Here is an 86814-nt window from a genome sequence, read left to right on the forward strand (position 1 = left end):
ATCTGGCTGCGCTGGCTATGGTCATTGGCGGCTTGGGCGGATTTGCTCCGTCAAGAAGATCAGACCTTGCGGAGATGGGCTTGCGTGCAGTAGTTGCGGCAACCTTGGCGAATCTGTTGAGCGCAGCGATTGCCGGGATGCTCATTTAGATGAGTGAGTGGGTAGAAATAAGACGAGGGCTGGAGTGATCCATGCCCTCGTTTTTTTGGGTACTACGAGAAGTTGGTACTACTCGCTTTTTGTGTTCCCGGCTACAATCTTGTTAGTAAAAACAAGCCATGATTTGGTGGGGATACGATGAAGCATGTACTGTTATTTCTAGGGCCAACAATCATGATCTTTTTGGGTTTACAAGTCATGAGTAGCGTGCCAATAACGTTTCTGTTATTTTACGGATGGCTGTTTGCGGTTCCGTTTGTGGACATGATCGTTTTGAAAAGAAATACATGGCGGGACACATTCAGGCTAATGGGATTGGGAATCAACCGCCCCAATATATATCACGGCATTTTGGCTGGATTTCTTTTCTTTCTCACCATGATTGTTGCGGGATATTTCTTTCACAGCTTTTTGTTTGATAAGGATGATCTGCAAAATTTATTGGTACAATGGGATTTCTCAGGCAATCTTGTCGTTTGGCTCATCCTTGTTTTGCTAGTGATCAATCCGTTTCTTGAGGAAATCTACTGGAGAGGATATTTATTTAAAAAGCTGGAAGGAAAGCGGACAAAGCGAACCATGATTTTGCTGACGTCATTGTTTTACAGCTTGTATCATTTCCTCTCCATCATTCCTTTGTTTAGCTGGCCGTATAATATTGCGATGATTTTTCCGGTTTTTTTGGCGGGAATGATTTGGGGATATATGCGAGACAAGAGCAACTCACTGATGGGTTCGATCATCAGTCATATCCTTGCAGATTCAGGGATTATGGCTGTCTATCTACTATTCTTGAAATGAATGATGCGGGTATGGAGGCAAGCTTCCATACCTGTTTCTATTAGGTGGATAAGGAGGAAAAAGGGGCATGTTGGAAAAAATAAGAAGTTAGAGAATATCAAAAGATGGAGCTGAAATCATGAACGTTGACGTACTTTTTAACCAATTTCCCATTCTAAGTTCAGATCGGTTCACCTTGAAGAAAATCGAAGAGCAGCATTTGGAAGAAGTATTTGAAATCTACAGCAATGACCATGTATTTGCATACTGCGGGATTATCCCCAAGCATAATAAAGCGACAGTGAAAAACATGATCGGGCATTTTGAGAGAGACTATTTGAAAAAATCCAGGATCAAATGGGGGATATTCGCCAATGATAACCCAGATCACTTGCTTGGCATTATCGAAGCTTTCGACTTTCAGCAAAAGGTAAGCATGGTGACGATTGGCTACTTCTTGTCCGAAGCGCATTGGGGAAAAGGGATTGCGACAGAAGCGGTAAACATATTGCTCCATTTTTTGTTCATGGATGTCAACGTCAACAGAATACAGGCGGAAGTGATGCCTCCGAATGAGACCTCGAAAAAAGTATTGTTGAAGAATGGCTTCATGAAGGAAGGAACACTTAGACAAGCAACGCTATGGTCGGGCAAAGGGATTGTGGATGTAGAGATATACGGAATGCTGAAAGAGGACTATGAAAAAGGTAGGGGATGAATTTGCCCCTTACGGAAGCAAGTGGATGAAAAAATCGGATACTATGACGCAGACCTTGATGTCTATATAAGGCGTGTAATAAGGATCGAGTGACGCGAGATTTCGTTTAAACCACCAGAATACACCGTTACCTGTAAAAGCCCTCCTATGTTACTATGATGGGTATGATCAATCATAGGCATCGGGAATGGGGAAAACATCTTGAAAACCTTTAAGAAAGTCTATATAGAAATCACCAGCGTTTGCAATCTCGCCTGTACCTTTTGTCCGCCAACGGAACGCGGTAAAAGTTTTATTAAAGTAGAAGACTTTGCGAAAAGGCTGGATGAGATCAAACCGCACACGGATTACATTTATTTGCACGTCAAAGGAGAACCGCTTCTCCACCCCAAAATTGATGAGCTGCTTGATATCAGCCATGAGAAAGGCTTCAAGGTCAATATCACCACAAATGGAACGCTGATCGCGAAAAATCGGCATAAATTGCTGGGCAAGCCTGCTCTCCGACAAATGAACTTCTCGCTTCACAGCTTTGACGGGCATATCGGCTCAACCAACCGTGAAGGTTATTTGCGCGAGATTCTTTCATTTGTTCGGGAAGCTCGGGAGCATCAAGTAATTTTTTCTTTCCGTCTGTGGAATTTGACACAGGATAACGCCACGAACATTCAAAAGAGTAGAAACCGCCAGACTCTCGAAATCATTGAGAAAGAATTTGGGCTGGACTATCGGATCGAAGAGAAAGTAGTGCCGGGCAGCGGGGTAAAAATCGATGACCGCGTTTATTTGAACCAAGATTACGAATTCCAGTGGCCGAGTTTGACAGCGCCTGAAGATGATGGAAAAGGCTTTTGCCATGGATTGCGCACGCAAGCGGCGATTCTCGAAAATGGAACCGTTGTGCCGTGTTGTCTCGATGGGGAAGGGGTCATTAATCTAGGGAATATCAATCAGAACTCTTTCACTGATATTGTGGATGGCGAGCGGGCCAATAATCTGGTAGAAGGATTTTCTCGCAGGGAAGCTGTCGAGGAATTATGTAGAAGATGCGGGTACCGCCAGCGGTTTGGAGCATAGCAAAAGTGTTGGTAAAAATAAAAAATAGCGGATTTCATTGCTGAAAGGAGCGAATGAGATCCGCTATTTTTTTTATTTACGAGCAAAGGTAGACCTAATGGTAAAAAAGCCCTCAGCTATGTGAGGGCTTGTAGCCTGTATTACTTTGCAGATGTATCGGTGGAGTCTTTATCCTGCTCGGATTCGTTAGCGGCTTGAAGGTCGTCGATGATGACGATTTTGCCTTCTTCTTGCCATTCTACTTTCGCGTTCAGTTGTTCACTGATGAAGCGCAGAGGCAGGAATACACGTCCATTTTTCAGTACAGGTGCAGTGTCCAGAGAAATGGTTTTCCCATCAACAGTTGCTTCTTTTTTATCGAGGTACAGCGTGATGGATTTTTCGCCACGCGTAATTTCTACGCTACGAGTCTCTGGCTTCCAGTTCACTTCCGCTTTCAATGCGGAACTGATAGCACGTACAGGCACCAACGCTCTTCCACCTTTTACAAACGGTGCCACGTCAGCTTTTACCTGTTGTCCATCTACGAATGCTTTCACTTCTGTCGAGCCAGTATTCTCAAGGAGTTCTCCAAGCTTTTTGAATGGTGTGTGATCTCCTTTTTGGTACGTGCGCTGAAGAAGCTCAAGCTGTACTTCCAAAGCTCCATGTTTGTCAGCGGTTTTTTCCAGTTCAGATACCAGCTGCTCGTATTTCGCTTTTTGATCTTCCGTGATTTCCGCTGCATGCTTGAGCTCTTGGCGAAGCTCGATCAGCTCTTTTTTCAATTTTACGTCTTTGATGTTGGATTCTGTGCTAGCTTCAGTTGAGTTCTCATCGTCGCTATCAGTATCGGTATCAGATTCTTTGACAGAAGTTTCTTTCGATTTATCTTTTGCTTCTGCCTTTACTTCGGGCTTGCCATTACCTTTTCCTTTGCTTTCCAGGTCAGCCGCCAGAGCAGCAGGTACACTAGTTGCGAGTAGAATAGCAACCAACGAAGTAGATATTGCTTTTTTCATTTGAATCTTCCTCCTTCTAGGTGTAAGTTTCATGAACTCGACATTCAAGACGGAGGAATATATGAATAAGTTGCATAGATTTTGAGAAAATATTTTATTTGTGCGAATAGTTACCTTTCCGTGTCATTCCTTCCAAATCCCGTATCTTTCTTACGCGTCCAATTACGATTCCTAGTAGCTTAAATACATGATCCGCCAAAAATCCCGCCGATCCAAATGCCAGTACGAACCCGATTTGTGAAATAGCCGTGATCATCGACCACACTCTGCCTTGCCGTTCATTCTCGACATTCGTTCGAATGAGTACCTCGAGGCTGGTGTTCACAAAGGGAAGCGTGATGAAAAAGAGGAAGCCAAAAACCATAATCAGCCAAACGGAAGTAAACACACCCATCAGGGCATAAAACAAGCCAGCAAGTACGAGAGAGAAGGACAGCATGAACACTTTGCTTTTTCCCATACTGAACAGTCCGATCAAAAGGCTGCTGACGAGCATACCTGATGCAGATACAGAGAGGGCGATACCAAATGTCTTGGAATCAGTGAATGTCAGCATCATAGGCCCAAAAAGCGATTGCAGCAACCCGATGTAAAAGCACACGACGGACATTAACAGAACGAACGAGAAAACGCCTTTCTTTGAAAGGAGATAGCGGAAGGCTTCAGACATTTCGCGAAAAAAGCTTTGTCTTTCATGTGTCTGGGGAGTGGCATCGTGTTTCATAATCATCAGCACGGCGCCGACGGCTAAAAGGAAGGTCATCATATCGATGAGTAAGACGAGCTGGATATCAAAAGCACTGAGAAGAAATCCTGCAATCAGTGGGGAAATAAGATATTGAGCTGAACTTGCCAGTTGGATGAGTCCGCTTGCCTGTGAGTACATCTCTTCCGAAACCAGATCGGAGACGGCTGCTTTATAGGCTGGGTTTAGAATAGCGGCAGAGATCGAGCTGATGCAGACCCCCAAATAGATGTGCCATAATTCCATGCGCCCGGACAGCATGACAAGCAAGATGAACAAGATACCAGCTATGGAACCGAGATCGCCAATGACCATCATTTTCTTGCGGTCAAACCTGTCTGCAAACACCCCGCTAAAGGGGAGTAAAAGGAAGGAGGGGAGAAAAGAGAAGAGAATGATGAACGAATAGCTCATGGTAGATTGGGTCTGTTGAAAAACAAAGACACCCAAGACAAAAGCGGTAAGTCCACTACCGATGGCGGAAAGCAGCTGCCCTGACCAAATGATCAGAAATCTGCGAAAGGCTTTATCATGAGCGTTCATTGTCTTTCCTCCTTTTCATCCATTACAGAAACGAGAAGGACCCCGGCGCAGCTCCTAGTGACCGTTCAATAATCACCTGCATGGCTTGTAGACGTTTTGTCTGCTCCTCTTGCTCCCAATGAAAAATGCCTGATTCCAACAAAAATTGCGAGCCAGCGAGGAGAAACTGAACGGTTTCCAAGGCATTCTCAACATGAAAGACAGCTTCTTTATTTCCTTGTTCAATGACTTGCGCAAGGACAGGAGCAATTTTTAAGATAATGGCGATGTTCAGACGCTCGTGAAGCTCTCTGTTTTCAGGGCGATGCAAGCTTTCCATCCATTCGGCTTGCTTGTCGATGGGGTGGCTTTGGCTGCGCAGCATCTGGCGAACCTTCTCCATGACAGGCAAGGTAGAGTCATCTGCGATTTTTTTATATTCTTCGCAAAGCGTATCGACCATGGACTGGACAAATGCTTCGAGGATTTCTTCCTTCGATTTAAAGTAGTAATAAAAGGTTCCTTTCGCTACGCCAACCTTTTGAATGATCGCATCCACGGTTGTATGGACATAACCCTGATTTCGAAATAGCTCCCCGGCGGCTTCCAATATCTCTGCTCGCCGTGTTGTGGGGTCTTTCACGATTCTTTTCATCGGCGCCTCCTTCGATTGTCAGTAAGTGGTTGGATACAGATTACCATATGACTGACCGTCAGTCTATAAGGGTATGAAAGAAAAAGAGGAGGGAAATCCTCCCCTTTTCGGTATTAGGAATGTAATAAGATGATGGCAAACGTTCATTATAATTTCTCGGCGATAATTGTGAAGGTCTTCGGGATTCCTTTGTCAAAAACTTCCGAGGAGAGATTCGGGAGCTCTTCCAGCATTTTTAGGCACAGCCCTTTGTTTGCAATGGACGTAACAATTTCGCCTAAGGTCCAATTGCGTAACAATACTTTTGATTCAGCGACATTTGTACCGTTCGAGAGAAATTTGGAGAAAGCAATTTCCTTTTCCTCAAGCGAGGTGTCGAAATAATCGCCTGTTACTTTATGTTTGCGAATATTCGCAGTCGTTCCACGTGAGGAGATGAGTTTTGTGGATACCGGATGGAAATCTTGGAGGACGAGCGCGCCGCCTTTTCGCAGGAGCGAGTTGACCACCTGGAATAATTCGGTTAAGTCCAAAAAGTAATGAAGAATACCGAATTCCATAAAAACGAGATCATACTCACCAGACAATACATCTGGAGGGAGCTGCAATACATCCGATACGATGTAAGTCAGGTCAACATCGGCAGCTGCAGCCAGTTCTTTGGCGTATTGTTCATTCTCATACGAGAAATCGGCGATGGTCACGTCGGCACCTAGCAAGGCGAGCGCAACGGCTTTGTTTCCATTAGAACCGAGTAAATTGATAATCTTTTTGCCGCGAATATCTCCCATGTGCTCATATACCTTGCCGATTCGTTTTTGGGGGTCTTCTTTAATTTTGACCGCTGCCTCAGCAGGTGTTCCAAAGCGTTTCAGCCAAGCTTGATAAGCCCCGGTGTTCCAAGATGTTTTATTCAGTTGTGCTGTTTCCACAAATTCCCCTCCATAGAGTATTCCATTCAAAAAATTGGCCCCGATAGGTTGGTTAGAGGGCTTAGGTAATTTATCATACTGACACATATGATTCGTGTCTATATATTTTCGAAGTGTTAATTTTTCCATGTGTGACCGGAAAGTAAGAACAATTGGGGCGAGATTCTACAATTGTGGAGCAAAGCAGGACAGTGGTAATATTGGGAAAAAAATATACGTCCGCTCTTTATGCGGTCGAGGGTTTGTTCGACGGGAGGCAAGCTGCTTTGAAAATCAAAGTGTTGATCGCAGACGACAATTCGTTTATACGGGAAGGCATGAAAATCATCCTGACGAGCTTTGCGGAGTTTGAAGTAGTCGGGAGTGTGGAGGATGGGGTCGAGGCGGTGACGTTTTGCAAACAGAACGAGGTAGACGTCGCTCTTTTGGATGTTCGGATGCCGAATATGAATGGAGTGGAAGCGACTCGTGTGCTGACTACCGAAACTACAGTCAGACCACTCATTTTGACGACGTTCGACGATGACGAATTTGTTCTCGAAGCCATTCAAGCGGGGGCACGCGGTTATTTATTGAAAAACAATGATCCCAACCGCATCCGAGATGCCATTAAGAGTGTCTATAACAACCATCATGTCCTGCAGGATGTCGTCCTGGATAAAATCAAAATGAACCTGAATGCAGGGATAAACGCGACGGATACCATGTCCACTACCGCTCCTCCCAAAGCGACAGCAGCCATCCCTACCGAAAGCAAAATCGACCAAAGCTTATTTACGGAACGGGAGCTCGATGTCATGAAGCAGATTGCCAAAGGGCTATCGAACAAAGAAATCGCCAAGAAGCTGTTTATTTCCGAGGGAACCGTTGCGAATTACATTTCTTTCATCTTGAATAAAACAGCGCTTGAACACCGTACGCAGATCGCCATCTATTATTTGACGGGCGAAACGAACATGTCTGACTGAAAGGAGGTCAATACCGATGGAGTTATGGACAATGGCGAATAAGGCAGCGGTGCTTGGGTTTATCATCGTGACTTCTTTTCTGGCTCATCCCACTTCTGAAATTGACCCGTGGCAAATTCTTGTGTATTTGTTGTATTTGGCTAGTAATCTCACTATTCTCATTGTGAAAAAGAGGAATCATAAGCAATTATTTATGGGGCTATCCATCGTGTTCGTGGTAGCAAGTACTCTTATGTTGGACCCGTTATTTGTGTTGCTCTTGCCTGTCCACATTTTGGAGCTCGTATTCTTGGCAAGTAAACAGAGAGTGGTCGTATTTGGCTGTATGCTGTTGCCTTTGTTCATTGTTTTGCCTGAATGGATACCCATGTATTTACTAACGGCCTTTCTTAGCTTTTTGCTGTATAGGTGTGGCAGCATGCTAACTGACAAGCTTCGCAGATTAGAGGCTGAACGAGAGAAGATGAGAACGGATTTACAAAGCTTGACCCGCTCCTTGAATGAGAGCAGCGAATACTTCCGCCAGTCGACCTATACGATTCAACTGGAGGAACGCAATCGCCTTTCTCAACAAATTCACGACGATGTGGGGCATGCGGTGGCAGGTGCGCTCATTCAGATGGAAGCGTCTCGACTGCTGATGGCGACTGATCAGGACAAGGCATCCGAGCTACTTCGTAATGCGATTGCAATATCGAAGGAAGGGCTGGAGCGAATCAGAGTGACACTCAAGGATGTGAAGCCACGGCCAGAGGAGCTGGGAATCAATCGACTCCGGTTGTTTGTCGATGAGCTGTCTGCGAGAGAGACAGTAACAGCCACGCTTACTTTTGATGGGGACATCGACGTCATTACACCGATTCAGTGGAAAATCATCCAGCAAAACGCAACGGAAGCGGTCACGAATGCACTCAAATATGCGAAGGCAACAGTGATTTCCCTAGAGGTACGGGTACTGAATACATTCATTAAAGCAGTGGTCACAGACAATGGGGCCGGTGCAGAAAAGGTTGTAAAAGGGCTTGGCATTCTCGGGATGGAGGAGAGAGCTGCTTCCGCTGGTGGAACAGTGATCGTAGACGGTACGCGAGGCTTTAGCGTGACCACTCTGCTGCCTTATCGCAACGAATGAAAAAAATCATGAGAAACAACATGAGAATTCTCATGTGTCGAGGATGAACTTATGCACTGACATAGGGGCATCCTTTTTTATTACAATGCAGACATAACCACGAAGGGAGTGAGTTGCGTGAGTCATGTATTGGAAATTCGTCAGTTAACGAAAAAATTCGGTGATTTCGTCGCCGTCGACAATATGTCTCTGAATGTTCGTGAAGGAGAAATCTTTGGTTTTTTGGGGGCCAACGGAGCGGGAAAGAGCACGACCATCAACATGATCGCCTCCCTGTTGCGCTCAACAAAGGGCGAGATTATTCTGCTGGGAAAAAACATTGAGAAACACAGCAAATTCGCCAAAATGAACATCGGTATCGTGCCACAAGATATCGCCATCTACGAGGATATGACTGCCTATGAAAACGTGAGGTTTTTTGCTGGCTTGTACGGATTGCGAGGATCACTGCTTCGCGAACGGACGGAAGAGGCGCTTGAATTCGTAGGTCTCGGTGACAAAGCTACTAGCTTTCCCAAAAACTTCTCTGGCGGGATGAAGCGTCGGTTAAACATCGCTTGCGCCATTGCTCATCGGCCGAAGCTGATCATCATGGACGAACCTACAGTCGGGATTGACCCTCATTCACGCAATTATATTTTGAATTCGGTACGCAAGCTAAACGACATGGGCTGCACGATCATTTATACGAGCCATTACATGGAGGAAGTCGAAGAAATCTGCACTCGCATTGCCATCGTCGACCATGGAAAAGTCATCGCGGAAGGATCGAAGGAGGAGCTAAAATCGATTATTACTGACGCAAAGGAAATTTGGATTGGCGTCAGAGCGGATGAACCGTTAAACCTCGAAGGTATTAAGGCGATTCCCGGTGTAAATGCGGTGCTTCAAGAAGAGAATACGATCAAAATCGTATCGAAAACGGAGATCAACAACCTGAATCGGATCATTCAACAATTCATCAAGGATCAGGTAGAAATCCGCTCCGTTGAAGAGCAAGCGCCGAATCTGGAGACTGTGTTCTTGACCTTAACCGGTCGAAACTTGCGAGACTAGAGGAGGGGCTTAGCCATGAACATATGGAATATCGCTGTCAAAGAAATCAAGTCCAGCCTTCGCGAAAAGAGAACGTTTATGTTTATGCTAGCGCTTCCCATCATCCTGATGCTGATATTAGGTTCCGCCCTTTCCAATGCCTTCGACGATACGAGGACCGTAGGAGACATGCGCTTGTTGTATAAAAGCAACGGGACGAATGCGCAAATGTCTACGGCGTGGAACGCGTTTACCAAAGCATTGGGTGATAAAGGAGTGGAGGTCGCTCAAGAGAGTTCAGGCATGGACGGGCAGGAGGAAGTTCGTTCGGATCGCTATACGGGGTACGCAGTCGTCAGTGATACGGGGATTGAGTTTTATGGAAGCAGCAAGAATGCGATAGGAAGCAATATCCTTGCGGGGATGCTAACCGTTTTTGCAGATCGGTACTCGCTCGCATCCGCAGCTTATCAGGTAGATCCCGAATCTGCTTCGGCAATAGTCCAGGGGATTGGACATCGTGTTGATTTTATTCATGAAACGACCTTGAATCCAAATAAAAAACCGGGGGCAATCGATTATTACGCGATTGCGATGACGACCATGATTGGGCTCTACTCGATGTATTCTGCGAGTTATTTGTTCACCAAGGAGCGGACGAACAAAACGTCCACACGGTTAATGGCAGCGCCTGTCAGCAAAGGTGTCATTTTTACCGGCAAAATTATCGGCAGTACGTTCGTCAATTTATTTTTCGTACTCGTCGTGTTCCTAGTCAGCAAGTTCGTGTTCCAAGCAGATTGGGGCAACCACTACGGAATGGTGATCCTCGTGCTTTTGACAGAGGTGCTGCTTGCGGTCAGCCTGGGCCTGGGGATCAGCTTTCTTTTCAAAGGGGAAGGAGTAAGGGCAATCAACAATATTTTTACGCAAGTCGCCTCCTTTGTAGGCGGTGCCTATTTTCCCGTTGATCAATCGGCAGGTTTCTTCAGCCTCTTGGCCAAATTCTCTCCCCTTCACTGGGCAAATACAGGACTGCTGCAAATCATCTACACAGACAATCCAAGAGGCGCATGGTTTGCGATTGCGATGAACGTGAGCATTGCCACGGCGTTCATCATCATTTCTGTTATCACGATGCGCAGACGGGAGGGTGCTTTCGTATGAGTGAAATGCTATGGCTAATTAGGAAAACCCTGATGGAGACTTTTCGCAGTAAAAAAAGCTGGTTCACCTATTTAGGTTTGCCGATCGTTGGGGTTCTGCTGTCTCTTACCCTCTACAGCAATGCAGGCAGCGGCACGATTCATGTAGGAATTATCAATCAGGATGGGGACCAGGTGATCACGCAGGACACGATCCGGTTTATCGAGAAATTGGAATCTATCAAAGTCACAGTCATTGACGAACAAACGATGCGTGAACAAATCGTTTCCGGTGAGCTGGATAGCGGAATTGTTTTCGAGGCAGGGTATGCTGCCAGTGTTCGGAAAGGGGCGCCGGCACACTTGAATATTGTATCCGTAAAAGGTGAACAGGTTACTGCCTACGTGAAGGCCATGCTGCACAGTTATATCGGCAATCTTGCCGCGATTGGAAAAGCGGCACAGGCGGATGAGGCAAAGTTCACGAAGCTGTATACGGCATACCATGAGCAACGCTACAAGCTAAATACGGCAATGATTCAAGACACATCGAACGTGACGCGCATGACGAATCAATCGATTGGATTTCTCATTATGTTCATGATGTTTTCGGCTGTGAACATGTCGGAGATCATTTTAAAAGAAAAAGAGAATCGCACCTTTTTGCGACTCCTTTCTTCGCCGATGTCGGCTAGATCCTATGTATTCTCGAATATTATCGTCAGCATGTTTATTTTGCTGCTGCAAATCATTGTCACCTTGCTCGTCATGAAAAACGTCTTCGGCATAGATGCAGGCGTCTCGTATGGTCAAATGATTCTGCCGTTGTTCGTGTTTGCGCTGGGAGCAATCGCCCTTTCGCTGATGACCGTTGCCTTCGCGAAGAGTAGAGCAGGTGCTGGAGCGATTTCCAACCTGATCATTGTACCGACATGCCTACTGGCCGGCTGCTTCTTTCCAATGGAAATCATGCCGGACACCGTGCGCAAAATTTCAACATTCTTGCCCCAGCATTGGTTGCTCGATACGGTGAATAAGCTGCAACAAGGGTACAGTCTGGGGAGCTTGTATTTGCACATAGCTATTTTGCTCGCATTCGCTATAGTTTTTGCCTTGATCGCCATTTATCGGTTTGGGCGGAATAACGATAGTAGGCAGTTTGTGTGAGTAAAAATAGGACTGTGGAACTGTAATTTGACAAGGGATAATCCGAAGTGTGTCGAAAGATGCATACTATGATAAAGCGAAGCAACCATAATCGGAGTCATTCAAAAGCACTCATAAGTAAGTATCTTTTGATTCTTCTCTTGTTTTTAGCATTTCTACTAGGGCTTCGGATGTTCTGGTTTTCGTTTCATACGTTTCCAGAGCATCCGCCTGTAGTTCAAGGGGTTCTTGATATGCGCGGGTGGGACTTCGAAAATTCCCCGTCCATTTCACTGGATGGGGAATGGGAGTTTTTCCCTAATTCGTTCGTCACGCATGAAGAATTCAAACAATCATCCAATGACGAGCGGCAATATGTTCAAGTGCCTGGCGATTGGAGCAGCGCTTTTTCCAGGGACTCTCCGTCACCGTATGGCTATGGAACATACCGTTTACGGATCTTGGTCGATCAACCACTAAATCAGCCATACACCTTATGGGTTCCGCAAGTGGAGGCATCTTCTACCGTAGACGTTAACGGAGAGATCTTAGCCAGAGTTGGAGTGCCTGCGACAACAGCGGAAGCGTACACGCCGCAGAAGGCATCCTTCACGGTTACATACAATGCAGGTGATGCAAAGGTCATTGAAGTGCTTGTCCGAACGGCCAACTACCATAATCCAATCGAAGGGGGCATCATCAGATCGATTTACTTCGGGTCGCAGGCAGCTATTGACACCGAACGTTGGTATTCTATCGGCTTCCAGATGGCAACCTTCCTCATCTTGTTGCTTCATGGCTTGTATGCCGGCATCCTGTATGTGTTGAATGCCCGCTACAAAGAGTTTCTCGTGTTTTTGCTGTTGCTTTCCTGCGTGGGGATAAAAGTTGTGTCGGATTATGACAATCTACTGTTACTTTGGATCCCGATCGATTATACATGGTCGATCAAGGTAGAAGTGCTCGCCTACATATGGCAGCCTTTGCTGATGATTTTATTGGTGAGAAGTCTATCTGATCAGGGGGAGAAAGAAAACTCTAGGCCGTTTAGGGCGTATTTTTCCGTGCTCAGTCTTTATTCGGCAGTCATCGTGCTGGGAACGGCACAATGGGTGTATATATTAGCCGGAACGCCATTTTTAGTCATTATTTATTTCGGCCCGTTGCTATTGTTTATTTTCAGAATCAGCCGCATGCTCATCCAAAACAAGCATGATGCTGTATTCTGGCTCATTGCTGCAACGAGTATTTTTTCCAATGTCATATGGTCCGCAATCATGGAATATCAAATCATCGATATCAAGTACGTGTTTTATCCGCTCGACCTGATTGCTGCTCTTGTCAGCTTCTCTGCCTATTGGTTCAAGCGATTCTTTCGCAATGCAGAGGAAAAAGTAAAGCTAACGGAGCAATTGAAGGAAGCGGACAAGCTCAAAGACCAGTTTCTTGCCCATACCTCGCATGAACTGAGAACGCCATTGCACGGTATCATGAACATCGCCCAGACTGTCGTCAACAATGAAAAGCATATCATGGGTGGTCGGAGCACGCAGGATATGGAGCTCTTAATCACGATCAGTCGCAGAATGTCGCATTTACTGGATGATTTGCTAGATGTCGTGCGTTTGCAGGACAAGCATATCGTGTTGCAGAAGAAGCCATTGCATATTCAATCAGTTGTTTCTGGAATCATCGGCATGCTTACTTACATGGTAGAAGGCAAGCCTGTTCAACTGAAAATGGACATACCAGAGTCCATCCCGCCAATCTTGGCAGATGAGAAGCGGATAGTCCAGATTCTATTCAATCTTGTTCACAACGCACTGAAGTTCACGGAAGAAGGATCTGTCGTCGTTTCTGCTGAGAACGTAGACGGACAGGTGGCGATCTATGTATCCGATACAGGAATCGGGATGGATGAACAGACCAAGGCACGTATATTTTTGCCGTATGAGCAGGGAGCTCAAGCAACGAACGGTGGTGGAGGAATCGGCCTCGGTCTTGCTATTTGTACACAGCTGGTCGAGCTGCATGATAGCGAGCTGAGAGTCGACTCTGAACCGGGCAAAGGTTCGGTATTTAGCTTCTGGCTGCCCGTGGTTAGTACAGATGAGATGAAAGCAACAGAGAGCCAATATGCGGAGCAGATAGATAAGAGCAATCAAGTGACGGCTATCAACCAGATGAGGCATAGTGAAGCGCCAGATATCTTGGCTTTTCAGCAAACGGCTGCACATGCATTTGTAGAAAGAAGGGCGAATATATTAGCAATCGATGACGACCCGGTTAACTTAAGGGTGCTGGATCGAATGCTCTCATCCTCGCATTATCAAATCACTACGTGTACATCGCCAAGAGAGGCGCTCGATCTGCTTTTTACAGAGCAGTGGGATTTGCTTATCATCGATGTCATGATGCCGCATATGTCGGGCTATGAGCTGACGCAAAGGGTTAGAGAGCATTTCTCTGTTTCAGAGCTTCCGATCTTGCTCTTAACGGCGCGCAGCCAGTCTGAGGATGTATACACCGGGTATTTGTCTGGTGCGAATGACTATGTTTGCAAACCAGTAGATGGCATGGAGCTGAAATATCGCGTCTGGTCGTTGACGACACTCAAGCAAACCGTCGATGAACGACTTCGTATGGAGGCTGCCTACTTGCAGGCGCAGATTCACCCGCACTTCTTGTTCAACACACTTAGCTCGATTATGGCGTTGAGTGACATTGATACGGAGAAGATGCGTAAACTCGGAGATGCGTTTACCGCCTTCTTGCATATCAGCTTTGACTTTTTGAATACAGGAAAACAAGTTGCACTCTCCCATGAGCTGGAGCTCGTCCAAGCCTATCTTTACATTGAAAAGGAACGATTTGGCGAGCGGTTACAGGTCGTGTGGGAGGTTGAGCCTGATATCGATTTGTTGATCCCGCCACTGACCATTCAGCCGTTGGTGGAGAATGCAATCAACCATGGTCTTCTTACCCGAATAGAAGGGGGAACTCTCCATATCCGCATCGTCCGGCAAAAGAATGCCACTCTTTTTGAGGTGAAGGATGATGGTATAGGAATGGAGGAGGAGACTGTAAGGCAAATTCTCGATTTGTCTAAGAAGGAAAGAGGCGGAATCGGAGTGTCCAATACGAATCGGAGACTGACGCAAATGTACGGGAAGGGCTTGCGCATCACGAGCAATCCGGGAGAAGGAACAACGGTTTCCTTTGTCATACCGGATCGGACACAATAGCGAGAGTTGCTATTTTGCACCCTGCATCACTGTTAATGGTGAAGCAGGGTGCTTTTTCGCGTTTTCTATACAGAGGAACGCCATTCACCCGCCCCTACATTCTGCGGAATTACAATAGTTACAGTCATAGTCACCAAACCGATTACCATATATGGCACATCTACTGCAATGGTAACAACAAAAAGCCCCGCTCGGATTATTCGGATTCAAATCATTACATTCATCTCTAAGATGATTACTTAGGTCTCTGCGACGCTCCAGATAAGGTCCATATTGTACCAAGCGTCCCAAGACTTTTTTGAGCCTTTTCGATTTTTTTCTTTTCAAGAATGCCCCCATCCTTTCATGACAATCTAACACAGAATATGCCATGTTTTTTTCATTGATTGGACATTGCGGCTACTTCCGTAGAAAGGTGGGGTGAAAATTGTGGGGAAATCGTAAGGGATTGAAAAACGACATGAATGTCGTTTATAATGATCTCACCAACAAAAACGACATCAATGTACATTTTGTTCAAAGGAGGCAGCCTCAAACCCCATGGCCCCAAAAGTAAGCGACGAATACAAAACCAAAAAGAAAATCGAACTGCTGCAAGCGGCAAAACGTGTGTTCATCACAAAAGGCTACACACGGGCCACCATGCAAGACGTCATGGACGAGGCTGGCGTATCACGAGGAGCCTTGTACGCCTACTTTGATAACCTGGAGCACCTATATTTGGAGCTGCTGCAATTCAAGGATCAACAGGATGCACAATTTTTCGCGCCTGTTTCTGGTGAAAGGTCTTGGCAGCAAATCACCAAATGGGTGAACAAGCAACAAGGCGAGATCGAGAAAATCGATCAAACACTGTCCAAAGCCAACTCAGAGTTTTTCCTGTCACTGAAGGATCAGCAGAAGCAACAGAGCTATCCATATATCACGACTCGCTATGAAAAAATGGTCGACGTGTTGACAGCTTTCTTCGCGCATGGGACAGCGACAGGTGAGTTTAAGCCACAGCTACCACCTGAGGTGATCGCTCGCTATTTCATCTCGGTTATCGATGGATTGATGCTGGATACCGCGCATTTGGGCCCAGCCAAAACGAAGGTGCCCGAGCAGATGGAAGCATTGTTGTTTTCATTGAGAGCGATGCTGGGACCGACTCAATAAGGAGGGGTTCGAATGATGTTTCAAACAGAGAGAATTTATTTGAGAAAAATGACGGGGGAGGACGTGGACGTCTACCACAGGTGGAGAAATGACGAAGAAGTCATGCGGACAACGAATCCGTCAATGGACGTCTACACGTGGGAAGATACGAACGGTTTTGTGAACCAGGTCATTCTGCATGCAAGCTCCTCGAAGAGCTATATGATCGTAGACAGCCAAACCCATCAACCGATCGGGATTACCTCTCTCATCCAGATCGACCTGAAAAACCGCAATGCGGAGTGCATCATCGATATTGGGGAGAAAGAGTATTGGGGAAAAGGGTATGGACGAGAAGCGCTGAAGCTGCTGCTGGATTATGCATTCTTGGAAATGAATCTGCATCGGGTATCGCTGCGTGTTTTTTCTTTTAACGAAAGGGCGATCAAGCTGTATGAGAGGCTCGGATTCAAGCAAGAGGGAATCTCGCGGCAGTTTTTGTTTCGAGAGGGGAAATGGCATGATATTGTCCACATGGGAATTTTGCAGCAGGAATATATCGCGTGAAAAAGAGGCTGGCGGTACGATGTGTACCACCAGCCTTTTGCATATGAAAAGCCCTTATTTTCCGGAGTAAATTGGTACTTCCCACTCTACATTTTTGTGTTCAACCATTCGTTTCTCGGATGAAATGATCAATTGCTTTGGCAGGGTTGTGAGGTTTTCTAAGAAAACCTTACCTCCAAAAATCGCCCGATCATTTTCAAACTCAGTCTTATCGATTAAGTACTGGATGTCTTCGTACTTTTTCCCGGTCTCGTCTGTAATGGTCCAGTATTGGTAAGGACCCATAGCGGCAGCATCTGGAGCGAGAGTTGCCTCGAATGCCAGGTGGTAGCCTTCCAATTTCGTGGTAGTTCCATCGTCGTTCACGCGGTAATGGCCGTCATAGCCTTCAAAATCAACAACCGCGTTTGGATCCTTTTGATCTTTTTTGAAAGTAAACTGATCTCCCTGGTCTTCCGCTGTGATGACTTCTTTCTTCTCGAGGCGATTGGTGTCCAATTTCGCGTTTAAAGCAGCCGCTTCCTCTGTATAAACAGATCCAAGCTTGAAGGTGAGATTTTGGCTTTCGTCAATGGGATAGAAGTAATGGAAGTCTCTTGCTCCACTTTCGGTGGATTGGGTATGCTCCCATTTCACATCCCTGGTCACATTACTTCTTTTGTTGGCTTCATGAATAACCGCAGTCGAATCCCAAGCAGCGACCGCTTTGCCCTTGTCGTCCACAAGCTCATAGCTGTATGCGTTATTCTCGTTAGCAGCAAGGGCTCGATCAATGACCATCTCCACTCCGCTTGGCGCAAACGTAATTTGTTTGACGTTCAGCTTGAGTCCTTGCGGGGTCGTGTAGGCTTTGTTAATTTCATGGGTCTTCATTGCTGCTTTTGCTTTTTTCATATCGACTGGTACGGACAGCTTCCAGTTCCCCTTGATGCTGTCCAGTTGCTTGATGTTAAACTCTACGATCAGCTCGTCAGGCACCTTGTTTAGATCATCAAAATAGCTTCGTAGCTCGCGATCCAAGATCATAACACCATTATCGACAAACATGGAATGATCCCATTGTTTATTGGGGTATTGAGCATTTTTTTCCTTAGAGGGTGTAAGGATGTTTCCTTGTTTGTCTTTGATGATGATAAGTGGCTCTTTGGTAGATCTACTCACCATTTCCGACATAAAGCTGTCTAATGCCTTTCCGTTCTTGTCTTTTAAAGAAGCTGCTATGCTAATCCGCAGCGGGTCAGCCATCACTTCATGCACGGCAAAAGTGAGGCCTTGATCGGTCGTGCTAACATCAACGGACTGCGCGAATCCATTCTTGGCTGCTTGAGCAATTCCTTTGTCCGCTAATTCTTGCAAAAAGCTATTGCTTACAGGTGCTACAGGATCAGCCTTGCCTATTGGGCTGTTCGTAAAAGCAGCATGGACATAACTGGCAAAGGTCGGGGAGACGAGCATTCCTCCCGTTACGATGATGGTTAATGCAGCGGCGGCAATTGTCATTCTTTTCATGATCGTGATACTCCTTTTTTTCCACGCAGGTGGTTGGTGTGAAGGGGTAGCAGGGTTCAATACTCTCACGGGATGAGGCGAGAGCATCTGAATAATTTTTTGATCCATATTTGCTGAGAGAGAATCTTCCCATATCGTTTCTTCTGTTTGGTGCAGCTCATCGATCCATTGCTCCAGCTGGTGTTGGCAGTGTGTGCAATGATCGAGATGACTTTCGATATTTTGTTTGTTCACTGGTGATAAACGATCTTCCATGTAGGCGATCAGCTGTCTTTGCGTAAGGCAGTTCAAAGCGGGGTACCCCCTTTTTTCTCCGGCTTGCTTAGCTGGTCTCGCAGCTTTTTCCTGGCATAGGAGAGGCGCATTCTGACAGTATCTACGGACAAAGATAGTTTGTTGCCGATCTCTCGGTAGCTTAGGTGCTGGAGATAATGTAAATCGAGAAGCGTCCTGTGGTTTTTGTCCAGTGTCATCATCTGCTGTCGCAAAGAATGACGCTGTTCTTTTTCCAGATAATCTTCCTCCGGGATCGGACATTCGTCTTTGACCTCGACATCTATCTCCGTTACGGAAGGCATCCGTTTTCGCTTCCGCAGCTCGTCAATCCCGCGATTAATTGCGATTCGATACAGCCAGGCAGAAAAGGAGTACTGGGGTTTATAGTCTGGCAGACTGTAGTACGCCTTGATAAAAACCTCCTGCACCATGTCTTCGGCATCATGAGAATGGTGGAGCGTACGCTGGAGAATCGAAGCGATTTTTCCCTTGTATTTATTGACGATCAGAGCATAAGCCTCTTTATTTCCTTGAAGAACCTCCGCAATGACCTCTCGATCGTCCTGCATGTTTGTTACCTCCTTGCAAAAAGGTGCTGCGCAGCTTTCCTTTTTGTGAAAAACGTCTCGACGTTTTTCGATTGTGGTCAAACAAAACGGACAAAACCGTTTTGCTGTTCACTACTATAGACGATGAGGAGAGGGGACCCCTCTCAAACTTTTTTCATGATTTTTTCAAAATGGCATAGGAAGAGGATGCCTCTCTTCGTTTGATAGAAGGGCATCCTCTTGATCTGTCACGTAAGCCGCGAAAACTTAAATGGAGCAGGAAATGTACATAATTTTGCAGTAATACTATAAGCATAGATGCTTCGAATTTCGTAAAGGAGTATATGACCTTGAGCCAAAACAACCATTCCATCGCGGTGATCTCCGACATACACAGCAACGCTTATGCATTGGAGGCCGTGCTGCACGACATTGATTCCCGCGGTATTCAAACCATCGTGAACCTGGGCGATACGTTGTTTGGACCGCTTGATCCGATCAAAACGGCAGAGCTCTTAATGGAGCGATCTTCTATTACCCACATCATGGGTAATTGTGACAGATATTTACTGGAAGAGCAAATGGAGTCCATCACGTTCGAATACGTGAAGCCACTGCTGACACAAGAAATGCTTAGTTGGATCGGGGCATTCGAAAAGCAGTGGACGTTGGATGATCTCTTGTTTTGCCACGGCACACCTTTTGCCGATGATGTGTACTTATTGGAGAGTGTCGCTCCATATGGAATCGAAGACAAAAGCGCAAATTCCTTAATGATCGAGCTTACTGGCATTCAGCAACAGGTCATTTTTTGCGGACACTCACATGTGCCCAAATCCGTATGGCTGCCAGATGGCAAGCTCGTGGTAAATCCGGGGAGCGTAGGGCTGCCAGCGTATTTTGAGGAAGCGCCGTACCCGCATTCAATGGAATCGAAGACACCCCATGCCAAGTACGTCACGGTAAAAAAACAAGGCGGCTCGTGGTTGGTTGAGCATGTATTGGTTCCGTATGATTTCGAGCAGGCAGCCAGAAAAGCAGAGGAAAACGGACGCAGAGACTACGCCTATGCGATCCGAACGGGAAGAGCAGAGCTGTAGGGTGTCGACCGTCGAGCAGCCAGACATTCTTGCAGATTAACCCCATGAAAAAAAGGAAGAGGACAAGTGCCCTCTTCCTTTTCCTATTAAGCCTTTCCTGCTTCGCCCTCCGGCTTCTGTCCCATCTTCCCACTACGCAGTGGAATTTCCTTCAGGAACAGCGCGATGATGACCGCGATTCCTGCTACAATCGCCCCAGTCAAAAACGTAGTCGTAATTCCATAGCTCATCGCTTCCCGGATCATATCCAGCATGTGAGTAAACAGCGGCTGCAAATCCGGTGGCAGACTAGCCAGCGTGGCTTCAATTTTCGGCTGATCCAACAAATTTTGCGGATTCGTAAAGAGCGACAGCTTCTCTGCCAGGGCAGGATCAGCTGCTGCGGGATTGTTCACCTGACCCATGGCTCCCGACAGTTGCGTCATTTTCGCAGACATGCTGGCACTCATGACGGTTCCCATGACAGCAATTCCAATGGTCCCACCGAGGTTACGGAAAAGCTGCGACGTTGCTGTGGCGACACCCAATTGCTGCGGTGCGACTGCATTTTGCACCGTCAAAGAGAAGACTGGCATCGCAATCCCGATCCCCAAACCGAGAATGATCATGTAGATCACGAGCAAGTAAATCGGTGTGGTTGGCGACATGAAATACATCAGCACCATGCCCAAGGTCATGACGAGAAGTCCACCCAGCGCCATCTTTTTATATTTTCCCGTCTTGGTCATGATTTGTCCGGCGATTGCAGAGGTCGCGAGCATGGCAATCGACATCGGCATCGCCACATAACCAGCCATCGTCGGCGAGATGCCTTTGACCCCTTGGACAAAGAATGGCACATAAATGATAGCGCCCATCATCCCCGCGTTGAGGAAGAATCCGACTAGATTGGAGACAGTAAAAATACTGTTTTTGAACAAGCCCAGCGGAAGAACAGGAGTCTTTACTTTCCTCTCAATCATAATAAACACGATCAACGCAATGATTGTGGCGGCAAACAAACCAATAATTTGCCACGAGCCCCAGGCGTGTTTGCCCGGTCCATTACCTGCCCATGAGAAGGCGAGCAGCATCGGTACGATGGTGAGCGTCAAGAACAGCGAGCCGAAGTAGTCGACAGACTCTCCTTCTTGCTTCGGTACTCTTGGGAAATGAATCATGATCAACAGAAAGGCAATCACGCCAATCGGCAAGAAGATCCAGAACACCCAGTGCCAGTCGAGATGGTCGACGATATAGCCGCCCATCAGAGGACCAAGCACACTGGATACACCGAAGACGGCACTCATGATTCCGCCCCATTTGGCACGCTCGCGGGGTTCGTACAAATCACCCATGGCGGTAAAAGCAGTGGACATGATGATCCCTGCACCCGCCCCTTGAATGCCACGATACGTAATCAGTTGAAAAATATCGGTAGAAAACCCGGACAACAAGGCTCCGATACTAAACAACGCGATACCCGTCAAAATAAACGGTTTTCTTCCGTATATATCGGAGAGCTTCCCAACCAGCACAGAAGCGACGGTTGAGGTCAGCAAATAAATCGTAATCGCCCACGAATAGTAATCCATGCCACCGAGCTTCGAGATAATACGCGGCATGGCAACACCAATAATGGTCTGGTTGATCGCGGCAAAAAACATGGCTGTAATAATCGCGATCATAATCGTCACTTTCTTTTTCTCTGTCAGCTGTTGCAATCTTGATTCTCCTCTCTTTGTTGATCTATATTCTTCAGAACCTGGTGATAGATGCGGACTAAGTGTTGTTTGTCTTCATCAGACACGCCTGCAAAAAACTGTTCAATGGTATTTCTCACGATGATTTTATATTTCCGCAGGATTTCTCTTCCTTCATCGGTTATGTCCAGTTGGACGACGCGGCGATCCGTACTGTCACGATTTCGGGTGGCATAGCCGCAAGCAATCAATTTATCAGCGAGACTCGTAACGGCTCCGGGGGTAATATTCATTCGTTCTGCAATAGAAGATGCCTTCTGCGGGCCGCTCATATCTAGGATTCGCAAAAGCATCGCTTGTGATCCTGATACGAGTGGGTCCAAACGCTTGTGTGACTCAGCCGAAACCTTTCGCTGGAGTTGTATATAAAGTTCTTCAAAATTGACTTGGCTTTGCATCGTACCCTCTCCTGTTTTCATTGCTTAATTATATACGGTGTTAAATGTTTACCCCCTAAAACATTTATGAGTATACATCGATTCATGAAGGAGAGTCAAATTAACCTTTTACCAATTTGACCAATTCAAGTGGTCATTATGTGATCAATTTCGTCATAAATCGGGAAATAATACTATTTTTCGACCGGATTTCATGGAATTTTCAGAGTTGCGATGCTACAATCAGTTTTGGCATTCTTTTCATCTTAGATAAATAGATAGGTGGGATCTTAACGTGTTTGGAAAAAAATTAACCAGCGCCTTGCTCGCCACAGCGCTGATGAGCCCGATGTCGGCTTTTGCCGCCCAAGAGACAAAACAGCCAGCAGATGTCGTGTTAACGAACGGCGCGGTTTACACAGTGGACACTAAGAACAGCTGGGCGGAGGCCGTGGCTATTCGCGGTGATAAAATTGTCTTTGTCGGCGCAGATGAATATGCGAAAGCACACATTGGCAAGGATACGAAAGTAATCGATCTGAAAGGCCAAATGGTATTGCCGGGCTTTATTGACAGTCATACGCATGCAAGCAAAACGACGGGACTCATTTACTCCATTGATTTATTTAACGGAGGCTCTGTCGAGGAATACGTTGCGACCATCGAGAAATTCGTCAAAGAGCATCCAAATGAACCAGCATTGCAAGGACGCGGCTGGAGCAATCCGGTAGTGCCTGGTATTGGTCCGCGCAAGGAAGTTTTGGATAAAATCGTGCCAACGACTCCAATCGCGTTGACCTCCGATGATGGACATTCTTTGTGGGTGAACTCGGCAGCATTGAAGCTGGCCGGAATCAAGAAGGACACACCAAACCCTGAGGGTGGCATTATCGAGCGCGATCCGAAAACAGGTGAACCATCTGGAACGTTGCGTGAAAGCGCAATGAATCTGGTGCTGTCAAAAATCGGCGGATACACCGTCCAGCAATACAAGTCCGGGATTGAAGCCTACCAGGAAAAAGCAATTGAACGCGGTGTAACGACAGTGCGCGACCCGGATATGCTACGCTATCCGAACGTATTGGAAGCGTACGAGGAGCTCGCGAAAGAGGACAAGCTGACCATCCGCTTCCGCAATGCGTTGACAGCGAATCCGGAAAAAGGACCTGAGCAGATCGCAGAATTCGTAAAAATCCGTGAGCGTAATCAAAATCAAAATCCGCTATTCCAGGTCAACGCCGTCAAAATCTTTTTGGATGGAGTCGTAGAAGGCGCCACAGCTTACTTGGAAAAGCCGTATGTCCATAAGGAAACAAACGGAGAATTAATCTGGAAGCCAGAGGTTTACAATCAAACCGCTGCCGCAGTAGACAAGGCAGGCTTCCAATTGCACATCCATTCTATCGGGGATGCTTCTACCCGCATTGCACTGGACGGTATGGAGCTCGCTGAAAAACAAAATGGCAAGCACGATGCTCGCCACTCGCTCGTTCACTTGCAACTGGTCAATGAGTCAGACATCGAGCGCTTCAAAAAGCTGGGTGCAGTCGGAATCGTGCAGCCATTCTGGTTTATGCAGGAAGAGGGCTACTACGATGAGATCGAAGTACCGTACTTGGGTCACGAACGCGCAGAAAAAGAATACCCGATGAAGAGCTTCCTGAAAAAAGGGGTGCATGTAGCTTCTTCGTCTGACTACATCGTAACGCCGGAATTCAATCCACTGCATGGCATTCAACAAGGCATTACCCGGGTCGAGGAAGGTGTAACCGATCCGAGCAAAATTGCCAACCCAGACGAGCGTGCGACGCTTGCAGAAATGATCGCCAGCTTCACGATTGATGGTGCTTACGCCAACCACGTGGATGACATCACAGGCTCGATCGAAGTCGGCAAGAAGGCAGATCTCATCGTGCTCGATAAAAATTTGTTTAAAATTCCAGCCACTCAAATCAAGGATGCGAAAGTCGTGCTGACCTTGGTTGAAGGGAAGGAAGTTTATCGTCAGAAGGAAGCAAAGTAAGAGAGGATAGGAATACCTCTCCTTAAACGCGAAACGAGCCTTAGAAGCGATTCTACAGGCTCGTTTTTTTGCAGGGCCTCTCCAAGTTGAAGGCCATTTTTTGTGGACTGACAATCGGGGAGGGGAGGATTCACCCCTGCTTTTAGGGAATCATTCATACGATTCAGATTCAAGCAAATACTGGAGGTGTCCGATTTGACCCAAACAGAAGGAATCAAAACGATCAAACTGGAGATGAACGCAGGAGGCAATCCATTCGTCGTCCACACCGCAGTGCTATGGGATGAGAATGAAGCCATTCTTGTGGATACAGGCATCTCCGGACAATTGCAACTGATTCAGAACGTACTGGAGCAAGAAGCGATTCCCTTTGAAAAGTTGACGAAAATCATCATTACCCATCAAGACCGGGATCATATCGGCAGCTTGCCAGAAATCGTAGCAGCAGCGGAAGGAAGCGTACAGGTGATTGCTCACGAGGCAGCGATTCCGTATCTGGCTGGAGAAACACCCCTGATCAAAAGTGGGGTACTGGCTCCTCCGGTAGAAGTCGATTATGCCGTACAGGATGGCGATGTTCTCCCATACTGTGGCGGTATACAGGTGATTTATACGCCCGGTCATTCCCCCGATCACATCTCTTTGTATCATATTCCGAGCAAGACGCTGATTTCTGGAGACGCCCTCACAGCACAAGATGGGGTACTGATGCCTTTCAATCCCGAATTCACACCAGATCAAGCGACAGCTCTGCAATCGATCCGCAAACTGCTCGAGTTCGATATAGAGACAGTGATTGCCTATCATGGTGGCGTTTGTACAGGGGGTATCAAACAACGGTTAGCAGAGATCGTAGCAAAGGAGGGCCTGAATTCAGATGAACATCCGCAGAGGTAAAGGACAAGAAGCAAGCGAACTGAGCAAGCTAGCCTATCGCTCCAAAGCTTATTGGGGATACAGTGATGAATTCATGGAGGCCTGTCGCGAAGATCTGACGCTATCATCTGCCTATATCGAGACACAGGAAGTATATGTGTTAGAGGATGAGGGCAGCATCAAAGGCTTCATGAGTTTGGAAAAGGATGCAGAGCAGGAGCAGTGGCTATTAGGCTTTTTGTTCCTGGAACCGGAGGCAGTAGGAAAAGGTTATGGAAAGGCTCTGTGGCAGCATATGGTGGAGGTGGCACAAAAGCTGGATATCCCAGTCATCACCATCCACAGCGACCCGTACGCAGAACCGTTTTACTTGTCGAGAGGGGCAAAGCGAGTAGGAGAAATCGCGTCTACCGTGTTCCCAGGAAGAGTATTACCGCTGTTGGAAGTGGAGATCGGAAAGGTACAGAGTATGGAATAGCTGCAGTCTATTCCAATCAGTTATCAACGCTCAAGCATGCTTTACATGCTTGGGCTTTTTTGTTTCCTTCCCTATTTCACGATTTTATACCGGATCGCCTTGGCAACTGCTTGTGTACGATCTTCTACGCCCATTTTTTGCAAGATCCGATGGATATGCGTCTTGACGGTTCCCCCTGAGATGAGTAAGTGCTGCGCAATTTGATCGTTGCGTTTGCCGTAGGATAGCTGCTCAAGTACGTCCCGCTCTCGATCAGTCAACTGATCAAGCATGACAAGGGGTGGAAGCGAGTCACAGTCAGCATCAGAGTCAGGTTCGTGATTCTTTTGTTGAAACTGTAGAACCTCCGCTAGAGCCTTGGCAGCTGTAGCCGTGTAAAACAGTGCCTCTCCCTGATGGGCCCTGCGAATGAGGTCCAACATATCCTGTGAATCGGAATCCTTTAGCATATAGCCGACAGCACCAGCACGAATACCGTCTACAATGTAATCGTACGTGTCAAATGTTGTGAGGATTAAAACTTTTATCGAAGGATGGAGTCGAGTGATTTCTCGTGTTGCATCAATTCCTGACATATTCGGCATTTGTACATCCATTAAGACTACATCAGGAATGATTTCTCCTACGATCTTCACGGCTTCTTCCCCATTGGAAGCCTCCCCGCTTACTTCCATATCCTTTTGCATACTGATGACATATCCCAATCCTTGACGGATCATCGTTTGGTCATCGACCAGGACCACACGAATGGTCTCTTTTTTGTTTTGATTTTCCACGCTGGCATTCCTCCTTATATACCGCTATTTGCTTTTCAAAGCGGAAAGCTGATGTCAATTTGAAAGCCGTGGGGCTCTCGAATGGAATAGGAAAGGTCCCCGTTTAGTTGCTTGGTTTGTTCTGCGATACCTGTTAAACCTGCGCCCAGCTTGATTTGATGATGATTCGTCATATTCCCATTGTCCCAAATAGCCAGGAATAGATAGTTTTGCTTTTTTTCAATCGTGATGAAAATTTCTGTTGCATCAGAATGTCGTATGGAATTGGTAATCGCTTCTTGGAGAATCCGGTAAAGCGTAATGGTCATCTGCTGAGAGAGAGGAATGTCTGGATTGGGACTGATCAGCTGCATTTTGATGTCGGTATGCTGTTGGGCTCGTGATAAGAGTATGCGCAGCGGTGTGATTCCCAGAGAAGATTTGTCTGCAGCCAATGTATGTACAGACGAGCGTATATCATCGAGGCTTTGCTTGGATACCGTAAGCATGTCTCGGACAGCCTCCTGTGCGTCACTCGGTCCTCCTTGCAGCATGTATTTTAAAGCATTCAATTGAACGATTAACGATGTGAGACTGTGCCCCAAGGCGTCGTGAACATCGCGGGCGATTCTGGTCCTCTCTTCGAGGACAGCGGCACGAAGTGTATTCACAGAGGCCTCTTGAAGTTCAGAATGAGCTTCCTGGAGTTCAACATGCGCCTCTTGCAATTGTTTCAGATGCTGTTGACTCGATTCCTTTGCTTGATTTTGAAGAGATAATCCTCGTGCGCCGATATACCATCCGATATAGGCCACGACATAGCCGATTACTTCCTCAAAAATATTGCCTTTATAAAAGTACATGTAAGAAAAGGAGCATGTGCCAAAAAAAATCGCATAGTACAATCCGCGGCGTTCAAGAATGTGAAAACCAATAAAAGCTACCAATGGCAAGGATAGACCGATCTCTTCTCCTACATATAGAACTTTTATAAATGACACAGTACCAAGAACGATAATGGCGATGTCTTTTTGAAGTGGTTTCCAATTCTTTTTGGGTCTCAGAAACATCAGCAAGAAGCAGAAGATGATGATCAGAGAGATGATAAATGGAATGGGGGGTTCATGGATGTAAGCTGTTGGAATGAGAAAAAATGAGATCAATACAAAAAAACAAATGAGCAGGAAACGGGAGCGTAAAGATGCAGTTGAAGCGTTCAAGAAGACAACCTCCTTTCTTGGAATACGTACCCATTATAGTTTCATTTTAGCATGCGCTGTCGTCTATCTCCGGGTGTACGGTCTTCTATCTCTGGATAGATAAAATCAAATTCCACAATTTGACTGCCCGATAGACTTCGGGGACGAATCGTATAAGTACAATTTGATCTGTGGAGGGGAACACCCCAAACGATAGTCCGAAAAATAGACAATGGGTAGGAGGCTTTTATGAACGAACTGTTTCAGTTAGCGAAGATTCTACGTGAAACGAGCACCGTATTTTCCACTCTTTCCATGCAAGCATTGGATTCAAGTGATATCACCTGGCAACAAGTTCTCATTCTGGAGCAAATCGCGATCAGCCCGAAAACAATGGGAGAAATCAGCAAGGCGATTGGTCTTTCCTATAGTACGACCTCAGGCTTAATCAGTCGGTTGGAACAGATGAACTTGGTGCGCAGATTTCGTGATAAATCGGATCGGAGAATTGTGTGGGCAGCATTGACGGACCGTGTATCAGCGAATTGGACGTGTCAAGAAGGAAGTGCTTGCACACCTGCTTCGCTGCATTCCTTGCGCGAGCTTATTTTGGAGAAAGAAATACTGAGCTGATACGCTGAGCTCCCTACAAAAGAAGAGGTGAGAAAATTTTGAATATATCCGAACTGTCCATTAAACGTCCGGTCACGATGATTATGATATCCATAGCCATCTTCATTTTTGGTTTGGTTACCTTTCCTCGCTTGGCTATTGAATTGATGCCATCGCTGACTTCACCGGTCGCCGTAGTTGTTACCTCTGTTGAGGGGGCGGCTCCAGCCGAGGTAGAAAAGCTCGTTACCAAACCGATCGAAAATGCATTAGGCACGGTTCCGAATTTAGACAAGGTCACATCAACCTCTGTGAACGGCTCCTCCTCGGTCATCCTCCATTTCAAGTGGGGAACCGACATGGATCAAGCGACACTGAATATGCGAGATAAAGTAGATTTGGTCCGAGGGAGCTTGCCTGAATCAGCTGGTTCACCAAGAGTTTTGAAATTTGATCCGACAAGCCAACCGATCATTGATCTGGCTGTAACTGGCGATCAAGATGTCAACAAACTGAAAAAAATCGCGGATGATGTAATTAAGGCCCGCTTGGAACGAATTAACGGTGTTGCTTCTGTCACTGTCACCGGTGGGCAAGAGCGAATTGTCGATATCATCGTGGACCCAGCCAAACTAGCCGCCTATGGATTGACATTGGATCAAATAAAGGCAGCACTTGAAAACAGCAATGTATCCGGATCAGCTGGTGCGATACGGGAAGGTGACGCAAAAACCAGTATTCGCGTGCAAGGAGAATTCACCAATGTGGACACCATTGCACTCACGCCGATCTCTGTCGGTGGGAGCTTCATCCGACTGAGTGATATTGCCAACGTAACAGACACCATCAAAGAAGTGACCAATCTGAGCTACATTGATGGAAAGCCAAGCTTGGGAATTTCCGTGATGAAAGGCACAGGTGGCAATACGATCAAAATCGCAAAAGACGTAAAGGCTGAGCTGGAGAAGATTAATAGCACGCTTCCAGCAAATGTAGAAACAAGTATCGTTCTCGATACCTCTACCTATATCCAGAGTTCCGTTAACAACACGATAGTACATGCTCTTGCAGGTGGTGCCATTGGCGTACTCATGCTGTTCTTCTTCTTGGGCAGTCTGTCGTCTATGCTCATTGCGGTCATTGTCCTGCCTGTATCGATCATATCAACCTTCCTCTTGATGTATATGACAGGTCAAACAATCAACTTGATTTCCTTGGCAGGTCTCACGCTCGGATTGGGATCATTAGTGGACTTCGCGGTTGTTATGCTGGAGAACATTTTCCGTCAGCGGGAACAAGGTAAGGGCATGATGGAAGCGGCATTGGTCGGTTCCAAAGAGGTAGGAACCGCGGTAATGGCATCGGCATTGGCACAAATTTGCGTCTTCTTACCGATTGCGCTGACAGAGGGGATTGTTGCTGAGCTTTTCGCACCGTTAGCGTTGACGGTCGTTTTCTCACACATCGCAGCACTTGTTTTCACTTTCTTGCTGGTTCCGATGATGAGTGCTCGGATGTTAAAAACGGTACCGGAGCATACGAATCACGAAAACTATCGCGGCTTCAATCCAATAATCTGGTTTAATATCGGATTCCATAAAGTGGAGAAGGGTTATCAAAGGTTGCTCAAATGGGCATTGGGTCATCGGAAAACGGTGATCGGATCTGCTTTTGCCATGTTGATTGGCTCATTGATGTTAGTTCCCTCTCTCGGAGCAGGTTTTTTCCCAGATATGGACCAAGGGTTAATCCAGGTAGAGATCAAGTTGCCAAAGGGTACTGTCTTGACGGAAACAGAAAAAGTAATGAAGCAAGTAGAAGAAGTGGTCAATCAAGTGCCAGAAAAGAAATTGGTCAAGTCCTCTGTCGGGGGTAGCGACGGTATTTCAGAGAGCGGTGCATCTACTTCTCATAACGCAACGATCGAACTTCACGTAGGAGAGATTTCTACGAGACAGCGATCGACAGAGGAAATTGCTGTGGGCCTGCAAGAGCAAGTCAAGCATATTGCAGGTGCAGATATCAAGGTGAAATCCCTTTCCGGTGGTATGGGGGGCGGAGCAGCCATCTCGATTGAAATTCGCGGAGATGATCTGGACGTCTTAACGGAACTGAGTGAGATTGTGAAAGGAGAAATAGCCAAGGTACCGGGAACGATCAACGTATCTACCAGTGTTCAGGAAATGAGTCAGGAGTTCGATGTGAAGGTCAATACAGAGAAGGCGAGCTTGTACGGAGTGACAACAAATGAAATCCTTTCTGCTGTGCGAACTTCTTTCCAAGGTCAAACGGTTACCCAGTATCGTACGGGCGAAGATGAAATTGATATCAATCTCAAACTGCCAGAACATTATAAGGAAGATATCAATTACTTGAAGAATCTGCGCATTTCCACGCCAACAGGCGCTCAAATCAGCCTCACTTCCGTGGCGACCATTAGCAAAGTCGATGTACCACCATCGATTGAGCGCAAAAACATGACGCGCGAAGTGACAGTCACAAGCGATTTGATTGGGGATAACCTGCAAGCGGCCGCGACGGAAGTTACGAATATCATCAATAAGTTGAATGTTCCAGACGGATATACCATCGAAATGGGCGGGCAGAGCGAGGATATGGGAAATTCTTTTGTGAATCTGGGTCTTGCGATTATCTTGTCTGTCGTGCTTGTGTACATGGTCATGGCTGCTCAGTTTGAATCGCTTTTCAGTCCATTTATTATCATGTTCTCGGTTCCTCCGAGCCTTACTGGGGTTATACTGGGGCTTTTGTTTACAGGCACGCCTATTACCGTATCTGTTTTGATCGGGTACATTTTGCTGATCGGTCTGGTTGTGAACAATGCGATTGTGCTAATCGATTTGATCAATCAGTTGCGTGCAAAAGGTTGGGAGCTACATGAAGCGATTTTACATGCAGGACCTGCTCGTCTGCGCCCAATTTTGATGACAACTCTCACAACCATTATGGCCATTGCTCCTCTATCGGTTGCTGCTGGGTCTGGTTTGGAACTGCAAGCGCCAATGGCTACTACCGTCATGTATGGTTTGATTTTCTCCACCATGATCACACTCGTACTCGTACCTGTGGTTACCGTATGGTTTGATGAGATGGGACAAAAGAGACGCAACAAACGCAAGCAAAAGCAGGAAAAGAAAAGCCTTACCACTTTGGAATCGACAAATGCATGAGAAAAGAGGAGGAACCATTCATGATCATAAATAAAAGAATCGCGATTGTGGCGCTACTTTCCCTTACCTTGATCACAGGCTGCGCAAGTCAGGAAGAGGCCGCGACGACTGCTGCCCCACCAGCAGAAACGGTTACCCCTGTACAGGTTGCAACGGTGGCACAAGGCATGGTCACTTCTGAGGCTGGACTCACTGCAAAATTGGCACCGAGTGAGGAAGTCCAAATGTCACCAAAAACCGGTGGGAAAATTGCGTCTCTGCCCGTAAAGCTGGGTCAGCCCGTAACAAAAGGACAATTATTGTTTACACTCGATACGAATGAGCTCTCTAACAGCGTAAGAGAACAAGAAGCAGCTCTCCGTGTGGCAAAAGCGAACTTAACTCAAGCAGGCAGTACTTCTAACCAAAGCTTGGTGGAAGCACAAAATGATTTGACGGAAGCAGAGCGAGCGCTTGCTGACGCCAAACTGAATCAACAACGTAATCAGAAGCTGCTCGCAGAGGGAGCGATTGCTACTGAGAAAATGGAAGAGGCTAATACAACGCTCACAAAAGCCCAAATTTCCTATGATAATGCAAAGCAGAAGCTGCAAAGCGCGAAACAAAAAACGGGTGTGCAAGTATCGGCGGCAAGTGTAACGGAGTCCGAGGTCAGACTGCAAAACGCTCGTGAGCAATTGGCAAATGCAAAGGTTGTCTCCCCCATCGACGGATTCGTCGCAAGCGTGACTGGGGCAGTGGGACAGATGACAGGCCAGCAACCTATTGTGACCGTCGTCAAAACGAATCCACTTGTGGTCAAAGCGAATTTGTCCGAAGCAGATGTGACGAAAGTAAAAGTAGGAGCAGTCGTCAAAGTAAACGTGCAGTCTACAGGCAAAACGATTGATGCAAATGTAACGGCGATTAGTCCTGTCATGGATTCGCAGCTCAAGGCCTATCCAGTAGAAATCACGATCCCGAATGCTTCCAATGAATTGAAGTCCGATATGGTCGTGAATGTTACCTTCCCGCAAAGCTCAGAAGGAGCGAAGTCACTGGTCATTCCTCGCAAGGCCGTATTTGAGCGTGAAGGCAGACAATACGTGTTCAAGCTGGAAGGGGAAGCAGCCAAGCAAGTGGAAGTGTCGACGGGCAACTCGACAAGCGAGTTGATTGAAGTAGTATCCGGCCTAGCGAATGGAGATAAAGTCGTGGTAAAAGGTCAGACGCTGCTTGTGGATGGCGGAAAGGTGAGTATTCAGGAGTAGTTAATAGGAAAGAAAAAGGGGCGGAGCAGATCCGCCTCAGGCTGTCGAGAAAGTCGACAGCCATTTTTGTTTCACTTAATTTTAAAGCGACACCGCGTTAATTTGTTATAATTCTTATAATTACATTTAACAGTAGGTGATAATTGTGCTTTCCTCCAATGATAAAAATCCGCAAATGCATTACGAATTTGTGTGCCTCGATGAATTGGTCCCAGAGGACCATTTATTAAGGGTCATCCAAAAACATATAGATTTCTCTTTCATCCGAGAAAAAGTACGTCAATATTATTGCGAGGATAACGGTAGACCTTCCATTGATCCTATTGTTTTATTTAAAATGATTTTCATTGGATACCTTTACGGTATCCGCTCAGAGAGGCAGCTCGAAAAAGAAATCCAGACTAATATCGCCTACCGTTGGTTTCTTGGCCTTTCTTTAACAGATCGAGTTCCAGATCACACAACAATCAGTTGGAATCGTCGAACCCGTTTTAAAAATACAAATGTTTTTCAGGAGATTTTTGATGAAATTGTGCGTTTGGCGATTCAGCATCGAATGGTCGCTGGACGTGTATTGATAAGTGATTCCACGCATCTTAAAGCAAATGCGAATAAACGAAAATTTAAGAAGCATGTCATCGAGAAAACGAGTCGTGCCTATCTCAAAGATTTAGAGGCAGCAATTAATGAAGACCGCGAAGTACATGGAAAAAAGGATTAAAGCCTAGAGAGGGTGTGAAGGAAGAAAAGGAAATCAAGGTGAGTACTACTGATCCAGAAAGTGGCTACATGGTTCGAGACAGCAAGCCCGAAGGCTTTTTCTATCTCGATCACCGGACCGTCGATCATAAGTACAATATTATTACCGATGTCCATGTCACTGCTGGCAATGTCCATGATTCCGTTCCTTACATAGATAGGCTGAATCTCCAAATCGAGAAGTTTGGGTTTAAGGATACAATTGAAGCAATTGCATTAGATGCTGGTTACTTAACTACTCCAATCTGCAAGGCACTTCACGATATAAATGTATTTGCTGTCATCGGTCATCGTGCCTTTACACCTGTTAAAGGCCTTTTTGCTAAATGGCGTTTTAAATATGCTCTGGAGTCCGATGTGTACATATGCCCTCAAAAACATAAGCTTACTTATTCGACTACTGATCGAAACGGATACAGGATGTATAAGTCCAATAAAGAAATTTGTAAAACTTGTCCAAGGCTTACTGAGTGTACCCGATCTAAAAATCACCAAAAGGTGATAAGCAGGCACGTTTGGGAAGAGAGTAAGGAATGGGTTCGACAGAACCGTTTAAGTAAATCAGGGAAATATTTGTATAGATTAAGATACCAAACCATAGAGCGAAGCTTTGCAGATGCTAAAGAACTGCATGGGCTTCGCTATTGTAGGTTACGCGGACGTGAAAATGTCCAAGAGCAGGTATTGATGACAGCAACAGTTCAAAACATTAAAAAGATAGCACTACACCTAGCGAAAGCAAGTTAGGTGCAGGCTATCCTCTTTTTCAGCACTTCGTGCTGGAACAATACCAAAAAGAAATCCCCAAAATGGGGGTTTCTCTTCAGTCTGGGGCGGAGCAGATCCGCCTTTTTTTGTTATGAAATGGAAAGAAAATCTACTCTACCAAAAATGCCAAACAGAGTATAATTTTAGCTATGATTAATTTCGACATCAAAGAAATGAAGGGATAAGGAGTCATACATGATTATATCCGCCAAACTATCCAAAGGAATGGCACTGCTCATGACAGTCGTGCTCGTCTCTGGATGCTCGATGTTTGCGAGCAAAGAAGAATCCACTGAGCGCCTGAAGATAGAGAAGAAACAGAAAATCACTCGATACACGGGTGAAAAAAGCAAGGCGCTACCTTATGTATACACGGGGCGCAAGGAACTGGCTCTGACGTTTAACGGCATGGGCGACGATAAAATGATGAAAAGTCTTTTGGAGCAGCTAGATGCTCATAAAATAAAAGCTACCTTTTTTCTCCCTGGTATGCGTGTCGCCGAGGAGCCAAACATCGCCAAGGACATTTTGGCCCGCGGTCATGAAATCCAAAACAACACATTGAATCAATTGGATATGAGCAAGCTCAGCTACGAGCAAATATATCGAGAGATTCAGTTGAGTAATGAGGTAATCAAACGCGAGACGGGTATTTCACCTCGCTATGTGAGGACCAAATCTGGCGATGTGACAGATGACGTTCGTTTGGCAGCCGCCCATCTCGGGATGGAAGCGGTCGTCAGCTACAATATCAACCCGAAGGACCGTGATTTGCAAAAAGACGCCAAAACTATTGGAGATTACATAACACGCTACATGTCCAGAGGCAGCATTATCTCACTCAATACAGACATCAATCCTGAGGTGATCCCAGCCATTCCGATGATCGCCAAGGCAGCAGCGGATATCGGCTATCAGTTTGTCCCGCTCAGTGAGATGGTGAAAAACGGCGGTGAACGCAAGCCGCTGGAACAAATTCCAGGCTTTGACGCAGCAAAATTGAACCCGCAATTTGAAAATGCCGAGTACGAGATCATCTCTCAGGTCGACACAAATAAAAAACAGATCGCGCTAACCTTTGATGACTGGGGAAGCGACAAAACCGTAACGAAACTATTGGACATTTTGGCAGAGCATAATGTAAAAGCGACGTTCTTCTTGCGGGCAAAAGGGGTGGAGAACAATCCGAATTTGGCGAGAGCGATGGTAGAAAGTGGCCATGATGTGGCCAACCATTCGTATAGCCATCCAGTCATAACGACGCTGACACCAGAAGAATTGCAAAAGGACGTGGTCAAAGCACATCAAGTCATTACCGAAGCGATCCAACAGCAACCTGTCATGCTGTTCCGTCCGCCGACTGGCGTAGTAGACGATCACACAGCCAAAGTGATAGCAGCTACGGGATACAAGGTCATTGCGTTGTACGATGTCACCACATTGGATTGGGACAAGAAAAACAGCGCCCAAGATATTGTAAATGGCGTCATGAGCAGAACGAAAAATGGCAGTGTCATTTTGCTGCATATGCTCGATGACATCCACACGATTGAGGCACTCCCGGTTGTACTGGAAAGCTTGAAAAGCAAAGGCTACACCTTTGTAAAGATGGACGATATGCTTAAATAAAGCCGCTTTGGCAACTAATCTCTTTCTCAGAAAGGGATTTTTTTTGCCTTTTTCGCAAAGCTGGGGGCGATTGACAGTAAAAATACTCTTTGTTATAGTTTTGTCGATAATGATAATCAATATCGATAATATATCTATTTTACAAACGTACATAAGGGAGGCCCATCATGCTTACGAACAAAACAGTCAAAGCTGTCCTTGCTGTCATTTTTGTGTTCTCGCTTTTTTTGACGGCATGCGGTGGAGCAAATACGGCAACGCAAGCACCCGCCACGGATTCTGCTTCCAAGCCAGCTGACAAGTCAACAGAAGCCCCTACGGTAAACAAAATGCGCAGTATCGAAACACCAAAAGGGACCATTCAAATTCCTGACAAGCCACAACGTATTGTGACGGACTACTACGCAGGCGAGCTGATTGCAGTAGGTGGAAATGTAATCGGTGCAGAGACGGAAGCTTTCAAAAGCCCGTTTACCGTGGAACAATTAAAAAATGCGCAGGACGTAGGTAGCCCGCGGATCAATGTGGAGAAAACGTTAGAGCTCGCTCCTGACCTTATCGTCGTCATGTATGATGACAATTATGAAGCCTTGTCCAAAATCGCTCCAACCGTTTATCTCCCGTATGGTACGGCGACAAACATTTACGATACGGTCAAATTGTTCGGAGAAGTGGTTGGCGATAAAGAAAAGGCAGACAAGTTCATTGCAGACTTTGACAAGAAGGCTGCCTGGGGTCGCGAAAAGCTGAAAGGCATCGTGGATGAGAACGCGACGGTTGGTCTCTACGAGCTGACGAACAAAGGAGATTTGTGGATTTTCGGCGATCACGCAGGTCGCGGTGGTCAAACCGTGTACAATGCATTGAAGCTGAAAATGCCGCACGCAAACAAATCCAAAGAGCAAACCGTACAGCTGTCCATGGAAACCTTGCCAGAATACGCTGCGGATTACATGTTCGTTACTTTCTACAATCCGGAAAAAAATAGCGAAGCCTTGAAAACCTTACAGGAGTCCGCTGTCTGGAATGCCACCCCTGCGGCGAAAAAAAATCAGATTTTCTACAACGACTACGATACATTCTATCGCTATGACCCAATTGCGATCACAGCACATATCGATATGTTCGTAGATATGCTGATCAAAAGGCATGAAGAGAACAAGAGCAAAAAATAGATCACAAGAAAAGGTCATCCCTCGCCGGATGACTTTTTTTCGTCTCACGTAATAAACCTTACAAAATGTAAAGAAAACTGTAAGGAACATCAATAGCTCCTATTCTGGAATTTGGTTACAGTTGATAGCGACAGAAACAACGAGCGCTAGCCAATAGATAGAATGGAGGAACGTAGAATGAGTACTGCTGTACTAGAAGTGAAAGACGTTCAAAAAATATATGGGACAAAAGGTGAAAGCCAATCGCATGCCTTAAAAGGCGTATCGATGACCATAGCCAAAGGTGAATTCGTAGGAATCATGGGGCCATCCGGTTCGGGTAAAACAACTCTGCTCAACGTGATTTCTACACTGGATCGTCCAACAGAAGGCTTTATTGAAATTGCGGGAACGAACATTACACAGATGAAGCGTAATCAGCTTGCAGATTTTCGCTCACAAAAGCTCGGTTTCATTTTTCAAGATTTCAACCTGCTAGAGAATTTGTCCGTGTATGAGAACATTGCATTGCCACTGTCTCTGCAAGGAGTCCCTTCCAAAGAGATCAGCACCAAAGTAAGTAACGTAGCACAAACACTCGGGATCGAAGAGATTTTGCAAAAATATCCGGTTCAAATTTCCGGGGGACAAAAACAACGTGCCGCAGCAGCACGCGCACTTGTGCATGATCCTGCGATTTTGCTGGCGGACGAACCGACGGGCGCTCTCGACTCGAAGAATGCAAAAAGCTTGCTGGAAACGATGACAGATTTGAACGAGAACCACCAGGTATCCATCATGATGGTTACGCATGACGCCTTTTCCGCGAGCTATTGCAAACGGATCTTGTTCATTCAGGACGGCAAATTGTACACCGAGATTCAACGTACGGGGGATCGTCAGCAATTTTTTAAACAAATTCTGGATGTACTGGCCGAGCTAGGTGCATCACATGATGTACGCTAGGAGGTAACGTTTCATGCTTTTCAAGCTATCCTTGTCCAGTATGCGGAAGATGATGAAGGACTATCTGGTTCTGCTCGTGGGTCTGGTCATCTCCATTTCGATTTTTTACATGTTCCAGACGCTTGCCCTCAATTCTGATTACACGAAGAACAACGCGATGATCTCTTCGATTCAGATCGTTTTCAATGTAGGGGCATTCCTGCTGGCGTTTATCACGATTTTTTATATCTTCTATGCCAACTCATTCCTACTCTCACTGCGGCGCAAAGAGCTTGGAATGTACATGGTCTTGGGGGCGAAGAAGGGGAAAATCAGCCAGATTTTGTTCCTGGAAACATTGACGATGGGGATCATTTCCCTGGTGATCGGTAGTCTGGTTGGTGTTGCACTTGCAAGCGGCATCGGCGTCTTGCTCATGAACCTGCTGGAGATTTCTACGGATGGGTACTATCCTTTTTATCTGCCAGCCGTTTGGATGACATGGGGATTCTTCCTCATCCTGTTTATCATCACATCCACGATCAATGCGACTCGTTTGGCTCGTGCTACTGAGCTCGCTCTCATCCGTGCCGAGCAACAAAATGACCAAATCAAATCAAAAGGAATCGGAGCCGTTTTGGTAGCCATCCTTGGCGTGATCCTGTTGGCTCTGGGCTATACATGCTTGCACTTGATTATGTACCTGCAAGCTCTCGGCTTTATCGTAGGCGCTATTTCATGCACAGTCGGGACGTACTTGATATTCATCTCGCTGTTGCCAGTGCTTGTACAGGCTTTGAAGAAAAATAAAAAGCTGAATGATAGCAAGTTGAACGCATTCACTTTTGCTCAGCTGCGTTTTCGGGTGAACAACCTGACCAAAATCCTTGGTACAGTAGCCATGCTGATCGGGCTTGGTGTCGGTGCGATGGCAGGGGGCTTGGCCTTCCAGCAAAACGTCAATTTGTTTACCTCGGTATTCCATGTGTATGACATGAATCTGCATGATCCGGTAGAAGCGGATTATGAAGCACTGAAAAAAATGAACGTCCTAACGCAAAATACGTATCGATACAAAGTCGACGACAAGGCGTATTACTACTTGAAGGAAGACTTGCTGGCAAATCCGCTACTGATTTCCACGAACAGCATTCAAAATTACTCTGCTGACAACAAGCCAAAACTTGTGACAGATCCGCTTCCAAAAGAGACGTATATCGTTAGTTCGTCAAAAGATGACAAAGGTAAGTACGATGCTGTTCCTGAGGATTGGGACAAAGCGATATTCACCAATTTTATCAACTACCAGATGATTGAGGGCAAATCTGTTTTGGTTGTGGATCAGGCGACGTATGAGAAAACCGCTGGAAGTGAACATAAGGTTCTCCTTGCCCAGGTTGACGACTATTTGAAATACACGCACGAATTAAAAGAAATGGATGAACGTCAAAAGCAGTTGATTGGGTCTATCGCAAATGTGGAAGCGAAAGACGTATACACTTCTTCCAAATACAGCACGTATGCGGGGATGTATATTTTCACAAGCGGAACGATGTTCATGGGCTTCTTCCTCGGAATTGCTTTCCTGGCGATGATGGCGAGCTGCCTGATGTTCAAAATCTTGTCCGGTGCTTCCCGTGACAAAGATCGTTACAGTATGCTGAGAAAAATCGGCGTACGTCGATCGTTGCTCGTAGGTTCGATCTATAAAGAGCTGTTCATGGTATTCATTTTCCCGGCGATCATCGGTCTGATGCACGTATTGATCGGTATGGAGATGTTCTCGTTCATCCTTTTGGACCCGTATCTGAACATTTGGATTCCGACGCTGATTTTCGTTGTGATCTATGCGATTTACTATTACATCACGGTTCAGCTTTATCGTGGAATTGTGTTGCCGAAAGAAGCGTAAAGAATCAATCCTCCTCATTTGAGGGGGATTTTTTTGTCTTTTATAACGGAGCTGTTGTGGGGAAGAAGCGTCTTTCCAGTCTACGCTTCGGCCTACGCCCCGCTGTGGGTTGGACTGTCCGCTCCGGGCTGAATGGCGGGAGCCGCTTCAAAAGTAGCAGTTTCGATGAGGTATTCGCAGAGTTGAAGCTAAAAGCACTCCCTCCATTCAGCCCTCCGCTTTGTCGGGCTCCAGAGGCGCTTGGACTGGAAATACGCTTCTTCTACGGAGCTATTGTTAAAAACGGAGAGCCGCTTCAAGAAGCGTTCTTCAAATCAAAACAGTTGGAAAGACAAAAATAATGAACACATCCCGCTGTTGACAAAGATAATGATAATCATTATCATAATCAGTGGTTGATTGGAAATCATGTCCATTATGCAACATCCTTTATCATTTGATGTAACACCTAGAAAAGTAAGGGGGAAATTATTCATGCGTCTTATGAAATTACCAGTGATGCTTGTATTTTTGTCTGCGATGCTGCTACTCGCTGCTTGCGGCAATGCAGGGTCATCTGCACAATCTGGTTCCAACCAAGCTGCTACAGCTCAGCCTGACGCGGCGAAGCCGGCTGAAGAGCAAGTGCGCACAGTGAAGCACATGATGGGAGAGTCGACTATCAAAGGCACTCCAAAGCGTATCGTTGCATTGGAATGGAGCTCAGCAGAGCATCTGTTGGCTCTTGGTATTCAGCCTGTAGGGATTGCAGATATTCCCAATATGAAAAAATGGGTCAAACTCCCGGTGGAGATTGCTCCAGAAGTAGTGGATGTAGGGAGTCGTACTTCCCCAAACCTGGAATCGATCATGATGTTGAAGCCAGATTTGATTATCGGTGTTAAAAGAAATGTGGAAGCCAATTACGACGAAATAAGTAAAATTGCTCCAACGATTGCTTTTGATACGAATCCTGCTGAAGGTCAGGGATCACAGTATGATCGAATGATCGAGATTTTCAAGCAAATTGCGGATATTACGGGTAAAAATGCTGAAGCCGAAGCCGCTTTGAAAGACCTCGACAAGACTTATGCGGAAGCAAAAGAAAAGCTGACCAAAGCAGGTGCAGATAAAGTTCCTTTCGTCCTTGCGATGGGGTACAGCAGTCAAAATGCGGTAGAATTCCGTTTGTCTACGGACAACTCTACAGCAGCAAGCATCTTGATTCATATCGGTCTGACTAATAAGTATAAGCCCAAGAAATTTGAGCAAACAGGAATGACATTGGCAGATGTGGAGGCACTTCCAGCGTTGCAGGATGCGAATTTCCTCCATATCATTCAAAATGATGACAACGTGATTGAGAATCAATTGAAGAACAACCCGGTTTGGAACGGCCTTACTTTTGTGAAAGAAAATCGCGTCTATGCTCTGGGCGGAGATCTGTGGCCGTATGGTGGTACCATGTCTGCAAAGATTCTCGCGAATAAAGCTGTTGATCTGTTGGCAAAATAATGAGTTTAGCCAAAAGTAAAATGTTTACACGATCTGACATCACTCCAGCCACTTCACAAAGAGAGGGCTGGAGATTGTTCTTGATGGTAGGGAGTGGACTGGTCGCTCTGTTGGTGCTTACATTTGTCAGTTTGACACAGGGAATGGCAGACATTTCTCTGCGTTCTGTTGTTCAGGCCATTGTTGCTCCACAAGACATTTCCGATCACCATATGATTCAAGGTGTGAGACTTCCGAGAACGGTCATGGGGCTTTTGTCTGGTGCAGCCTTGGCGATTGCCGGAGCTTTAATGCAGACAGTGACACGAAACCCGCTCGCTTCTGAAACGACACTGGGCGTAAATGCAGGTGCTTATTTCTTCGTGGTGTTCGGGATGGTTTTCTGGCCATCATTCTTGCATGACCATCCGCTTCCATTTGCGATGGCGGGCGGAATACTTGCAGCTGTTACCGTATATTTCATGTCTGGCGGGCAAAAAGGTACGCCTGTGCGTGTGGCTTTGTCCGGGATGATTGTCACCTTGGTGTACTCCTCCTTGACGAGTGCCATCATCTTATTTAACGAAGAAACGACAAATGGCATTTTCCTCTGGGGCTCAGGCTCCTTGAAGCAAAATGACTGGTCGGGTGTAGAATTCAGTTGGCCTTGGATTGTAGCGGGGATTTTGGTCAGCTTTTTCATGGCCAGGCAGCTTGATGTACTTAGCCTTAATGAAGAAACGGCGAAATCCTTGGGGCAAAAGGTAGCAAAAACACGGCTTTTCACCATGTTTATTGCGATCCTGGTTACGTGCGTCAGTGTCAGTGTGGTCGGGCCAATCGGTTTTATCGGACTCGTCGCTCCGCATCTGGTGCGATTGTCAGGCATCACCCGGCATAGATGGCTGCTGCCGCTATGTGCCATCTGGGGGGCAGCGCTGCTTGTGGCTTCCGATACGATTGCACGTATGTTTATCAATCATTATGGTGAACTTCCGGCAGGAGCCATCACGGCTGCTATCGGTGGCCCATGGTTGATCTGGCTGGCTTTGCGTGTTTCGCGCAGCATGAGTGCTGGTACTGGAGGCTCGATGAGTGTCGGTGGAGCACAACGCAAAGTTTCGTATCCGTTGATTGTGTGCATTCTTGCTGTGTTGCTCGTGGTCGTTTGGATGATCAGCTTGTCTAGCGGAAACATGTACCTGCCGTGGACAGAGATCATCGCCATTTTCATGGGACAAGGAAACGAGATGTACAGTCAATTGGTGTTTGAGCTTCGGATGCCGCGACTGTTGACAGCGATGCTGGCAGGTGTGGCACTCGCGATCAGCGGAAGTCTCATGCAGAGTGCAGTACGTAATCCACTAGCTGATCCGCAGATTGTCGGTGTCACGAGCGGTGCGGGTGTAGGGGCGATTATCGTGCTCCTCGTGTTTCCTCAACTCTCGGCTTGGATGCCGCTAGGGGCCGTGGCAGGCGGGATCATCTCTGCTGCGATTGTGTACGCGGTCTCTTGGAGAAGGGGACTCAATCCAATCATCTTGACGCTTGTAGGTATTGCGGTTTCTGCCGCAGGTGCCGCCTTGATCAATATCTTGATCGTACATTCCATGATCCTGGCAGCGCCCGCACTCACTTGGTTGGCAGGAAGTACATATGGGCGGGGATGGATGGAAGTAGGCCGTCTTTTGCCTGCGATCCTCGTTTTAGCACCGATCGCATGGTGGCTGGGACGTCGGGTGGACCTTTTGTCATTTAACGACGAGAGCTCGACTGGATTGGGGTTAAAGGTGCGGATGACGAGGTTGTCTGTGGCAGTTATTGCAGTATTGCTCGCTTCAGCGGCAGTTGCCAGTGTCGGAGCCGTAGGATTTATCGGTCTTCTCGCTCCGCATGCTGCCCGTATGCTGGTTGGACCGCATCATCGCCGTGCAGTTGTCGTCTCAGCCATGCTTGGAGCTGTATTGCTGGCTGCTTCTGATTTGTTGGGAAGAACCGTCATGATCCCGAAAGATATTCCGGCGGGAGTAGTGGTGGCGTTGCTAGGTGCGCCCTATCTGTTCTTGCTGATGTTTCGTTCAAATCGTTCCTCACAATAGACGTAGGCAAGGCAAGTACTTGCCAAATACAGAGATCTCCAACATGATAAAAGTAGAACAGGCTGATTCTTGCAATCAGCTTGTCTACTTTTTCTTGCTATTTTCCGGTGATAGAAGGATGTGAGTCTGTTGACGATTAATCAAGATTATCCTGGCTTTTTGATGACCGCCTTTCGCAAACAGCGATTGAAAAATTTTCACCTGCGTCAGATTGAGGTAAACACCCATGTGCTTTGCTATGTGGCAGCAGGAAGTGCGGAGATGACGGTTGATGGTCAAAAGCAGGTGCTCGACGCCGGAAAGCTCTTGTTGTTTAGCCCGACGACAAAGATAGAAGAATTGCGGTGCCAATCAGGACCGTTGCACATATACAGGCTGCATTACGCGGAAACGAGACACGATCAGCACGAGAGCGCTCCCGAGAGGAAAGAAGTCGAGGTTTTGGCTGTCTCTACTCCCGCTTCATTTCTGACGGTATTGGAGGAACTCTCGCAATTGACACGGAAGCGGGACTACTCTTCTTTTTTGCGGAGCCAAGCGCTGCTATACGAGCTGCTTGGTATTGTTCATGATGAACAGAAAAAGAATGAGGAAAAAGGCATTGGAGCGATTGAGGAGACCATCGCTTACATGCAAAAACACTACCGTGAGTCATTGGAATTGGGAAGCTTGCCAAAACTGGCGGGGTTGACCCCCAGCTCTTATTGCCGTGCTTTCAAACGTGCGACGGGAATGACACCTGGGGAGTATTTGACTGGGCTGCGGATGGAGCATGCCAAGGAGCTGCTTGCCCATTCGGGAGGAAGTGTGAAGGATGTAGCTCGTAACGTGGGTTATGCCGATGAGCTGTATTTTAGTAGACTCTTCAAAAAACGCGAAGGATTGTCGCCGCAAATTTATATGAAGCAAGGTGACCAGCGGGTAGTCGTGGTCAGCAAGCTGTTCTTGCAGGATCATTTTCTCGCGATGGGAATTCAGCCGATTGCAGCCCCCTCCTTCCCGAACTACTTTGAAACGAGGACGGGCTTTCCTTCTTATTTGCAGCAAAAGCTGCGCGGGACAAAAGCACTGAATGCAGAGCGGTTGATTGATCCGAAAGAGATTTTGACTTTGTCGCCTGATGTGATTGTCAAAATGAATTTTTTTCACAATCGGGAGGCAGGAGACTGGGAGAAAATAAAAGGAACGGTCTTCTTTGACGGCTATCCGAACTGGATTGACTACCAAAAGAGATTGGCGACGCTTTTCAAGAAAGAGAGTCTGGCAGAGAAAATCATCAAGCACATCGACATAGTGGAAAAACAAGCAAGGGATGCACTGTTACCGGTTACACGCACGGGTGAATGGACGATGATTCGCGTCCTTGCAGATGAGGTGCGCCTGTATGGTGTAGAGGGGCACGCCCTCGCTGACTTGTTTTATCACAAGCTTGGGTTTGCACCTGATCAGAATGTGAATCACGCAGCCTATAAACCAAATGCGCTCAACGATCTGATCGAATTGAACCCGGAGAGAATCATCGTGTTCTGGAGTGAACGGGAGCATGTGGCAGCGCTGTGGAACAACCCGCAGTGGAGAGAGATGCGTGCGGTGCGGGAAAACAAAGTGTACCATCCCGCCAATCACGAATGGGACCCATGGGGACCGTTTGGCAGAGAGCATACGATTCAAAGGAGCACAGCGTATTTTCTCCAGGTCGCACAGAGATAATCTGGTCCATGGCAATTGGACAATCACGTCCATAGAAAAGGAAGAGGAGTCTCTATATACTATCAATTGATAATTGTTATCACTAAGTTGATAAGCAGAAGTGGGGGCATTCTCGATATGAAAAGTCAGACCAGTTTACGTACCATGCGCCACCTCATGACCAGCTTCTTCGCGCTGTGCTTGCTGGTTGTCCTTGCCGGTTGCGGAGGCAATGCCAATCAAGCTCAACAGACGCCAACTGCATCGGGCACGACGACTGAGGCTACTCCGGCACCAGCACCAACCGATTCCATTGAAGTACGTGAAGTGAAACACGCAATGGGTACCACTCCGATTAAGGGAACACCAGAACGCGTAGTTATTTTAACGAATGAAGGTACGGAAGCTTTGCTAGCACTTGGCGTTAAGCCAATCGCTGCTGTACAGTCCTGGGATGAAGATCCTTGGTATCCTCACATCAAAGATCAGATGACAGGCGTAGAAGTGTTGGGCTTCGAAGACCAGCCAAATCTCGAAGCGATTGTAAGCCTGAGCCCTGATTTGATCATCGGAAACAAAGTACGTCATGAAAAGATTTACGATCAACTGTCCAAAATCGCTCCAACCGTATTCTCCGAAGAGCTGTCCGGTAGATGGAAAAGCAACTTCACACTCTATGCTGAAGCACTGAACAAAAAGGCGGAAGGCGAGCAAGTCCTGAAAGAATTCGACGACCGCGTAGCTGCTGTGAAAGCAAAGCTGGGTCCTAAAGCTTCTACCAAAGTATCCGTAGCGAAATTCTCCAAAAAAGGTGTACAAATTTATCAAAAAGATACATTTAGCGGTGTGCTGCTCGATCAGCTGGGACTCGCACGTCCAGCTTCCCAGGACGTTAATAACTTTGCAGAAATGATCAGTGAAGAAGGCATGTTCGCTATGGACGGGGACATCCTGTTCTACTGGGTAACGGAGCCAACAAAAGAATCTCAAGACATTGCGAACAACGCAAAAAAATGGATGGAAAGCCCAGTCTTCAAATCTCTGAATGTGGCGAAGACCAATCAAGTTTTCCAGGTAGACGAAACGGTGTGGAACAAAGCAGGCGGCATCAAGGCAGCGAATTTGCTGCTTGAAGATATCGTGAAGCGGCTCGATGTGAAGTAAGAACAATACGGCGTCAAAGCGAGAGACCTCATCCGAAGTATGGATGGGGTCTTTTCTTGGCATAATATGGGATGACTGCTTAGTTTATGTACCTTAAATTTTCAAGTCGCTTGTTCAACCATGACATTTGTCATGTCTCCGACTTGACGTTTATGACTACAGCGGCCAGACGCTATTTTCTACAATATAGATAGAATATAGTGTCCGGCGCACTCCACGTCTCTATGCGCTTCGGTCGAGGAGGAAACAATTGATGCATCAAGCCAATATTGCCGAGTTGAAAAAGAATGTTGCCCCCTTTGAAAAATCAGACATGAAAAAGAGTATCCGACAGCTAATCAATACGCTAGTTCCGCTGATTCTTCTCTGGTACGGAGCTTATCTCAGCTTATCTGTGTCCTATTGGCTGACGCTGCCTATCGTCATTGTCGCAGGTGGCTTCGTCATCCGTACCTTCATCATTTGCCATGATTGCTGCCACCAATCCTTTTTCAAAAATCGTCGGGCAAATGACATCGTGGGGACGATTACTGGTGTGCTTACCCTCATTCCGTATGAACAGTGGAAAAATAGTCACAATATTCACCATGCAACGAGCAGCAACCTCGACAAACGAGGTGTAGGCGATCTGTGGATGCTGACTGTTAATGAATATCTCGAAGCTCCTACCTGGCGTAAAATGGCTTATCGGCTGTATCGTAATCCAATCGTTATGTTTGGTTTGGGTCCTATTTTTGTCTTTTTGCTCCAATATCGTTTTAATGTAAAGCGAGCTCGCCGCAAAGAGCGGTTGAATACGTATTTGACGAATGTATTGCTGGTCGGTCTTTATGGGCTCTTAATCTGGGCGGTTGGCTGGCAAGCATTCCTGCTGATTCAAGGTCCGATCTTTTTTGTCTCGGGATTGTTTGGGATTTGGCTGTTTTATGTGCAGCATACGTATGAGGATTCGTACTTTGAGAACGAAGAAGAGTGGAGCTACGTGAAAGCAGCAGTAGAAGGAAGCTCTTACTACAAGTTGCCGAAGGTTTTGCAATGGATCACAGGCAATATTGGCTTTCACCACGTCCATCACTTAAGCCCACGTGTACCGAATTACAACCTGGAAAAAGCACATAACGAGACACCGCCGCTTCAGAAGGCGACAACGATTACACTGGCGGCAAGCGTGCAGTGCCTGCGTTTTCATTTGTGGGATGAGAGCAACAAGCGCTTTGTGAGCTTCAAAGGCATCAAGCGATTGGCTGCTGCTCGATCTGAAGTGATCATGGATGCACTCCAAGGCTCCAAACCGAGTTTGGAAGGAAAATAAGCCTGCCATAAACCCTTGATTTCCGATACACTTGAGAGAGTGCCGAAGAAAAGGTGGGCAAGCATGCAAAAGCAGAAGTGGTATCACATTCTTCAAAAAAATACGGGCTTGAGCCCTTATGTGTGGGTTGTCTTCTACATCCTGCCATTCTATTTCATCTTCCGGTCATCATCGACGTACGAAGCGGTGATCGGAATCATCATGATCATTCTGTTTTTTATTTGCTATGTATTCTCCTTTCTGTCAAAGGGCTGGCTGATTTACTTTTGGACGGGTGTGCAGATCATCATATCCATCGCGATGACCTTGATGTTCGGCTATGTGTATTTCTCGCTCTTTCTGGCGTTTTTTATCGGGAATATCGAGAACAAGATCGGCTTTGTTACGCTGTACACGGTTCATTTGATTAGCACCGCCATATCGGTCAACATCGGCTTTTTCACCAAAAACGCGCAATTGATTAGCCAGCTTCCGTTTGTTTTGGTTAGCATGGTTGCTGTCATTCTCTTGCCCGTGACTACGTACAACTGGAATAAGCGAGAGAAGCTGCAAGGAGAGCTGGAGCATGCGAACAAGCGGATTTCAGAGCTGGTCAAGCTCGAGGAACGCCAACGCATTGCCCGCGACCTGCACGATACGTTGGGGCAGAAGCTCTCCCTAATTGGGTTAAAAAGCGATTTGGCGAACAAGCTGATCAACAAAAATCCTGCTCTGGCGAGAACAGAGCTGGAGGAGATCAGGCAAACAGCGCGAATCGCTTTGAAGGAAGTACGGGAAATGGTCACGCAAATGCGTGGGACGCGGCTAGAGGATGAGATGTTTCGGATCAAGCAAATTTTCAAGGCAGCGGATATTGAATTCGTGTTGGAAGGTAACACGAATCTGACCAACACTTCGCTGATGACAGAAAACGTGTTGTGCATGTGCCTGAAAGAAGCGGTCAACAATATTGTGAAGCATAGCAACGCCACTGCCTGTTCCATTGTCATTGAACCCGCTCGTACCGATCTCGTCGTAAGCGTAACGGATAATGGCATCGGAATGGCGGAGGAATTGGTTTACCGAGGCAACGGTTTGCGTGGAATGAAGGAACGGCTGGAATTTGTCAACGGAAGCATGGAAATCCAGTCCTCCGTGTCTGGAACACAGCTAGTGATTCGGGTACCCAACATCTTCAAACAACCGGAACAGGAGGCGGGAAGATGATTCGCATTGTCATTGCAGAGGACCAGCGGATGCTCTTGGGAGCCCTTGCTTCCCTGCTCGATTTGGAAGAGGATATGAAGGTCGTCGGAAAAGCAAGTAATGGTGAAGATGCGGTCAAGCTCGTGCATCAGCATCAGCCCGACATTTGCATTATGGATATCGAAATGCCAGTCAAAAGCGGATTGGACGCTGCCGAGGAATTGAAAGGTAGCGGGTGCAAGGTGATGATTCTTACAACCTTTGCTCGCCCAGGTTATTTCGAACGAGCACTAAAGGCAGGCGCAAACGGCTACTTGCTCAAGGACAGTCCGAGCGAAGAGCTGGCCAGCTCGATTCGCAGCATTATGGCTGGGCGGCGGATCTATGCGCCTGAGCTGATCGATGAGGCGTATGGGCAGGAGAATCCGCTGACGGAGCGGGAAAAGGAAGTCCTGCTTTTGGTTGCTGACGGGAAGAACACCAAGGAGATTGCCAGTCAGCTGTACATTACGACAGGGACTGTGCGGAATTACATCTCCGTCATTCTCGACAAGCTCGGTGTGAGCAATCGGATCGAGGCGATTATGCATTCAAAGGAAAAAGGCTGGTTTAAGTAGCAGACCAGTTGAAGGAGGCCCTTTCTGTTTTGGCAGGAAGGGTTTCTTTTTTATGGGGTTATGATTGATGATCTGGTATATTTAATATGATTTCATCCACTATCGTATAGGCATGCTACTAGCATATTTTTTATAGATTCCATCTATAGTAAAGGGAGGCTTAAAATGAATCCAGAAACCGATGACCCTAAACAAGTTGTTCTTCAGGTTGGAGGGGTATTAAAAAAAATCCGTAAAGAGAAGCATTTGAGCCTGGAAGATTTATCAGAATTATCCGGTGTGAGCAAGCTGACACTTGGAAATATTGAGCGTGGAGAAACCAACCCAACAATCGGGGTGCTGTGGAAAATTTCGAAATGCTTATCTATTCCACTCTTGGCGTTATTCTCAACCGAAAACAGTGTGAATCTGTCCAGAGCCGGGAAGGGACTCAGAATTGCCGGGGATAATAAAGAGTGGGTCATTGAGCCAATCTTTCAAAACGTAAGCAATGAAATTGAAACGTGTAGAGCTTATTTACAACCGAATAGCTCATACCATCCAGAGAAGCATCACCACAATACAACGGAAATTGTGACAGTAATGTCAGGAACCCTTTCCATCCATGTAAATAATGAGTCGTACACCTTGAACCAATATGATTCGATTAGTTTTAGTGCAGATGGCACACATTCCTATATAAACCAGTCTGACGAGCTTGTTGTGCTCCATATTATATTGAAATACGGGGTCTAAAAATCGATCCCCTGTATGTTCATAGACTACCACGACTATGACCCTTTATCGACCGAATGGTTGCTAGAGGGTTTTTATTGTATTATAATATACGATATTGGTTGAAAAGTATATTATAATATATTTTTCTTTGGTTTCGAATGAACTCCTGTATTCAATCTAATAGACAAAGAGGGAAAATAATGAGCACGCAAAAGATTAAATCAACTTCAAATGTTACTAGATCAGCAGTTTGGGTGGTTATTGTAGGGATCATATTTATTGCAGCTAATTTACGGGCCCCTTTAACCTCGGTGGGGCCTCTAGTTGGTCTTATTCGGGACGATGTTCATATTTCGAATACGCTGGCAGGTATGATTACCACGTTGCCCCTATTAGCTTTTGCACTTTTTTCTCCCATTGTTCCTAAATTAGGACGAAGGTTTGGCGTAGAAGTAATGATTCTAATTTCCATCCTCCTTCTTACTTTTGGGATTATTTTGCGTTCTCTCCCAGGAATCGCTACCTTATATATCGGTACTGCTGTTCTTGGGTTGGCAATTTCCGTTTCTAATGTGTTGTTGCCTAGCCTTATAAAGCGGGAGTTTCCTGGACAAATTGGTTTAATGACTGGTGTATATTCCATTTCTATGAATATATTAGGGGCAATCGCATCTGGCATTAGTGTTCCCATTGCAGTTGGATTAGGAGTTGGATGGCAAGGGGCACTGGGAATATGGGGCATTCTTAGTGTGGTATCCGTATTATTTTGGTTACCTCAAATGAAACGCCGCACTAGGGAAACAGCCACCGTTCAAAATCAATCGGCGGATAGTGGTGTGAATTTATGGCGTTCCGCACTAGCGTGGCAAGTAACCTTGTTTATGGGACTTCAATCTACGTTTTTCTATGTACTGATTACATGGCTACCTGAAATCTTAAAACAGCAAGGAACAAGTTCAGATCAATCTGGTTGGTTCCTATCCATTATGCAGTTAGCCTTGCTTCCCTTTACTTTTATCGTTCCGATTATCGCGGGGCGTATGTCCAGTCAACGTTCATTAGTTACGGTTACGGCAATTTTACTTTTCATGGGAACGCTTGGATTACTTTATGGAAGCGCGAATTTCATTGTTTGGTGGATCATCATGCTCGGAATTGGCGGAGGTTTTGCATTTAGTTTATCGATGATGTTTTTTGGTTTACGTACAGAGAATGCTCAACAGGCTGCAGAGCTATCCGGTATGGCTCAATCAGTTGGTTACCTACTTGCCGCAATAGGCCCGACCCTTTTCGGATATCTGCATGATGTAACGGATAGCTGGACGGTTCCCCTGCTACTTTTGGTCGGTGCGTCAATCTTGCTCTTTATATTTGGGCTAGGCGCAGCCAGAAATCGCTCTATTGGTTCAAAAGCGACATAAGCAAACCATTTCACAGGTATGGTGGCTTATTGCGTTGTGAAAGGCGTAAGATCTTTTACTTTTCCAACGTATAAAAACAGTCATTCACCATCTTGCCAGCGATTTCAGTGCTTTCGGGCACGATTTTATCCAGCTTCATTCCAGCCTTCTCCAAAACACGGCGTGAAGCGGCATGCTCTTCGGAACAAACAGCCGTAAATTTTTTGAAGCCAAATGTATCTACTGCAAAATCAAATACGCGTCTGATTGATTCCGTTGCATAGCCTTTGCCTTTGAATCCGTCCAGTATGATGAAGCCGACTTCCGCAGTGAGGGTTTCTCGGTTACGGGTGCAGATACTAATCAAGCCAACGTCGCTACCGGAGTCGGTTTCACGTATGATCCAGGTCAGCCAGTGGTTCGATTCGAGACTCCACGGAGCGAGTTCTTTCTCAAAGTTACGGCGGATATCTTCGTCACTCATGGTTGCTCCGATATGCTCCATCAGTGTCGGGTTGGAATAGATGGAGCGGATCAGCTCCCAATCGGGTAATGCCACTTTAGTGAGAGTCAGGCGTGCACTGAGAATTTGATTATTCATGGGGATTCTCCTTTGGGAATGGTAAGGAATATTTATAATCGTATACGCTGCTGCATGAGAAGGAAAGGGGGGATTACCAAGAGGCGGGCTGTTCATCAAAAAAAGCCGTCGACTTTTTCGACAGTCAAAAGAGTGCCTTGCATAGTCTATTTTGTGGGCAATAGCGTTATCGACTATAGATGTTTCGAAGCTCATTGATGTCGTTTTGGGTAGGAGTAGTGATTCTCGTTAACCAAGAGTTATTCATGATGGAGTGATCCGACCTATGATTTAGTCGTAGTACATGACCAATCTCATGAGTAGCCAAGGCTTCTAAATAAGCGGCGTTTCTGTTGCTTACTCTGTTCCATTGAATGACTGTGCCACCGGTAACTCTGGAGCCATTCGATTGCCACCAGCCAAATCCATCATACCCCCTTGCATAGCCTTCACCTAATGTAATGGGGGCGTTTTGTGTTGGTGTTAAGGAAACAATGCCTGTGTTGTTCCAGTTTTGTATGGCATTTTCATAGGCCTGTCTAAGAGCAGGGATATTCGTCGTAATGGTTACCTGATACGAAACCAAGACCTTGTTTTGATCGGTGGCAGGTGGGTTTCCGTTAATAAAAGCAGAAGCAACATAGTATTTCATGCCGTTTTTCTCGTAGAAGAACCATCTATTATCAGGGGAGCCTGTCCAATAGTCGGTTAGCGAGGTACCTCGGGTCCAACCAGAAAATTGTACTCGGGTATTTGGTTGAAGACTGTCGATGATAGCAGCAGAAGTAGTCGGTCCGGTACGGATATTGACAGGGATCGGTGCGGATACACCGCTAAAATCCACACGATATTCGGATTGATCCTGTGCGTTTGTCGGCGTAACAAAATATCCATTTACAAGAGTGACAAGAGTAATGGTGAGCAATAAAAGTTTACCCAATATTCGTTCTAACATCATGAGGCTCCTTTCCAAATAAGAGTTTTCATTGTTCCCAGTACAGTTCTCTGTGGACCTCCTTCTCATTTTTTTGATTACAAAAACAATTCCATTCCTACTAGTCCATCTCTTTTTAGTAATTTGAAATTGTTTTCCCAATGGTAAAATAAGCATCCAGTATTTTCAAGGCAGTTACGAAAAAATTAACAATTTATACCATATTTAAACTAACAAGAAAAGTAAAAAAGCTGATGTCGATTGAGTTTCGACGTCAGCTTGTGGACAGGATGCATGCCATGAGTCTAGCTATTGGGGAAGCGGTTTATCCTATTATTCTGATTAGTCTATAGGCGCTTGATCAGGTTCATTGTTCCCGATGACCTGACAACAATCCATCCGTCAGGAATAGGCGAGCCTAGCATCACCCATACCTCCTGACCAGAGGATGCGTTGTTCAGATTTTTAAGCAGGTTCATGGTTCCAGTACTTCTGATTACAACCCATCCGTCAGGCATAGGGGAGCCGAGCATTACCCAAACTTCCTGATTAGAAGAGGCGCTGTTCAGGTTTTTAAGCAGGTTCATGGTTCCGGTACTTCTAATCACGACCCATCCAGTTGGCATAGGGGAACCGAGCATTACCCAAACTTCGTAACCAGTCGGAGCGTTGTTCATATCTTTAATCAGGTTCATATTGCCGGAAGATCTGATGACGACCCATCCGGTTGGAATAGGCGAGCCGAGCATTACCCAGACTTCTTGACCAAATGCGGCATTTTTGATTATTGTTTTTGAGGAGGCTGGTGCCTTCTCCTGTGAAGGTAGAGCGGCCCCGTGGGCTGTTACAGCTAAGCTTGGTACGGCGACAACTGAGCTTAATGTCAGGATGATCAAGGCTTTTTTAAACATGAACATCAACCTTTCATGACAGAGGTAATGTAGCTCTGAAACGCTCATCGAGTGGATGCCAGAAGTTGCGGTACTCCATCAAAAATAGTAGATGGATATCATTGCTTCCCTCCAACAAAAGCTATATATACCATTTTATAGGATATATTTTCTTTTTACTTTAGGAGATATTGTCGAATGGTAGACAAATTAAAAAGCACCCAAAAAAGGTGCTTTCACTTCACGAAAGATTTAACGCGGTCTGGATATTTTGCTGATCCAACTGAATCTGCTCGGTAATATTCCATGGATGATACCAGCCACGCTCAATCATGTACAGGCTGATCTTTTCATGCAAATCGATTGCTTCTTCCAATTGCTTGGTTAGTATTTCCTTAATTTCTGGGGTGCCTGTTTCCGTCAGTGCCATCGCATAGTTCCGCACACCGCTCTTTGTGGAGATGAGAAAGTCCATGGCGATTACTTGATCCGTGAGGCCACCCATACCAGCTAAGCTTTGAAGAATGCCAGTCATTTGTTGTCCCCCTATGAATTTGCTTTTGTCAGTAGAGAGCTCAGTTCCTGGAGCTGTCTGGTGGATACGAGAACATCGTCAGCCAACAGCTGTCCCAACGTCTCATCGGAAACCAGGCCTTGCATTGTCTTGGACTTGGTCATGCAAATGGTTTTAAAAGTAGCAATTTCGTGTAGTTCAAGCTGTTCATGCAATCCGTAACTCATCGCAGCAGCACCCTCCTTCTCATTTCATCAAGGCTTCAAAACGACTTTTATGCAATTGTCTGTTTTGGTATCAAATACTTCGTAGCCACGCTTTGCTTCACTCAAGGGAATGACGTGCGTAATGATGTCGCCTGGATCGACTTTTCCGGTGGTAATGAGCTCGTACATATAAGGCATGTAGTGGATCACAGGAGCTTGTCCGGAACGTATGTTGACATTGCGTTGCATGATGTCTCCAAGAGGGAAGGCATTATAGCGCCCGCCGTAAACACCGGTAATTTGGATTGTGCCGCCTTTGCGAACTGCTTGGGAAGCGATGACGATTGCCCCCATGGCGCCTCCTTGCAGCTTCAAACCACTTGCCAGAAACTCCAGATCGGACATTTTTCCATCCATACCAACAGCATCGATGACAACATCAGCGCCACCCTTCGTGATTTCTTTCAGGTAGTTACCGATATTTTCCTTTTGCTCAAAGTTAACGATTTCTACGTTGTTTGTACGCTTCGCATGTTGCAGGCGGTAATCGATATAATCAACCGCGATCACTCGTTTTGCACCTTTCAGCCAACAAAACTTTTGGGCGAGGAGGCCTACGGGGCCGCAGCCCAGAACAATCACGGTATCTCCGTTCTTGACACCAGCGTTATCTACGCTCCAATAGGCAGTGGGCATAGCATCGGCAATCAAGCATAGCTTTTCATCTTCTACTTCACAGTTTTCGGGGAGCTTGAAATGGGTAAAATTCGCAAAGGGCACCCGCAAATACTCCGCCTGCCCCCCAGGATAACCGCCAGTTGTGCCGGAATATCCGAAAAAACCACCCATATCGCCATTCTCATTTGAATTGTCACATTGGCTTTCTAAATCGTTTTTACAATAAAAGCATTCGCCGCAAGCAATCGTAAATGGAATGATGACGCGGTCGCCCTTTTTCAGCTTGGTTACACCGGGGCCTACCTCTTCAACAATACCCATTGGTTCGTGACCGATAATATAATCCTCTTGCAAATTGGGGATCATGCCATGAATTAAATGGAGATCGGACCCGCAAATGGCGGTGCTTGTCAATTTCACGATCATATCATCGGGCTTTTCAAGCTTCGGATCGGGCACCTCTTTTACCACTACGTTTTTAATGCCTTGGTAGGTAACGGCTTTCATCGATAAGTTCCTCCATCATTGGTGTTCATCTGGTGTCCGATCGAACATGCCTTTTCGCGAAGTATCTTCTGGGAAGAGATTCATTTGCCCGATTTGAATCGTTTCCAAGGCTGAGAGGTGGTCTAGTTGATATTGTTCATGAAGCTCGTAGGGATGGAACCATTTTTTACTGAGCATCAGTTCCGCGATTTCTTGATGAAGAGCAATTCCTTGGTGGAGCTGTTTCCGCAATATGGCTCTCGCTTCCGGAGTAACGGTTTCAGTTAGAGCGATGGCTGTGTTTCGGACGCCTTCTTTGGCTCGCATGAGGAAGTCCATAGCAAAAGTCATATCTGCCTTTTCCGGCATGTTTAATGCATTTATGGGATCTTGATAATCGTTGTTCATCAGATTTTCACCTTCAGTTTATGATGGGGGTCGGACGAGTTTGCGGGATCGGTGCCTGAAAGGGTGCGTTCTTGTAAATAGCCTGAAGCTCCGCGATTGCTTGCAAGGATTGCTCTACATCTTTTTGCATCAATGCTCGTAAATCCTGATCGAATACGATGCCTTGCATCAGCTTGGATTTGGCGAGGCAGAGTGTTTTAAAGTTAAGTACTTCATGAATATCCAGTGATTCATGGGCAGCCAGCGTCTGTTTATTCATGTACCATCCTCCTTTTGGGCGTTTTAACAGTTTTATTCTGTCCTATGTACTTCCTGGTATTCGAAAGAAGTTTCCGGGCGAGGTGGATTTTTTTGAATAGTCTGGACGTTGGGAGGTGTGTGTGCTACAAATAAAGCTAAGTTACATTTATAAAACCATTGGAGAAATTAATATCATGCGTTACGGTAAACAAAGGAGAGACGAGCATGGCAAAAGAGGAATATGCGATTGGGCTGGATCTGGGTGGGACAAAAATATTGGCTGGCCTGGTGGACCGTACTGGTCGATTGATTGCACGAAAGCAACTGCCTACGTACGCGGAAGAGGGAGAAAAGGCAGTAATTGAAAGGGTGTTGTCCGCCACGCACGATGTCCTGTCAACAAGCGGCATCAATTCCGAAGAAGTATGCGGGGTTGGAATCGCTTCCGCTGGTGTGATTAACAGCGATAGTGGCGAGGTCATTTTTGCGAGCAATCTGGGCTGGCGAAATGTTCCGATTGGCACGTTGATTGGGCAAAGATTCGGATTGCCTGCTCGACTGTTCAATGATGCGAATGCTGCGGCGGTTGCGGAGTGGCTATGGGGTGCAGGTGTCGGTACACGAAATATGATTTACGTCACAGTCAGCACAGGGGTTGGGGCTGGAATCGTTAGCGACGGACGTTTGGTTTCAGGTAGAGATGGAAGTGCGGGTGAGTTCGGCCATATCTCAATCGATTGGAACGGACCGCCATGCCGCTGTGGTAATCGTGGATGCCTGGAAAACTACGCTTCTGGTACTGCTATCGAAAACGCCGCCCGTCAAAAATTGGCATCTACGAAGGAGCCCGGTACCAATCGAATCCTTGTTGAAAAGGGAGAGCTGTCGGCAAAAGAGATCAGTGAAGCTGCGCTGGCAGGAGATCCATTTTTCGCGCAAATCGTAAAGCAAGCCGGGTTTTATTTAGGCATAGGAGCAGCCAATCTAATCTATATGTTTAATCCGGAGGTCATTGTCTTTGGAGGCGGGGTTATGAACGCATCTGGATTAATGCTTCCAGAAATCGAAAAGAGTATGAGAGATAGATCCATCTCTGGATTGGCGAATGAAGTGCGGGTGGTCACAAGCCAAATCGGGGTGGAGGCCGGGGTGATGGGAGCGGCAGGGGGAGTTTTTGAATCCAATTTTTAATTGAAATCCATATTGCAAAAATTAAAACAATTTTGTATCATTTTATTAATTACTCCACTGAAAAAATTAATTAATAAATGAGAACCAAGGAGGAAGACAGCATCATGGCAAAAGTGAGAGTTGCGGTGATTGGTGCAGGATCTATTTCAGACATGCACTTGCAATCGTACCAGCAAAACGAGCGTACAGAAATTCGTGCCGTCGTCGACTTCAACGAGGAGCGCGCTCGGGAAAAAGCTCAGAAGTACGGGGCCGAGACCTATTACAGCAAGCTTGAGGATGTTTTTGCAGATGAGCAGGTAGACGCAGTGAGTATTTGTACGTGGAACAACACGCACGCTGATATTGCCATTGCTGCCCTTAGGGCGGGTAAAGACGTGCTTTTGGAAAAGCCATTAAGTACAACAGTTGAAAGCGCTCTCCTGATAGAAAAGGCCGTAAAAGAAAGTGGCAAGCTGCTCCAGGTGGGCTTTGTGAGAAGGTACGATACGAATGCGCAATTGCTCAAGCAGTTCATCGATGCGGGCGAGCTGGGCGAGATTTATTACGCGAAGGCATCCTGTCTGCGTCGCTTGGGAAATCCGGGAGGCTGGTTCGCTGACAAGGACAGATCTGGTGGAGGTCCGCTGATCGATCTCGGGGTACATGTCATTGATCTGTGCTGGTATTTGATGGGCTGCCCAAAAGTAACGACCGTCAGTGGCAATACATACAACAAGCTGGGCAATCGCGCCAACGTCAAAAATCTTTCCTTTTACAAAGCCGCTGACTACGACCCTTCCCAAAACACTGTCGAGGATATGGCCAATGCACTCATTCGCTTTGAAAACGGAGCGTCTCTTTTCGTGGATGTGAGCTATACACTGCATGCAAAAAAAGACGAGCTGGCCGTCAAGCTGTACGGAGACAAGGGAGGCGCAGAGGTAGAGCCAGAGTTGTCCATCATTGCAGAAAAGCATGACACGATCCTGAATGTCAGCCCGCAGATGGATAAACTATCGTTTGATTTCAAGCGAGGCTTCCAAAATGAGATTGATCACTTTATCGCATGTATATTGGGTGAAAAGGAAACGCTTAGCCCAGTGCAGGACGGTGTGGAGATGATGAAGATTCTGTGCGGTATTTACGAATCAGCTGCGACCGGAAGAGAAATCGTATTTACCCGATAACCGGCAGGCTAGACCTATCCATGGACATCCAGATAACACCCATAGCGTACATGAAGACAAGGGGGAAAAGAAAATGAAAAAAGCATCGTTTTTGCGAACCGCATCCGTCTTACTTTTTTCAGTGGCTTTACTTTTCGGATGTTCCAGTGGCGGTGGCAATGGTAGTGGAACTCCTGCAGCTTCCAATGGGGGGACAACGACGGGAGCGCCGCAAAAGGATCAGATGGTCATCGCCGTAAACGAAAACTTCATCACGATGGACCCGCAAAATACAGGGGATGCACTGTCATCAGGTGTCCAAAGCGCGATGTTCGAAGGGCTTTTGATTTACGACAAGGATTTGAAGCTCATGCCGGGTTTGTCGACTGAATATTCGGTGAATGAAGATGCAACAGAGTACACCTTCAAGCTCCGGCAAAATGTAAAGTTCCATGACGGCACACCTTTCAATGCCGAAGCAGTCAAAATCAACTTCGACCGGATGAGTAACAAAGACAACAATCTGAGAGCTTATCGGAACTACAAATACATCAAGTCCACAGAGATTGTCGACGAGCACACAGTAAAAGTGACGCTGAACCAGCCGTTTTCCGCGATGATCAACAAGTTCACGACCGGAATCATCAGCCCGGCGGCTCTGGAGAAGTACGGCAAAGACATTACCAAAAATCCAGTCGGTACAGGTCCATATAAATTCGTGGAATGGGTACAGGGTGACCATCTGACGGTAGAGCTTAATCCGGATCACTGGAACAAGGGAGCTGCCAAGGTCGGTAAAATCGTCTACAAACCCGTTCCTGAAAACGGTTCCCGCGTAGCCATGCTGAAGACGGGTGAAGCCGATGTCATCTATCCGTTGCCAGAGCAGCAAGTAGAGACACTGAACGGTGAAGAGGGAGTAAAGGTAGAGCGCACACCTTCCACTATCACCCGGTATGTTTCGATCAATATGCTGAAAAAGCCGTTTGATGATCCACGCGTTCGCCAAGCTATCAACCATGCAGTCGATAAAAACGCGTTCATAAAAGTCGTGAAATCCGGGTATGGCGCACAACTGGAATCCGTGATGTCCCCGACGATTGCCCACTATGCGAAGCAAGGCGCGTATGAATACAACATCGAAAAAGCGAAGCAGCTTTTGAAAGAAGCAGGCTACGAGAACGGCTTCACTACCGATATCTGGGGCAATACGAACTCGGATACGATGAAGGGCATGCAATTCATTCAGCAGCAGTTGCAAAAGGTCGGCATCACCGTTGAAGTGAAATCGATGGAAGAAGCCACGCTATCCGATGAAATCTACGGCATCAAGTCGCCAGAAGAAGCGAAGATGAACATGTGGTACGTAAGCTGGTCCTCTGCTGATCCAGACAATGCGATGCGTTCGTTGTTTAGCAGCGAGAACTTCCCGCCTGCGGGAGCGAACACGGCTTTCTACAAAAATGACCTTGTCGACCAAAGCATCAAGGAAGCGACACAATCGTCAGACCAAGACAAGCAAAAACAATTGTATGGCGTCGTGCAAGAAAATGTGTTTAAAGATGCACCATGGATTTTCCTCGCAGTCGATGAAATCTTGTACGGAAAACGCGCGAACGTGAACGGTGTTTATATCACACCAAGTGGCGGCATCTATGTAAGGGAAGCGGCGTTCCAATAATACTTGAAGCAGCGTTCGGGCATTGTCTGCCGCTGGGCGCTGCTTTTCTTCTAGGAGGAACCGTACCATGTTCCGTTATATCGTGAAGAGACTCATCGAGATCATCCCGATTATTTTTGTTGTGTCGTTGCTCATTTTCTTCTTTATCCATCTGGTTCCGGGTGACCCTGTTCGCTTGGCGGCGGGAAAAGAAGCGACCTTGGAAGAGATCGAGCGGGTGCGTCAGGAGCTGGGCTTGGATAAGCCATTGCTTACCCAGTACGTCAATTACATGCAAAACCTGCTGACAGGAAATTTGGGACACTCATTGAAGACGGGGCTTCCTATTAGTGATATGTTTGAAAACCGTTTTTCCGTAACGATGACGTTGACACTTATGAGCCTGGGTTGGGCCTTGGTGCTCGGATTGCTGATTGGGACGATCTCTGCTGTTTTCCGCAATAAATGGCCGGATTACGTAGGAATGCTGACGGCGATATCCGGTATTTCCTTGCCTGGATTTTGGCTGGGGCTCATTCTCATACAGGTTTTTTCTGTCACGTTGGGCTGGTTTCCCACAGGTGGGGTCGAGAGCTGGAAGAGCTACGTGCTTCCTTCGTTAACCTTGGGAGCTGGAATCATGTCGATGCTGGCTCGTTTTACACGTTCCTCCCTGCTCGAAACATTAAAGGAAGATTTTATTCGAACAGGTCGGGCAAAAGGGTTGAAGGAATCTGTAGTCGTTCGCAAGCACGCCCTGAAAAACTCGATGATTCCGGTCGTGACCATCGCCGGATTGCAATTCGGCTTTCTCTTGGGCGGATCGGTTGTCGTGGAGACGGTGTTTAGCATTCCAGGTATGGGGCGTCTGTTGATTGATTCCATTGCTTTTCGCGATTATCCGGTCGTACAGGCAGTCATCTTGTTGTTTTCACTGGAGTTCATTCTCGTGAATCTGCTGGTAGATATTTTGTATAAGGCACTGAATCCGAAAATCCGTTATGACAGCTAATGGCAAGGAGGTGACGTAAATGGAGGTAGTAAAAGAAATCGGGCATAACGTAGCGGTTTCCAACAAAAAGAAATCAAGAGCCCGCGAGTTTTGGAAGAAGTGGAAGAAGCAAAAGACAGCTTTCTGGGCGGGGTTTTTTATCTTGTTTTTGTTTGTCATCGCGTTGTTTGGCCCGTGGATCGCGCCTTATGATCCGTACGAGCCGAACTATGATGTGACGTTGCAGACTCCTTCCATGCAGCATTGGGCAGGGACAGATGAATACGGTCGAGATATTTTGAGCCGTATCATCGTAGGAACGGGAATCTCTCTTGGCGTCAGCTTTTCTTCTGTGCTGGTCGGTGCAGTGGTTGGAACGGTATTCGGTTTGATTAGCGGATATTACGGCGGGTGGATGGATCGCCTCATCATGCGGTGGAGTGACGTCATGTTCGCCTTTCCTGATTTGCTGCTGGCAATCGCCATCGTTGCAATTCTCGGTCCGGGATTAACGAATGTCGTCGTAGCGGTAGCGGTGTTCAGTATTCCATCGTTTGCGCGTTTGATCCGGGGCAATACATTGGCTGCCAAGGAAGCGGTGTTTGTAGAAGCGGCGCGGTCCATGGGGGCAAAAAGCAGCCGAATTATGTTTCGTCACATCTTTCCAGAGACCGTCTCCAGTATGATCGTCTTTTTTTCCATGCGAATCGGTACCTCGATCTTGGCAGCATCCAGTCTCAGCTTTCTCGGTCTGGGAGCCGCGCCCGAGAGTCCCGACTGGGGGGCGATGCTCAGTATGGGTCGTGACTATCTCGCCACTTCTCCTCATGTGGTCATCATTCCAGGGATTGCGATCTTTTTGACCGTGCTGGCGTTTAACCTGGTTGGGGACGGCCTGCGCGATATTTTGGACCCGAAAACGAAGAACTAAACGAGGGAGATGGGGCAGATGAGTGAGAACATCATGGAAGTAAAGCATCTGCAGACGCAATTTACGAGAGACAACCAGAAGACAGTCGTCCTCGACCATGTCAGCTTTCATATAAAAAAAGGCGAGGTGCTTGGACTGGTTGGCGAATCGGGCTGCGGCAAGAGCGTGACTTCCTTGTCGATCATGCGCCTGTTCAAGGACACTACTGGTGAGATTACCAATGGCGAGATTGTTTACAACGGTACGAATTTGCTCTCGATTTCGGAGAGTGATATGCGCCGTATTCGCGGAAAAGAAATCTCGATGATTTTTCAGGAGCCGATGACCTCGCTCAACCCGGTGATGAAAATCGGAGAGCAATTAATGGAAGCCATTCGTTTGCATCTCGGCTATTCCGACCAAAAGGCGCGAGAACAAGCAGTGAGCATGCTGACAAAGGTGGGGATTCCGCGCCCGAGCGAAATCATGGGTGAGTATCCGCATCAGCTCTCAGGCGGTATGCGGCAGCGCATTATGATTGCGATGGCGATGTCCTGCAATCCTAACCTGTTGATTGCCGATGAGCCAACGACGGCACTCGATGTCACGATTCAAGCACAAATCCTCGACGTAATGAAGCAGCTTCAGGCTGACGAGCATATGTCGATGCTATTGATCACGCATGATCTGGGCGTCGTGGCAGAGATGTGCAACCGTGTCGTGGTCATGTACGCAGGGCGTGTCGTGGAGGAAGCATCTGTTTACGACTTGTTCGACGAACCCAAGCATCCGTATACAAAAGGCTTGATCGGCTCCGTCCCCAAAATCGGGCAAAAGCGCGTGCGGCTGGATTCGGTTCCGGGCAACGTACCGACACCAAACAATATGCCGAAGGGCTGCAAATTCGCTCCGCGCTGCAGGGATGTCATGTCTGTCTGTTGGGAAAAGGAGCCCGCCATAACGACGGTGGGAGAGGAACGTTCTTGCCGCTGCTGGCTCTATCAAGAGGAAGGTAGGGATGTTCATGTCTAACTCACTGGTCGTGGTAGACGGTATTAAAAAAACGTTCCCGATTGATAGCGGTCTGTTCAGCAGCAAAAAAAGCGTAAAGGCAGTGAATCACGTTTCGTTCGAGATCAGGGAAGGCGAGACGTTCAGTTTGGTCGGAGAGAGTGGCTGCGGCAAGTCGACGACAGGGCGCTTGGTTACACGGCTTTTGTTGCCAGATGAGGGCAAGATTTGGATCAATGGCGAGGAAATCTCCAAGATGAACGAAACAAAGCTGCGGGAAGTGCGCAAGCAGGTACAGATGGTTTTTCAGGACCCGTACGCCTCACTGAATCCGCGGATGAAAATTCGCGATGTGGTAGCAGAGCCTCTTCTCATTCATACGAAGCTGTCTGCCCAAGAGCGTGATCGGATTGTCGCAGAAATGCTCGAGGTCGTCGGGCTCTCCAGCTATCATGCGGAGAAATTCGCCCATGAATTCAGCGGAGGGCAACGGCAGCGCATCGGAATCGCTCGCGCCTTGATTTTGAAGCCGAAGCTAATCGTCGCGGATGAGCCAGTCTCTGCTCTCGATGTGTCGATTCAATCGCAAATCTTGAATTTGCTAAAAGATTTGCAGGAAGAATTTCATTTGACCTATTTGTTTATTTCCCACGATTTGAGCGTGGTGGAGCATATTAGCGACAAGATCGGCGTGATGTATTTGGGGAGTCTCGTAGAATCCGGCCCGAAGGAAACAATTTTTGCCAATCCCCGGCATCCGTATACAAAAGCGCTGCTCTCTTCGGTTCCGATTCCTGATCCACGGGCGAAGCGGGAGAGGATCATTTTGCAGGGAGATGTGCCGAGCCCGGTGAATCCGCCGTCAGGTTGTCTGTTTCATACACGATGTCCGTTCGTGATGGATATATGCAAGACGACACCTCCAGCATTGAGGGAAGCGGCAGACGGAGATCATTTTGTCGCTTGCCATTTGTGACTTGAATAAAAGGGATGGTTACATGCGTAGGACGGGTGATTTAAAGCTGATCCAGGAACTGAATCGCTCCATCATATTCGATACGATCCGTCATTACGGGCCCATTTCCCGGAGTGAAATAGCGAAGCGGAACAAACTGAGTCCTACTACCGTGACCTCAGCTGTCAGTGAGTTGATTCGTGACGCGTTCGTATCCGAGGTGGGAACAGGGGAGTCAAATGGCGGACGCAAACCGATATTGATCCAGTTTTCTCCTGATAGCCGTTTTCTGATAGGCATCTCGATCTCTGGCTCGAAGATTACGATTGCCGAAATGAATCTGGAAGCCGCGGTCAAACGAAAGGAAGTTCACTCGATCAAGCCGTACCAAGGGGAGAGTATCCTTGCTTTTTTGCTGGAGGTTATTGAGCAATTTTTGCGTGGAGCCGCGAGTCTGGAGACATGTATGGGAATCTCGATCGTCACTCAAGGTATCGTGGACTCGGTTCATGGAGTGATTCGCTACAATACGAAGCTCCGCTTGCAGAATTCTCCTGTTAAAGAAATGATCGAGCGGAGGTTCCAGTTGAAAACATGGCTGGATAACGACACGAATGCGTACTTGCTAGCCGAGAAGACCATCGGGGATTTCAGTCATTATCAAAACATGCTGTACGTCACAATTGGGGATGGATTGGGAGCCAGTATTTTGATGAACGGTGCCATCTACAGGGGCTTTAAAGGCGGGGCCGGTGAGTTCGGTCACACCACGATTGATCGGGCAGGTGTGCGGTGCGACTGCGGAAATGTTGGCTGTCTGGAAAATTACGTGAGCTGGCCAACCATTTACTCCAAGCTCGTCTCCTCGCTTGCGAAAGGAAAAGCGAGCCGCATCTCTGATTTGGTGGAGCAGGATGTTGGCCGGATTACTCCTGCGGTGTTTCGTCAGGCGTTGGCAGAGCAGGACCCGCTTGCCATCAGCATTTTGGAGGAAACCGCTTCTTATTTGGCTTCGGGGTTGGTTAATCTGATTCATTTGTTCAATCCGGAGGTCATTATTCTAGGCGGTGAGATTGCCTTCGAAAATGAGCTGTTGATCGCCAAAGTAAAAGACTACGTGGGGGAATATGCGCATGGAATCCTGACGGAGGAACTGGAGATTCGGCCGAATTCGTTGGGTGAAAATGTAGAGGTCGCAGGAGCTGCCGCTGTTTTATTGCAGGATACCTTTCAGTTTTCGCTATAAGAGAGGGAGCGGGATCATGGTAAAAGTTGTAGTCGCAGGGGAAGCGGGAACAAGCGTCAAAGAATCGCAGGCTTGGCTTCGGATCAAAGAGGCAGAGATTGTAGGTGTGGCCGACAGCTTGTCTTCTTTGCGCGAAATCTTGCAGGGAACAAAAGTGGATATCGTGGATATTGGCTGGGTTGCGGACAGCGCTGACCCATGGGTGACGCTTGCGGCCCAGGCGGGAAAGCATATTTTATGCGCAGACGGTACTGCTCTAGGACGTGATGGAATCAGTTTGTGCGATCAGTATGATATCGTGCTGCAATTCGCCAATACACTGCGTTTTGCTCCGGAATACGAGCAAGCACAGGAGCAAATAAAGAATGGGGCAGTAGGCAAAGCAGGCGTCATTCGCTTGCGAAGAGGTGCTCCTCCATCATCCCGGAATGCCGACAAATGCATTTTTCAAGCGCTTGGAATAGGTGAATTCGACTGGCTGCGCTGGACGTTCGGCGAGGTTGAGCGAGTGATGGCGCGAGAGGTCAAGCACATAAATGAGTCAGGACAGATCGTCCATTATGCGTTAGTCATGCTTCGAATGGCAGGCGGGGCAATTGCGCATGTAGAGCTATCTTGGGCCGAGGAGACAGAACATGGTTCCTTTGAGCTTACCGGTGATCAAGGTATGATTGCCCATGATAGCCGGGAAAGCACCCCCATTCGCTGGAGTCGGGGAGAGCAGTTTCTTTCGACAACATTCCTACGGATGGATCTGATGCAGCGACAGCGGGAGCATTTCGTTCGCTGTGTACAGAAACAGGAAGTACCACGTCTGCATTCTCGAGATCTGCTCGCGGCTCTCGATATCGCTTCGGCGGCGAGAGAATCGGTCAGGACGGGACAACCTGTGAGTCTCATGCTTGGAGGTGGCGAAGGATGAAAGTAGGAATTATCAGCTTCGCCCATATGCATGCCCATAGCTACGCTACTTATTTGCAGAAGCACCCGGATGCGCAGCTGATAGCAGTCTGGGATGATGATTCTCGCCGTGGAGAGGAAGTGGCCACTGCCTACCAGCTTAATTTTTATCAAGATCTGCATGCCTTTTTGCAATCCGGTATCGACGCGGTCATTGTTTGCTCGGAAAATGCCAAGCACAAGGAGCACGTGATTGCGGCAGCGCGAGCGAAAAAGCACATTCTCTGCGAAAAACCAATTGCCACTGAGATTGCGGATGCACGCGAAATGATTCAGGTTTGCAAAGAGGAAGGTGTCATGCTTCAGGTTGCCTATCCTGTCCGATTTGCACCCGTGATGGAAAGTGTCAAGCAGATCGTTCAGTCGGGTGCTCTTGGAGACATTCTCGCCATCGATGGCACGAACCACGGACAAATGCCAGGTGGCTGGTTCATTGAAAAGGAGCTGTCTGGCGGTGGGGCAGCGACGGATCACATCGTCCATCTGATGGACCTCGTCCGATGGATGCTCCAGGACGAAGTAAAAAGCGTCTACGCTGAGCTGGACACACGTTTTTACGAGTTGGAGGTAGAGGATTGTGGACTGGTTTTTGTGGAAATGGAGTCTGGCGTAATTGTTGGAATCGATCCGAGCTGGTCGAGGCCGAAGACGTTCCCGACGTGGGGAGATGTGATGATGCGGATTGTCGGCACCAAAGGCACGTTGGAAATCGATGTCTTCAAGCAACACGCGCTCTATTACAATGACCGCGATTCGAAGCTGCAAAATCTGCCTTGGGCTGTGGATATGGATGAACGGCTTATATCTGATTTTGTGCAAAATGTCATGGAAAGCCGACCTCCGTCTATTACAGGAGAGGATGGACTGCGGACGCTAGAAGTGGTGAAGGCAGCCTATGAATCTCATCGTCTCAAGCAAGCCGTGACTATCAACAAGGTGCATTTCTCATCATGATGAGCTGTAGCCTTTCTATACAAATAAATCAAACGAGGTGGAACGGATGAAAATTGGATTGAGCACTTACAGTCTACTGACAGCAATCCGAGCTGGGGAAATGGATGTACTGGATGTCGTGCAATGGATCGCGGATAACGGCGGTGAACACATGGAAATTGTGCCGTACGGTTTTACACTAGTTGATAACTACGAATTGGCAGACGCTGTTCGGGATAAGGCAAAAGCGGTAGGGATTGAGCTGTCCAACTACTCGATGCCGACCAACTTTATTCAACCAGACGAAGAAGCCTTCGAAGCAGAAGTCGCACGTGTAAAAACACATGTCGATCTGCTGCACCGCATGGGTATCAAGCATATGCGCCACGACGTGTCTGCTTTTACTGTTCCCGTAGAGGAGACGACGATCGAATACTTTGAAAAGCATTTGGCTGAGATGGTTGAGGGCAGCTGTCGAATCGCTGATTATGCCGCGCAATTCGGAATAACGACGACAATCGAGAATCACGGCTGGCTGGTGCAGGCAAGTGATCGTGTGCAGCGTGTCTTGCATGAGGTCAATCGCCCGAATTTCAAAACAACGCTCGATATCGGAAACTTCATGTGCGTGGACGAAGCTTCGGTGGTTGGTGTGCAAAAAAATCTGCCTTATGCTTCGCTCGTCCATTTTAAAGATTTCTACTTCCGTCCGTCCTACCATGACCCAGGCGCTGGCAAATGGTTCAAGACCGTGAATGGCAACTTCCTGCGTGGAGCGATAGTCGGACAAGGCGACATCAACATACGCGAAGTCGTCAAGCTGGTCAAGCAGTCCGGCTATGATGGCTATATCACGGTTGAGTTCGAAGGCATGGAGGAGTGTCGAGAAGGTTCCAAGATCGGGATGGACAACCTGCGACGTTTTTGGGACGAGGCGTAAAACGGTAGTGGAAAAACGGCATTTGGGGAGCCCCGAACTGCCGTTTTTTCTTTGGGCCAAAAAAATAAAACACCTCTCCCTTATGAGGAGAGGTGTTGAAGACATTAGAAGGATTGCGAAGTTTTAGGATTCGCACCGTATTGGTTGTCTCCTTGGCTGTCTTGGCACAAGAATACGATCAAAATAATAGCACCGATAAAAGGAATTAATCCAAGAAGGACCCACCAACCACTTCTTCCTGTATCGTGCAATCGGCGAACAGTTACGCCCAAACTAGGCAGTAATACTGCTAGTGAATAAATCATGCCCAAAACAGATGCTGTACCAATTAATGAGTCTACGAGAGCAATTACCAGAGATACGATGATGTTGAACAAAGTGAACATCCAATATTCTTGACGTCTAGCTCTTCCTGTAAAAGCGACGTATTTTTTCAATACGCTTGTATACCAATGCATGATAATTTCCCCCTTTCTTCTAAATTTTGACACACTTCGATATTTTATCACTAAACCAAGGGGATTAGAACCATATTCTGTTAAGTTTCCCTGATGCTATTGAATCAATTTTTGATAGGACAAAAGTAGCGGGTATTTATGAACGAGATGGAGGAAAAAGTAAGACCAAACGAGTTTTGGATGCTACTACAGGGGGAAATGACGCTTGGAACAAAAAACAGAACAAAACGTTACGCTGCATGGCTTCAACAATTTGACCAAGTCACTCAGCTTCAACATGTACGACATCTGCTACACCAAAACAAAAGCGGAACGGGAAGCGTATATCGAATACATAGATGAACAATACAATGCAGAGAGATTGACGAATATCCTAAAAAACGTGTCGGATATTATCGGCGCACATGTACTGAATGTCGCCCAACAAGATTATGTACCTCAAGGCGCGAGCGTCACTTTTCTTGTATCCGAGGGGCCGGTCGTAGAAGTCCCTAATGAATCTTATGAGGAATCTCCCGGGCCTTTACCTGAGAATGTAGTGCTACAGTTGGACAAGAGCCATATTACGGTTCATACGTACCCAGAGTACCATCCAACAGAGGGCATCAGTACATTCCGGGCTGATATCGACGTGTCGACTTGTGGCGAAATTTCTCCGCTCAAAGCACTCAATTATTTAATTCGTTCGTTTGATACAGACCTGATGACAATTGATTACAAGGTGCGGGGTTTTACCCGGGATATACATGGATACAAGCTGTTTATCGATCACGACATCAGTTCCATCCAAAATTATATTCCCGAGGAAATTAAGGACTTGTTCCACATGATTGATGTGAATGTGTACCAGGATAATATTTTCCATACCAAATGCAAACGCAGGGAATTTGATCTGAACAATTATTTGTTTGGATACACGAAGGATAGGCTGACACCGGAGGAGCAGGAGGATATTGCGAAGCAATTGCAAATAGAGATGGACGAGATTTACTATGGGAAAAATTTTGTGAATTAAGGAGGAAGCCTTCTCAGATTGAGGAGGCTTTTTTCGTAGCTGTAGTGGGGGGAAGAACATTTCCAGTCTACGCTTCGGCCTCCGCCCCGCAAGGGATTCACTGTCCGCTCCGAAATTCCCCGCCATTCATTCCTACGCTAAGTAGGGCTCCAGAGGCGCTTGGAAAAGATCATCTCCCTCAAAAGACCCCCAGACATAACTGCCAAAAAGGTTTAATTCCCCGAAATAATCTTCAGCTGTTCGAAAGTCATGTGGCATTGCTTCTCCCGACCTCAACGGTTGGAGGTTTATGTTCTTTTATCTTGTCGAAGAGTTGGATTAAGATAGTAGGCCCGAATCTCTTCCAGCGTTTTTCTAGCAGGTTGCACGAATTCGCGATCCCAATCTTCCGGAGGGGAATCCAGCGAAATCCCCTTTTCCTGTAAGGTTCGAAACAGCTCCTTATCCGCTTGTGTAGGGATCCACCACGTGTAGACGGGATTCGTTTTGCCATTGAGCAACGATTCGAACATAAATTTCACATAGCTAGCTGTAGAGAGTTCGCCGTAATTGACGTCGAATTCAGGCTCGGGAGCCGGATAGTCCTCTGGATAGCGGAACGGGCCAAAGTGAATGGAAATACCGAGAAAGCCGACGGGTGGAATGTTGTTTCCGTACCCGGGAAGGGAGAACGGCAGATCAGCTGCGAAGTGCAGACGAATCATGACAGAGTTGATGAATTGCCGTTCGAAGAAACTTTCTTTTTGCCAAATGCCGAGCTCTCGTGAAAGAGTATCCCAGTGAATAATGGACGTATTGTGCGCGAGCCAGAAGGCGGACGACATCTGTTCAAACGTTTTGTAAAACTCCTCGTCGTGATCATGGAACGGATCGAGAATGTCAAACAGGCTGAAGCACCCGTGTTTTCTTCTCCATTTTTGCGCGATGATCAGAAAATCAATCAATCGTTGGATCCGCAGCTCCGGGCTGCTCTCATTATTGGCAAACAGATACGTCGCTTCTATCAAATCAGCAGTGAAGTTGCCGTTAACAAAATCCCAGTAATTGATTTCGCCAGCTTCTACACGTTCTTCGTTAATCCGCTTCGTATCCGTTTCCCATCGCGCAAAGGTGGCGACATCAATGCCGAAATAAAGCTCAGGCAGGAGGTCGCTAAAAATATGGAAACGATAAGGGCTGGACTGCTGGAACCAAGTTTTGATGAAGTCCAGGCGAGAAGAGGGAGATATGACTGCGGCCCGCTCCACATAGTTCGCTTTGGCAACCGTTGACTCGAATTCCTCAACGGATGAGGCGATTGCCACGAAAGGGGCCGCTGAGGTCAAGAAGTCCACGCCGTCTTCATCGTTGTCGTATTGCACAATGATGTGCTGGAAGGTTGCCTCAGCCAAGGGAGATAAAACGAGCTGATTCCAACGGTGCGGGGTTGTATCGTCTATGGCGCCGATGACGACGACAGGTTTGTCCGGTTCCCCGCGAAAAGAAATAGAAGCCCCGTTTTGGACGACGATCTTGTTTTGGCAGCGTACGTTGATGGATGTACCTGCTTCAAAGCTGATGGAGGTCCCAGCAGCTATGATGGCATCCTCTGGTCCGATCATGTACGGACCATTTTCTGCGGAAAATTCCTCCGATTGATGGATGATTCCCGATAGGCGTTTGTACTTATCCACATGCAGTTGGTAGGTGTGCTGCGGGTCCGGATCAGGTCCAATCGTCAGCTGCACGTAGTAAAGGCCATCTTCCTCCGGAAAAAACGGAAGGATGATGGGGGCGTTCGGACTATATTCAGCTTCTGCAAGTTTTGTTCGATGGATGTCATAGATTCTGATGGTAGTCAAAGGATGCGTCAGGTTACTCATATGGATTTCAATAGCGTCTGTAGAAGCAAGAAAGAGCTTGTACATCTCCACCTTAGCTTCAAGGTTAGGAGAAGCTTTTCGGATGCGTTTGTCCGTTTCCAAAATCGATGTATACGAGCTGACGGTCATGTAAAACAGGCTCCTATCAAAATGGTGTAGGTATAATGGAATAGTCCACTAGTAATTGACGCCTGAATATGGAAAAAGTTTTGAGTTTTGCAGGGGCTTTTGGTCTAGGAAATAAGAAAAAGGATAGGGGTCAGATGAGTTCTGACGATCCTATCCTTTGTTTCTTCCATTATAGATGTTCTTATTTTCCACCAGCCTGCGTGAGCATTTCGATCATTTCTTTGTAGCCATGCTTCTTCGCATGTCCCAGAGGCGTCACACCATCGTGATCAGCGAGATTGACATTGGCATTGTGCTCGATCAGCAGCTTAACGATTTCCTGATGCTTCTTGCCACCATCGCCCAAAATCACTGCTTCCAAGAGAGCGGTCCAGCCCAATCTGTTGACATGATCAATGTTGACATCGGAGGTGGTGAGCAGTTCCTTGACGATCTCGACATGTCCACGATCAGCCGCAGGAATCAAGGCCGTTCCGCCAAAACGGTTCGTAATGGTAGTGTCGGCACCTGCTGCTATCGAGGCTTTTACGAATGCGAGCTGGCCTGCTGCGCTAGCGAAGAGCAAGGGATTGTCTAAGTTGTTGTCTCGGATGTTGACGTTGGCTCCGCGTTCAACCAACAAGTTGAAAACGTCTAGTTGACCGGAGTGGACCGCGATCATTGCAGAGGTCCGGCCCCTACTATCGGTGGCGTCAATATCCGCGCCTTCTGCAAGCAGCCTCTCAATCGCTGCTTTGTCTCCTTGACTGGTTGCTGTCAATAAGGCTTGATTCAGCTTATCCATTTCAACTTTCACCGCCCGGGTTGCTTGCTGCTCGCCACTCGTCAGGATGGTATTCCAATTCATTTCACACCCTGACAGAATAATGACGGCGGTCAAAAGACCTGCATACAGCACAGCGAGCCCACACCTTTCTTTTGATTTGGATACCTGCATCACACAAAAGAGGTAGTTCATAAAGTCAGTTTTTGAACACTTACAAAGACTACTCGACTGTCAGCTCGGCAGAAGATTTGCCAGCCCAATCGCCGACAGGTGTTACCGTGTATGTGGTACCTGCTTTCAGTTTACCATCTTGCTGGATGTCAAACACGCCTGTTGTACCTTTGCGGCTGGAATATTTGTACGTCGCCAGCAGTTTTTCTCCGTCTGCACTAGTGAGTTCTACGCTGCGTCCGGAGAACAGCTCGTCACCCGGGTCCTCTGTGAGGGAAACGGTGATAGAAGTTTCATTAACTGCTTTGGCTTCACTAATTTCGAGCGGAGCGATTTCTTTTGCGACGAAGGTTGGATTTGCGATATTCGCCCAGTCGGACGTAATGGTGTACGTAACGCCTGGAGTCAGGACTTGGCCTTCTGGGAGACGGAATTTAATTTCTTGCTTGCCGTCTGTTGATTGTGTGAAAGGCACGTACTTCGCTACGATTGGTTGTCCCCCTTCCGGTGTAATGATCACTTGTCTTGCTTGCATGGAAGAAATGATTTGATACGTTTTACCGTCTGCACTGTTGTTTTGATCCAGCACCAATGCATTTGCACCGCGCCCTCCACTGTAGGCAGAGATGACATATCCGTAATCAATGACACCATTTGCTCGCAGGGACTCGACTTCAAACGTGTCGTTTGTTACTTGTCGCACTTCTGTCATGTCGATCTTGGTTGCGTTACCTGCGAATGTGCCCGCCTTTTTCCCTTTGTATGTCAGGGTGTAGGTGGTTCCTGGCTTTTGAACCGAGGTCGGCACGATGTAGGTATTGGTAGAACCTGTTTTCAGACGTGGCATATTGGTCAGTGTCAGCCCATCGCTAAAGACAAAGTCTTCTTTTGCTTTGGCAAATGCTTCGTTTTCTGCTGTCAACGTAGCGTCGAAAGTCACAATCAATGTAATTTCGTTCAAGGATTGTACGCTCGTGATGGTTGCTTTATCAGAAGGGATTGCCTGGCGAGCCACATTCAACAGATAAGCGGCTTCACCGCGCGTAACGTTGCTGTCTGCGGAGAAGAAGCGTTCCGCCCAGTAGTTAACCGACTTCACATCACGTTTGAGCGCTTTTGCGACGATTTGCACGAATTCAGCATCTGTTACGGTTCCGCGTGGATCAAATTGGCCATCTTTTGCTTGCATGATATCGAGGGATACCAGATCAACCGCGTATTTATAGAACCAGTCATTTGCTTTCACATCCGTAAACGTTACGGATTTATCTGTTTTGCCGCCTTGCAAGCCAAAGGTGTGTGCGACCATTTTTGCCAGCTCGGCACGCGTAACTTGATTGTGAATGTTACTGCCTTGCATGACTTTCAGCTTGGAGAGTTCAGTAACGGCTTGTTGAATTTCTTGTGCATTCAGGGGAGTGGAAGCCGCTTGTACGTTTAATGCAGCGTAAGGAAGGGATGCTGTGCCCATAACAGTTGCGAGCATCATGATCGCGATTTTATTGGAAAACTTTTTCATTAGTTGGTCCTCCTTTAGATTGGTTGAATGGGTGTTGCTTGACTACCTGTAGGATAGTCGAGAGACCTAAACTGCCAAGAAACAAGAGATTAATAGAATCTAAAAAGGTTCTTAAAAAAAGATAAACTGACCTTTATCGAAAAAAATCCTCCAGCTTTGACGTAGAGCGGAAAATCCGTCCTCGTTTTCACTGAAGGTTTTTGTGATGATTATGGTATACACGTTTACGCTTAGACAGTAAATCGGTAACCGGCACCCCAGACAGTCTCTATGTACTGCGGATTGGATGGATCGACTTCGATTTTTTCCCGCAGCTTGCGAATATGCACCGTAACGGTCGCGATATCTCCGCTGGAATCCATGCCCCAGATTCGTTCGAACAGTTCATTTTTGTTAAAAACCCGATTCGGGTGAGTCGCTAGAAATTCAAGCAGATTGAATTCTCTTGTCGTGAATATAACTTCCTGATTGCGTACATAGACTCTCCGCGATACTTTGTCGATGACGAGACCGCGAATGTGAATTTCTGCGTTCGTTGGTTGGATTTGTCGGGCTGTCAAACGCTCGTATCTTGTCAGATGGGCTTTGGCTCTGGCTACTAATTCGCTGGGACTAAACGGCTTTGTAATATAGTCATCGGCACCGAGATTAAAGGCGCGGATTTTATCGATCTCTTCTTTTTTGGCGGAGACGATCAGGATCGGCACTTCCTTGACTTGTCTGATCTGGCTGCACAATTCGAAGCCGTCCATGCCCGGAAGCTGCAAATCAACGATGATCAAACTGTAGTCGCCATTGATGGCAAGCGGCAAGCCTTCGCTGCCGGAGTGGCATAAATCGACCTGAAAGCCGTTCAGTTCAAAATAATCCCGCTCCAGTTGAGCGATGGTCGTCTCATCTTCAATGATGAGGATGCGTGAAGACATGGGAATGTGCACCTCCTATTGTTTGTGGGTACGTTTTAACGTAAAGAACAGGCTGGTACCTACACCTTGCTTGCTCTCCACCCAGATTCTGCCGCCGTGACCCTCGACTATCTGGCGCGCGATGGACAGTCCGAGACCACTACCGCCCGTGGAAGAATTACGGGATTGCTCCACTCGATAAAATCGTTCGAACAGGTGAGGAATGGCTTCCTGCGGAATACCGGTGCCGTTGTCTTTTATTTCAATGGTGGCCCAATCAGCGTCTGCTTGAACCGAGACGCAGATGATTTTTTCAGGTTTATCCATGTATTTTTGTGAGTTGCCAATGATGTTTAAGACTGTGCGCTTGATTTTTTCCAGATCGGCGATGACCAGGGTGCCTTCTGCTGCTCGTTGATTCCACTGAATCGTGATGCCCTTCTTTTCCAGATCGTAGTGCAGCTCGTCGATGCAGTCATCCAAAAACCGCACGATATCTACATGTTCAAATGTAAAGGGCACTTGCTTCAGATCGAGCTTGGAGTAGAGAAACAGCTCATCGACGAGCAAGTCGAGGTCTACTGCCTTGGAGTAAATGATATTGACGTACTTGTCCATTTTCTCCGGGGTATCAGCTACGCCATCACGGATTCCCTCGATGTAGCCTTTGATATTGGTAATCGGTGTCCGTAAATCATGCGAGATGTTGGAAATCAACTCTTTGCGGCTTTCTTCGTCCGCAAGGCGCAGTCGCACCGATTCCTGCAATCGTTTGCGCATGTTTTCGAAAGCTTCGTTCAGTTGTCCAATCTCGTCTTTCGTGTACAGATGGAGCTCAAAGTCCAGATTGCCTTCCTTGATGTTCTCAGCCGAATTGCGCAGTAAATCGAGCGGTTTTACGACGCTACGAGTAATCCAGCGGTACAACAGGACGTTTGCGATGACAATGACGCCGAGGAGGAGGAACACGAGCATCGGCAGCAGTTTGCGGATAACCTCACCAAATGGACTGCGTTCGCGGATCACAAAGACACTGCCTTTTGCGCCATCTGAAAACTTGAAGTCAAACTTGGCATACGCATAAAATCTTTCGCCGATGTTGAACGTGTTGCGAATCTGGTTGTTGTTCAAGTCATAGGGCGGCAAGCTGTTTTCCAGCTCGGGCTGATTGATGGTTGGAGAGGTAAAGACTTGATTGCTCTCTCTGCGGACATATAGGCCGGCCCGTACCGTTTTGAGCTTGAAATCGTAATCGGCAAGCAGCTCCTGATTTTGCAACTGATCCGGCTCAATCTTGGCGAGATATTTCAATTCAAGGAAAATATTCTCTTCTTGTTCTGTCAGCGGATTTAGCTGATAATGCACTTTATAAAAATCGCGAAAGCTGTTGAAATCGCCTGTCGCCGCAATCGTAAACAGGCTGGCGGCTACAAAAAACGTCAGCAAGCTGATGACTAGCATCCCTGTGTAAGAGAGCAGCAGCTTGATACGGATGGACATGGACTCACCTGCTTTCAATAGGGTGAAAATTTATACGCAAGATGACAAGTCCATTATATACAAGACGTCCAGTTGGTAAAGCAGATTTACTTGGAACTCTGTCAAAATCAGTTATACTAGCAAGTAAGAAAACGAGAGCTTTGTATGAATGGGAAGGACGGGGATATTCGTGAAAGTAGCCATTGCACAACTGACAGCGACGATGGATAAGACGCAAAATTTGCAAAAAGCAGCCGATTACATTGCCAAAGCAAAGGCAGCAGGGGCAGATTTTGTAATCTTGCCTGAAATGTACAGCGCACCTGCCACGCCAAAGTCGGGAGTAACCCCAGCGGAGGTAGCGGAAAAGCTGGATGGTCCATTTGTGTCCGGCTTGGCAGAGCTCGCTTCCGAGCACGGAGTTTATGTGGTTTGTGGTGTGTTCGAATCCATCGAGGGTGATGAAAATCGTGCCTACAATACGACTGTTTTTCTAGGACGTGATGGACAGCTGCTGCATGCGTACCGCAAGACACATTTATACGATGCCTTTTCCTACACAGAATCGGACTTCATCGCGCCTGGGGATAATCCGTATCAAGTGGTGGAAACGGAATTCGGCAAAATCGGGCTGATGGTATGCTACGAGGTGCGCTTCCCGGAAATCGCGAGACAGTTTGCGCTCCAGGGTGCCGATATTTTGTTTGTGCCAGCAGGCTGGGTAGCGGGAGCGATGAAAGAGGATCACTGGGAGACGCTGGTTCGTGCGCGTGCCATTGAAAACACAATGTTCGTATGTGCGGCTGACCAGGTCGGAAATATTTTTGCCGGACGCAGCATGTTCGTCGATCCGATGGGTGTCGTGATAGCGAGTGCAGGGGAAGAAGAAACGTTATTGATCGCAGAACTGGATGTAAGTCGGATTGAGCGAGTACGGGGCAAATTGCCAAGCGTAGCCAACCGCCGAGCGGAACTGTATACCAATTAAATGCCTATGCACACTTTCTCTTTTGTTCAATATGATGGTAACAGATAATCAGTCATTATTTTGGCCCTTATGTAAGCGTCACCATCATGAGAGAGGGAGTGTGTACGAATGTTCTGGTTCGTATGGGCTGTCGTCGGTGTGGTCGTTTGGTGGGCAATGAGCTTGATCTGTACAGGAAAAGCGGCAGGATCAGGCTGGTGGGCTTCGCTCATTGCTGCTCTTTTGGGTAGCTGGCTGGGCGATTTGGTACTGGGTGATTGGCTGTGGATGTGGGCAGGCTTCAACGTCATTGCCGGAGCCATTGGTGCGGTCGTCATCACTTGGTTGTGGTGTTTGGTGGTGAAGCAATTAAAATAAGCGAAACAATTTCGTATTACTAACGAACCAGGGATCGTCCAAATGGGCGGTTCCTGGTTTTTTATGCGGAGCTGTAGTGGAGAGAAGAATATTTCCAGTCTAGGCTCCAGGCTCCGTCCTGCTGAGGGTTAAGACTGCCCGCTCCGAATGGATTCGCGGGGAAACGCAAAAAGTGGTAGCCGCTTCGTAGCGCGAGCAAGTTGCGTTTCTTTTGCCCGCGAATCCCTTCTCCGCTCGGTAGGACTCCACAAGTCACTACGTCTGGAAATATTCTTCTCTGGCGTAACGAGAGTGTATTCTTCCATCTTTTAAAGCATTAAAAACTCGTTTAGAAAGGATAGCTCGCAGAGGAAACAGGGGAAATAAGCGAAGATCTTAGGGACGCCGACCGAGACGCAATGCAAAAAGCGAAACACGCTCTTAAACGTCCACCTCTGAAATAACTTCGAGAAAGAGACCACTTTGGACGCGGTTTCGCTTTTTGCATGGAGTCGTGCAGTCAATCCCGCAGGGGGTGGCCCTAGAATCAGAGCGTTTTCTTCTGTTTCCTCCCCACCACTGCAGCCGGACATTATGTACCTCTGTAAGACAGTTTGGAATAATATAAAAACAATTCTTACTTGACCAGTAGGGATTGTTGGTAATATAACTATATCTATACCGAATACAATAATGAGAGGTACATAAAACGAAAGGGAGGGGAATATATGTCGACGTTATTGATCATCGTAAACATTGTTTTATTGCTCTTATTCATTGCTGGATTGTATGCCATGCAAAAGAAGCATATTTCTTTTTCCAAGCGGGTATTTGTCGGTCTCGGACTCGGGATTTTATTTGGACTCATTTTGCAATACGTATACGGAGCCAAATCGGATGTACTCAAATCCACTATCGAATGGTACAACATTGTAGGTAAAGGCTATGTGAAACTGCTTCAAATGATCGTAATGCCACTAGTATTCATCTCTATTTTATCGGCTTTTACCAAAATGAAACTAACCAATAACATTGGGAAAATCAGTACGCTGATTATCGGACTTTTGGTAGGGACGACTGCTGTCGCGGCAGCGATCGGGATTTCGACTACCTTGGCATTTAATCTCGACGGGGCACAATTCCAGCAAGGGGATGCGGAATCTGCTCGGATCGAACAGGTGGAGCAGCGCTTGGGTGATATCGAGAACTTGAGCATGCCGGCGAAAATCCTGGAACTGCTTCCAGCCAATCCTTTCCTCGACCTGACTGGAGACCGGGCGACTTCTACAATTGCTGTTGTGATTTTCTCCGCGATTATCGGTGTAGCATATTTAGGGGTAAAGCGCAAAAATCCGGAGCAAGCTGAATTGTTTGCGAAAATCGTCGATGCATTCCATACGATCACTATGCGTATCGTGACATTGATCTTGCGCCTGACGCCATATGGTGTACTGGCAATCATGATCAGAGTCGCAGCTACCAGCGATTACAATGCCATCTGGCAGCTGGGCAAGTTCGTTGTCGCATCGTATGTGGCGCTGATCATCATGTTTATCGTTCATTTGCTGCTGTTGACGTTTGCAGGATTGAATCCAATCACCTACGTGAAAAAAGCATTCCCTGTCCTGACGTTCGCCTTCACTTCGCGTACGAGCGCGGGCGCGTTGCCACTGAATGTAAAAACGCAGCAAAGCATGGGGGTTCCTGAGGGAATTGCCAACTTCGCAGGCTCCTTTGGACTCTCCATCGGACAAAACGGCTGCGCCGGTACGTATCCAGCCATGTTGGCTGTCATGGTAGCACCTGTCGCAGGAATTGATCCGTTGACACCATCGTTCATCCTGACACTGATCGCAGTTGTGGCGCTCAGCTCCTTCGGGGTTGCAGGCGTAGGTGGCGGGGCGACCTTTGCAGCACTGCTCGTCTTGTCCACGATGAATTTGCCAATTGCCATTGTCGGTCTGCTCATCTCCGTTGAGCCGTTGATTGACATGGGCCGCACAGCACTAAACGTAAGCGGCAGCATGACGTCCGGTCTCTTGACGAGCAGAGTGACAAAAGAGCTGGATACCAATGCTTACCACGGAACCGACCAAAAAACGCTGACTGTGTAATTGTAATAAAACAGGCTGTACCGTCTCTTGCGACAGGTACAGCCTGTTTTGTTTTGATTTATGTGGTTTCAAGAAACTAACTCGTGTATACAAAGGCTACGGAGAGGAAGAGAAAAACGGAGCGACTGGAGGCCTTGGCGGGCCTACCCAGTCGGAACGGAAAAAAGTGGTACACGCTTTTCGACCAACCTCTTCGCTGAGAAGCTTCCGCCCATCGGGTGGCTTTTGGTCGACGTACCGCTTTTTGGAGTGGAGACGGACATCTCCGCTTCCTTGTTGGCGTGCCACGAACGGAGGAAGCCCGTTTTTCTCTTCCCCACCACTATGTTCGCACAAACCAAAGATGTTTTCATTCCCTACGGATTAACCGAGGTGTACTTAAAGTAAGCGCCGCCCAGCGGGAAGATGATGAAATCCTTCACCTTGTCGTTTTTCACATAAGGGCTTCCACGGAAGTTGATTGGAGCCAGCGGCATTTCTTCCATAAGAATCGTCTCAGCTTCGAGCAGAATTTTTTTGCGCGCGTCCAGATCAGGCTCGTTGTAACTCTTATCGATCAGCTCTTTAAACTTGGCATTTTCCCAATCCGGGTGGTTGTTTCCGCCCGTTTTATCACGGAACATCTCCAGGAAGTTGATCGGGTCATTGAAGTCTGCGCCCCATTGGAAGCGGATCATGTCAAAGTTCGCTTGCGATCTCATGTCCCGGTACACCTTCAGCTCCGCCGTGTACAGCTTCACGTTGACACCGAGTGCCTTTTTCCACTGATCTTGCAGGGCTTCTGCCAGTTTTTTGTTGGTATCATTTGTGTCAAAGGTGTAGGTAACAGTCGGGAAGGTCGAGAGTCCGAGCTCCTTCATACCTTCTTCCAGTAATGCTTTTGCTTTCGCCTGATCTTCTTTAAAGTAGCCGTCTGGCTTTAATCCCATGGAAGTCGGTACCCAACCATAGGCGGCTGGAACACCCGTCTGCAAAATATTGTCGATGATTTCCTGACGGTTGATGGCATACGCGAAGGCTTGGCGAATTTTTTTGTTATTGAAAGGTGGTTTGTTTGTATTAAAAACAACGGATTGCGTGCCCGGATTATCCGCGACCATCAGCTTGCCAGCATCTTTGAGTGTAGGGATTGCGTCGGTCGGAAGAGTTGAGGCAGGATAGCCGCCCCAGTCGATGTCGCCATTTTCGAACATCGAGAACGCTGTATTGTTGTCCTCGATCATAGCGATTTCAATCCGGTCGAGCTTGACGTTGTCTTTGTCCCAGTAGTTCGGGTTTTTCGTAAAGACGATTCTGCTTTTGTGCTCCCACGTGTCCATGATGAAGGGACCATTTCCCACGATGGTTTTCGCTTCATTCGCCCATTTCGGGTTTCCTTCCAGCGTTTTTTGATGCAACGGGAAGAGGGTCGGGAAGAAGGTTAGTTCACGGAAAAACGGAGTCGGGGCCTTTAGGTTAAATTCGACGGTGTAGTCATCTACAGCTTTGACGCCTACATCCTCTGCTTTGCCTTTCCCCGTATTGTACTCCTCTCCTCCTTTAATGTAGTAAAGCTGATAGGCGTACTCGGACGCTGTTTTCGGATCGAGATTGCGCTTGATCGCATAGACGAAATCATGGGCGGTGACAGGATCTCCGTTGCTCCATTTGGCGTCCTTGCGAATTTTGAAGGTGTAGTTCATGTAATCCGGCGAGTTGGTGAAGCTCTCAGCCGTAGCATTGACGAGTTGTCCATTCAGGTCATAGCTGGTCAAACCTTCAAAGGCAGCGTAAATCATGTCAAACGAATCCGCGTCGACGGCGATCCCAGGGTCCATCGAAGGAGGCTCGCTGTTAATGCTCCATTTTAACACCATGGGCTCTGTTTTTGTCGCTTCTGCAGGTGTAGTGGAGCCAGTGGGTTCAGCAGGTGCGGAAGAGTTCGAGCACCCCGCTAGTACCCCGAAAAGCAAGGTAAGACAGGTTGCAATTGCCAGTCCCTTTTTCATAAATACCCCCCTTAAAATGATAGAAAACGTATATTCAGAATATTTGCTGAGGGTTTCGATAGCAAAGAAATTTTTTTAGTTTCTCGATAAAAAATATTTACTTAGATTATTGATAGATAGAAATAGTGGAATGGAATTAATTGATTTTTCTTAAAAATTTACTCGTTTTTAAAGTTATGGTATATTTTGGTATATATTAATGATAGGAGAGGTGGGAATCACTATGTTTAAGAAAATGGTTTTTTCAGCATTAGGTGTAGCCGTATTTTCTGCAGTGTTAACGTCTCCGATTCAAGCCGCAAACACACCATTTAGTGTTGGTGAGCAGAAAGAACATTCATTAGTTTCTGCCAAATGGAGCTCGGATGAGGAATGGATTCGTAAGTCCGCTGCTGTTCCAGCAGGTTGGGTCGTCATTCGTGAAGACCTAGGTTCCAAGCTAATTAAAAATACAGCAGGTGCTCCATATGGTACAGAATTAAGAGTTAGCAAATATTCTCCCGTTCCAGCAGGATGGGTAGTTTTACGAGATGAAGTAGCTGGTCGTGTGATCAAATATGTAATAGGAGCATCTTATCGCACGGATTTTAATGTGACTAAGTTCTCCCCCGTTCCAACTGGATGGGTTGTATCGCGAGAAAATTATGATAGCAAAACGATCATGAATGTCGTTGGCGCTCCTTATGGAACCGTATTATTAGTAAGCAAATATTCACCTGTTCCGCCAGGATGGGTTTACGAGGGACAAGTGGCTGCTGGCATGTACATTAAAAACTTGAATCGCTAGTAGTCCTATTCAAATAAAGTTCGAACTGATGGTTAAGGGGTATATTGCCATCAGTTCTTTTTTTCGTTCAGTAACGCATTTGGCATTCGATGGACAAAGAGAAGCGTACATGATATGAATGAGGAAAAGGTGTCGATCAAGAACAGGTAGGAGATAACGCCCTTATGTATAGAATCGGTGTTGTAGGACCGCTTCCTTCGGTGGAGCGGATACTGGCGGTCGCCAATGAATTTGAGCATGAAATCGAATTTGTCCCCTTTCGTTATGAAGACGTACGTGAAGTGAGCAAAATCGTCCGGGAGCATCATCCAGAGTTAAACGGATGGTTTTTCTCAGGGCCGGTTCCGTTTACCATCGCCAAAAACGTGCTCACCCCGGATGCCAATATCGTCTATTGCCCGCCGAACGGTTCGAATTTGTATCGCTGCTTCATTCAGATGTCGATTGACCAAAATACAGCCGTGAACCGTGTTTCCATCGATATGATTGAGTCGGAGGGGACACATTTGCGAGAGTCGATGTCGGAGCTGGACATACCGGACGAGGAGATTTACGTTACTACGTACGACGAGCATTTTGACCTCGATGCGATCACGCAGTTTCATATATCGCTGTGGCGTGAAGGCAAGACACAAGGAGCATTCACTACGTTTTCTGTGGTTGAACATGCGCTGCGCGAGGAAGGTATTCCTGTCTATCGTGTCCTGATGACGAAAATGGAGATTCGTCAGGCGATGAAAATCGTCATTGAAAAGGTGAAAAGCTCCTATTTCAAGGACACACAAATCGGGGTAGAAATCATTGAGCTGGAACAGTTTGACAAAATTCCTGAGCGGGCCAGCACGCGCTTTTACTTGCAGCATCTGGAGCTGAAGATCAGACAAATTTTGCTTGCGCTCTGCGATCGGCTGGACGGCTCCCTGTTGGCAAATGGCAACGGACGCTACCAGATTTTCAGTTCGCGTGGTGCGATACAACGAGAAATTGAAATGCTCCGACAAACAGTGGAACAGCTCTCTTTGGAGGCAGAGGTTCCGGTTGCAGTAGGTGTGGGCTTTGGGGATACAGCTTTTTCTGCGGAAAACAATGCGCGAAAAGCAATCCAGCATGCAAAAGAACGACCGGGGGCGGGCATTGTCGTCGTACAGGATAATGGCGTCATGATGGAATCGGTGGGAGAAACAGAGGAGCTCGCCTATTCGTTCCGCTCCAGTGATCGCGAGTTGTTGGAGAAGCTAAACCGGGCCAATGTAAGTGTCAAATCGTATCACAAGCTGCGTGCGCTGGTTCAGCGTATGGGCTGGAAGTCGTTTTCGACGACGGATATCGCTTCGCAACTGTCGATGACGGTACGAAATGCCCAGCGGATCATGGGCAGCTTGTGCGAAGTGGATTTGGCCGAGTTCAGCGGGGAAGAGCAGCAGGCTGTGCGTGGGCGTCCGAAGAAGCTTTATCAGTTAAAGAAATGAAAGCACCCGACGAGAGGTTTCGGGTGTTTTTTCATGTCATGGGCTGCAGTGGAGAGAAGAATATTTCCAGACTAGGCTCCAGGCTCCGTCCTGCTGATGGCTGAGACTGTCCGCTCCGAAGGGATTCGCGGGGAAACGCAAAAGTGGTAGCCGCTTCGTAGCGCGAGCACGTTGCGTTTCTTTTGCCCGCGAACCCCTTCTCCGCTCGGTAGGACTCCACAAGTCGCTACGTCTGGAAATATTCTTCTCTGTCGTAACTGATGATATTTCTTCATTCTTTTAAATCTCTAAAAGCCCGTTGAAACAGGGAAAGCTCGTAGAGGAAACAGGAGAAATAAGCGAAGATCTTAGGGACACCGACCGAGACGCAATGCAAAAAGCGAAACACGCTCTTAAGCGTCCACCTCTGAAACACATCCTGATTGGACCACTTTGGACGCGGTTTCACTTTTTGCATGGAGTCGGGCAGTCAGTCCCCCAGCGGGTGGCCCTAGAATCTGAGCGTTTTCTCCTGTTTCCTCCCCACCACACCAGCCGGTTAGAAGGTTCACTATTTTTCAAGAAGTCTAACAACTCCTATTGAAAAAGCAACGAGCCAACTATATAATTCAATTAAGCGAAATTGTCTTTTAATATTCGTATATTGTAAGGGTTTACATTCGCCAGTCTTCTCATATTTCTACAGCTTGCCTATCGGACCTGGGCATGGAAAAAGACATGCTCCAGAGTTAACAGGAGGAATTGAACGATGTTGGATCTGGTTTCGTTGCGAAGAGATTTTCATAGACATCCAGAGGTGGGCTTTACGGAGTTCCGTACCGCTTCCAAGGTAGTAGAGATTTTGACGTCCCTCGGCTATGAGGTCATATACGGACAAGAAGCAATCGATGGAGATTCCCGTCGGGGCTTGCCCTCCGAGGCGGTTCTCCAGGAAACGTATGAAAGAGCTTTGCGTGACGGTGCAAACCCGGCGATCGCTGAAAAAATGCGCGGTGGCTATACAGCAGTGATCGGTGTAAAGAAAGGGAAGGCACCTGGACCAACGGTTGCTTTCCGTTTTGACATGGATGCACTGCCTGTATTGGAAAGTAGGGAGCAAGACCATTTTCCACAAGCGAATGGCTTCCGCTCCCACTATGAAGGCAACATGCATGCCTGCGCTCACGACGGTCATACCACGATTGGCTTGGGACTGGCAGAAGCGCTTGCAGCAGGAGATTTTTCCGGTACACTCAAACTGATCTTTCAACCAGCCGAAGAAGGTGTTCGCGGTGCATACGCAATCGTGGAGAAAGGTCATTTGGACGATGTTGATTATATTTTCTGCAACCATTTGGGTGTCAATGTACCGCTGGGTGAGGTACACGGCGGTTCCTATGGATTTTTGGCTACCACGAAAATGATGGCGCATTTCTACGGTGTTTCTTCTCATGCTGGTGCGTCGCCAGAGCAAGGGAAAAATGCATTGCTCGGAGCGGCTACTGCCCTGTTGAACATTCATGCGATTCCCCGCTTCAGCACGGGTGATACGAGAATCAATGTGGGTGTGTTAGAAGGCGGAACAGCAGCGAACATCATTCCGGCCTATGCCAAGATGGTTGTAGAGACTCGCTCCATTACCGAAGAAGTAAATGAAGAAGTAGAAAACCGTGTACGCAACATCATCGCGCATAGTGCCGCTATGCATGAGCTCGATTACAAGATCGAAGTCGTCGGGGGAGCAATCCCGATCAACTACGATGTGGAGATGGCAGAACTGGCACTGGAAGAAGCCCGGCAAGTAGAAGGCTTCCATTCCTTTAAGCACGGCGAGTACAACTCGATGGGCAGTGAAGATGCCAGCTTTATGATTAAACGCGTTCAGGATCGTGGCGGAAAAGGAACGTATATGGCAATCGGTACGGATATCCCGGCGCCTCACCACCATCCGAAGTTCGATATACAAGAAGAGATTTTGCCACGCAGCGTAGCGCTTTTGAACCGAATTGCCAGACGATTGCTGACGTAAAAAACGTTCCTACCTGAGCGAAAAAGCATGTGGACAACGAGGTCAGAGGAGGATGTTTGCGAATGCATACCGAGCGAATTGCAGTAATGATTGAGAAAAAACGAGATGCCTTCATCAAGGTGAGCGACCAGATTTGGGACTTTGCGGAGACGCGTTTTGAAGAGTACCAATCGGCTGAACTGCTGGCTCAAACACTCGAAGGAGAGGGCTTCAAGG

General features: G+C 47.1%; 77 protein-coding genes (2 of these 77 cut by a window edge). 52 read left to right on the forward strand and 25 right to left on the reverse strand.

The features are described from left to right. From FO446_RS04090 to FO446_RS04105, 4 genes are all read left to right on the forward strand, one after another. Positions 1-149, forward strand: partial view of a NupC/NupG family nucleoside CNT transporter gene (locus FO446_RS04090; RefSeq protein WP_173610578.1) — the final stretch only. It extends 1066 nt beyond the left edge of the window; 149 of the gene's 1215 nt are visible here — the last part of the coding sequence; its start codon lies beyond the left edge, outside the window; its stop codon occupies positions 147-149. A gap of 148 nt (positions 150-297) precedes the next feature. Continuing rightward, positions 298-960, forward strand: coding sequence for a CPBP family intramembrane glutamic endopeptidase (locus FO446_RS04095; RefSeq protein WP_237899974.1), 663 nt, complete (start codon positions 298-300; stop codon positions 958-960). 118 nt (positions 961-1078) lie between these two features. Then, complete coding sequence (locus FO446_RS04100) at positions 1079-1657, forward strand: GNAT family N-acetyltransferase (protein ID WP_173610576.1); 579 nt, start codon at positions 1079-1081, stop codon at positions 1655-1657. A gap of 201 nt (positions 1658-1858) precedes the next feature. After that, the gene (locus FO446_RS04105) at positions 1859-2734 is read left to right on the forward strand and encodes a radical SAM/SPASM domain-containing protein (protein ID WP_173610575.1); all 876 of its coding nucleotides are present in this window, start codon (positions 1859-1861) and stop codon (positions 2732-2734) included. A gap of 140 nt (positions 2735-2874) precedes the next feature. Here FO446_RS04105 and FO446_RS04110 read toward each other — a convergent pair whose 3' ends face one another. The 4 genes from FO446_RS04110 to FO446_RS04125 all read right to left on the reverse strand — a co-directional run bounded on the left by FO446_RS04110 (position 2875) and on the right by FO446_RS04125 (position 6589). Then, complete coding sequence (locus FO446_RS04110; RefSeq protein ID WP_173610574.1) at positions 2875-3735, reverse strand: copper amine oxidase N-terminal domain-containing protein; 861 nt, start codon at positions 3733-3735, stop codon at positions 2875-2877. A gap of 94 nt (positions 3736-3829) precedes the next feature. Next, a complete protein-coding gene (locus tag FO446_RS04115) occupies positions 3830-5023 on the reverse strand; it encodes an MFS transporter (protein WP_173610573.1) in 1194 nt (397 codons plus the stop codon). Between the two features lie 22 nt (positions 5024-5045). After that, a complete protein-coding gene (locus tag FO446_RS04120) occupies positions 5046-5657 on the reverse strand; it encodes a TetR/AcrR family transcriptional regulator (protein WP_221866850.1) in 612 nt (203 codons plus the stop codon). A 146-nt stretch (positions 5658-5803) separates the two neighbouring features. After that, entirely contained in the window at positions 5804-6589 is a 786-nt protein-coding gene (locus FO446_RS04125) for a class I SAM-dependent methyltransferase (RefSeq protein WP_173610571.1), read from the reverse strand. 266 nt (positions 6590-6855) lie between these two features. Here FO446_RS04125 and FO446_RS04130 point away from each other — a divergent pair, with 266 nt between their 5' ends. The 8 genes from FO446_RS04130 (at position 6856) to FO446_RS04165 (ending at position 16964) form a co-directional block, all read left to right on the forward strand. Beyond that, positions 6856-7557, forward strand: a complete 702-nt coding sequence (locus tag FO446_RS04130; protein WP_237899975.1) for a response regulator transcription factor — start codon at positions 6856-6858, stop codon at positions 7555-7557. Positions 7558-7573: 16 nt separating this feature from the next. Then, a complete protein-coding gene (locus FO446_RS04135) occupies positions 7574-8689 on the forward strand; it encodes a sensor histidine kinase (protein ID WP_221866852.1) in 1116 nt (371 codons plus the stop codon). Positions 8690-8806: 117 nt separating this feature from the next. Further along, positions 8807-9745 carry an ABC transporter ATP-binding protein gene (locus tag FO446_RS04140; protein ID WP_221866853.1) on the forward strand — a complete coding sequence of 313 codons (939 nt, stop codon included), beginning with the start codon at positions 8807-8809 and terminating at the stop codon, positions 9743-9745. A gap of 15 nt (positions 9746-9760) precedes the next feature. Then, positions 9761-10891: an ABC transporter permease gene (locus FO446_RS04145; protein ID WP_237899976.1), complete on the forward strand. Its 1131-nt coding sequence runs from the start codon at positions 9761-9763 to the stop codon at positions 10889-10891. Further along, positions 10888-12036, forward strand: a complete 1149-nt coding sequence (locus tag FO446_RS04150) for an ABC transporter permease (RefSeq protein WP_237899977.1) — start codon at positions 10888-10890, stop codon at positions 12034-12036. Before FO446_RS04145 ends, FO446_RS04150 begins: the two co-directional genes overlap by 4 nt. 59 nt (positions 12037-12095) lie before the next feature. Further along, positions 12096-15260 carry a hybrid sensor histidine kinase/response regulator gene (locus FO446_RS04155; RefSeq protein ID WP_237899979.1) on the forward strand — a complete coding sequence of 1055 codons (3165 nt, stop codon included), beginning with the start codon at positions 12096-12098 and terminating at the stop codon, positions 15258-15260. A gap of 540 nt (positions 15261-15800) precedes the next feature. After that, entirely contained in the window at positions 15801-16418 is a 618-nt protein-coding gene (locus FO446_RS04160) for a TetR/AcrR family transcriptional regulator (protein ID WP_173610564.1), read from the forward strand. 12 nt (positions 16419-16430) lie between these two features. Then, positions 16431-16964, forward strand: coding sequence for a GNAT family N-acetyltransferase (locus FO446_RS04165; protein WP_173610563.1), 534 nt, complete (start codon positions 16431-16433; stop codon positions 16962-16964). A gap of 54 nt (positions 16965-17018) precedes the next feature. On the opposite strand, the gene FO446_RS04170 is transcribed toward FO446_RS04165, so the two are convergent. Together FO446_RS04170 and FO446_RS04175 are read right to left on the reverse strand one after the other, a co-directional pair. Further along, the gene (locus FO446_RS04170) at positions 17019-18764 is read right to left on the reverse strand and encodes a DUF4179 domain-containing protein (RefSeq protein WP_221866857.1); all 1746 of its coding nucleotides are present in this window, start codon (positions 18762-18764) and stop codon (positions 17019-17021) included. Continuing rightward, positions 18761-19318 (reverse strand): RNA polymerase sigma factor, encoded by a 558-nt coding sequence (locus FO446_RS04175; protein ID WP_221866858.1) that lies wholly within the window; start codon positions 19316-19318, stop codon positions 18761-18763. The genes FO446_RS04170 and FO446_RS04175 overlap by 4 nt, the downstream gene beginning before the upstream one ends. 323 nt (positions 19319-19641) lie before the next feature. Here FO446_RS04175 and FO446_RS04180 point away from each other — a divergent pair, with 323 nt between their 5' ends. Further along, positions 19642-20397 (forward strand): metallophosphoesterase family protein, encoded by a 756-nt coding sequence (locus tag FO446_RS04180; protein WP_237899981.1) that lies wholly within the window; start codon positions 19642-19644, stop codon positions 20395-20397. A gap of 86 nt (positions 20398-20483) precedes the next feature. On the opposite strand, the gene FO446_RS04185 is transcribed toward FO446_RS04180, so the two are convergent. Both FO446_RS04185 and FO446_RS04190 read right to left on the reverse strand, forming a co-directional pair. Next, a complete protein-coding gene (locus FO446_RS04185) occupies positions 20484-22100 on the reverse strand; it encodes a DHA2 family efflux MFS transporter permease subunit (protein ID WP_221866860.1) in 1617 nt (538 codons plus the stop codon). Then, complete coding sequence (locus FO446_RS04190) at positions 22088-22537, reverse strand: MarR family winged helix-turn-helix transcriptional regulator (protein ID WP_229087946.1); 450 nt, start codon at positions 22535-22537, stop codon at positions 22088-22090. The genes FO446_RS04185 and FO446_RS04190 overlap by 13 nt, the downstream gene beginning before the upstream one ends. A 274-nt stretch (positions 22538-22811) precedes the next feature. Between FO446_RS04190 and FO446_RS04195 the strand changes: the two genes are divergently transcribed. The 3 genes from FO446_RS04195 to FO446_RS04205 all read left to right on the forward strand — a co-directional run bounded on the left by FO446_RS04195 (position 22812) and on the right by FO446_RS04205 (position 25893). Continuing rightward, the gene (locus tag FO446_RS04195; protein WP_237899982.1) at positions 22812-24539 is read left to right on the forward strand and encodes an amidohydrolase; all 1728 of its coding nucleotides are present in this window, start codon (positions 22812-22814) and stop codon (positions 24537-24539) included. A gap of 186 nt (positions 24540-24725) precedes the next feature. Continuing rightward, entirely contained in the window at positions 24726-25436 is a 711-nt protein-coding gene (locus FO446_RS04200; protein ID WP_237899983.1) for an MBL fold metallo-hydrolase, read from the forward strand. Next, on the forward strand, positions 25417-25893 hold the full coding sequence (locus FO446_RS04205; RefSeq protein ID WP_173610555.1) for a GNAT family N-acetyltransferase: 477 nt from the start codon (positions 25417-25419) through the stop codon (positions 25891-25893). Before FO446_RS04200 ends, FO446_RS04205 begins: the two co-directional genes overlap by 20 nt. Positions 25894-25964: 71 nt before the next feature. On the opposite strand, the gene FO446_RS04210 is transcribed toward FO446_RS04205, so the two are convergent. Continuing rightward, the gene (locus FO446_RS04210) at positions 25965-26669 is read right to left on the reverse strand and encodes a response regulator transcription factor (protein ID WP_173610554.1); all 705 of its coding nucleotides are present in this window, start codon (positions 26667-26669) and stop codon (positions 25965-25967) included. 35 nt (positions 26670-26704) lie between these two features. After that, positions 26705-27868 carry a sensor histidine kinase gene (locus FO446_RS04215; protein ID WP_237899984.1) on the reverse strand — a complete coding sequence of 388 codons (1164 nt, stop codon included), beginning with the start codon at positions 27866-27868 and terminating at the stop codon, positions 26705-26707. A gap of 228 nt (positions 27869-28096) precedes the next feature. On the opposite strand from FO446_RS04215, the gene FO446_RS04220 reads away from it, so the two are divergent. The 17 genes from FO446_RS04220 (at position 28097) to FO446_RS04300 (ending at position 51744) form a co-directional block, all read left to right on the forward strand. Next, the gene (locus FO446_RS04220; RefSeq protein WP_237899985.1) at positions 28097-28480 is read left to right on the forward strand and encodes a MarR family winged helix-turn-helix transcriptional regulator; all 384 of its coding nucleotides are present in this window, start codon (positions 28097-28099) and stop codon (positions 28478-28480) included. A 38-nt stretch (positions 28481-28518) separates the two neighbouring features. Beyond that, positions 28519-31650 carry an efflux RND transporter permease subunit gene (locus tag FO446_RS04225; RefSeq protein ID WP_237899986.1) on the forward strand — a complete coding sequence of 1044 codons (3132 nt, stop codon included), beginning with the start codon at positions 28519-28521 and terminating at the stop codon, positions 31648-31650. Between the two features lie 20 nt (positions 31651-31670). Then, entirely contained in the window at positions 31671-32900 is a 1230-nt protein-coding gene (locus FO446_RS04230; protein WP_237899988.1) for an efflux RND transporter periplasmic adaptor subunit, read from the forward strand. Positions 32901-33075: 175 nt separating this feature from the next. Further along, positions 33076-34406 (forward strand): IS1182 family transposase gene (locus FO446_RS04235; RefSeq protein ID WP_237901043.1). Its coding sequence is split into 2 segments (ribosomal slippage): positions 33076-33616 and positions 33616-34406, totalling 1332 coding nucleotides; the frame shifts between segments, so codons are not numbered across the junction. Positions 34407-34622: 216 nt separating this feature from the next. After that, positions 34623-36056, forward strand: coding sequence for a polysaccharide deacetylase family protein (locus FO446_RS04240; protein WP_173610549.1), 1434 nt, complete (start codon positions 34623-34625; stop codon positions 36054-36056). A 167-nt stretch (positions 36057-36223) separates the two neighbouring features. Then, positions 36224-37231 (forward strand): ABC transporter substrate-binding protein, encoded by a 1008-nt coding sequence (locus tag FO446_RS04245; RefSeq protein ID WP_173610548.1) that lies wholly within the window; start codon positions 36224-36226, stop codon positions 37229-37231. 177 nt (positions 37232-37408) lie between these two features. Continuing rightward, entirely contained in the window at positions 37409-38176 is a 768-nt protein-coding gene (locus tag FO446_RS04250) for an ABC transporter ATP-binding protein (RefSeq protein WP_173610547.1), read from the forward strand. 13 nt (positions 38177-38189) lie between these two features. Beyond that, positions 38190-40067, forward strand: a complete 1878-nt coding sequence (locus FO446_RS04255) for an FtsX-like permease family protein (protein ID WP_237899989.1) — start codon at positions 38190-38192, stop codon at positions 40065-40067. A gap of 474 nt (positions 40068-40541) precedes the next feature. Next, positions 40542-41561, forward strand: a complete 1020-nt coding sequence (locus FO446_RS04260) for an ABC transporter substrate-binding protein (protein ID WP_237899990.1) — start codon at positions 40542-40544, stop codon at positions 41559-41561. 20 nt (positions 41562-41581) lie between these two features. Continuing rightward, positions 41582-43639: a Fe(3+)-hydroxamate ABC transporter permease FhuB gene (gene fhuB, locus FO446_RS04265; RefSeq protein ID WP_269137339.1), complete on the forward strand. Its 2058-nt coding sequence runs from the start codon at positions 41582-41584 to the stop codon at positions 43637-43639. 129 nt (positions 43640-43768) lie between these two features. After that, the gene (locus tag FO446_RS04270) at positions 43769-45349 is read left to right on the forward strand and encodes a helix-turn-helix domain-containing protein (RefSeq protein ID WP_237899992.1); all 1581 of its coding nucleotides are present in this window, start codon (positions 43769-43771) and stop codon (positions 45347-45349) included. A 117-nt stretch (positions 45350-45466) separates the two neighbouring features. Continuing rightward, the gene (locus FO446_RS04275; protein ID WP_237899993.1) at positions 45467-46492 is read left to right on the forward strand and encodes an ABC transporter substrate-binding protein; all 1026 of its coding nucleotides are present in this window, start codon (positions 45467-45469) and stop codon (positions 46490-46492) included. A gap of 253 nt (positions 46493-46745) precedes the next feature. Further along, the gene (locus FO446_RS04280) at positions 46746-47804 is read left to right on the forward strand and encodes a Delta(5) desaturase DesA (protein WP_173610541.1); all 1059 of its coding nucleotides are present in this window, start codon (positions 46746-46748) and stop codon (positions 47802-47804) included. 63 nt (positions 47805-47867) lie between these two features. Next, complete coding sequence (locus FO446_RS04285) at positions 47868-49010, forward strand: sensor histidine kinase (protein WP_173610540.1); 1143 nt, start codon at positions 47868-47870, stop codon at positions 49008-49010. Further along, the gene (locus FO446_RS04290) at positions 49007-49606 is read left to right on the forward strand and encodes a response regulator transcription factor (RefSeq protein WP_173610539.1); all 600 of its coding nucleotides are present in this window, start codon (positions 49007-49009) and stop codon (positions 49604-49606) included. Before FO446_RS04285 ends, FO446_RS04290 begins: the two co-directional genes overlap by 4 nt. Positions 49607-49771: 165 nt before the next feature. Then, on the forward strand, positions 49772-50341 hold the full coding sequence (locus FO446_RS04295) for a helix-turn-helix domain-containing protein (protein WP_173610538.1): 570 nt from the start codon (positions 49772-49774) through the stop codon (positions 50339-50341). Positions 50342-50523: 182 nt separating this feature from the next. Continuing rightward, entirely contained in the window at positions 50524-51744 is a 1221-nt protein-coding gene (locus FO446_RS04300) for a CynX/NimT family MFS transporter (RefSeq protein WP_221866869.1), read from the forward strand. A 55-nt stretch (positions 51745-51799) separates the two neighbouring features. On the opposite strand, the gene FO446_RS04305 is transcribed toward FO446_RS04300, so the two are convergent. The 8 genes from FO446_RS04305 to FO446_RS04340 all read right to left on the reverse strand — a co-directional run bounded on the left by FO446_RS04305 (position 51800) and on the right by FO446_RS04340 (position 56678). Beyond that, complete coding sequence (locus FO446_RS04305; protein WP_221866870.1) at positions 51800-52324, reverse strand: GNAT family N-acetyltransferase; 525 nt, start codon at positions 52322-52324, stop codon at positions 51800-51802. A gap of 166 nt (positions 52325-52490) precedes the next feature. Continuing rightward, positions 52491-53261, reverse strand: a complete 771-nt coding sequence (locus FO446_RS04310; protein WP_229087954.1) for a matrixin family metalloprotease — start codon at positions 53259-53261, stop codon at positions 52491-52493. 323 nt (positions 53262-53584) lie between these two features. Then, positions 53585-54148 carry a hypothetical protein gene (locus tag FO446_RS04315; protein ID WP_173610535.1) on the reverse strand — a complete coding sequence of 188 codons (564 nt, stop codon included), beginning with the start codon at positions 54146-54148 and terminating at the stop codon, positions 53585-53587. A 220-nt stretch (positions 54149-54368) separates the two neighbouring features. Continuing rightward, a complete protein-coding gene (locus FO446_RS04320) occupies positions 54369-54662 on the reverse strand; it encodes a spore coat protein (protein WP_173610534.1) in 294 nt (97 codons plus the stop codon). A gap of 11 nt (positions 54663-54673) precedes the next feature. After that, positions 54674-54868 (reverse strand): hypothetical protein, encoded by a 195-nt coding sequence (locus tag FO446_RS04325; protein ID WP_173610533.1) that lies wholly within the window; start codon positions 54866-54868, stop codon positions 54674-54676. Positions 54869-54895: 27 nt separating this feature from the next. Further along, positions 54896-56032 (reverse strand): zinc-dependent alcohol dehydrogenase, encoded by a 1137-nt coding sequence (locus FO446_RS04330; RefSeq protein WP_173610532.1) that lies wholly within the window; start codon positions 56030-56032, stop codon positions 54896-54898. A gap of 15 nt (positions 56033-56047) precedes the next feature. Next, complete coding sequence (locus FO446_RS04335; protein WP_173610531.1) at positions 56048-56419, reverse strand: spore coat protein; 372 nt, start codon at positions 56417-56419, stop codon at positions 56048-56050. Between the two features lie 13 nt (positions 56420-56432). After that, complete coding sequence (locus tag FO446_RS04340; RefSeq protein WP_173610530.1) at positions 56433-56678, reverse strand: spore gernimation protein GerQ; 246 nt, start codon at positions 56676-56678, stop codon at positions 56433-56435. 206 nt (positions 56679-56884) lie between these two features. On the opposite strand from FO446_RS04340, the gene FO446_RS04345 reads away from it, so the two are divergent. The 11 genes from FO446_RS04345 (at position 56885) to FO446_RS04395 (ending at position 68604) form a co-directional block, all read left to right on the forward strand. Beyond that, on the forward strand, positions 56885-57850 hold the full coding sequence (locus FO446_RS04345) for an ROK family protein (protein WP_221866871.1): 966 nt from the start codon (positions 56885-56887) through the stop codon (positions 57848-57850). 104 nt (positions 57851-57954) lie between these two features. Beyond that, positions 57955-59019 (forward strand): Gfo/Idh/MocA family protein, encoded by a 1065-nt coding sequence (locus tag FO446_RS04350; protein WP_173610528.1) that lies wholly within the window; start codon positions 57955-57957, stop codon positions 59017-59019. 73 nt (positions 59020-59092) lie between these two features. Further along, positions 59093-60679 carry a glutathione ABC transporter substrate-binding protein gene (locus FO446_RS04355; protein WP_221866873.1) on the forward strand — a complete coding sequence of 529 codons (1587 nt, stop codon included), beginning with the start codon at positions 59093-59095 and terminating at the stop codon, positions 60677-60679. 67 nt (positions 60680-60746) lie between these two features. Next, the gene (gene nikB, locus FO446_RS04360) at positions 60747-61670 is read left to right on the forward strand and encodes a nickel ABC transporter permease (RefSeq protein ID WP_237899994.1); all 924 of its coding nucleotides are present in this window, start codon (positions 60747-60749) and stop codon (positions 61668-61670) included. Positions 61671-61689: 19 nt separating this feature from the next. Then, positions 61690-62580: an ABC transporter permease subunit gene (locus FO446_RS04365; protein WP_173610525.1), complete on the forward strand. Its 891-nt coding sequence runs from the start codon at positions 61690-61692 to the stop codon at positions 62578-62580. Between the two features lie 18 nt (positions 62581-62598). Continuing rightward, positions 62599-63591 carry an ABC transporter ATP-binding protein gene (locus tag FO446_RS04370; protein ID WP_173610524.1) on the forward strand — a complete coding sequence of 331 codons (993 nt, stop codon included), beginning with the start codon at positions 62599-62601 and terminating at the stop codon, positions 63589-63591. After that, a complete protein-coding gene (locus FO446_RS04375) occupies positions 63584-64546 on the forward strand; it encodes an ABC transporter ATP-binding protein (protein ID WP_237899996.1) in 963 nt (320 codons plus the stop codon). The genes FO446_RS04370 and FO446_RS04375 overlap by 8 nt, the downstream gene beginning before the upstream one ends. Before the next feature lie 22 nt (positions 64547-64568). Then, entirely contained in the window at positions 64569-65771 is a 1203-nt protein-coding gene (locus tag FO446_RS04380) for an ROK family transcriptional regulator (protein ID WP_173610522.1), read from the forward strand. Between the two features lie 16 nt (positions 65772-65787). Continuing rightward, positions 65788-66693 (forward strand): Gfo/Idh/MocA family protein, encoded by a 906-nt coding sequence (locus tag FO446_RS04385; RefSeq protein ID WP_232773941.1) that lies wholly within the window; start codon positions 65788-65790, stop codon positions 66691-66693. Then, complete coding sequence (locus tag FO446_RS04390) at positions 66690-67685, forward strand: Gfo/Idh/MocA family protein (RefSeq protein WP_221866878.1); 996 nt, start codon at positions 66690-66692, stop codon at positions 67683-67685. Before FO446_RS04385 ends, FO446_RS04390 begins: the two co-directional genes overlap by 4 nt. Positions 67686-67731: 46 nt before the next feature. Further along, positions 67732-68604, forward strand: coding sequence for a sugar phosphate isomerase/epimerase family protein (locus FO446_RS04395; RefSeq protein ID WP_237899997.1), 873 nt, complete (start codon positions 67732-67734; stop codon positions 68602-68604). 104 nt (positions 68605-68708) lie between these two features. Here FO446_RS04395 and FO446_RS04400 read toward each other — a convergent pair whose 3' ends face one another. Further along, the gene (locus tag FO446_RS04400) at positions 68709-69062 is read right to left on the reverse strand and encodes a DUF805 domain-containing protein (RefSeq protein WP_173610518.1); all 354 of its coding nucleotides are present in this window, start codon (positions 69060-69062) and stop codon (positions 68709-68711) included. Between the two features lie 205 nt (positions 69063-69267). Between FO446_RS04400 and speD the strand changes: the two genes are divergently transcribed. Beyond that, the gene (speD, locus tag FO446_RS04405; RefSeq protein WP_173610517.1) at positions 69268-70077 is read left to right on the forward strand and encodes an adenosylmethionine decarboxylase; all 810 of its coding nucleotides are present in this window, start codon (positions 69268-69270) and stop codon (positions 70075-70077) included. A gap of 287 nt (positions 70078-70364) precedes the next feature. On the opposite strand, the gene FO446_RS04410 is transcribed toward speD, so the two are convergent. From FO446_RS04410 to FO446_RS04430, 5 genes are all read right to left on the reverse strand, one after another. Then, positions 70365-72068, reverse strand: a complete 1704-nt coding sequence (locus tag FO446_RS04410; RefSeq protein WP_237899998.1) for a hypothetical protein — start codon at positions 72066-72068, stop codon at positions 70365-70367. 181 nt (positions 72069-72249) lie between these two features. Further along, positions 72250-72915 (reverse strand): ankyrin repeat domain-containing protein, encoded by a 666-nt coding sequence (locus tag FO446_RS04415; RefSeq protein WP_221866901.1) that lies wholly within the window; start codon positions 72913-72915, stop codon positions 72250-72252. A gap of 139 nt (positions 72916-73054) precedes the next feature. Beyond that, on the reverse strand, positions 73055-74524 hold the full coding sequence (locus FO446_RS04420) for an S-layer homology domain-containing protein (RefSeq protein ID WP_237899999.1): 1470 nt from the start codon (positions 74522-74524) through the stop codon (positions 73055-73057). Positions 74525-74754: 230 nt separating this feature from the next. Next, positions 74755-75450, reverse strand: coding sequence for a response regulator transcription factor (locus FO446_RS04425; protein WP_237900000.1), 696 nt, complete (start codon positions 75448-75450; stop codon positions 74755-74757). Between the two features lie 15 nt (positions 75451-75465). Beyond that, entirely contained in the window at positions 75466-76929 is a 1464-nt protein-coding gene (locus FO446_RS04430; protein WP_237900001.1) for a sensor histidine kinase, read from the reverse strand. Positions 76930-77098: 169 nt separating this feature from the next. Between FO446_RS04430 and FO446_RS04435 the strand changes: the two genes are divergently transcribed. From FO446_RS04435 to FO446_RS04445, 3 genes are all read left to right on the forward strand, one after another. Continuing rightward, positions 77099-77896, forward strand: a complete 798-nt coding sequence (locus FO446_RS04435) for a carbon-nitrogen hydrolase family protein (protein ID WP_221866883.1) — start codon at positions 77099-77101, stop codon at positions 77894-77896. 108 nt (positions 77897-78004) lie between these two features. Further along, positions 78005-78253 carry a hypothetical protein gene (locus FO446_RS04440; protein WP_056490663.1) on the forward strand — a complete coding sequence of 83 codons (249 nt, stop codon included), beginning with the start codon at positions 78005-78007 and terminating at the stop codon, positions 78251-78253. Between the two features lie 707 nt (positions 78254-78960). Then, positions 78961-80346, forward strand: a complete 1386-nt coding sequence (locus tag FO446_RS04445; RefSeq protein ID WP_173610511.1) for an L-cystine transporter — start codon at positions 78961-78963, stop codon at positions 80344-80346. Between the two features lie 356 nt (positions 80347-80702). Here FO446_RS04445 and FO446_RS04450 read toward each other — a convergent pair whose 3' ends face one another. After that, positions 80703-82334, reverse strand: a complete 1632-nt coding sequence (locus tag FO446_RS04450) for a peptide ABC transporter substrate-binding protein (RefSeq protein ID WP_173610510.1) — start codon at positions 82332-82334, stop codon at positions 80703-80705. 223 nt (positions 82335-82557) lie between these two features. Between FO446_RS04450 and FO446_RS04455 the strand changes: the two genes are divergently transcribed. The 4 genes from FO446_RS04455 to FO446_RS04470 all read left to right on the forward strand — a co-directional run. Next, on the forward strand, positions 82558-83121 hold the full coding sequence (locus tag FO446_RS04455; RefSeq protein WP_173610509.1) for a hypothetical protein: 564 nt from the start codon (positions 82558-82560) through the stop codon (positions 83119-83121). A 164-nt stretch (positions 83122-83285) separates the two neighbouring features. Further along, positions 83286-84590, forward strand: a complete 1305-nt coding sequence (locus FO446_RS04460; protein ID WP_232773935.1) for a hypothetical protein — start codon at positions 83286-83288, stop codon at positions 84588-84590. A gap of 748 nt (positions 84591-85338) precedes the next feature. After that, positions 85339-86598, forward strand: a complete 1260-nt coding sequence (locus FO446_RS04465) for an amidohydrolase (protein WP_173610507.1) — start codon at positions 85339-85341, stop codon at positions 86596-86598. Positions 86599-86660: 62 nt separating this feature from the next. Further along, positions 86661-86814 carry the 5' portion of a M20 family metallopeptidase gene (locus FO446_RS04470; protein WP_221866887.1) on the forward strand. Its footprint extends 1250 nt past the window's final position, so the window shows 154 of its 1404 coding nt (coding positions 1-154); the start codon lies at positions 86661-86663; the stop codon falls past the right edge of the window.

Origin of the sequence: Brevibacillus brevis (assembly GCF_022026395.1) — a bacterium.
In the GTDB taxonomy this organism is placed as follows: Bacteria; Bacillota; Bacilli; order Brevibacillales; family Brevibacillaceae; genus Brevibacillus.

What these genes read in the sequence shown, in the direction of transcription:
- FO446_RS04095 (WP_237899974.1), top strand. Translation starts at nt 298, where the DNA reads ATGAAGCATGTACTGTTATTTCTAGGGCCAACAATCATGATCTTTTTG.
- FO446_RS04100 (WP_173610576.1), top strand. Translation starts at nt 1,079, where the DNA reads ATGAACGTTGACGTACTTTTTAACCAATTTCCCATTCTAAGTTCAGAT.
- FO446_RS04110 (WP_173610574.1), bottom strand. Translation starts at nt 3,735, where the DNA reads ATGAAAAAAGCAATATCTACTTCGTTGGTTGCTATTCTACTCGCAACT.
- FO446_RS04115 (WP_173610573.1), bottom strand. Translation starts at nt 5,023, where the DNA reads ATGAACGCTCATGATAAAGCCTTTCGCAGATTTCTGATCATTTGGTCA.
- FO446_RS04120 (WP_221866850.1), bottom strand. Translation starts at nt 5,657, where the DNA reads ATGAAAAGAATCGTGAAAGACCCCACAACACGGCGAGCAGAGATATTG.
- FO446_RS04135 (WP_221866852.1), top strand. Translation starts at nt 7,574, where the DNA reads ATGGAGTTATGGACAATGGCGAATAAGGCAGCGGTGCTTGGGTTTATC.
- FO446_RS04145 (WP_237899976.1), top strand. Translation starts at nt 9,761, where the DNA reads ATGAACATATGGAATATCGCTGTCAAAGAAATCAAGTCCAGCCTTCGC.
- FO446_RS04150 (WP_237899977.1), top strand. Translation starts at nt 10,888, where the DNA reads ATGAGTGAAATGCTATGGCTAATTAGGAAAACCCTGATGGAGACTTTT.
- FO446_RS04155 (WP_237899979.1), top strand. Translation starts at nt 12,096, where the DNA reads ATGCATACTATGATAAAGCGAAGCAACCATAATCGGAGTCATTCAAAA.
- FO446_RS04160 (WP_173610564.1), top strand. Translation starts at nt 15,801, where the DNA reads ATGGCCCCAAAAGTAAGCGACGAATACAAAACCAAAAAGAAAATCGAA.
- FO446_RS04165 (WP_173610563.1), top strand. Translation starts at nt 16,431, where the DNA reads ATGATGTTTCAAACAGAGAGAATTTATTTGAGAAAAATGACGGGGGAG.
- FO446_RS04175 (WP_221866858.1), bottom strand. Translation starts at nt 19,318, where the DNA reads ATGCAGGACGATCGAGAGGTCATTGCGGAGGTTCTTCAAGGAAATAAA.
- FO446_RS04180 (WP_237899981.1), top strand. Translation starts at nt 19,642, where the DNA reads ATGACCTTGAGCCAAAACAACCATTCCATCGCGGTGATCTCCGACATA.
- FO446_RS04190 (WP_229087946.1), bottom strand. Translation starts at nt 22,537, where the DNA reads ATGCAAAGCCAAGTCAATTTTGAAGAACTTTATATACAACTCCAGCGA.
- FO446_RS04205 (WP_173610555.1), top strand. Translation starts at nt 25,417, where the DNA reads ATGAACATCCGCAGAGGTAAAGGACAAGAAGCAAGCGAACTGAGCAAG.
- FO446_RS04220 (WP_237899985.1), top strand. Translation starts at nt 28,097, where the DNA reads ATGAACGAACTGTTTCAGTTAGCGAAGATTCTACGTGAAACGAGCACC.
- FO446_RS04230 (WP_237899988.1), top strand. Translation starts at nt 31,671, where the DNA reads ATGATCATAAATAAAAGAATCGCGATTGTGGCGCTACTTTCCCTTACC.
- FO446_RS04240 (WP_173610549.1), top strand. Translation starts at nt 34,623, where the DNA reads ATGATTATATCCGCCAAACTATCCAAAGGAATGGCACTGCTCATGACA.
- FO446_RS04245 (WP_173610548.1), top strand. Translation starts at nt 36,224, where the DNA reads ATGCTTACGAACAAAACAGTCAAAGCTGTCCTTGCTGTCATTTTTGTG.
- FO446_RS04250 (WP_173610547.1), top strand. Translation starts at nt 37,409, where the DNA reads ATGAGTACTGCTGTACTAGAAGTGAAAGACGTTCAAAAAATATATGGG.
- FO446_RS04255 (WP_237899989.1), top strand. Translation starts at nt 38,190, where the DNA reads ATGCTTTTCAAGCTATCCTTGTCCAGTATGCGGAAGATGATGAAGGAC.
- FO446_RS04260 (WP_237899990.1), top strand. Translation starts at nt 40,542, where the DNA reads ATGCGTCTTATGAAATTACCAGTGATGCTTGTATTTTTGTCTGCGATG.
- fhuB (WP_269137339.1), top strand. Translation starts at nt 41,582, where the DNA reads ATGTTTACACGATCTGACATCACTCCAGCCACTTCACAAAGAGAGGGC.
- FO446_RS04275 (WP_237899993.1), top strand. Translation starts at nt 45,467, where the DNA reads ATGAAAAGTCAGACCAGTTTACGTACCATGCGCCACCTCATGACCAGC.
- FO446_RS04280 (WP_173610541.1), top strand. Translation starts at nt 46,746, where the DNA reads ATGCATCAAGCCAATATTGCCGAGTTGAAAAAGAATGTTGCCCCCTTT.
- FO446_RS04285 (WP_173610540.1), top strand. Translation starts at nt 47,868, where the DNA reads ATGCAAAAGCAGAAGTGGTATCACATTCTTCAAAAAAATACGGGCTTG.
- FO446_RS04290 (WP_173610539.1), top strand. Translation starts at nt 49,007, where the DNA reads ATGATTCGCATTGTCATTGCAGAGGACCAGCGGATGCTCTTGGGAGCC.
- FO446_RS04295 (WP_173610538.1), top strand. Translation starts at nt 49,772, where the DNA reads ATGAATCCAGAAACCGATGACCCTAAACAAGTTGTTCTTCAGGTTGGA.
- FO446_RS04300 (WP_221866869.1), top strand. Translation starts at nt 50,524, where the DNA reads ATGAGCACGCAAAAGATTAAATCAACTTCAAATGTTACTAGATCAGCA.
- FO446_RS04305 (WP_221866870.1), bottom strand. Translation starts at nt 52,324, where the DNA reads ATGAATAATCAAATTCTCAGTGCACGCCTGACTCTCACTAAAGTGGCA.
- FO446_RS04310 (WP_229087954.1), bottom strand. Translation starts at nt 53,261, where the DNA reads ATGATGTTAGAACGAATATTGGGTAAACTTTTATTGCTCACCATTACT.
- FO446_RS04315 (WP_173610535.1), bottom strand. Translation starts at nt 54,148, where the DNA reads ATGTTTAAAAAAGCCTTGATCATCCTGACATTAAGCTCAGTTGTCGCC.
- FO446_RS04320 (WP_173610534.1), bottom strand. Translation starts at nt 54,662, where the DNA reads ATGACTGGCATTCTTCAAAGCTTAGCTGGTATGGGTGGCCTCACGGAT.
- FO446_RS04325 (WP_173610533.1), bottom strand. Translation starts at nt 54,868, where the DNA reads ATGAGTTACGGATTGCATGAACAGCTTGAACTACACGAAATTGCTACT.
- FO446_RS04330 (WP_173610532.1), bottom strand. Translation starts at nt 56,032, where the DNA reads ATGAAAGCCGTTACCTACCAAGGCATTAAAAACGTAGTGGTAAAAGAG.
- FO446_RS04335 (WP_173610531.1), bottom strand. Translation starts at nt 56,419, where the DNA reads ATGAACAACGATTATCAAGATCCCATAAATGCATTAAACATGCCGGAA.
- FO446_RS04340 (WP_173610530.1), bottom strand. Translation starts at nt 56,678, where the DNA reads ATGAATAAACAGACGCTGGCTGCCCATGAATCACTGGATATTCATGAA.
- FO446_RS04345 (WP_221866871.1), top strand. Translation starts at nt 56,885, where the DNA reads ATGGCAAAAGAGGAATATGCGATTGGGCTGGATCTGGGTGGGACAAAA.
- FO446_RS04350 (WP_173610528.1), top strand. Translation starts at nt 57,955, where the DNA reads ATGGCAAAAGTGAGAGTTGCGGTGATTGGTGCAGGATCTATTTCAGAC.
- FO446_RS04355 (WP_221866873.1), top strand. Translation starts at nt 59,093, where the DNA reads ATGAAAAAAGCATCGTTTTTGCGAACCGCATCCGTCTTACTTTTTTCA.
- nikB (WP_237899994.1), top strand. Translation starts at nt 60,747, where the DNA reads ATGTTCCGTTATATCGTGAAGAGACTCATCGAGATCATCCCGATTATT.
- FO446_RS04365 (WP_173610525.1), top strand. Translation starts at nt 61,690, where the DNA reads ATGGAGGTAGTAAAAGAAATCGGGCATAACGTAGCGGTTTCCAACAAA.
- FO446_RS04370 (WP_173610524.1), top strand. Translation starts at nt 62,599, where the DNA reads ATGAGTGAGAACATCATGGAAGTAAAGCATCTGCAGACGCAATTTACG.
- FO446_RS04375 (WP_237899996.1), top strand. Translation starts at nt 63,584, where the DNA reads ATGTCTAACTCACTGGTCGTGGTAGACGGTATTAAAAAAACGTTCCCG.
- FO446_RS04380 (WP_173610522.1), top strand. Translation starts at nt 64,569, where the DNA reads ATGCGTAGGACGGGTGATTTAAAGCTGATCCAGGAACTGAATCGCTCC.
- FO446_RS04385 (WP_232773941.1), top strand. Translation starts at nt 65,788, where the DNA reads ATGGTAAAAGTTGTAGTCGCAGGGGAAGCGGGAACAAGCGTCAAAGAA.
- FO446_RS04390 (WP_221866878.1), top strand. Translation starts at nt 66,690, where the DNA reads ATGAAAGTAGGAATTATCAGCTTCGCCCATATGCATGCCCATAGCTAC.
- FO446_RS04395 (WP_237899997.1), top strand. Translation starts at nt 67,732, where the DNA reads ATGAAAATTGGATTGAGCACTTACAGTCTACTGACAGCAATCCGAGCT.
- FO446_RS04400 (WP_173610518.1), bottom strand. Translation starts at nt 69,062, where the DNA reads ATGCATTGGTATACAAGCGTATTGAAAAAATACGTCGCTTTTACAGGA.
- FO446_RS04410 (WP_237899998.1), bottom strand. Translation starts at nt 72,068, where the DNA reads ATGACCGTCAGCTCGTATACATCGATTTTGGAAACGGACAAACGCATC.
- FO446_RS04415 (WP_221866901.1), bottom strand. Translation starts at nt 72,915, where the DNA reads ATGAATTGGAATACCATCCTGACGAGTGGCGAGCAGCAAGCAACCCGG.
- FO446_RS04420 (WP_237899999.1), bottom strand. Translation starts at nt 74,524, where the DNA reads ATGAAAAAGTTTTCCAATAAAATCGCGATCATGATGCTCGCAACTGTT.
- FO446_RS04425 (WP_237900000.1), bottom strand. Translation starts at nt 75,450, where the DNA reads ATGTCTTCACGCATCCTCATCATTGAAGATGAGACGACCATCGCTCAA.
- FO446_RS04430 (WP_237900001.1), bottom strand. Translation starts at nt 76,929, where the DNA reads ATGTCCATCCGTATCAAGCTGCTGCTCTCTTACACAGGGATGCTAGTC.
- FO446_RS04440 (WP_056490663.1), top strand. Translation starts at nt 78,005, where the DNA reads ATGTTCTGGTTCGTATGGGCTGTCGTCGGTGTGGTCGTTTGGTGGGCA.
- FO446_RS04445 (WP_173610511.1), top strand. Translation starts at nt 78,961, where the DNA reads ATGTCGACGTTATTGATCATCGTAAACATTGTTTTATTGCTCTTATTC.
- FO446_RS04450 (WP_173610510.1), bottom strand. Translation starts at nt 82,334, where the DNA reads ATGAAAAAGGGACTGGCAATTGCAACCTGTCTTACCTTGCTTTTCGGG.
- FO446_RS04455 (WP_173610509.1), top strand. Translation starts at nt 82,558, where the DNA reads ATGTTTAAGAAAATGGTTTTTTCAGCATTAGGTGTAGCCGTATTTTCT.
- FO446_RS04460 (WP_232773935.1), top strand. Translation starts at nt 83,286, where the DNA reads ATGTATAGAATCGGTGTTGTAGGACCGCTTCCTTCGGTGGAGCGGATA.
- FO446_RS04465 (WP_173610507.1), top strand. Translation starts at nt 85,339, where the DNA reads ATGTTGGATCTGGTTTCGTTGCGAAGAGATTTTCATAGACATCCAGAG.